This is a genomic window from Variovorax sp. FW305-3-2-15-B-LB1 (assembly GCF_058787635.1).
Map to the genome: position 1 here is coordinate 1 of NZ_JBYSZY010000016.1, position 112,675 is coordinate 112,675.

General features: G+C 65.6%; 106 protein-coding genes and 3 pseudogenes (1 of these 109 cut by a window edge). 36 read left to right on the top strand and 73 right to left on the bottom strand.

Going from position 1 to position 112,675, the window contains the following annotated elements; translation table 11 throughout:
- Positions 1-149: 149 nt before the first annotated feature.
- Both AC3WQR_RS12470 and AC3WQR_RS12475 read right to left on the bottom strand, forming a co-directional pair.
- Positions 150-863, bottom strand: a complete 714-nt coding sequence (locus AC3WQR_RS12470) for a YebC/PmpR family DNA-binding transcriptional regulator (protein WP_492742231.1) — start codon at positions 861-863, stop codon at positions 150-152.
- 96 nt (positions 864-959) lie between these two features.
- Positions 960-1,916, bottom strand: a complete 957-nt coding sequence (locus AC3WQR_RS12475) for a DMT family transporter (protein ID WP_492742232.1) — start codon at positions 1,914-1,916, stop codon at positions 960-962.
- A 141-nt stretch (positions 1,917-2,057) separates the two neighbouring features.
- On the opposite strand from AC3WQR_RS12475, the gene AC3WQR_RS12480 reads away from it, so the two are divergent.
- On the top strand, positions 2,058-2,939 hold the full coding sequence (locus AC3WQR_RS12480) for a LysR family transcriptional regulator (RefSeq protein WP_492742308.1): 882 nt from the start codon (positions 2,058-2,060) through the stop codon (positions 2,937-2,939).
- On the opposite strand, the gene AC3WQR_RS12485 is transcribed toward AC3WQR_RS12480, so the two are convergent.
- A complete protein-coding gene (locus AC3WQR_RS12485) occupies positions 2,917-3,651 on the bottom strand; it encodes a hypothetical protein (RefSeq protein ID WP_492742233.1) in 735 nt (244 codons plus the stop codon). The genes AC3WQR_RS12480 and AC3WQR_RS12485 overlap by 23 nt on opposite strands.
- A 1-nt stretch (position 3,652) precedes the next feature.
- A complete protein-coding gene (gene alr, locus AC3WQR_RS12490) occupies positions 3,653-4,750 on the bottom strand; it encodes an alanine racemase (protein WP_095743190.1) in 1,098 nt (365 codons plus the stop codon).
- A 171-nt stretch (positions 4,751-4,921) separates the two neighbouring features.
- Here alr and lplT point away from each other — a divergent pair, with 171 nt between their 5' ends.
- From lplT to AC3WQR_RS12505, 3 genes are read left to right on the top strand one after another with little or no spacing between them, the layout of a single operon-like run.
- Complete coding sequence (gene lplT, locus AC3WQR_RS12495; protein WP_062476894.1) at positions 4,922-6,226, top strand: lysophospholipid transporter LplT; 1,305 nt, start codon at positions 4,922-4,924, stop codon at positions 6,224-6,226.
- A gap of 60 nt (positions 6,227-6,286) precedes the next feature.
- Complete coding sequence (locus AC3WQR_RS12500) at positions 6,287-7,177, top strand: DMT family transporter (protein ID WP_492742234.1); 891 nt, start codon at positions 6,287-6,289, stop codon at positions 7,175-7,177.
- A gap of 12 nt (positions 7,178-7,189) precedes the next feature.
- Complete coding sequence (locus tag AC3WQR_RS12505; RefSeq protein WP_139703432.1) at positions 7,190-7,678, top strand: glutathione peroxidase; 489 nt, start codon at positions 7,190-7,192, stop codon at positions 7,676-7,678.
- Between the two features lie 2 nt (positions 7,679-7,680).
- Here the strand turns inward: AC3WQR_RS12505 and AC3WQR_RS12510 are convergent, their stop codons facing one another.
- The 10 genes from AC3WQR_RS12510 to AC3WQR_RS12555 all read right to left on the bottom strand — a co-directional run bounded on the left by AC3WQR_RS12510 (position 7,681) and on the right by AC3WQR_RS12555 (position 18,840).
- Complete coding sequence (locus AC3WQR_RS12510; RefSeq protein ID WP_492742235.1) at positions 7,681-8,115, bottom strand: carboxypeptidase regulatory-like domain-containing protein; 435 nt, start codon at positions 8,113-8,115, stop codon at positions 7,681-7,683.
- 97 nt (positions 8,116-8,212) lie between these two features.
- On the bottom strand, positions 8,213-9,451 hold the full coding sequence (gene glcF / locus AC3WQR_RS12515) for a glycolate oxidase subunit GlcF (RefSeq protein ID WP_492742236.1): 1,239 nt from the start codon (positions 9,449-9,451) through the stop codon (positions 8,213-8,215).
- A gap of 22 nt (positions 9,452-9,473) precedes the next feature.
- Complete coding sequence (gene glcE / locus AC3WQR_RS12520) at positions 9,474-10,598, bottom strand: glycolate oxidase subunit GlcE (RefSeq protein WP_492742237.1); 1,125 nt, start codon at positions 10,596-10,598, stop codon at positions 9,474-9,476.
- A 7-nt stretch (positions 10,599-10,605) separates the two neighbouring features.
- Positions 10,606-12,108 carry an FAD-linked oxidase C-terminal domain-containing protein gene (locus AC3WQR_RS12525; RefSeq protein ID WP_159273475.1) on the bottom strand — a complete coding sequence of 501 codons (1,503 nt, stop codon included), beginning with the start codon at positions 12,106-12,108 and terminating at the stop codon, positions 10,606-10,608.
- Between the two features lie 14 nt (positions 12,109-12,122).
- Complete coding sequence (locus tag AC3WQR_RS12530) at positions 12,123-13,784, bottom strand: L-lactate permease (RefSeq protein ID WP_095949827.1); 1,662 nt, start codon at positions 13,782-13,784, stop codon at positions 12,123-12,125.
- A 115-nt stretch (positions 13,785-13,899) separates the two neighbouring features.
- Entirely contained in the window at positions 13,900-14,787 is an 888-nt protein-coding gene (locus tag AC3WQR_RS12535; protein WP_062482020.1) for a LysR substrate-binding domain-containing protein, read from the bottom strand.
- Between the two features lie 182 nt (positions 14,788-14,969).
- On the bottom strand, positions 14,970-15,899 hold the full coding sequence (locus AC3WQR_RS12540; protein ID WP_307589546.1) for an SMP-30/gluconolactonase/LRE family protein: 930 nt from the start codon (positions 15,897-15,899) through the stop codon (positions 14,970-14,972).
- A 202-nt stretch (positions 15,900-16,101) separates the two neighbouring features.
- Entirely contained in the window at positions 16,102-17,535 is a 1,434-nt protein-coding gene (locus AC3WQR_RS12545) for an ammonium transporter (RefSeq protein WP_062482026.1), read from the bottom strand.
- A 29-nt stretch (positions 17,536-17,564) separates the two neighbouring features.
- A complete protein-coding gene (glnK, locus tag AC3WQR_RS12550) occupies positions 17,565-17,903 on the bottom strand; it encodes a P-II family nitrogen regulator (RefSeq protein ID WP_056583732.1) in 339 nt (112 codons plus the stop codon).
- Between the two features lie 70 nt (positions 17,904-17,973).
- Positions 17,974-18,840 carry a TorF family putative porin gene (locus AC3WQR_RS12555; RefSeq protein WP_492742238.1) on the bottom strand — a complete coding sequence of 289 codons (867 nt, stop codon included), beginning with the start codon at positions 18,838-18,840 and terminating at the stop codon, positions 17,974-17,976.
- Positions 18,841-19,057: 217 nt separating this feature from the next.
- On the opposite strand from AC3WQR_RS12555, the pseudogene AC3WQR_RS12560 reads away from it, so the two are divergent.
- Positions 19,058-19,936, top strand: a pseudogene (locus tag AC3WQR_RS12560) (YifB family Mg chelatase-like AAA ATPase); the annotation flags it as partial.
- Between the two features lie 213 nt (positions 19,937-20,149).
- Here AC3WQR_RS12560 and AC3WQR_RS12565 read toward each other — a convergent pair.
- Positions 20,150-21,343 (bottom strand): hypothetical protein, encoded by a 1,194-nt coding sequence (locus AC3WQR_RS12565; RefSeq protein WP_492742239.1) that lies wholly within the window; start codon positions 21,341-21,343, stop codon positions 20,150-20,152.
- Between the two features lie 62 nt (positions 21,344-21,405).
- On the opposite strand from AC3WQR_RS12565, the gene AC3WQR_RS12570 reads away from it, so the two are divergent.
- From AC3WQR_RS12570 to AC3WQR_RS12580, 3 genes are all read left to right on the top strand, one after another.
- A complete protein-coding gene (locus AC3WQR_RS12570) occupies positions 21,406-22,119 on the top strand; it encodes an NYN domain-containing protein (RefSeq protein ID WP_492742240.1) in 714 nt (237 codons plus the stop codon).
- Between the two features lie 160 nt (positions 22,120-22,279).
- Positions 22,280-23,047: a DUF1889 family protein gene (locus AC3WQR_RS12575; RefSeq protein ID WP_492742241.1), complete on the top strand. Its 768-nt coding sequence runs from the start codon at positions 22,280-22,282 to the stop codon at positions 23,045-23,047.
- A gap of 28 nt (positions 23,048-23,075) precedes the next feature.
- Positions 23,076-23,798: a DUF8453 domain-containing protein gene (locus AC3WQR_RS12580; RefSeq protein WP_492742242.1), complete on the top strand. Its 723-nt coding sequence runs from the start codon at positions 23,076-23,078 to the stop codon at positions 23,796-23,798.
- Between the two features lie 45 nt (positions 23,799-23,843).
- On the opposite strand, the gene AC3WQR_RS12585 is transcribed toward AC3WQR_RS12580, so the two are convergent.
- From AC3WQR_RS12585 to AC3WQR_RS12595, 3 genes are all read right to left on the bottom strand, one after another.
- Positions 23,844-24,356: a hypothetical protein gene (locus tag AC3WQR_RS12585; RefSeq protein ID WP_492742243.1), complete on the bottom strand. Its 513-nt coding sequence runs from the start codon at positions 24,354-24,356 to the stop codon at positions 23,844-23,846.
- Positions 24,353-26,113, bottom strand: coding sequence for a hypothetical protein (locus AC3WQR_RS12590; protein ID WP_492742244.1), 1,761 nt, complete (start codon positions 26,111-26,113; stop codon positions 24,353-24,355). The genes AC3WQR_RS12585 and AC3WQR_RS12590 overlap by 4 nt, the downstream gene beginning before the upstream one ends.
- Positions 26,114-26,235: 122 nt before the next feature.
- A complete protein-coding gene (locus tag AC3WQR_RS12595; protein ID WP_492742245.1) occupies positions 26,236-27,183 on the bottom strand; it encodes a sce7726 family protein in 948 nt (315 codons plus the stop codon).
- 26 nt (positions 27,184-27,209) lie between these two features.
- On the opposite strand from AC3WQR_RS12595, the gene AC3WQR_RS12600 reads away from it, so the two are divergent.
- Together AC3WQR_RS12600 and AC3WQR_RS12605 are read left to right on the top strand one after the other, a co-directional pair.
- Complete coding sequence (locus AC3WQR_RS12600; protein ID WP_492742246.1) at positions 27,210-27,641, top strand: helix-turn-helix domain-containing protein; 432 nt, start codon at positions 27,210-27,212, stop codon at positions 27,639-27,641.
- Entirely contained in the window at positions 27,638-28,510 is an 873-nt protein-coding gene (locus AC3WQR_RS12605; protein ID WP_492742247.1) for an 8-oxoguanine DNA glycosylase, read from the top strand. Before AC3WQR_RS12600 ends, AC3WQR_RS12605 begins: the two co-directional genes overlap by 4 nt.
- On the opposite strand, the gene AC3WQR_RS12610 is transcribed toward AC3WQR_RS12605, so the two are convergent.
- The 5 genes from AC3WQR_RS12610 to AC3WQR_RS12630 form a co-directional block, all read right to left on the bottom strand.
- Positions 28,451-29,140, bottom strand: a complete 690-nt coding sequence (locus AC3WQR_RS12610) for a nitroreductase family protein (RefSeq protein ID WP_492742248.1) — start codon at positions 29,138-29,140, stop codon at positions 28,451-28,453. The two genes, AC3WQR_RS12605 and AC3WQR_RS12610, sit on opposite strands and share 60 nt — an antisense overlap.
- Positions 29,127-29,723: a 7-cyano-7-deazaguanine synthase gene (locus AC3WQR_RS12615; RefSeq protein WP_492742249.1), complete on the bottom strand. Its 597-nt coding sequence runs from the start codon at positions 29,721-29,723 to the stop codon at positions 29,127-29,129. The genes AC3WQR_RS12610 and AC3WQR_RS12615 overlap by 14 nt, the downstream gene beginning before the upstream one ends.
- Positions 29,720-30,979, bottom strand: a complete 1,260-nt coding sequence (locus tag AC3WQR_RS12620; protein ID WP_492742250.1) for a PfkB family carbohydrate kinase — start codon at positions 30,977-30,979, stop codon at positions 29,720-29,722. Before AC3WQR_RS12620 ends, AC3WQR_RS12615 begins: the two co-directional genes overlap by 4 nt.
- Positions 30,976-31,311, bottom strand: coding sequence for a hypothetical protein (locus AC3WQR_RS12625; protein ID WP_492742251.1), 336 nt, complete (start codon positions 31,309-31,311; stop codon positions 30,976-30,978). Before AC3WQR_RS12625 ends, AC3WQR_RS12620 begins: the two co-directional genes overlap by 4 nt.
- A gap of 412 nt (positions 31,312-31,723) precedes the next feature.
- The gene (locus AC3WQR_RS12630) at positions 31,724-31,981 is read right to left on the bottom strand and encodes a helix-turn-helix domain-containing protein (protein ID WP_492742252.1); all 258 of its coding nucleotides are present in this window, start codon (positions 31,979-31,981) and stop codon (positions 31,724-31,726) included.
- A gap of 174 nt (positions 31,982-32,155) precedes the next feature.
- On the opposite strand from AC3WQR_RS12630, the gene AC3WQR_RS12635 reads away from it, so the two are divergent.
- The 14 genes from AC3WQR_RS12635 to dcd all read left to right on the top strand — a co-directional run bounded on the left by AC3WQR_RS12635 (position 32,156) and on the right by dcd (position 42,703).
- Positions 32,156-32,596, top strand: coding sequence for a hypothetical protein (locus tag AC3WQR_RS12635; RefSeq protein ID WP_492742253.1), 441 nt, complete (start codon positions 32,156-32,158; stop codon positions 32,594-32,596).
- Between the two features lie 30 nt (positions 32,597-32,626).
- Entirely contained in the window at positions 32,627-33,460 is an 834-nt protein-coding gene (locus AC3WQR_RS12640; protein WP_492742254.1) for a metallophosphoesterase, read from the top strand.
- Entirely contained in the window at positions 33,457-33,672 is a 216-nt protein-coding gene (locus tag AC3WQR_RS12645) for a hypothetical protein (RefSeq protein WP_492742255.1), read from the top strand. The genes AC3WQR_RS12640 and AC3WQR_RS12645 overlap by 4 nt, the downstream gene beginning before the upstream one ends.
- Positions 33,673-33,698: 26 nt before the next feature.
- Positions 33,699-34,205: an HAD domain-containing protein gene (locus tag AC3WQR_RS12650; protein ID WP_492742256.1), complete on the top strand. Its 507-nt coding sequence runs from the start codon at positions 33,699-33,701 to the stop codon at positions 34,203-34,205.
- A gap of 19 nt (positions 34,206-34,224) precedes the next feature.
- Positions 34,225-35,160, top strand: a complete 936-nt coding sequence (locus AC3WQR_RS12655; protein ID WP_492742257.1) for a metallophosphoesterase — start codon at positions 34,225-34,227, stop codon at positions 35,158-35,160.
- Between the two features lie 31 nt (positions 35,161-35,191).
- Positions 35,192-35,644, top strand: a complete 453-nt coding sequence (locus AC3WQR_RS12660; RefSeq protein ID WP_492742258.1) for an HAD domain-containing protein — start codon at positions 35,192-35,194, stop codon at positions 35,642-35,644.
- Complete coding sequence (locus tag AC3WQR_RS12665) at positions 35,641-36,474, top strand: metallophosphoesterase (RefSeq protein ID WP_492742259.1); 834 nt, start codon at positions 35,641-35,643, stop codon at positions 36,472-36,474. Before AC3WQR_RS12660 ends, AC3WQR_RS12665 begins: the two co-directional genes overlap by 4 nt.
- A gap of 256 nt (positions 36,475-36,730) precedes the next feature.
- The gene (locus AC3WQR_RS12670) at positions 36,731-37,360 is read left to right on the top strand and encodes a hypothetical protein (RefSeq protein ID WP_492742260.1); all 630 of its coding nucleotides are present in this window, start codon (positions 36,731-36,733) and stop codon (positions 37,358-37,360) included.
- Between the two features lie 68 nt (positions 37,361-37,428).
- Positions 37,429-38,445, top strand: a complete 1,017-nt coding sequence (locus AC3WQR_RS12675) for an HNH endonuclease (protein ID WP_492742261.1) — start codon at positions 37,429-37,431, stop codon at positions 38,443-38,445.
- Between the two features lie 26 nt (positions 38,446-38,471).
- Positions 38,472-39,101: a hypothetical protein gene (locus AC3WQR_RS12680; RefSeq protein ID WP_492742262.1), complete on the top strand. Its 630-nt coding sequence runs from the start codon at positions 38,472-38,474 to the stop codon at positions 39,099-39,101.
- Positions 39,102-39,497: 396 nt separating this feature from the next.
- Positions 39,498-40,013, top strand: coding sequence for a hypothetical protein (locus AC3WQR_RS12685; RefSeq protein ID WP_492742263.1), 516 nt, complete (start codon positions 39,498-39,500; stop codon positions 40,011-40,013).
- Positions 40,014-40,074: 61 nt separating this feature from the next.
- Positions 40,075-40,557 (top strand): MerR family transcriptional regulator, encoded by a 483-nt coding sequence (locus AC3WQR_RS12690; protein WP_492742264.1) that lies wholly within the window; start codon positions 40,075-40,077, stop codon positions 40,555-40,557.
- A gap of 369 nt (positions 40,558-40,926) precedes the next feature.
- Positions 40,927-42,009 carry a hypothetical protein gene (locus AC3WQR_RS12695; protein ID WP_492742265.1) on the top strand — a complete coding sequence of 361 codons (1,083 nt, stop codon included), beginning with the start codon at positions 40,927-40,929 and terminating at the stop codon, positions 42,007-42,009.
- A complete protein-coding gene (dcd, locus tag AC3WQR_RS12700) occupies positions 41,990-42,703 on the top strand; it encodes a dCTP deaminase (protein WP_492742266.1) in 714 nt (237 codons plus the stop codon). Before AC3WQR_RS12695 ends, dcd begins: the two co-directional genes overlap by 20 nt.
- Before the next feature lie 4 nt (positions 42,704-42,707).
- Here the strand turns inward: dcd and AC3WQR_RS12705 are convergent, their stop codons facing one another.
- From AC3WQR_RS12705 to AC3WQR_RS12720, 4 genes are read right to left on the bottom strand one after another with little or no spacing between them, the layout of a single operon-like run.
- Positions 42,708-43,604: an ImmA/IrrE family metallo-endopeptidase gene (locus AC3WQR_RS12705; RefSeq protein WP_492742267.1), complete on the bottom strand. Its 897-nt coding sequence runs from the start codon at positions 43,602-43,604 to the stop codon at positions 42,708-42,710.
- A 10-nt stretch (positions 43,605-43,614) separates the two neighbouring features.
- On the bottom strand, positions 43,615-44,085 hold the full coding sequence (locus tag AC3WQR_RS12710; RefSeq protein ID WP_492742268.1) for a helix-turn-helix domain-containing protein: 471 nt from the start codon (positions 44,083-44,085) through the stop codon (positions 43,615-43,617).
- An 11-nt stretch (positions 44,086-44,096) separates the two neighbouring features.
- Positions 44,097-44,726: a hypothetical protein gene (locus AC3WQR_RS12715; protein ID WP_492742269.1), complete on the bottom strand. Its 630-nt coding sequence runs from the start codon at positions 44,724-44,726 to the stop codon at positions 44,097-44,099.
- A 5-nt stretch (positions 44,727-44,731) separates the two neighbouring features.
- Positions 44,732-44,950 carry a transcriptional regulator gene (locus AC3WQR_RS12720; RefSeq protein WP_436310924.1) on the bottom strand — a complete coding sequence of 73 codons (219 nt, stop codon included), beginning with the start codon at positions 44,948-44,950 and terminating at the stop codon, positions 44,732-44,734.
- A 235-nt stretch (positions 44,951-45,185) separates the two neighbouring features.
- On the opposite strand from AC3WQR_RS12720, the gene AC3WQR_RS12725 reads away from it, so the two are divergent.
- The 4 genes from AC3WQR_RS12725 to AC3WQR_RS12740 all read left to right on the top strand — a co-directional run bounded on the left by AC3WQR_RS12725 (position 45,186) and on the right by AC3WQR_RS12740 (position 48,419).
- The gene (locus tag AC3WQR_RS12725) at positions 45,186-45,911 is read left to right on the top strand and encodes a multiubiquitin domain-containing protein (RefSeq protein WP_492742270.1); all 726 of its coding nucleotides are present in this window, start codon (positions 45,186-45,188) and stop codon (positions 45,909-45,911) included.
- A complete protein-coding gene (locus tag AC3WQR_RS12730) occupies positions 45,886-47,046 on the top strand; it encodes a ThiF family adenylyltransferase (protein WP_492742271.1) in 1,161 nt (386 codons plus the stop codon). Before AC3WQR_RS12725 ends, AC3WQR_RS12730 begins: the two co-directional genes overlap by 26 nt.
- Positions 47,040-47,504, top strand: coding sequence for a ubiquitination-like system serine protease family protein (locus tag AC3WQR_RS12735; protein WP_492742272.1), 465 nt, complete (start codon positions 47,040-47,042; stop codon positions 47,502-47,504). The genes AC3WQR_RS12730 and AC3WQR_RS12735 overlap by 7 nt, the downstream gene beginning before the upstream one ends.
- A 96-nt stretch (positions 47,505-47,600) precedes the next feature.
- The gene (locus tag AC3WQR_RS12740) at positions 47,601-48,419 is read left to right on the top strand and encodes a DUF2971 domain-containing protein (protein ID WP_492742273.1); all 819 of its coding nucleotides are present in this window, start codon (positions 47,601-47,603) and stop codon (positions 48,417-48,419) included.
- A 36-nt stretch (positions 48,420-48,455) separates the two neighbouring features.
- Here AC3WQR_RS12740 and AC3WQR_RS12745 read toward each other — a convergent pair.
- The 9 genes and pseudogenes from AC3WQR_RS12745 to AC3WQR_RS12785 form a co-directional block, all read right to left on the bottom strand.
- Positions 48,456-48,725: pseudogene (locus AC3WQR_RS12745) on the bottom strand (TonB-dependent receptor plug domain-containing protein); the annotation flags it as partial.
- A gap of 65 nt (positions 48,726-48,790) precedes the next feature.
- Entirely contained in the window at positions 48,791-49,807 is a 1,017-nt protein-coding gene (locus AC3WQR_RS12750; protein ID WP_492742274.1) for a TniQ family protein, read from the bottom strand.
- A gap of 12 nt (positions 49,808-49,819) precedes the next feature.
- On the bottom strand, positions 49,820-50,731 hold the full coding sequence (locus tag AC3WQR_RS12755; RefSeq protein WP_492742275.1) for a TniB family NTP-binding protein: 912 nt from the start codon (positions 50,729-50,731) through the stop codon (positions 49,820-49,822).
- Between the two features lie 52 nt (positions 50,732-50,783).
- Entirely contained in the window at positions 50,784-52,805 is a 2,022-nt protein-coding gene (locus AC3WQR_RS12760; RefSeq protein WP_492742276.1) for a TnsB C-terminal domain-containing protein, read from the bottom strand.
- Positions 52,802-53,497 carry a TnsA endonuclease N-terminal domain-containing protein gene (locus AC3WQR_RS12765; RefSeq protein ID WP_492742277.1) on the bottom strand — a complete coding sequence of 232 codons (696 nt, stop codon included), beginning with the start codon at positions 53,495-53,497 and terminating at the stop codon, positions 52,802-52,804. Before AC3WQR_RS12765 ends, AC3WQR_RS12760 begins: the two co-directional genes overlap by 4 nt.
- A gap of 307 nt (positions 53,498-53,804) precedes the next feature.
- Complete coding sequence (locus AC3WQR_RS12770; protein ID WP_492742278.1) at positions 53,805-54,527, bottom strand: helix-turn-helix domain-containing protein; 723 nt, start codon at positions 54,525-54,527, stop codon at positions 53,805-53,807.
- Positions 54,528-54,667: 140 nt separating this feature from the next.
- Positions 54,668-55,000, bottom strand: a complete 333-nt coding sequence (gene xseB / locus AC3WQR_RS12775) for an exodeoxyribonuclease VII small subunit (RefSeq protein ID WP_492742279.1) — start codon at positions 54,998-55,000, stop codon at positions 54,668-54,670.
- Between the two features lie 2 nt (positions 55,001-55,002).
- Entirely contained in the window at positions 55,003-56,733 is a 1,731-nt protein-coding gene (gene xseA / locus AC3WQR_RS12780; RefSeq protein ID WP_492742280.1) for an exodeoxyribonuclease VII large subunit, read from the bottom strand.
- Positions 56,734-56,769: 36 nt separating this feature from the next.
- Positions 56,770-57,750 (bottom strand): S1 family peptidase, encoded by a 981-nt coding sequence (locus AC3WQR_RS12785; protein ID WP_492742281.1) that lies wholly within the window; start codon positions 57,748-57,750, stop codon positions 56,770-56,772.
- Positions 57,751-58,013: 263 nt separating this feature from the next.
- Between AC3WQR_RS12785 and AC3WQR_RS12790 the strand changes: the two genes are divergently transcribed.
- Complete coding sequence (locus tag AC3WQR_RS12790) at positions 58,014-58,946, top strand: hypothetical protein (protein ID WP_492742282.1); 933 nt, start codon at positions 58,014-58,016, stop codon at positions 58,944-58,946.
- Between the two features lie 183 nt (positions 58,947-59,129).
- On the opposite strand, the gene AC3WQR_RS12795 is transcribed toward AC3WQR_RS12790, so the two are convergent.
- Positions 59,130-59,843 (bottom strand): hypothetical protein, encoded by a 714-nt coding sequence (locus AC3WQR_RS12795; RefSeq protein ID WP_492742283.1) that lies wholly within the window; start codon positions 59,841-59,843, stop codon positions 59,130-59,132.
- Between AC3WQR_RS12795 and AC3WQR_RS12800 the strand changes: the two are divergent.
- Positions 59,834-60,571: pseudogene (locus AC3WQR_RS12800) on the top strand (ATP-binding protein); the annotation flags it as partial. The gene AC3WQR_RS12795 and the pseudogene AC3WQR_RS12800 overlap by 10 nt on opposite strands.
- A 12-nt stretch (positions 60,572-60,583) precedes the next feature.
- Here the strand turns inward: AC3WQR_RS12800 and AC3WQR_RS12805 are convergent.
- From AC3WQR_RS12805 to tssJ, 6 genes are all read right to left on the bottom strand, one after another.
- Complete coding sequence (locus tag AC3WQR_RS12805; protein WP_492742284.1) at positions 60,584-62,557, bottom strand: serine/threonine-protein kinase; 1,974 nt, start codon at positions 62,555-62,557, stop codon at positions 60,584-60,586.
- Positions 62,558-62,593: 36 nt separating this feature from the next.
- On the bottom strand, positions 62,594-63,322 hold the full coding sequence (gene tagF, locus AC3WQR_RS12810) for a type VI secretion system-associated protein TagF (protein ID WP_095743178.1): 729 nt from the start codon (positions 63,320-63,322) through the stop codon (positions 62,594-62,596).
- A gap of 1 nt (position 63,323) precedes the next feature.
- On the bottom strand, positions 63,324-66,959 hold the full coding sequence (tssM, locus tag AC3WQR_RS12815; protein WP_492742285.1) for a type VI secretion system membrane subunit TssM: 3,636 nt from the start codon (positions 66,957-66,959) through the stop codon (positions 63,324-63,326).
- Entirely contained in the window at positions 66,959-68,341 is a 1,383-nt protein-coding gene (locus AC3WQR_RS12820) for a DotU family type VI secretion system protein (RefSeq protein ID WP_492742286.1), read from the bottom strand. The genes tssM and AC3WQR_RS12820 overlap by 1 nt, the downstream gene beginning before the upstream one ends.
- An 8-nt stretch (positions 68,342-68,349) precedes the next feature.
- Entirely contained in the window at positions 68,350-69,645 is a 1,296-nt protein-coding gene (tssK, locus tag AC3WQR_RS12825; RefSeq protein ID WP_235926916.1) for a type VI secretion system baseplate subunit TssK, read from the bottom strand.
- A 243-nt stretch (positions 69,646-69,888) separates the two neighbouring features.
- Entirely contained in the window at positions 69,889-70,404 is a 516-nt protein-coding gene (tssJ, locus tag AC3WQR_RS12830) for a type VI secretion system lipoprotein TssJ (protein WP_062473939.1), read from the bottom strand.
- Positions 70,405-70,575: 171 nt separating this feature from the next.
- Between tssJ and AC3WQR_RS12835 the strand changes: the two genes are divergently transcribed.
- Genes AC3WQR_RS12835 through AC3WQR_RS12845 form a run of 3 tightly spaced genes read left to right on the top strand, consistent with a single transcriptional unit; the run spans position 70,576 to position 73,691 of the window.
- The gene (locus AC3WQR_RS12835) at positions 70,576-70,950 is read left to right on the top strand and encodes a TssQ family T6SS-associated lipoprotein (RefSeq protein ID WP_223301458.1); all 375 of its coding nucleotides are present in this window, start codon (positions 70,576-70,578) and stop codon (positions 70,948-70,950) included.
- A gap of 55 nt (positions 70,951-71,005) precedes the next feature.
- Positions 71,006-72,904: a type VI secretion system-associated FHA domain protein TagH gene (tagH, locus tag AC3WQR_RS12840; protein WP_492742287.1), complete on the top strand. Its 1,899-nt coding sequence runs from the start codon at positions 71,006-71,008 to the stop codon at positions 72,902-72,904.
- The gene (locus AC3WQR_RS12845) at positions 72,897-73,691 is read left to right on the top strand and encodes a PP2C family protein-serine/threonine phosphatase (protein WP_492742288.1); all 795 of its coding nucleotides are present in this window, start codon (positions 72,897-72,899) and stop codon (positions 73,689-73,691) included. The genes tagH and AC3WQR_RS12845 overlap by 8 nt, the downstream gene beginning before the upstream one ends.
- Positions 73,692-73,703: 12 nt before the next feature.
- Here the strand turns inward: AC3WQR_RS12845 and AC3WQR_RS12850 are convergent, their stop codons facing one another.
- The 28 genes from AC3WQR_RS12850 to AC3WQR_RS12985 form a co-directional block, all read right to left on the bottom strand.
- The gene (locus AC3WQR_RS12850) at positions 73,704-74,084 is read right to left on the bottom strand and encodes a DUF4150 domain-containing protein (protein ID WP_492687221.1); all 381 of its coding nucleotides are present in this window, start codon (positions 74,082-74,084) and stop codon (positions 73,704-73,706) included.
- Positions 74,085-74,099: 15 nt separating this feature from the next.
- Positions 74,100-74,744, bottom strand: coding sequence for a DUF3540 domain-containing protein (locus tag AC3WQR_RS12855; RefSeq protein ID WP_492742289.1), 645 nt, complete (start codon positions 74,742-74,744; stop codon positions 74,100-74,102).
- 53 nt (positions 74,745-74,797) lie between these two features.
- Positions 74,798-75,850: a pentapeptide repeat-containing protein gene (locus tag AC3WQR_RS12860; RefSeq protein WP_492742290.1), complete on the bottom strand. Its 1,053-nt coding sequence runs from the start codon at positions 75,848-75,850 to the stop codon at positions 74,798-74,800.
- Complete coding sequence (locus AC3WQR_RS12865) at positions 75,847-78,558, bottom strand: DUF2169 family type VI secretion system accessory protein (protein ID WP_492742291.1); 2,712 nt, start codon at positions 78,556-78,558, stop codon at positions 75,847-75,849. The genes AC3WQR_RS12860 and AC3WQR_RS12865 overlap by 4 nt, the downstream gene beginning before the upstream one ends.
- An 18-nt stretch (positions 78,559-78,576) precedes the next feature.
- Positions 78,577-79,008: a hypothetical protein gene (locus AC3WQR_RS12870; RefSeq protein WP_492742292.1), complete on the bottom strand. Its 432-nt coding sequence runs from the start codon at positions 79,006-79,008 to the stop codon at positions 78,577-78,579.
- Between the two features lie 11 nt (positions 79,009-79,019).
- On the bottom strand, positions 79,020-81,389 hold the full coding sequence (locus tag AC3WQR_RS12875; protein ID WP_492742293.1) for a type VI secretion system Vgr family protein: 2,370 nt from the start codon (positions 81,387-81,389) through the stop codon (positions 79,020-79,022).
- Between the two features lie 17 nt (positions 81,390-81,406).
- A complete protein-coding gene (tssH, locus tag AC3WQR_RS12880) occupies positions 81,407-84,112 on the bottom strand; it encodes a type VI secretion system ATPase TssH (protein ID WP_487848875.1) in 2,706 nt (901 codons plus the stop codon).
- A complete protein-coding gene (gene tssG / locus AC3WQR_RS12885) occupies positions 84,109-85,269 on the bottom strand; it encodes a type VI secretion system baseplate subunit TssG (RefSeq protein ID WP_487848876.1) in 1,161 nt (386 codons plus the stop codon). Before tssG ends, tssH begins: the two co-directional genes overlap by 4 nt.
- Complete coding sequence (tssF, locus tag AC3WQR_RS12890; RefSeq protein WP_492742294.1) at positions 85,266-87,137, bottom strand: type VI secretion system baseplate subunit TssF; 1,872 nt, start codon at positions 87,135-87,137, stop codon at positions 85,266-85,268. Before tssF ends, tssG begins: the two co-directional genes overlap by 4 nt.
- Positions 87,137-87,682, bottom strand: coding sequence for a type VI secretion system baseplate subunit TssE (gene tssE / locus AC3WQR_RS12895; RefSeq protein ID WP_062473960.1), 546 nt, complete (start codon positions 87,680-87,682; stop codon positions 87,137-87,139). The genes tssF and tssE overlap by 1 nt, the downstream gene beginning before the upstream one ends.
- On the bottom strand, positions 87,679-88,551 hold the full coding sequence (locus tag AC3WQR_RS12900; RefSeq protein ID WP_492742295.1) for a type VI secretion system accessory protein TagJ: 873 nt from the start codon (positions 88,549-88,551) through the stop codon (positions 87,679-87,681). The genes tssE and AC3WQR_RS12900 overlap by 4 nt, the downstream gene beginning before the upstream one ends.
- Positions 88,552-88,691: 140 nt before the next feature.
- Positions 88,692-89,174 carry an Hcp family type VI secretion system effector gene (locus AC3WQR_RS12905; RefSeq protein WP_062473964.1) on the bottom strand — a complete coding sequence of 161 codons (483 nt, stop codon included), beginning with the start codon at positions 89,172-89,174 and terminating at the stop codon, positions 88,692-88,694.
- A gap of 51 nt (positions 89,175-89,225) precedes the next feature.
- A complete protein-coding gene (gene tssC / locus AC3WQR_RS12910; protein ID WP_056583649.1) occupies positions 89,226-90,734 on the bottom strand; it encodes a type VI secretion system contractile sheath large subunit in 1,509 nt (502 codons plus the stop codon).
- Positions 90,731-91,300, bottom strand: coding sequence for a type VI secretion system contractile sheath small subunit (gene tssB, locus AC3WQR_RS12915; RefSeq protein WP_062473966.1), 570 nt, complete (start codon positions 91,298-91,300; stop codon positions 90,731-90,733). The genes tssC and tssB overlap by 4 nt, the downstream gene beginning before the upstream one ends.
- Before the next feature lie 85 nt (positions 91,301-91,385).
- Positions 91,386-92,471 (bottom strand): type VI secretion system protein TssA, encoded by a 1,086-nt coding sequence (gene tssA / locus AC3WQR_RS12920; protein WP_492742296.1) that lies wholly within the window; start codon positions 92,469-92,471, stop codon positions 91,386-91,388.
- A 140-nt stretch (positions 92,472-92,611) separates the two neighbouring features.
- Entirely contained in the window at positions 92,612-93,799 is a 1,188-nt protein-coding gene (locus AC3WQR_RS12925) for a fumarylacetoacetate hydrolase family protein (RefSeq protein ID WP_492742297.1), read from the bottom strand.
- Between the two features lie 71 nt (positions 93,800-93,870).
- Complete coding sequence (locus AC3WQR_RS12930; protein WP_492742298.1) at positions 93,871-97,599, bottom strand: molybdopterin cofactor-binding domain-containing protein; 3,729 nt, start codon at positions 97,597-97,599, stop codon at positions 93,871-93,873.
- A complete protein-coding gene (locus tag AC3WQR_RS12935; protein ID WP_492742299.1) occupies positions 97,596-98,108 on the bottom strand; it encodes a (2Fe-2S)-binding protein in 513 nt (170 codons plus the stop codon). The genes AC3WQR_RS12930 and AC3WQR_RS12935 overlap by 4 nt, the downstream gene beginning before the upstream one ends.
- Positions 98,086-99,246 carry an ABC transporter substrate-binding protein gene (locus AC3WQR_RS12940; RefSeq protein ID WP_492742300.1) on the bottom strand — a complete coding sequence of 387 codons (1,161 nt, stop codon included), beginning with the start codon at positions 99,244-99,246 and terminating at the stop codon, positions 98,086-98,088. The genes AC3WQR_RS12935 and AC3WQR_RS12940 overlap by 23 nt, the downstream gene beginning before the upstream one ends.
- Before the next feature lie 70 nt (positions 99,247-99,316).
- The gene (gene pncA, locus AC3WQR_RS12945) at positions 99,317-100,042 is read right to left on the bottom strand and encodes a bifunctional nicotinamidase/pyrazinamidase (RefSeq protein WP_095949848.1); all 726 of its coding nucleotides are present in this window, start codon (positions 100,040-100,042) and stop codon (positions 99,317-99,319) included.
- 34 nt (positions 100,043-100,076) lie between these two features.
- The gene (locus AC3WQR_RS12950) at positions 100,077-100,811 is read right to left on the bottom strand and encodes an ABC transporter ATP-binding protein (RefSeq protein WP_492742301.1); all 735 of its coding nucleotides are present in this window, start codon (positions 100,809-100,811) and stop codon (positions 100,077-100,079) included.
- Entirely contained in the window at positions 100,808-101,599 is a 792-nt protein-coding gene (locus AC3WQR_RS12955) for an ABC transporter ATP-binding protein (RefSeq protein WP_447740080.1), read from the bottom strand. The genes AC3WQR_RS12950 and AC3WQR_RS12955 overlap by 4 nt, the downstream gene beginning before the upstream one ends.
- Complete coding sequence (locus tag AC3WQR_RS12960) at positions 101,596-103,524, bottom strand: ABC transporter permease (RefSeq protein ID WP_159273451.1); 1,929 nt, start codon at positions 103,522-103,524, stop codon at positions 101,596-101,598. The genes AC3WQR_RS12955 and AC3WQR_RS12960 overlap by 4 nt, the downstream gene beginning before the upstream one ends.
- 81 nt (positions 103,525-103,605) lie before the next feature.
- Entirely contained in the window at positions 103,606-104,811 is a 1,206-nt protein-coding gene (locus tag AC3WQR_RS12965) for an ABC transporter substrate-binding protein (RefSeq protein ID WP_492742302.1), read from the bottom strand.
- Positions 104,812-104,870: 59 nt separating this feature from the next.
- The gene (locus AC3WQR_RS12970) at positions 104,871-105,455 is read right to left on the bottom strand and encodes an amino acid synthesis family protein (protein ID WP_130426486.1); all 585 of its coding nucleotides are present in this window, start codon (positions 105,453-105,455) and stop codon (positions 104,871-104,873) included.
- 38 nt (positions 105,456-105,493) lie between these two features.
- Positions 105,494-106,135, bottom strand: coding sequence for an amino acid synthesis family protein (locus AC3WQR_RS12975; RefSeq protein ID WP_095743158.1), 642 nt, complete (start codon positions 106,133-106,135; stop codon positions 105,494-105,496).
- Between the two features lie 21 nt (positions 106,136-106,156).
- Positions 106,157-107,059, bottom strand: a complete 903-nt coding sequence (locus tag AC3WQR_RS12980; RefSeq protein ID WP_492682363.1) for a UPF0280 family protein — start codon at positions 107,057-107,059, stop codon at positions 106,157-106,159.
- 4 nt (positions 107,060-107,063) lie between these two features.
- Positions 107,064-108,683: a hypothetical protein gene (locus AC3WQR_RS12985; protein ID WP_062473984.1), complete on the bottom strand. Its 1,620-nt coding sequence runs from the start codon at positions 108,681-108,683 to the stop codon at positions 107,064-107,066.
- Positions 108,684-109,002: 319 nt separating this feature from the next.
- Between AC3WQR_RS12985 and AC3WQR_RS12990 the strand changes: the two genes are divergently transcribed.
- The 3 genes from AC3WQR_RS12990 to AC3WQR_RS13000 are packed head-to-tail and all read left to right on the top strand — an operon-like array spanning position 109,003 to position 111,724.
- Entirely contained in the window at positions 109,003-109,776 is a 774-nt protein-coding gene (locus AC3WQR_RS12990; protein ID WP_062473986.1) for a ferredoxin--NADP reductase, read from the top strand.
- Positions 109,777-109,802: 26 nt separating this feature from the next.
- Positions 109,803-110,570, top strand: a complete 768-nt coding sequence (locus tag AC3WQR_RS12995) for a TetR/AcrR family transcriptional regulator (protein WP_070063554.1) — start codon at positions 109,803-109,805, stop codon at positions 110,568-110,570.
- Positions 110,525-111,724, top strand: coding sequence for an amidohydrolase family protein (locus AC3WQR_RS13000; protein WP_492742303.1), 1,200 nt, complete (start codon positions 110,525-110,527; stop codon positions 111,722-111,724). Before AC3WQR_RS12995 ends, AC3WQR_RS13000 begins: the two co-directional genes overlap by 46 nt.
- Positions 111,725-111,752: 28 nt before the next feature.
- Here AC3WQR_RS13000 and AC3WQR_RS13005 read toward each other — a convergent pair whose 3' ends face one another.
- Both AC3WQR_RS13005 and AC3WQR_RS13010 read right to left on the bottom strand, forming a co-directional pair.
- On the bottom strand, positions 111,753-112,166 hold the full coding sequence (locus tag AC3WQR_RS13005; RefSeq protein WP_070063556.1) for a GtrA family protein: 414 nt from the start codon (positions 112,164-112,166) through the stop codon (positions 111,753-111,755).
- 10 nt (positions 112,167-112,176) lie between these two features.
- A protein-coding gene (locus AC3WQR_RS13010; RefSeq protein WP_062473993.1) for a glycosyltransferase family 2 protein crosses the window boundary here: on the bottom strand, positions 112,177-112,675 show its 3' portion. Its footprint extends 491 nt past the window's final position; 499 of the gene's 990 nt are visible here — the last part of the coding sequence; its start codon lies off the right edge, out of view; its stop codon occupies positions 112,177-112,179.

The window sequence follows — 112,675 nt, forward strand, 5'->3', positions numbered from 1 at the left end:
GGTGTGCGGCCGATCAACAGCCGCACTGCCCAACGCTCACGTCGATGGGGTGCCTTGCGCAGCGAAATCAAGGAGGAGGCCGCAGGCCGGAGGACATTCGCGGAGCAAGGCTCCCCGTCGGCGGGAGCGTCGCCCTGAATGTCAGGCGCTCAACCCGCCAACCCGACGTACACGTTCTGCACGTCGTCATTCGCATCGATCACGGCAAGAAACGCCTCGACCTCTTCCAGGTCAGCCGCACTCAGGCTCGCCGGATCGACCGGGTTCTTCGGCCGATAGCCCAGCTTGGCCGACAGCACGGTGAAGCCCTGGGCCGGCAGTGCGCGGCTCACCAGGTCGAGGTCGGCGGGCTCGGTCAGGAACAGGGTGGTGCCGTCTTCGGCGCCCGGCTCGAAGTCCTGCGCGCCGGCTTCGATGGCGGCCACTTCGGCGTCGGCGTCCTTGCTGGCGGGCTCGGCTTCGATCATGCCGAGGTGGTCGAAGTCCCAGGAGACCGAGCCGGAGGTGCCGAGCTGGCCCTTGCGGAACAGCACGCGCATTTCAGGCGCGGTGCGGTTCACGTTGTCGGTCAGGCACTCGACCATCACGGCCACGCGGTGCGGGGCGAAGCCCTCGTACATGACGTGGTCGAAGTGCACCGCCTCGCCCGTGAGGCCGGCGCCCTTCTTGATGGCGCGGTCGAGCGTGTCCTTCGGCATCGAGACCTTGCGGGCCTGCTCGACGACCAGCCGCAGCCGTGCGTTCGAGGCCGGGTCGGGGCCGTTGCGCGCGGCGATCATGATTTCCTTGGCCAGCTTGCCGAACAACCGGCCCTTGGCATTCGCGGCCACGTCCTTGTGCTTGGCTTTCCATTGCGCGCCCATGTCTGCATTCCTTGGTGTTGTGGGGGGCGGCGAAACGCCGCAGCCCCCGAGGATGCCACGAGCCGGGGGCCGCGCCCAGCCGGCCCCCTTCCGCCGTCAGGGGCGCCCCGTCTGCCCGCCCTCCTCCGGCGCGAGGCTCACCCACAGGGCCGCGCCCACGATCAGCAGGCCGCCGGCCCAGCCCCAGGCGCCGATGCGCTCGCCCAGCCCGAGCGCCGCGATGGCCGCGCCGAACACCGGTTCGCTGCCCATGAGCAGCGACACCCGGCTCGGGCTGCTGCGCGAGGCGGCGTGGTTCTGCGCGAAAAAGGCGAACACGGTGCACAGCAGCACGAGATACGCCATGCCCCACCAGAAGCCGACCGTGGCGGGTGGCAGGTGCCAGGCGCGCCCGCCCGACGCGGCCAGCAGCGACAGCGCCGCCGCGCCCAGCGCCATCACGCCGGACTGCACGGCCGTCAGCGTGAGCGCCGGCAGGTTGTGGCGGGCGGCCAGGCGGCGCGTGAGGCACACCATGACGGCGCGCAGGAAGGCGGCGGCGAGCATGAGCGCATCGCCCCACCCCATCGACAGGTCGGCAAGCGAGGGCGCCGAGAGCAGGGCCGCGCCCACGGCCGAGAGCCCGGCCGCCCAGAACACGCGCCGCGCGGGCCGCCGGCCCAGCAGCCACCACTCGACGAAGGGCGTGATCGCCACGCACAGGCTGATGAGGAAAGCGGCGTTGCTCGCCAGGGTCAGCGAGACGCCGAAGGTCTCGCACAGGAAGATGGCGAGCAGGTTGGCGCCCAGCAGGCCGCCCACGGCGAGCCCCTGGCGCCACTGCGGGTCACGCCACAGCGGCCGCAGCGCCGGCAGCAGCACGAGAAAGGTGAGGCCGAAGCGCAGCGCGACGAATTCGAGCACGGGCAGCTGCTGCGTCGCCTGCTTGGCCACGGCATAGCTGCCGCCCCAGACCGCCGCCACGAGCAGCAGCATGAGTTCGGCCGGGCCGAAGCCGGCCGTCCACGACCCGCGCCCCGCCGGGACCGCACCTTGCAACGCCTTTGAATCCATACTGTCTGCCCGCGGCCCGGGGCGCCTGAAAGAAGAAGAGAAGGCGCATTGTTCCGGGCGGCACCAGGGCCGCACAGCCGTCGGCCGGAACAGGACTCTTGCGTGGTCGGAACGAATTCATTTCTCAAGGTGCTGCCCGAGATGGTCACCTTCGTGCGGGTCGCCGAACGGGGCAGCTTCTCGGCCGCCGCCGACCTGCTGGGCATCACGCCCTCGGCCGCGAGCCGGCAGGTGAAGCGGCTCGAACAGGAGATCGGCGTGCAGCTGCTGCAGCGCACCACGCGCCAGCTGCGGCTCACGGAGCCCGGTGCCGAGGCTTTTGCACGCTGCCGCGAGCTGGTGGCGGCGGCGCAGGGCGCGATGGACATCGGCGCGCAGTTCGCGCGCACGCCCACCGGCCGGGTGCGCCTGAGTGCGCCGAAGGCCTTTGCGCGGCGCGTGCTGCACCCCCACCTGCTCGACTTCCTGCGCGCCTATCCGGAAGTGGACGTGCAGCTGATCGTGGCCGACCGCGACATCGACCCGATCCGCGAAGGCGTCGACCTCGTGGTGCGGCTGACCACGGCGCCGCCCGAGGGGCTGGTGGCGCGGCAGCTGATGGCGGTCGAGCACATCCTGTGCGCCACGCCGGCCTACCTGGCGCGCCACGGCGCCATCGCGCACCCGCACGACCTGCGCGCGCACAGCTGCCTGTCGCTGGGCGAGCACGAGCGCGACAACCACTGGCGCTTTCGAAAGGACGGTGAAGACGAGGTCGAGGTGGTGGTGGACGGCCGCTACGTCTGCAACCACAGCGAGATGCGGCTCGATGGCGCGCTCGCGGACCTGGGCGTGGCCTGCGTGCCGGCCTTCACGGCGCGCGAGGCGCTGGACGACGGCCGCGTGGTGCGCGTGCTGCCCGACTGGGCGCTGCAGGGCGCCTACCAGGGGCACGCGTGGCTGATGTACCCGCCCAGCCGCTACCTGCCGCCCAAGTGCCGGGTGCTGGTCGAGCACCTGCTCAGCGCGGTGCCTTCCCCGTGAGCACGCGCACGGCTTCGGGCAGCGAGTGGACCTGCGGCATGAAGTGGTCGATGAGCGCGCCCAGCGCCACCGCGCAGACCACGGCCCCCAGCAGCGGCTTCCAGGTGAGCCGCACCGCCGCCATGAGCCAGCCTTCGCGCGCCACGCGCACCGCGGCGCGGGCCGACACGTAGGAAAAGGCGACCTCGATCGCCACGGCCAACAGCGCGTCCCAGCTGAAGTACAGCAGCACCAGCGAGCCCGCGCCGAGCACGACGGCCACGCACAGCAGGAAGATGGCGAGCACCGGCACGACGATGATCGCGCCTTCGTCGGCGCTGCCCGCGGCGTCGAGCGCGCCGCTGGCCACGTCGGAGAGTGCGCTGCCGCCGTCGGCGGCGTCGGGCGCGCATCCATGATCGCTGGAGCCGTCGGCACCCAGGTCCGCATCGGGCGCCTCGAACTCGGTGCGCCGCTCCACCAGCCGCTGCGCCCACCAGCGCAGCACGCACAGGTACCCGACATAGCCCACGCCGAGCGTGACGAGGTAGCGCGCGGCCAGCGACTCGACGTGCAGCAGGTGCATCTGCAGCGCCGAGACGCCCCACATCAGCAGCAGCGTGAAAGTGCCGATCAGCAGGCCGTGCGTGCGCAGGCTGTGATCGCGGTGCAGGTCGCGTTCGACCTGCGTTTCCCACAGGCGCACGGAGCGCCAGTTGGAAAGAACCTTCACGTCATTCGTCGGCGGGTGCGAAGGGCACCCGCGGCGCGACCGCGCACATGAGTTCGTAGCCGACGGTGCCGGCGGCCTGCGCCACCTCGTCGATCGGCAGCACCGCGCCGGTCAGGGCCGAGCGGCCCCACAGCGTGACCTCGGCGCCGAAGGCGGCGTCGGGCACGGGCGTGAGGTCGACGGTGATCATGTCCATGCTCACGCGGCCCACCATGCGGGTGCGCACGCCGTTCACCAGCACCGGCGTGCCGGTGTCGCAGTGGCGCGGGTAGCCGTCGGCATAGCCGACCGCCGCGATGCCGATGGTGAGCGGGCCGTCGGCCGCAAAGCGCGAGCCGTAGCCGATGGTGTCGCCGGCCTTCAGCGTCTGCACCGAGATGAGCCGGGTCGACAGCGTCATGGTCGGCTGCAGCTGCCAGTGCGCCGCGTCGTGTTCGGGGAAGTCGGGGGCGCTGCCGTACAGCACGATGCCGGGGCGCACCCAGTCGCCGCGCGTGCGCGGCGCATGGCGCAGCGTGGCCGCGCTGTTGGCGATGGAGCGCTCGCCGGGCAGGTCGCGCGTGGCGCGCTCGAACACCTCGAGCTGGTGCTCGATGCCGCGCGGGCCGTCGGCGTCGCTGAAGTGCGTCATGAGCGAGATCTCGTCGACCTGCGGGAGCGCATTGAGGCGCGTCCAGGCCGAGCCGAAGCGCTCGGGCGAGAAGCCCAGGCGGTTCATGCCGGAGTTCATCTTCAGGAACACGCGCTGCGGCTTGAGGGTCTTGTGGGCCGCGAGCATGTCGATCTGCTCGTCGCAGTGCACCGAATGCCACAGGTCCAGGCGCGAGCACAGCTCCAGGTCGCGCGCGTCGAACACGCCTTCGAGCAGCAGCACCGGGCCGCGCCAGCCCAGCGCGCGCACGCGCTCGGCCTCGGCCAGATCGAGCAGCGCAAAGCCGTCGGCGCCGCGCAGGCCTTCGAAGACACGCTCGATGCCGTGCCCGTAGGCGTTGGCCTTGACCACGGCCCAGACACGGGCGTCGACGGCCGAGCGGCGGGCGCGGTCGAGGTTGTGGCGCAGGGCGGCGGTGTGGACGGTGGCGAGGATGGGGCGCGGCATGGCGGATGTTGGGGTGGTTTCAGACCACGTTTTAGCATCTTCGGGAATGGGGTCGAATCCCGTGGGGATGCCTGAATTCGCGTCGTACCCCCATGCTATAACCGCCCATTCGCGCCTGACGCGACACTTTTTCACTACCGCCAGCAGACCCTCTGGCCAGCCAGCCCATCGATGAAGCGCGGTTTTTACACGATCATGTCGGCCCAGTTCTTTTCGTCGCTGGCCGACCAAGCGCTTTTCGTCGTTGCCGTCGATCTCATGCGAAGTTCGGGCGCCCCCGAATGGCAGCGGGCCGCCCTGGTGCCGATCTTCGCGGTCTTCTATGTGGTGCTGGCCCCGCTGGTGGGCGCCTTTGCCGACGCGCTGCCCAAGGGCAAGGTGATGTTCATCAGCAACGCGATCAAGGTCGTGGGCTGCCTGATGATGCTGTTCGGCTCGCACCCGCTGCTGTCGTATTCCATCGTGGGCCTGGGCGCCGCGGCCTACTCGCCGGCCAAGTACGGCATCCTCACCGAGTTGCTGCCGTCGTCGCAGCTGGTCAAGGCCAACGGCTGGATCGAAGGGCTGACCATCGCCTCGATCCTGCTGGGCATCGTGCTCGGCGGCATGCTGGTGGGCCATGCGGTGTCCAGCCAGCTGCTGCTCATCGACCTGCCGTTCATCGACACCGGCATCGACTCGCCGGCCGAAGCCGCCATTGCGGTGCTGATCTTCGTCTACGTGCTCGCGGCCTGGTTCAACACCCGCATCCCGCACACCGGCGTCGAGATGCGCCCGCTGCGCTCCAATCCCGAGCAGAGCATGGTGCGCAACCTGGCCGGCCTGCTGCCCGACTTCTGGCATTGCAACGCCCGCCTGTGGCGCGACCGGCTGGGCCAGATCTCGCTGGCGACCACCACGCTGTTCTGGGGCGCGGGCGGCAACCTCAAGTACATCGTGCTGGCCTGGGCCGCCGTGGCGCTCGAATACAACACCACCCAGGCCTCGGCGCTGACCGGCGTGGTCACCATCGGCACCGCGGTGGGCGCCATCGTGGCCTCGATGTACATGCGGCTGGACATGGCCACGCGCGTGATCCCCATGGGCATCGCGATGGGCCTGATGGTGATCTGCATGAACTTCATCGGCAACGTCTGGCTGGCGGTGCCGTTCCTGATCATCCTGGGCGGCCTGGGCGGCTTCCTGGTGGTGCCGATGAACGCGCTGCTGCAGCACCGCGGCCACAACCTGATGGGCGCGGGCCGCTCCATCGCCGTGCAGAACTTCAACGAGCAGGCCTGCATCCTTCTGCTGGGCGGCTTCTACAGCGTGTGCACGGGCCTGGGCCTGTCGGCCTACGGCGCGATCAGCGCCTTCGGCCTCGTGGTGGCCGGCTGCATGTGGATCATCAAGCGCTGGCACGAGAACAACCTCAAGAAGTATCCTGAGGAAGTCGAGCACCTCCTCGCGATCGCCCGCAGCGACAAGCACCACTGATTTCGCGCGACCGCGTTGGTGCAATGGCCGGCGCGCCGAGCGCCCCCACTCCAACGCCCCATGCCCGCCCTCGCCCTGATGTTCAACGCCTTCGTGTGGGGCGTGTCCTGGATTCCGTTCCGCCAGATCGCCAGCCACGGCCTGCATCCACTGTGGACCACCTGCCTGATCTACCTCGTCATCGCCACGGCGATGGGCCTCGTGCGCCGGCACGCCTGGAAGGCCTTCGCCACGTTCCCGATGCTGGTGGCGCTGGGCCTGGCGGCGGGCTTCACCAACGTGGGCTTCAACTGGGCCGTCACGCAGGGCGACGTGGTGCGCGTGGTGCTGCTGTTCTACCTGATGCCGCTGTGGAGCGTGCTGCTGGCCTGGCTGCTGCTGGGCGAGCGGCCCACGGGCGGCGCGCTGATGCGCGTGGCGCTGGCGCTCACCGGCGTGGTGGTGGTGCTGAAGGCGCCGGGCACCGACTGGCCGGTGCCCTCGAGCCTGCCCGACTGGCTGGGCGTGGCGGCGGGCTTCGGCTTTGCCGTGACCAACATCGTGCTGCGTCACCTGCGGCATGCGCCGGGCGAGTCGCGCGCGCTGGCCATGTTCTGGGGCTGCACGGTGGTGGCGGGCGTCGGCGCGGTGAGCGGCACCGCGTTCGGCGGCATCGATTCACCGCTGCTCGCCTCGCCGGGCTGGCTGGGCTGGGCCGCGCTGCTGGGCACGGGCTTCATCGTCGCCAACGTGTGCCTGCAGTACGGCGCGCCCAAGCTGGCGGCCAGCGCGACCTCCGTGATCATGCTGTCGGAAGTGCTGTTCGCCAGCGTCTCGTCGGTGGCGCTGGGCGCGTCCACCATGAACTCGCGCATCCTCGTCGGTGGCGCGCTGATCGTGCTGGGCGCGGTGTGGTCGGCGTTTGCGCGAACCCCGCCCGCGCGCGATGATGGCGTTTCCGCGTCCACCTGAGGAGCTCTCTCCATGACCAGCGTCTACGACTTCCAGGCCACCCGCATCGACGGCAAGCCGGTGAAGCTCTCGACCTTCCGCGGCAAGGTGCTGCTGATCGTCAACACGGCGAGCAATTGCGGCTTCACGCCGCAGTTCGAAGGCCTGGAAGCGCTGCACGAAAAGTACGCCGACCAGGGCCTCGCGGTGCTGGGCTTTCCCTCCAACCAGTTCGGCGGGCAGGACCCGGGAACCAACGAGGAAATCGGCGCCTTCTGCATGACCAACTACGGCGTGAGCTTCCCGATGATGGAGAAGATCGACGTCAACGGCAGCAACGCGCTGCCGCTGTACCAGTGGCTCACCAAGGAAAAGCCGGGCCTGCTGGGCAGCACGGCCATCAAGTGGAACTTCACCAAGTTCCTGGTCGGGCGCGACGGCGCGGTGCTCAAGCGCTATGCGCCGCTGGACACGCCGGCCTCGCTCACGCGCGACATCGAGGCGGCGCTGGCCGCCGGCTGAGTTCAGAAGCGGAAATCGGCGCTCTTCGGCGCGCCGCCGACCGTCACGGTCTGGCTCTTGGTTTCACCTGTCGAGGTGCTCACGTCGATCACGTAGCGCCCCGCCGGCACGTCGATGAGGCACACCGGGCCGGTGGCGGTGAAGGCCATGGCGGCGGACGAGTTCGCGTCGCCGCCCTTGATCGCGACGTTCAGGTTGGCCAGGTACGCCCCGTCGGCGCGCGCGAACAGCAGCGACAGCGGGTGGTTCTTCATGGCGGCGCGCATGGCGTTCGACTCGTCGGAGCCGATGCCCCCGCACACATAGCGCGTGGTGCCGATGCCCTGCCAGGGCGGCAGGGCCGAGGGCGGCTGCTGTGCCTGCGCGGCCAAGGTGCCTGCGATGCAGGCAGCGGCCAGCAATGCGCGGCGCAGCGGAAAAGCAGAAACGAAAGACATGGCACGAACTCCTTGCAGCGTCTTCGGTTCGCCATGATGCGCCCCGATGCGCGGTGCGCACGTCGGACGGCAACGTACCCTGCCGTGCGCGCGCGCCCTACCCTGCGGGCGTCTGCAGCGCCGCGTCGAGCAGCTCGACCCAGTGCCGCACGGGCGTGTCGCCGCTGCCGCTTTGCAGGTGCGTGATGCAGCCGATGTTGGCCGAGGCGATGGTGGTGGGCTGCAGCTGCTTCAGGTGGCCGAGCTTGCGGTCGCGCAGCGGGTAGGCCAGCTCGGGCTGCAGCACCGAATACGTACCGGCCGAGCCGCAGCACAGGTGCGATTCATTCATCGCCACGCGCACGTCGAAGCCGAGCGCGCGCAGGTGCGTCTCGACGCCGCCGCGCAGCTTCTGGCCGTGCTGCAGCGTGCAGGGCGGGTGGTAGGCGACCACGCCTTCGGGTGCGCGCACACGGCCCTGCAGCGCGGGCACGAGCTCGGGCAGCAGCTCGCTCAGGTCGCGCGTGAGGGCGCTGATGCGCGCGGCCTTGGCGGCATAGGCCGCGTCGTGCTGCAGCAGGTGGCCGTACTCGCGCACGGTGACGCCGCAGCCCGAGGCGTTCATGACGATCGCCTCGACCTCGTTGCCTTCGACGAAAGGCCACCATGCGTCGATGTTGGCGCGCATCTGCGCCTTGCCGCCGTCCTGGTCGTTGAGGTGGAACTTCACGGCGCCGCAGCAGCCCGCCTTGGGCGCAATCACCGCTTGAATACCGGCGGCGTCGAGCACGCGCGCGGTGGCGCTGTTGATGTTCGGCGCCATCGACGGCTGCACGCAGCCCGCGAGCATCAGCACCTTGCGCGCATGCGTGGCGGTGGGCCAGCGGCCGGCGTCCTGCTTGGCGGGCACCTTGGCCTTCAGTGCTTCGGGCAGCAGCCCGCGCACGGATTGGCCGAGCTTCATCGCGGGGCTGAACAGCGGCGACGGCAGCGCCTCCTTCAGCAGCCAGCGCGTGGCCGACTCCACGGCGGGGCGCGGCACTTTCTCGTCGACGATCTTGCGGCCGATGTCGACCAGGTTCCCGTACTGCACGCCGCTCGGGCAGGTGCTCTCGCAATTGCGGCAGGTGAGGCAGCGATCGAGGTGCAGCTGCGTGCTGCGCGTGGGCGCGTGGCCTTCGAGCACCTGCTTGATGAGGTAGATGCGCCCGCGCGGGCCGTCGAGCTCGTCGCCGAGCAGCTGGTAGGTCGGGCAGGTGGCGGTGCAGAAGCCGCAATGCACGCACTTGCGCAGGATGGCTTCGGCTTCGCGGCCCGCGTCGGTGTCGCGGAATTCGGGGGCTAGTTCGGTTTGCATCGCGGGGGTGTCGTTTCTTTTCTTATTGGTCGCCTGCGAAGAGCCGGCCGCGGTCGAAGACCCCGTGCGGGTCGAACTCCTGCATCAGCGCGCGATGGATGCGTGCCACTGGCGCGCTCAGTGCGCCGAAGCGCGGCACCTGGCAGTCCGCCGCTTGCGCCGCGGGCACACGGAACAGCGTGGCGTGGCCGCCCGCTGCCTGCGCGGCCTCGCGCAAGCGCGCAGCCTGCGCGGGCGGCGCGAGGTACCAGCGCTGCCCGCCGTGCCACTCGACCAGCGGCGCGGCGCAGCCGTCGATGGCGATCACCGGCGCGGTCTGCGGCACCGACAGCCGCCACAGCGCCAACGCACCGTCGGCGTCGAGTGCGAACCAAGGCATGCGCTGGTCGCGCAGCGCGGCCCAGCCGGCGGCCGCGCGCACCGGGTCCTGGCGTTCGCCGCCGAGTTGCGCGCAGGCCGCTTCGACGGCCGCCACGGCGCCGCGCAGCCGCAGGCGCAGCACGCCCGCGCCGGGCGCGTGTTCGAACCAGCTGCTCGCGTTCAGCGGCAGCGGGCGCCCGCCCCACTCGTTGAGCAGGCGCAGCGCATCGGCCTGGCTGCAGGCGAAGGCGAGCGTGGCCTCGGCGGGCGCCACGGGCAGCACCTTGAGGCTCACTTCGGCGATCACGCCCAGCGTGCCGAGCGAACCGGCCAGCACGCGCGAGACGTCGTAGCCCGCGACGTTCTTCATCACCTGGCCGCCGAAGCTCAGCACCTCGGCGCGGCCGTTGATGAGCGTGGTGCCGAGCACGTAGTCGCGCACCGCACCCACGCTGGCGCGCGACGGGCCGCTGAGGCCGGCAGCGACCATGCCGCCGACGGTTCCGCCGGCATCGAAGCACGGCGGCTCGAACGGCAGGCACTGGCCTTGTTCAGCGAGTGCGGCCTCGAGCTCGGCCAGTGGCGTGCCGGCGCGCACGGTGACGACCAGCTCGCTCGGCTCGTAGCTCGTGATGCCGGCGAGCGCGCGCATGTCGAGCAACTCGCCGCGCGGTGGCTGGCCATAAAAATCCTTGGTGCCACCGCCGCGCAGGCGCAGCGATGTGGCATCGGCCGCGGCGGCGCGCACGCGCTCGACGACCTGCTGGAGGGCGGTATCCGTGTTCATGAAGCTCTCAGAATCTCGGCAGGTCGGGATGCGCCAGCCGGCCGCCGCGCACCACTTCCTTGCCGTACTCGGCGCAGCGCTGCAGCGTGGGAATCACCTTGCCGGGGTTGAGCAGCCCGGCGGGGTCGAAGGCGCGCTTGATGCCGAACATCTGCTCGTTCTCGGCCGCGGTGAACTGCACGCACATGCTGTTGAGCTTTTCGACACCCACGCCGTGCTCGCCCGAGACGGTGCCGCCCATGGCGACGCTGGTCTCGAGGATGTCGGCGCCGAACAGCTCGCAGCGGTGCAGCTCGTCGGGGTCGTTGGCGTCGAACAGCACCAGCGGGTGCAGGTTGCCGTCGCCCGCGTGGAACACGTTGCAGCAGCGCAGGTTGTATTTCTTCTCCATCTCCTGGATCGCCAGCAGGATGTCGGCGAGCCGCTTGCGCGGGATGGTGGAGTCCAGGCACATGTAGTCGGGACTGATGCGGCCCGACGCCGGGAAGGCGTTCTTGCGGCCGCTCCAGAATTTCATGCGCTCGTCTTCGCTGGTGCTCACGGCGATGGCGGTGGCGCCGCAGCCGCGCAGCACCTCGGTCATGCGGCCGATCTCTTCTTCCACTTCTTCCGGCGTGCCGTCCGATTCGCACAGCAGGATGGCGGCGGCGTCGAGGTCGTAGCCGGCGTGCACGAAGTCTTCGACGGCAGCGGTCATGGGCTTGTCCATCATCTCCAGGCCGGCCGGAATGATGCCCGCCGCGATCACCGCCGCGACCGCGTCGCCGGCTTTGCGCACGTCGTCGAAGCTGGCCATGATGCAGCGCGCCAGCTGCGGCTTGGGCACGAGCTTGACCGTGACCTCGGTGGTCACGGCCAGCATGCCTTCGCTGCCGATGGCCAGCGCAAGCAGGTCGAGCCCCGGCGCATCGAGCGCCTCGCCGCCGAATTCGATCGCTTCGCCCTCGGCCGTGAAGCCGCGCACGCGCAGCACGTTGTGCAGCGTGAGGCCGTACTTCAGGCAGTGCACGCCGCCCGAGTTCTCGGCCACGTTGCCGCCGATGGTGCAGGCGATCTGGCTCGACGGGTCGGGCGCGTAGTAGAGGTTGAAGGGCGCGGCGGCCTCGCTGATCGCGAGGTTGCGCACGCCGCACTGCACGACGGCCGTGCGGCTCACGGGGTCGACCTTCAGGATGCGGTTGAACTTGGCGAGCGACAGCGTCACGCCCAGCGCGTGCGGCATGGCGCCGCCCGAGAGTCCGGTGCCGGCGCCGCGCGCCACCACGGGCACGGCCAGCGCATGGCAGGCGCGCAGCACGGCGGCCACCTGCGCCTCGGTCTCGGGCAGGGCCACCACCAGCGGGCGCTGGCGGTAGGCCGTGAGGCCGTCGCACTCGTAGGGCGTGGTGTCCTCGGCGTGCCAGATGAGCGCATGCGCGGGCAGGTGCGCCTGCAGCGCCCGCACCACCTGCGCCTGGCGCTCCGCCTTCGACAGCTGTGCGTGCTGGTCGGTCGTGACGGGAGCATTCATGGCGGGAACAACTTTCAGCGGACGACCATCAGGGTGAATGGCCACACATAGGCCTGCAGCGTCACGTACAGGCCGACCAGCGAGGCCAGCGCGATCGAGTGGAAGAACACGTAGCGCAGGATGTCGCCTTCGTGATTGAACCACCGCGTGGCGGTGGAGGCCACCACGATCGACTGGGCGTCGATCATCTTACCCATCACGCCGCCCGAGCTGTTGGCCGCGCCCATGAGGTTGGGCGCCAGGCCCAGCTGCTCGGCCGCGACCTTCTGCATGCCGCCGAACAGCACGTTCGAGGCGGTGTCGGAGCCGGTCATGGCCACGCCGATCCAGCCCATGAGCGTGCCGAAGAAGGGATAGAACACGCCGGTGTTGGCGAACGCCAGGCCCAGCGTGGTGTCGGTGCCCGAGTAGCGCGTGAGCGTGCCCAGCGCGAGCATCAGCACGATGGTCATGAGCGAGTAGCGCACCATCCAGAGCGTGCGCACGAAGGTGCGCACGATCTCGACCGGGTTGTACTTCATGAACAGCGCGCTCACGATCGCCGACAAGAGGATGCCAGTGCCCGTGGCCGACAGCAGGTTCAGCACGTACACCGCGCCTTCCTTGGTGGGCGCGGTGACCACCGGCGGCATCTTCTCGATCAGGTTGTGCAGCCCGCCCATCGGGAACGAGGGCGCGAAGACGCCGTTGAGCGCGGTCTTCACCGAGGGCAAGCCCCAGATGAACACGAACACCGAGAGGATCACCCAGGGCATCCACGCGCGCACCAGCGCCTCGCGGCTGTGCACGACGATGGCCGCCGGCGGCTTGGCCTCGTGCGCGCTCACGTCCTTGCCGCGCAGCGAGGGCGAGCGCCACACGTTCTTGGGCTGCCACACGCGCAGGAACAGCACCAGGCTGGCCATCGACACGATGGCCGCGATGATGTCGACCAGTTCGGGGCCGATGAAGTTCGACACCAGGTACTGCGGCACCGCGAACGACACCCCGGTGACCAGGATGGCGGGCCACACTTCCATCATCGCCTTGCGTCCGGCGAAGGCCCAGACCAGCCAGAACGGCACCAGCAGCGAGAAGAACGGCAGCTGCCGGCCGATCATCGCGGTGACTTCCATCAGGTCGTAGCCGTGCACCTTGGCCAGCGTGATCACCGGCGTGCCGAGCGCGCCGAAAGCGACCGGCGCGGTGTTGGCGATCAGCGAGAGGCCCGAGGCGGCCAGCGGCGAGAAGCCCAGGCCGATCAGGATGCCGGCCGTGACCGCCACCGGCGTGCCGAAGCCCGCCGCGCCCTCGAAGAAGGCGCCGAAGCAGAAGGCGATCAGCAGCAGCTGGATGCGGCGGTCTTCGGTGATGCCCGAGAGCGAGTCCTGCAGCACCTTGAAGCTGCCGTTCTGTTCGGCCAGCTGCTGCAGGAAGATGATGTTCAGCACGATCCAGCCGATCGGCAGCAGGCCCGTGAAGCCGCCGAACAGCGCGGCGCGCCCGGCCATCTCGGCCGGCATGCCGTAGGCGAACACGGCGACGGCCAGGGCCGCCAGCAGGCCGAGGCCGGCGGCGATGTGGGCCTTGATGTGGAAGAAGCCGAGGCACGCAAGCATCACCACCACCGGGATCGCGGCGAGCGCGGTGGAAATGATCATGTTGCCGAACGGGTCGTAGATCTGCTGCCAGGTCATGCGTTGTCTCCGGGGAGGCTGTTGTTGTGCCCCGCACTCTAGGGAGATGCGCACCGTCCGGATTGAAGGTTTTTTGCCCGGACCTTGATAAAAATTTGTCGGGCAGACCTGTCGGTCAGTGCAGCGTCTGAACGATCCAGTCGACGAAGGCCGCGCACTCCCAGCGCTCCAGCGTGCCCGGCTGCCAGCAGATGTAGTGGCGGTGCGGCGAGGGCACGGGCCGTTCCGACAGCGCCACCAGCCGGCCCGATTCGAACCAGGCGGCGCCCAGCTTCTGTCGCACCAGCGCCACGCCGAAGCCGCTGGCGGCCGCGTCGTAGACCAGGCCCAGGTCGTTGAACTGCGCGCCCAGGTGCGGCTCGGGCTGGTCGATGCCGCAGCTCGCGAACCAGGTGCCCCAGGGCTCGAGCGGGCTGCGGATCAGCCGCGCGCTGGCGATCTCGGCCGCGGTGCGAAAGCCGTCGAAGGGCCCGAACTCGTTGAGGTAGCTCGGGCTGCAGGCGGGCACCACGTCCTCGGCGATGAGCAGGCGGTGCTCGCAGTCGGCGTACGCGCCGATGCCGTAGCGCACCTGCAGGTCGGTCTGCTCGGCCGTGACGTCGAGCAGCGGGATCGACACGTGCAGCGCCAGCTCGATGTCGGGGTAGATGTTGCGAAAGAGCTCCAGCCGCGGCATCAGGAATTGGCGGCTGAAGGTGGGCGTGACCGCCACGCTCAGGCGCGGTGCGCGCAGCGCCGCGTCACGGCTGCCGGGCGTGGCCTGCTGCAGCGCGGCCAGGCCGACGCGCACGTTCGCCAGGTAGGCCGCGCCGTCGGCCGTGAGGCTGAAGTCGCTGCGCCCGAAGAGCTTGAAGCCCACGTGCGCCTCGAGCTGGCGGATGCGGTGGCTCACGGCGCTGGCCGTCACGCACAGCTCGTCGGCCGCGCGGCCCGCATGCCGCAGGCGCGCAACGGCCTCGAAGGTCAGCAGGCATTGGATCGGGGGGATGTGGTGCAGGGCCATCCGCGGGGCAGCCGGAGAGCTCAGAAGGCGTGAATGAATCCGGCGTGGCCGAGCAGCCCGCCCAGGCGCGCCCCATCAAGGCGCAAAGCGCAGCCATAGCTCGGGCTATGGCGAGCATTTGCAACGCCGAGGGGGCGTGTCTGGGCGGGATGAGCGGACATGGCGGGTTCGTTCACGCCTTCTTAGTCTTCGAAGAAATTCACCGGCAGACCCGGCGTGTCGACGCGCATCGAGAGCACGGTGCCCGAGGCCGGGCGCTGCACCAGCTCGTCGGCCGGGCGGCCCTTGCGCCCGCTGGTGACGAACAGCGTGCGCAGGTCGTCGCCGCCGAAGCAGGGCATGGTCGGGCACTGCACGGGCACCGCGATGGCGGCCACGCGCTCGCCCGTGGGCGCAAAGCGCAGCAGCTGCGCGCCTTCGAACATCGCGACCCAGTAGTGGCCGGCGGCGTCGACGGTGGCGCCGTCGGGTCGGCCGTCGTAGTGCGTGGGCGTGCTGGGTACCCAGCCCGCGGGCTTGGGGTCGAACTGCTGGAACACGCGCGCGTGCGAGAGCGTGTTGGCCTCGGCGTCCCAGTCCCAGGCGCGCACCACGTGCGCGGCGGTGTCGGCCCAGTACAGGGTGCGGTTGTCGGGCGAGAACGCCAGGCCGTTGGCGGTGGTGACGTGTTCCAGCATCGAGGTGATGGTGGGCGAGACGTCGCCCGGGCGTGCGTCGAAACAGTAGAGCGCGGCGTTGGCGCGGTCCTTGGCCTCGTTGAGCGAGCCGGCCCAGAAGCGGCCGAGCGCGTCGCACTTGCCGTCGTTGAAGCGCATGGTGCGCACGTCGTGCTCCGCGCGCGCCATCGCGACGAGGCTGCCGCCCCACTCGCGGGCCCGGTAGATGCCGTCGCGCAGCGCGATCACGAGGCCGCCACTGCGTGCCGGCGCCATGCAGCCGGGCTCGGTGGGCAAGGCCCATCGCTCGACCGTGGCCGTGGGCGAGCCGATCTCGCCGCGCGTGCGCAGCACGGCGCGGCCCGGGATGTCGAGCCAGTAGAGCGCGCGTTCGTGCGGATGCCAGAACGGTGATTCACCCAGCTCGCAGAGGCTGTCTTCGATGGAGGTCCACATGGTGGGGCGATTGTGCCCCCGGCCACGCGGGCCGCGGGCAAAAAAAAGCCCGCTGACGCCGAAGCGCTCGCGGGCTGAACATCCAAAGGAGACTCGCCTGAAAAAACCGGGAGTGGTTGTTCTTCTTTGTATCGAAAAGGGTGGTGGTCTTTGAAGCGCGGGGGCCGGCGCCGTGCCGGACCACCCGCTGTCTGTGTGCGAATCAGCGGTTGTAAGCCGTTTCGCCGTGGGAGGAGATGTCGAGGCCTTCGCGCTCTTCTTCTTCCGACACACGCAGGCCCAGGGTCAGGTCGGCGATCTTGTAGGCGATGAACGCGACCACGCCGGACCACACGATGGTGAACAGCACGCTCTTGACCTGGATCCAGACCTGCGCGCCCATCGAGAAGGTGTCGGGGGTCAGGCCGCCGGTGCCGCCCAGGCCCTTGGCAGCGAACACGCCGGTCAGGATGGCACCCAGGATGCCGCCCACGCCGTGCACGCCGAACACGTCGAACGCGTCGTCCGCGCCGAGCATGCGCTTGAGACCGCCCACGCCCCACAGGCAGACCAGGCCGGCCAGCAGGCCCATCACGATCGAGCCCATCGGGCCGACGAAACCGGCGGCGGGCGTGACGGCCACGAGGCCGGCCACGGCACCGGATGCAGCGCCCAGCATCGAGGCCTTGCCCTTGTGCAGGCTCTCACCCAGGATCCACGACAGGGCCGCGGCGGCGGTGGCGAGCACCGTGTTCACGAAGGCCAGGCCGGCGGCGGCGTTGGCCGCACCTGCCGAGCCGGCGTTGAAGCCGAACCAGCCGACCCACAGCAGCGAGGCGCCGACCATGGTGAGCGTGAGCGAATGCGGCGTGAAGGCTTCCTTGCCGTAGCCCACGCGCTTGCCGACCATGTAGGCACCGACCAGGCCGGCGATACCGGCGTTGATGTGCACCACGGTGCCGCCGGCGAAGTCGAGCGCGCCGTCCTTGCCCAGCAGGCCGCCGCCCCACACGATGTGGGCCATGGGCACGTAGCTGAAGGTGAACCAGATCACCGAGAACAGCAGCACGGCCGAGAACTTGGCGCGTTCTGCAAAAGCGCCGACGATCAGCGCCACGGTGATGGCCGCGAAGGTGCCCTGGAAGGCGAAGAACACGTATTCGGGGATCGTGGTCAGCGCGCCGAAGGTCTCCTGCGTGATGCCCTTCATGAAGATCTTGTCGAAGCTTCCGAAGAAGTTGCCGTCGCCCGTGAAGGCCAGGCTGTAGCCGTAGATGGCCCACAGCAGGCTGATGAGCGAGAAGATCACGAAGACCTGCATCAGCACCGACAGCATGTTCTTGGAACGGCCCAGGCCGCCGTAGAACAGCGCCAGGCCGGGAATGGTCATCAGGATCACGAGCAGGGTCGAGGTGAGCATCCAGGCGGTGTCGCCGGAGTCGACCTTGGGCGCGGGGGCGGCGGCCGGTGCGGCGGGCGCAGCTTCGGCAGCAGCGGGTGCCGCAGCCGCTGCAGGCGCGGGCGCAGCCGCGGCAGGTGCAGCAGGTGCCGATGCAGCCGGTGCCTCAGGGGTGGCGGCGGGTGCCTGGGCCAGCGCCGAAGTACCGGCGGCGAAGACGCTCAAACCGAGCGCAAGAGAGACAAGAAGTTTTTTCATAGTCGTTGTTCTTTCGGGCCAGGACTCGATCAGAGGGCTTCGCGGCCCGTTTCGCCGGTGCGGATGCGCACGACCTGTTCGAGGTTGTAGACAAAGATCTTGCCGTCGCCGATCTTCCCGGTGCGCGCGGCGCCTTCCACCGCCTCGATCACGCGATCGACCAGCTCGTCGGAGATGGCCGCCTCGATCTTCACCTTGGGCAGGAAGTCGACCACGTACTCGGCGCCGCGGTACAGCTCGGTGTGGCCCTTCTGGCGACCGAAGCCCTTCACTTCCGTGACGGTGATGCCCTGCACGCCGATGGCCGAGAGCGCTTCGCGCACCTCGTCGAGCTTGAACGGTTTGATGATGGCTGTGACCAGCTTCATGATGAGTTGCTCCTTCTGGATGGATGAAAGGCGGCGCGGCAACGTGGGCCGCGCCTGGTTGTTGTGTCGATTACAGCGTCTTCGTCAGCGTGAGGATGAAGCGTGCCTTGTTGGGCGAGTAGTAGGTGGTGCCGAAGGTGCCGAAGTCGGGGATCTCGATGCCCGGGTAGGCCACGACCTGGTAGTTGGCCTTCTTGTTGGCGCCCTGCACCGAGCCCGTGAGCGTCAGGCCGCTGCCGAAGTCGTAGGTGGCGCCGATGTTGTAGTCCACGTAGCTCTTGTAGCCCAGGCTGCGGATGTCGCTGGACATGTTGGTGAAGCCGACGGCGGCCTTGAGCGTGACCTTGGGCACGATCTCCTTGCTGTAGGCCAGGTTCAGGTAGCCGGTGTTGCGGCCCTTCAGGCCCGAGCCCGTCTTGGCGCCGGCGTAGCCGAAGTAGTCCTTGGACACCGTGTGCGAGTACTTGGCCGTGAACGCGCCGAAGCTGTCGTTGGCGTAGGTGGCGCCCACGTACAGCTCGGTGGTGTTGCCCACCGAGTTGCCCGGGTAGATGTAGGTGAGCGCACCGACGTCCATGTCGACCGGGCCGGCCTTGAACTTGTAGCCGCCGTACAGGTCGCTCTCGATGCTGTTGCCCTTGAGCCAGTTGACGCTGGAGTTCCAGTTGCCGACGTAGAAGCCGCTGTCGCCGAAGGCGTAGTCGAAGCCGCCCTGGATGGCGGGCTTGAAGCCCTTGGTCTTGGCGTAGTCGTTCTTGCCGATCATGTCCTGGTCCTGGCCGCGGAACTTGTAGTTCGTGGTCAGCGAGACATTGCCCGTGAGCAGGGGCGCGGGCGCCGGTGCGGCGGCGTCGGCGGCCTGGGCCATGGCGGCGCCCGAGGCGGTCAGTGCAGTGGCCAGAACGATCAACGCCTGGGCGGCGGTACGGTGCGTCATCAGGGAACTCCTCGCAAGTGTGTTGTTGGACCTGAGCACCCTCAAAGCAGGGAGCGTGCCAAACTGCACGAATACCGCCCCGGCCAGAGGGCGCAGGTGTCCGGCGATGAGCGCCAAATCGTTACAAGCCCTGTTTCCGGCAGTTGCACACGCTTGCACGCTGCACGGTCCTGGGCTTGCACGTCGCAGGCGCACCAACTTGGGGAGAGGGAGAAAAATGAGTCTGTCTTTGGTGCAAAGCCGCGCCTTGCTCGGCCTGGAGGCCGCCGCCGTCACGGTCGAGGTGCATCTGGCGAACGGCCTGCCGAGCTTCACGCTGGTCGGGCTGGCCGAGACCGAGGTCAAGGAAGCACGCGAACGCGTGCGCTCGGCGATCCAGAACGCCGGGCTCGAATTTCCGACCAACAAGAAGATCGTGGTCAACCTCGCCCCGGCCGACCTGCCGAAGGATTCGGGCCGCTTCGACCTGCCCATTGCCCTGGGCATCCTCGCGGCCAGCGGGCAGATCGAGAACGCGCGCCTCGCCGGCCACGAGTTCGCCGGCGAGCTGTCGCTGTCGGGCGAACTGCGCCCCGTGCGCGGCGCGCTCGCGATGGCCGTGGCCACCTACACCCAGGGCACGGCCGTGCGGCTGGTGCTGCCCCTGGACAGCGCCCAGGAGGCCGCGCTGGTGCCGGGCGCGCAGGTGTACGGCGCCAAGCACCTGCTCGACGTGGTGCGCCAGTTCGTCGCCAGCGGCGGCGGGCCCGTCAATGCAACCGACGACGGCTGGACCCGCGTGCGCGCCGCGCCCGGCGACGGCGCCCCGCGCTATGCCGACCTGGCCGACGTCAAGGGCCACACCGGCGCCAAGCGCGCGCTCGAGATCGCCGCGGCCGGCGGCCACAGCCTGCTGATGGTGGGCGAGCCGGGCTCGGGCAAGTCGATGCTGGCGCACCGCTTCGCCGGCCTGCTGCCGCCGATGAACGTGGACGAAGCGCTGGAAAGCGCGGCCATCGCCAGCCTCGACGGCCGGCTGGCGCCCGAGCGCTGGATGAGCCGCCCGACGGCCACGCCGCACCACACGGCGAGCGCGGTGGCGCTGGTGGGCGGCGGCTGGTCCGTGTTTCGCTATTTGAGAAAACTTCCGGCTATTTGAGAATTTCGAGCTATTTGAGAAAACCTATGCCGAGAAGTGAGCAAACGCTGCCGTGCAGCTTGCCGAAGCTATTGGCTTCCCTGGTTTGGACAAAGCTTCGCTGAAACACGAATGGAAGGAGACCCTCGGCTCCTTCGCGGCCTAACGATTGCCGTCTCGAGATCCACGCCCTTAGCCCGCAGAAGGGTCAGCGCCAGCAATGATGGATTGCAGCGGGCGCTTCATCGGATCCATGTCATCGGCAACGTCCAGCGCAACTCGCACCCATTCGTCGAACCGAGCATTGCCTTCAGGTCCCAGTTCGGGATGGGCAGCCATCGCATTGACCATCTCCCGGATATCAAGCGCCATCCTTCGTTGTCTGCCCAGGTCGATGATGTGTTCCCGCAGCTTCCGTCGCTGGGCCGCGATCTCTTCCAGGCGCTTGGCTTCTCTGGCGCGCTCTGCGGCTTCACGCTCCCTTTCCATCTCGATACGACGCTTGAGCCGCTGTTCGTACACATACTGAGCGAAGTGCCGCATGGAAAGCTCAGCGCGTCTGAGCAAGCCTTCGATGATTGCCGGCAACTGGCTCTCCAGTTTCTCGCCCGGCTTGTCCATCCATTCAAGTGCGCCGAGCCCACTCGAATCGGTTGCGACCCTAAGCGTCGTTGCATCAACTCTCTTGGAGTTCTGCGATCTTCTTCGCTCGTTTTGCTCCTCGGGTTCGACGATCAGAAGCTCCATCCTTCCGCGCCCGAACCGGAGATTCATCTTCAGGAAATGCAGGGTACCGACTCCCTGGATCCATTCATCGTGGGTGAGGACGTCCTGCTCGGTCAACACGGGTGTGAGCGCACGGGCGATGCTGTTGAAGATTCTCAGTTGACGTTGGTGCTGCAGCCCGTCGTAGTAAGGCTTGTCAAAGGAAGAGACCCACTCACGCTCCTGGACCTTTTGCCGGCGCCTGGCTTCGGCCTCGAGCACGCGCCTGAGCGCGCCATGAGGGCTCGACAGATCTCGACATGCGACCACCTTGCCGATGATCTTCAATGCCGCGGCCACTTGCTCTTCGACTTCCTCTGCAAACGCCGGGGCAGCAATCGGTTTGCTCAGGTCTTCATCCGCTGGCCAGTTGTAATAGCGCTGCTCGCCAAACGATAGTTCGACCGGGTGGCCTGGCAGACGGATGGGAAGCGAGGGCCGTCGCCCCGCCTTGCCGACAGCTTTTCTGGCCCAATAGCCTGGCGGCGGTCCAGGAATGTGAGACCGAGTGCAGAGCTTGCCTATGGCCACGTCAGATATGCCCAGCTCTTTGGCGAGTGATGAGCGTGGACGAGTCCAGACAAGGTCGTAGAGCTCGGTGCGGGTCAAAGTCTTCGTCATGGCTATGTTTCAATAACTAGGCGGCTCGATCTGCGACACGATGTTCCAACAGGAGGAAGGCCTTGGCAAATACCGATTCCACGCGTCTTGCAGTTCTGATCGACGCGGACAACGCATCGTCTTCCGTTGTCCAGGAACTGCTGGAGGAAGTCGCGAAGTACGGCACGGCTACGGTGAAGCGTGCATACGGCGACTGGACGACCACCAACCTGACCGGCTGGAAGGCGCATCTGCATCGCCATGCAATCCAGCCCATCCAGCAGTTTGCTTATACGCAGGGCAAGAACTCCACGGACTCCGCCTTCATCATTGATGCGATGGACCTGCTGTACGCCGGCAATGTGGACGGCTTCTGCATCGTTTCGAGCGACAGCGATTTCACCCGACTGGCGACGCGCATGCGCGAAGCGGGCAAGGTCGTCTATGGCCTTGGAGAGCGAAAAACGCCCGAACCATTCATCGCTGCTTGCGACAAGTTTGTTTTCTTCGAAGTCCTCAAGAAGCCGGTCGAGACAGCTGTCGCGCAACCGGTACTCGCCGACGTCCCAGACCTGAAGGAGCTGCTGTTACACGCAATTCGCGAGACTGCGCGCGACAGCGGCTGGACTCGCTTGGCGACGGTGGGCTCCTATATCGGCAAGAACCACACCTCATTCGACTCTCGAAACTACGGCTTCAAGAAGCTCAGCGAGCTTGTCAGAAAACAGGCCTACCTCGAAGTGGCAGACGTGCGGGACGCCACTGGGTTTGTGCATGTCGAAGTTCGGCCCAAATAGCGGCCGAGATCTCGTAGACCTCGACGCACTGACCACTTGGAAAATCACCATCACGGAAGTTGCGCCGGCTCATCAAAATGCCGAAACAAAGAAGTTTGCCGCGCTCAGAGGAGCACGCATTCCCGCCAATGCAAACTAGCCCTTCAAAGGATTTCAGCCAATGACAGCGACACGAGTTCTGGTGCCAAGTGACGAAATAGACGCGAACACACTCGCGGTCGTCTTGAGCTATGTGCAGAAAATTTGCCACGAACAGACCGCCGCCGTCGAGGAAGTCATCCTGCTTGTTCCGGTCAAGCAAACTATCAGGCACACTGGACTGGCATCCGCGCTGGGCGAAACAATCTCGAAAAAACTGCACGACGGTCAGGCTGTCTCTCTGCCGTTTGGCATCTCGATGCGACTGGAGACAGTGAAGACACTGCGCTGGCTCACGAAGAGGTGCGTGGTCATATGCGCCTACGCCGACAAAAAAATGCTTGATCAGATAGACGCGGAGTCCAAGCTTGCAGGCGTTGTCGCAATCCCCTATGCGCCAGGCGTCCTTGACCAATGGCAGAAGGCCTGGTCAGCACATGTCCATGGGCTGACCCAGCAACCAGTCGCTCAACAGCTCATTGCGGACCCAGTTGTCGAGCAAGCTTTCCTCGGTCTAACCAGCACCATCAATATCTCAAGATCGGTCCTTCATCCGAGCGACAAGGAACATGTCGAACGAATCCTGAGAATTCTGCGAATCAAGAAGCACACCTTCAATACCGAGGACCTGCGGGCTTGGGCTGTACGCCATCAATGGCACCCCGATACGGCCGATGAATTTGCAGCACTCGCCACGAGAATTTCGAACTTGAAAGCGAAACCCAAGCTGGAGCGTGCTGAAGATGGAGAGCGCCTCTATCAGCGCTGGGTAGAAAAAGCCTCGGAGTAGATGGCAGATAGATCAAAGGGAGAGAGCCTTGGAGCAATTGCCTTGGTGGTTCAATAGCACGGTTGCCATCTCTGGTGCGATCGGCACCCTTGTGACGGCAGTCGCTACCTTCTTCTTGTGGCGAGTCACCAAGACGTTGGCCACGGAAACTACGCGAATGGCAGAGGCGGCGGGACAGCCGCACGTGGTTGCAACCCTCATACCAAATCGTTGGTCAATGCGGCACTTTGACCTGCATGTAGACAACACGGGGAACGCGACTGCATACGACATCAGGATTGCCTTTGATCCACCTCTTGAGAATGGCGAGGCTCGAAGCGAGGAGCTTGGCATACCGCTTCAGAAGATCAGCGTTCTGAAGCCTGGACAAGGTTTGCACAGCTATCTTTCCGAGTACGAAAAACTCAAAGGAAAAGTCTACCGTGTTGCCATCAGCTGGCGCCGTGATCCGTCTAGCGAGAAACGGCAAGACAACATCTATACCCTGAGCATGGCCGACAACGATGGCCTCACCCGACTCGGTGACGAGCCGCTGGTTCAGATCGCAAAGCACATCAAGAAGCTCGATGAAAGCTGGAGTCCGGTCGCAAAAGGCTCGAAGCGAACCAAGGTCGACGTATACAGCGCAATAGACAGATTGCGTGAGCGGCGCGAAGTGAACAGGCAACGGCGTCAATGGGTGCAGCAGCAGAAGAGTTCGCAAGATGGCCCAGCAACCCAAACATCGACTGATGTTCCACCAGGGCAATAGCGCACGGCAGTGCGCACGACGAACCGAGGCGGACGATTTTTCGGGCTAAGTAGCCTGAGGCGGAGTATGGCGATAGCGTGGTAACTCCGCGACTCGGCCCGGTCGAAATGGATTGTTCTCCGCGAGCACGCGCTCGTACTCTTTATCTTGGACCCATGGACCGGACACGCAACACCATTCCGCATGGAAGTAGCCTTTGGAATCATGGTTGCCTATCACCACTCCGATGCACTTTGAAAGACGATGGTCATACTTATGTGCCTGCGTCAGATTCGTCAGCGCCGTTCGGCTGTGCTGGAACAGATCCTTGCTCAGTGGGATAAATACAAAACCGCAACCGGTCCTCGGAAACGTGATCCGATAGGGACGCGTGAACTCGTCGCCTCGTGACTTCTCGATCGCGAGTTGAAAACGCTTCTTGAACTCCCGCAGTTCGTTGCGCTTGTCTGCGAGCTCGACCTCCTGCTGAGGGTTCGGACGGAATGTGGTCCTGGAGTAGACAAACTCCTTGAAGAAGTGCCACTCGTTGAGATCGGCGAGAAGTTCGGCGAGATTCACTTTGCGCCTCGGGTCTGCCTACCTGCCGCACGGGCTGCGGAATGATTGAACGCGTCGAGCATCATCTCGACCATTTCAACGGCCAGATCCGTACCATCCCGCTCGGCCAGCCTGTCTGCGGTCCAGCCGATCTTGAACTCCGTCCCACTGGCCGCGGCGAGCAGCCTGTCGGCCGGCACGAAGTTCATCAGCACCAGCCGATTGAACATCTCGAGATCCAGGGCCTGTGGTGATGGAATATCGAACATCAGGAGTTCGATGCTCTGGGGCGAGGCCGGTGACTCCACGACCGTGCACAGGAAGCTTCGGCCCACGCCCTCCGCAGCCTCGTAGCGGAATACGGTCGCCCAGATCGGCGAAGACCTTCGCGCAAACCCGGAACCATGGGTGATGAGATGGCGGCTGGCGACACTGGTGTCGAACGGCGCCTTGGCCTGGACCTCTGGCAGGCTGTATGCAATTTCCTCGCGCAGCCAGAGCAGCGATCGCGGTTCAGGCTGACCACCCCGATACAACCGACGTGCCGCGACGAACTCGACGCCCCGAGGCGCCTCTTTCGAATGGGGGCTACCGACAGGGGCATGAGGCTGCTCACTGGGCTGTGACTGCGCTGACTCTCCAGCCGCAGGACGAGGCTCCTTGCGAACCTGGTACATCTTCTTCGTGGCGAGGTCAGGAAAAGGATCCGAGGGTTCAGTATCCGCGTCGAGGATCAGCGGCGACAGATCCTGGTTGGCGTGCCCCACGTCCAGGCCGCGCCCTCCACCATTGCGAGCTCCCGCACCGTTGTGCTCGCCTGCGGCGCCTTGCAGCTCAGGCGTCCGAGCGCTCGAGCCCGCCGACTGTGCGGGGTGCAATTCGAAGAAAAGCTTCTCAAAAGGAAAGGGATGCGAGCACGAAAGAATCTGCAGCGCAAGAAAGGATCGGTCCGGGCCACGCTCGAGCCAAAGGCCACGCACGCTCAGATCCGTCAGCCCTTCGATGGGAAAGTTCATCTTGGCGTACCAGGGCTTCTTGTTCGCAGTGGCGGCGACACCTGAATTGACCAGGCCCTTGAACGCTCTGCGCGCAGCGGGGTCGAACGCGATGCGGGCCACGGTGGAGGCTGCGTGATATGTCAGATCCTCGCCAAGACGAAGACTGGCGACTCGATCCACTGGCCTGAATTCGGCCGAGTCGGAATCGTAGAGTGTCCGCTCGGCCAGTGCGCCCGAGAACACCTTCCGAGCCAGACTGCCGCTGTCTCCAAAGTACCGGCGCACCAGCTCCGTACAGGGAACCATCAGGCTTGTGTTCGGGTTGACTCGCACCTTCACGACGTGCGAAGTCGTGTGCGCCTTGTGCCCGACGAAATGGGTGAATGGGAGTTCGTGACGCGAGATACCGTCCGAGCAGATCGATGCTTCTCCGCAAGGAACGATCTCGGTTGTTGCCTGATCGACGCGCAGCCCTGCAAACGACTTCTGCGTCAACCGCGCCCCGCCCACCCGATAACCTTCGTGCCAGACGTCACCGACACGCAGACGGCGCAAGAACCCGATCGGCACGAGCGCCTCGAGTTGCGGCTCTTCGTATTGGGCGCCTCCCCACGACGTGGAAGTCTCCCACTTCGAACAGGCCACCTTGATGAACTGAGCACGTTTGCCGCGTCGAAAAGTAGTAATAACATCTCCCAGCCAATCGATTCGTACCGGTGTGTCGCTCAGTCGTTCAAAAACGAGAAGTGGCGGATCTTTGTATGACGACATCTGCAACAAGAGGTGGAGGACCGGGATTGGCGAACAACGACTGACGCAACCCGAGCAACGGGACGCGCCATGGTAGTTGGTTCGAATCGCTCAAACACCCGGCACTGCGCTCCGGAATCAGAGTCGAGCACTCAGCTTGCCGGCCCGCTTGGACTGGAGCCGAAACCGAGCCGCGCAGACGCGGGACTCGTCGACCGGGGCGCCGCGGCTCTATCGAGGTGCTCTCGGGCAACCCGCGCAAATTCCGCCCGCAGCTCGTCCAGCCTGCTTCCCGCGCATCCGATCTGCGGGGACACAGGTGCGGGAGATCGCGACGGGGCAGAGGCCGCCGACAAGGGCCGATCCTCAACCCTGGTATCCAGTACCCCGGCATGGGCCAGGTGAGAAAGACTCAGCCCGGCACCGACGTCATCCCGCTCGACCGCATCCTGCTCCGGCTCATGGTGCGCCGCATTCCACACACCATCCGTCGTGAACTCCTCCGCACGAGCCGCGGCCCGCTCGTGCAGGCATCTGCACAGGTATTCGTCCATCTCCCCGAGGGCCAGTTCATTTCCCAGTGCCTGGGCCAACGCCTCCTTGGAGAGCCTCGAAGTCCCCTTGCCCAGTCCCAGCTCCCGCAGCCTGCGGATGCACTCTGCCCGGTTCAGCAGCCGGGCCATCCGGACCGTGTCCCGGCGCCAGTTGGCCGACGGCTTGCGCAGGCATCGCAGACGCAGTGTTCGTCCTTCTCCCAGCGCAACCCATACGCCCCAGTGCGAAGGAAGCATCTTCTCGACCTGCGGGAGGTGGGCAGGAACCGTCACGATGCTCGAATACCTGAACAGGCTGTCGTACGCCTGGATCTGCCGCGGCAGGCGATCGAGCCGGTCACGACCGGCCTTGATCTCGAAGCCGAAGAGCTGCTCGTTGACCACCGCGATATCGGCACGGCTGCGTCCACCAGGCAGCCACAGCTCTTCCACCGCCAGGTCGTTCCAGTAGAGCTCCTTCAACAACAGTCGCCGCAGCTGCGAGTCGTACTCCATCGCAGCAGCATCGAAGGGGAGATTGCGGATGGCGTGTTGAAGAGATTTCATGCATGCAAATATGCAATAATATTTGCATGACCGTCAATGTTGCGCTCCAGAAAATTCATCAAGCCATGGCCGCCCAAGGGCTGCGGCAGATTGATCTTTCCAGAGAGACAGGGATTCCACAGCCGACACTCAGCAGAGCCCTGAACATGCCCAGTCGATTGACCAAGACGCATCGTGCAATATGCAAATTCTTGTGTATTAAGCTCGATGAGGCACCTGACCTCGACGCCAAGTCGCAACTGGTCCGCGCCCTGACGGGCACCTGGGATGGCACGGAGGCGCACGCCAAGGCGCTCCTCTCCCTCTTGCAGGCGGCTTCGAAGCTCGCAGTGGCGGGCACGCGCGAGCTGCGCTATCGTCCCGACGCAGACTGGCAGCAGGCACATGCCTCTGAAGGTCATCGCTCACCGCGAGGCTCCGGAGGGACCAGGGCAAATCAATCCAGGAGCGCCCGATGACGCAGCGCGCGGCCGTATTTCTCGAGCAGACCGCAGTTCACCTGGAGCTGCCATCCGCGACGAACGAGGTGGTCCCCGGCGTACCCTGGGGCGCGATCGAGGCCTTTCCAACACCGGCCTACTGGGCCTTCCAGGTGATGGCGCGGCGAGTCAATGGCACCAGCGTGCGTTACAGGATCGGCGACACACTCGTCGAGGAGGTGGCAGCCTGTCTGCTGGGCGGGCATGGCATTCCGGCGAGCATTGGCCTCGCCGCCTTCAGGCACCTCAAGCGGCACGGGCTGCTTTCCCTGGAACGCGGCGTGCCCACGGAGGCAGACCTGCTGGCACAGCTGTCGACCCCCATGGAGTTGGAGGGCCGACTCGTGCTCTATCGCTTCGCAAAGCAGAAGGCGCGGTACCTGCACGCAGCTTTCAGCAGGCTGGCCGAAGGGGCCGCGCCGACGCTCACGGGGCGACAGTTGCGAGACTGGCTGCTCCCGATACAAGGGATCGGCCCCAAGACGGCCTCATGGATCGCGCGCAACTGGCTGGACGCAGACGATGTCGCAATCCTCGACATCCATATCCTGCGCGCCGGAATGCTGGGCGGATTCTTCGAACAGGGACTTACCGTGGAGCGCGACTACCTGAAGCTCGAGCAGCAGTTTCTGGCATTCGCGCGCGGACTCGGCGTGCGCGCATCTGAGCTCGACGCACTCATGTGGCTCGAGATGGCTTCGTCACAAACGACTGTCCACGAACTCCTGCGAGAGCGCTTGCCCGCGGACTCGGCGAAGAAGCAGTCGCAGAGCCAGCAACGGGTCAAGTCACGCGCACGCACCCACCAGCGCAGCGCCGACACCCGTCAGGCCCGCCTCATCGACTAGGATCCCGGCCCATGGGTCTCCAGTGATCCCCAGCGGAACGAACGCAAGGCCGAGTGCTTCCGCCGCCAGGCTCAGATACCCCAGAAGGACGCCGGCGTCGCGCCATACAAGGCTGCAGGGATTGAGGTATTTCGCAGCCGTCTTTCCAGGCTCTGCAGCAAGAAGCAAGAGCGTGGCCAAAGGAGCCGCCACCAGCCCATCCACCTCTCTTCGTACCGTTTGCGTATCGAGGCTGCTGGGCACCGACACGAGTTCGTGGCTCGCCGGGTCATACCTGCACCATCCGCCAAGCGCCGGGCTCTGCACGATCAGGTGCACGGGATGAATCGCCCCAGCGGAAGGTGAAGGCCGAAGCGTCAGAGGAAATCCAAGATGTTGCGGACCGCGAGCCAGCTGCCGATTGGCCAGCGCGAGCAACCAGCCCAGACGATCCTGCTGCAGCGGCGTGAACTCGCGCGCCGAACGTCGATGGATCGCGAGGTCCACAAAGGACCTCTCGAAGATCGGATCTCGCGACGGCAGGCTCTCCAGAGGCTGCAGGGAGATTCGTTCGCCCTGCGGCCAATGCACAGGTACGTAGCGCTGCGCTTCAGGGCGCGGCTGCGGGTTTCCCAGATCAAGCCACGTCACGCTGCAGTTCTTCAAGCACTTCGAAGTATTTGTTGCATCCGCGGCATTGGGCGCACGCCACATTGGCCTTGTGACAACTGTGCGCCCAGGCCAACTGGTCAAGGGGCACCCGTGCCAGCCGCACCAGCTCGGCCGTGGAAAGTCCGATGGCCGGAGCCTCGACCCGCATGCCTCCCTCTTGCAAGCTCAGCATGCGGTCCAGTGCGTCGACAAACTCTTGCGTTCCATCCCGATGACTGCCGTCTGATTTCACCGTCCCCAACCACAGATGCGTGACACCGAGCGAAATTGCCTTCATCGCTGCGAGTGTTGCTAATAGCTGGTTGCGATAGGGCCACCAATCGCTTGCGGGAGCATTGGCATCAGCCTTGACCCCGGCCATATCGCCCGAGCCCAGCAGGCGGCAGTCGACCCGCAAAACATGATGTTCGATATCGAGAATTGCGCAGATGGCCTTCGACGCTCGAAACTCCGCTTCAGCCGCCAACTGCCCATAGTCGAGAGTGATCGCGACATTCGGGCGCTTCCACCAAGCGATGCTGAGGGAATCCATCCCACCCGACAGCAGCAGCGCCGTTTTCATAGGCTCGCAGCCAGCCAGATAGCCTGATAGATCGCCCCCACATAGTCCTTGGCAAGGGTGCAGCCGGAGCCCTCGATCATCTTCTTGTTTTCTTCGCTTTCGTTCTCGCAGTAGACGATGGCGGGCTTGCCCAAGGCGCGGGCATATCCGATCTCATAGATCGTCCCCGAATCGAGCCCGTCGCCGATTGCAAACACGAAATCGGCGCCCCTGATCCCATCCAAGTCCTTCGACACCACGTCGTCAGCCGACCCCAGGCCAACGTCGTGATACGGCGAAAACACAGTGAGTCCCATACTGCGCAAGTTGTCCCGAGCCTGCTCAACCAACCATAGCTGAGCCAGCGTGAAAAATGGTCCCGCAAGATACACAGTCGGCCGCCAGCCTGCTGCATAGCGAGCAGACACGGCGATCGCAGGAGGGTTGAACGCGGCCAGTGATTCAGGCGTCGCAAAAGAGCGCGTCTCGCAGTAGAACGCCGTCGCCCTCGATGCCAGATCGGCGCTTTCAGCGGGAGTGCGACCACGCTGCATCCACTGATGCGCGAAGTGGGCGACGAAGTTATCGCCCGAGCCGATCTTCCACACCTCTTGCGAACGATAGGCCGGCACGGCATGCACGTGCGCACCGTCAAAGACAAGCGCTCCTCGTGGCCCGCGCTTAATGACCACAACGCTGGCTCCATGCGATTGCAGCAGTTCCCTGGCCATGTCCTCGACCGTTGCATTTTTCTTCCCCGTCATCAGCGAGGCTTCGTGCTGGTTGAGGACGAGTGCGAGTTCCCTGGCGGTGGACCCGTTCTCATGGAACGGCCGCGGGTCCAGCGCATTCTGCGGATCGTAGACGACCCGGTCTCCGTGAACTCGGGCATCGCTCTCCAGCATCCCGAAGCGGACGATGTGTCGGGAACCGACTTCGATTTCGGGGAGTGGTTCGGCTGCGCCGTGGATGCGAGGCGTTTCCAGCCCATGGTGATAGTCGAAAACCACCGAGGTCGACGCCACCCTCGTCCGCATGACCATGGGTGTCTTGGAAAATGTTGCCCACTGGGCGACGACGTCGGCACCATAGCGATCGACATACCCATGCAACTCCACCGCACCGTGCATTGCCGCAATCGCTGAAGCGGCCCTGCCAGCCGAACCAAAGATCTCACGCCAGCGGGGGCGCATGCATCGCTCGTGGTAGATGCCGCCCACGACCGCAATGGGATCCTCAGAAATCGCCCCCGAGGCATCCATGGCTTGCGAAGTCACAGCTGCACGGGCCGCACGCTTACGCGAACCTGTCCGTTGGACTTGGAGAGAACTTTCGCTTCATATTGAGTGCCGGCATTCATGCACTCGCGCAGACGCGGCAGTTGAGGGGCGGCGAGTCCGCCCGCGACCTGACCGTTGTGCACAACCACCACGACGGTCATGCCGTTCATCTGCCGGCTCTCCACCGGGAGCACCTCACTCACCTGGATCCCCGCAATGACAGCTGCGTCTGGTGAGGTCAACTGCGTCTCGATGACCAATGTGTCGCAGCTGATATCCCAGTCCGCAGAACCGCCCCCTCCGCCACCGCCACCGCCTGATCCCGACATGACTCGCCTCCTGTAATAAGGCGTTACAGACTATCGGTAGGAGCGGGGAATGCAATACCTGTTTTCGGTGATGCGGCAAACCCTCGGTCTTGCGAAATGACGTATATCGCCTCAAAGAGGATGCAACGAGAGAAACAGCCAACCATGGAGATGCAGTCCCACGTGATCAGGCCGGTATGGGACTAGCCGCCGGGAGGAGTAATGCAAAGGCCTGGGCTTCGGCGAGCCAAGCTATGCCGGAGGCGACCGCAACAATCCATCACCATGGCATACGACGGCCGAAGCGCATGGGCGATCTCGACGATCCTGCTGCAAAGGTCTTGGATCAGGAATCGACTTCGGGAGGGCTCGGTGGCTGTCGCGAAAAGCCCGGCAGGCTCGCCACATCATCCGCCCCACGCCGAAACGAGCGCTACTTTCCGCGTACTGATCCGTCCAGATGCCTGAAGAACTCGGACGGCTTCATTTCCAGCCCCGTCACGATCCGCATGATGTTCGTCAGCGAGAGGTTGCGTTCACCTCGCTCAACCCCGCCCATGTAGCTGCGGTCAATGCCGATGTGATCGGCGAATGCTTCTTGCGAATAACCCCGGGCCTTGCGCTCGGCGCGCACCCCGGCACCAAAGACTTCCAGGGGATTCTGTGCGACCGCTCGCGTCTTCGTACTCATCCCGTCATGTTCGGAGTACGCGGCCTAAAGCACTACGGACGATAAGTACGCGGACCTTAAGTTCGCGGACTATAAGTATCTTTTTGATATGATTTTTGCGACCATTCCCGTGTCGACTCGCGGCAAGACTCATCGCGACGGACGCGAGACCGCTCTCAACAGGAATATCCGACCATGACACTCCCGCTGCTAGCGATGCTCGCTGTCGCGCTGGTTCTCTTCTACTTGGCCTGGATCGCATCGCCTCGTGCGATCCAGACCGGGCGAGAGCAGATGTTGCGAGAACAAGGGCAGACATCCGGTGCGACCTTCTTCCCGGTCGATCCTCGCCGAATGCTGGGCGATTGGGACGGGACCTGCATCTTGTTCGATCCCGATGCCCGCAAGGCCTGCATCGTCAGTCGCGGAAAGAGGGCTCAGACGGTCGACTTCGACTACTTCCAGACCTGGCAGCTCAAATGGACCGAATATCCCGGGAATCCGGTGTTTCGCTTTCAGCACGTCCACTTGCTCTTCGAGACCAGCGACTTCGATCGCCCAACACTCCGGGTCGCCGTGCCCTCCAGGTCCGAGGGCGAGGCATGGAACGCCAAGCTCTCGATCCTGATGCCCTGAATGCGCTGCTGAAGAAATGAGCCTACCGACGTGAAGCTGCTCATCCTTTCGGACCTGCACCTCGAGTTCGGGATCTTCAACGTCCCGAAGGTCGACTACGACGCAGTGATCCTTGCCGGAGACATCTTCGTCCCCGGTTCCAAGGCCATGCGCTGGGCCCGGCGAGCAGACATTTTCGGGGACACGATCCCGATTCTGTTCGTGCCGGGCAACCACGAGTTCTACAGCGGGGTGTTCCAGACGACGCAGAAAGAAATGGCGCTGACCGCGGCCGCGTGCAAGGTTCATCTCCTGGCACCCGGCGAGGCCGTGATCGCCGGCGTCCGCTTTCTGGGCTGCACGCTGTGGACAGACTTCGAACTGCCGATCCAGACCAAGACGGGGTTGCTGGTAGACACCGAACGGGCCAGGAAGGCGGCCAAGGTCCGTCTCAACGACTACTCAGCGATCCGGTGGGACGAGGCGCAGGAATCCTGCGACGCACCCGTGGTAGCAGCCAAGTCAAGAAAGCGCCGCCTGGTACCCGAGGACACACTGGCGCTCCACCAGCGTGACCGCGCCTGGCTGGCCCAGAAACTGGCCGAGCCCTTCGACGGGCCAACGGTGGTTGTGACCCACCACGCCCCGCATCGAAACTCTCTCGCGCGGCACTATCAGTCCGACTGGCTGTCCCCCTCTTTTGTGAGCGAGCTCCCAAGTTCCTTCTTCGAAGTGCCCTCGCTCTGGATTCACGGTCACCTTCACGAGAGTCACGATTATCAAGCGGGCAACTGCCGGGTGGTGTGCAATCCCCGTGGGTACTTGCAGCATGGCCGCGGCCTGGAGAACAAGCAGTTCAACCCCGAGTTCGTAGTCGAGCTATGAGTGACATCCTGTCATCTACCCGCACGATCCAGCAAGTGCTGGCTGCCGCGACTGCGGTCTCGGGTGGGGACCTCGAGGCGGCCATCCTCTGGTACAGAAACGAGCCACTCGCACTGTTTGACTACAGGACCGCCGAGTCGCTGGTAGCCGAAGGGCGAGCCGCCGATGTGCTCGATCTCCTTGAGTCCTTCCAGGCCGAGTTTGCTGGATGATGAAGCCCTGTACTTGCCGTCTACCCATGGCGGAAGCGGCGCTGACCCATGATGCCTTTGGTCGCACGAGTGATTCCAGCGATTTGCTGTTCCTGGACATCGATGGTGTTCTGCATCCTGTCGGCACGGACTACTCGTTCAGCAGCAGATTCTTCAGCCATCTGCCGCGGCTGGAAGAGCTTCTTCGAGAGTTCGAGTCTGTCGACGTCGTCATCTCGTCGGATTGGCGACTGGCCGAGAGCATCGAACAGTTGCAGCGCAATTTCAGCACCGACATCCAGCATCGGATCATCGGAGCGACGCCGCAGATTGACCCGAATCTGGTCGTCCGGCACCGACGCCAGCTGGAGATCCAGGCTTGGCTCAACGGGAACGGCCGTAGTGATGCAGAGTGGGTAGCGCTTGACGATTGGCCCTCGAGCTTCGAAGCGGGCTACGCGCGGCTCGTCCTCACCGATCCCCGGCATGCATTCGATCAAGACAGCTTCCAGGAACTGCGCTCGCACTTCCTGCGGTTCGCGGCTGGACGATGAACCGCCATCGGCATATGAAATGAAACCGCTCATCCCGTCAGACTTTCATGCGCGATCCGAGCGCGAGAGGTCAGCGCCAAAGCTGATGTTCTTCGGCGACCCCCACGGCGACTTCGACCCCGTGATCGCTGCGGTCGAGCGCTTTCAGCCTGAGGCCATCGTGCTGTTGGGTGACATCCAGGCGCGCCGGCCTCTGCACATCGAGTTGGCGCCGATCCTGGGCCTCACTGAGGTCTGGTTCATTCACGGGAACCATGACACCGATACCGTCGAAGATTTCGATAATCTATTTGGATCACAGATCGCCGCCCGCAACCTGCACGGACGGATCGTCGAGATCGCCGGGTTCAAGGTCGCGGGCCTGGGCGGCATCTTCCGCAGCAAGATTTGGGATCCGCGGCGGCCGATCGAGGAGGCGGCGTTCCAGTCGAGAGAGGCCATGCGCCGCACCATGAAGCGCGAGGAGCGGTGGCGCGACGGCATCTCCCGCAAGCACCGGTCCTCCATCTTCCCTGCAGACTACCAACAACTGCTACAAAGCGGACCCGCCGACATCCTGGTGACGCACGAGGCGCCGTCGGCCCATCCACACGGCTGGAAAGCGATCGACGAACTCGCCGAGAAGCTCGGCGTCCAGCTAGTGGTTCACGGCCACCACCATCAGAACATCGACTATCTCGGCGAGGGCCTGATGACCGCCGCGGCGCCTTTCCGTGCCTTCGGGGTTGATATGGGCTCGCACCTGGCATGGCCGCGCGATGAGCCTGGGCCGGGAGGGCCTCTACAAGACGTGCTCGATCTCGCTACTCAGGTGTTCGGCGCAGCGGCCCAAGCCTGGCTGGAGAAGCCGCACGAACTGCTCGATGGTCAAACGCCGGCGGCGTTCGCGGCCGGGGGTGGCTCTGACAAGGTGCGATCGATGCTCATCGCCATTCAACACGGCGGTGTCGTATGAGGGCCGATGGATATGGGCCAGGAGATTCAGGGTGATCCTGTTCCTAGATTTCGACGGCGTGCTGCATCCGGAGGGGGAAGATCACATCCTCAACGGCGGCGTCGACTTCTGCTTCCTGCCGCGCTTGGAGACCTTGCTGCGCGAGTTCTCGCACGTGAAGATCGAGATCAGTTCGTCCTGGCGCGAGCAGCTTCTCTACAAGACCTTGCTGAAGCCGTTCTCCAGCGACATCCGGGCTCGGATTCTCGGGGCCACGCCGCATTCGGATTTCGGCCTTCCACCGCCGTATGGAAAGCGTGAAGGAGAGATCCTCGCCTGGCTCCAGATCCACGATGCCGTCGACGAACCTTGGGTCGCGCTCGACGATGCCTACTGGCAGTTCGATCACTGCAAGGACCACCTGGTGATGTGCGGCTCGTTCGTCGGCTTCGACGACAAGGCCAGCGCCGAGCTTCGTGCGCGCTTTGAAGGGGCATCCCGATGAAAGTATTGATCCTCTCCGATCTCCATCTAGAGTTCGCGCCCTTCGAGCCAGTGCCGGATCTCGAATTCGATGTCGTCATCCTCGCGGGCGACATTCATTCGCCGGCCAAGCGCGCCGTCCAATGGGCGGCGGATCGCTTTCGTGGCAAGCCCGTGACTTATCTGTTGGGAAATCACGAGTACTACGATGGGCTCCTCGACACTACGCTGGCTGAAGCACGTCGCGAAGCCGAAGGAACCAATGTCCATCTGCTCGATGGTGACGAGTTGGTGATTGATGGCGTGCGCTTCCTTGGCGCAACACTGTGGACCGACTTCGCGCTCGCCATCGAGACACCTGAAGGGCCAATCAGCGATGTCGGGCGTGCCATGAAGATGGCGACCAATCTGCTGAACGACTATGCGCTGATCCGCACGGTCGACGAGTCGGCAGAACCCGATACCTGGCGCCACAAGCAGGGAAGAAAACTTCAAGCAGCCGACACGCTTCGGATTCATCAGGCGCAGCGTGCGTGGCTGCAAGACAGGCTTTCGGAACCGTTCGCCGGACCGACGGTGGTCGTAACGCACCACGCGCCTCACCGTGGCTCGCTTTCGCGGCGCTACGCCGATGACTGGGCCTCAGGTGCTTTCGTCAACGAACTCCCGGATGCATTCTTTGATGTGCCCGTGCTGTGGATACATGGCCACACCCACCAGCGTTTCGACTACCGGATCCGCTCCTGCCGAGTGGTTTGCAACCCACGCGGCTATGTGAACTGGAGCGGCAGGATCGAGAACAGGGACTTCGACCCTGCATTGGTCATTGAAATCAAGACCTTGAGGAGCTAGAGGTAGGCCGATCTCCACAAGACTTGCTGGCTCCGCGTGTTTGGCACAGAGGCCCGCGTCTGGCTGGACAAGTCGCACGAGTAACTCGATGGCCAAACCGCAACAGCTTTCTCTGCCGGGGGTGGTTCGGAAAAAGTCAGTCGATCTTCAGCGCAATCGGTGGCGATTCAACTGTTCGATGGTGCCGTTCGGGGCAACAAGCGGAAGCTCCGCATCAAAGCCATGATGCTGGTGTAGCCGGGTATGCTCCGCGCTCATGAAATGGGAAAGCAGTCTCTTGGCCAGCGCACCAGACCTCTCGCAATGGTTACCCGCCACCGCAATTGTTGCCGTCTTAGTTTTTGTCACTAGAGAGATACTGGAGTGGAGGCGCCGCAGCGCGGCTGATGCGCGGAAGCTTCGAGCATTGAAGAAGGTGCTCGCGCGCGAATGCGAACTGAATTACTGGCAAATCGACCAGTTGAATGAAGTGCTGACCGGGATGCGAGAGGTTGGTATTCAGGAGGATGCGGCCAGGGTTTCGTTTGCAGAGAGCGCCAGCGGTGGCTTCGTGGTGACAATCACAAGCCGCGATGGAAATGGCTGGGGTGGGATGTTGCAGGGAGTTCAAAAGGATGTGCTCTTGAAGCACCTCGTCGAAATCGCCGCACTAAGCGAACAGTTCTCTCTGCTGTGCGAATGCGCTCTTGATGCATTGGCCGAGGTAGAGCACGTTTTCAGTTCGTTGGTCTATGGCCCGGAAGCACACTTCCCATCTACCCGGGAGAATTATTTCGATGGGCTGATCGACTATGGTCTTGAGGAGCTACAGAAGTCTTCTTCTGCAGTGAAAGAACTTTATTTTTCCTGCACGGGCCGAGAATTGACGCGCGGGAAACTCAGATAGCCATTCGCACCTGGGCTCAGTTCGCGCGAATTCCTTTACTCTCAACCGTAAACGCCGGAGGAAATCTGATGGACTGGGGGGAGTGGATTGATGGCGAGGGATCGCCGGATCAATGGAAGTCGGCGGCGGCGGGCATCTCCCAGTTATTCGCCGAACCGGGTCGCCTCATCCGCCAGGAACATCGGTACACCAACAACCGCGCGTTCTGGGTGGAGGTGCGAGAGCCTCTAGATGGCGTGCGCTTGATCGCCTTCAACCTACCGCGTCATGGCAACACGCGTGGCGCTATCACGTTGCGGATCTGGACTACCAGCGGACCCGAGAGTGTTCACCACCACTTCGCCCGCGGACCCACATATCTCCTGCAGGGCCGCGCCTGCGCAAGATACACGAATATCGAGCCATACGGAATTCGAGAAAAAGACCTGCAGAAGGAAGACGTAGAAGTCCGCGGAGTGGCCTACGGCGCTGAACTCGCAGACGCCGGACAGCCGGCGGAAGCAGTTGCCACGCTTCGCAGCCTTTTCGAGACCTTCTGCAAGTTCGTGATGGATCGCCATAAGGCTGGGCCATCAGCGGAGGTGGATGTCAAGGAATCTACGGTGCGAACGGGTCCTGCTGCGTTGCAGGAAGAACAGCAGATATCGAGTCTTTTAGATGGTCTCTCGGACCTGAGCGATAGCGAACGCGACGCCATTGTGAAGGCTCGGATCGGCCAGTCAAAGTTTCGAGATCGATTGCTGAGTCGCTGGGGGGATGCATGTTCCGTCACCGGACTCAAAAGCAAAGAGGTGCTGATGGCGTCGCATATCGTGCCGTGGAGCCGGTGCGAAACAACGAACGCGCGCTGGGATGTGGACAACGGCCTTATGCTTACGCCAGGTCTTGATAAAGCCTTCGAGCTCGGCTACATAAGCTTCCAGCACGAGGGCAAGGAACGCGGGCGCATCGTGATATCGCCCAAGGCAAACTGGGACACCCGTCGGAGACTTGGCTTTGATGATTCGATGCTGCGCATTCGCGACTGGCACGAGGGTCTGGCGTACTACATCGAGCAGCATCGCACCTGGTGGAGACTATATTGAAAGCCGTGCCTGGACGGCGGCTCGGCATGGCGACCTTGAAGCATCTGGCGGAGTTTTTCCTTTGGCTTCATCGGCAGCTTTTCGTGATGTGCGCGCGGCATCGAGTACCGCCGCTGCTTCTCCTGAGCGTCTTGCTCGTCGCAACACGGGTCTTCCAGGTGCAGTATCCGACCTATCCTCGACCGCTGCTTCTCTTCGGCTTGGCGCAGCTGTGGGCTCTGGCCGCGCTGTTTCTGTCGAATCGCCGGGGCGGGCCGTTTCTCATCATTCATCATCCTTTGGTGCCAGGTCGACTTGGCATTCACCTCAATGGTGACTCCTCTGCCACGATCGCTCGCAGTAGCCTGACAGACATCGCGAAGCTGGCAAACGTTTGCAAGTGCCACACGTTGACCATGGACTCACCGCTGTTGGTTCATAGCCCGACGCAGAGGCGCGTAGCAATGCTGATGGAGCGAGCTTTTCGGAGGGAAGGGATCGATGCAGAAGTCTTGCTCGGAAATGCGCGTCCCTGGAGCGCGGTTTTCTCCTGCACATTCCGCTACTTCTACGCAGAGCAACTCGCCAAGTTGAGCACAACGAGGATTCAGCGAGTCGGTAGATGGGGGATAGCGAGCAGTGTCATCGTTGTCCGACAGCCCCGCCACCACCCGTAGCGCGGACCCTTCGCTTCCAAAGCGAACCAAACGGCCTCCCCATCCAAGTCGGAGTTGCGTTCGAGTACTTCGGGGAAGCCATGCAGAGCCCCATGCAGGGCGATTCTCGCTGGCTTCCGTGTGCAACCCACAGCGCCGATTCAGGCGATCTAGAGCTCTTGCTCTATCAGTGGATCTTTCGCGACGCGCGAAACGTAGAGAGCGGCTACATTCGCGCCAAGCACAAGGAACGAATTCATGCCCCCCTTTTCGCGATTTGATACCTACGTCTCAGAAGCTCGTGTGGTTGTGACTCGACTGTCCTCTCATGACGAAGATTTCGAGAGAGGGCTGACGTCAGGGACTATCGTAAGTACTCTCCGCGCATCAGTTCAGTTTGCAATAAGTGCACTAGAGATGGCTTATGGCGAGCTGGGCGAGGAACTCGCACTGCGATGCAAACTTCCCGTGGGGCGGGGCCAGTATCGCCTTCCGATCTTCCCGGTCACGCCTGCGGGGCGAAGCAATGAATTGATGGATTCGCTTCGCGACAGGCAAGCCGATCTGGCGGTGCGGGTGCGTAGCTGTCTGGAGGTAGCGACCGCAGACGGCTGGTTGGGAACGCTCATGCATCTCGCTAGATCGCCTGCACAGATGAATCTGCGCCGTGCCGTCGCGGCGGTATCCGTCTCCAAAGGGACGGATGGAACCATCGAGATGAATCTGCGCACGGAAACGGGTGAGCCGATCCCAATGTTTGCGCCAGTCCTGCTTCAGGAGAGTTCCTCCACATTCGATGGCATTGAGAAAGGCTACTACCTTGCCGTCCTCCCGGAGGCTCGTGAGATCGTTTCCTTTCTTGATCGGTGTGTTCGTGGTATGTCCAGCCTGGGAGATAGGCTTCGCGCGGAGCTCATCAGCTTCGGGCGTTAAATGCTGCTTGCAATGGCAGCGTCCTTGATGTATATAGTTTTGCGTCAAACTATTTTTATCTATGCCCTCTCGTAGCGGTTCATCGACTGTCGAGTTTTTCTCAGCCGCTCGCGCAGCGGCCCTGGCAGGCATTTCCCAGGCGATGCTCAACTACCTCTGCCGGGAGAAGCTCGTCATTCCGACGGTGCTGCGCCCGAGAGGACATGGTTTGAAGCGTGGCTACTCCTTTGGCGACGTTGTTGCGCTTCGCTTGGTCGCCAAGCTCTCCGTAGCAGGTGTGTCGGTTCAGCGACTGCGCAAGGCCTTGACGGGCCTCCGAAAGCTGCACCCGGAGATCACTTTGACATCCCTGCCTGGAAGCCACGTGGTATCCGACGGCCGCGACATCTATTTGCGCGGCAAGGGTGACACCCTGGAACGGGCATTGGATGGTCAGTACGTGTTCGCGTTTGTGATCGAACTTGCCCCATTGCGCGACGAGGTCGTTGCGGGCATGCTCGTCTCAGAGCGGGCGGAATTCGTCAAGCCAAGGAAGGTCGCCTGACGGCGATGTTCTCGAAGCAGGCAGCACGAGAGGGGAACGATATGTTGGCAGCGACATCAAGGCGCGACAGTCCGACTTGGCTGTTTGAGACGGTCTTGCGGTCTCTCGGCGGCACTCCAGAGGTCTCGCCCTCTCTGCAGAATCACGCACTGGGCGTTCTCCATGCGGCTTGCGACATCGCAGCGAACCCTTCCACGATCGGCCCGAAAACATTGCCCGAGTCGATCGAACTGGCGTTGCGGCTACGCGAGAACTCACAGTTGTGGCTTCGTCTGCAGGAGTTCCGCGCGCTGGACGCCATCCCCGCGGGAGTTGCCCGCCAACTCTTGACGGCGTTCGCTCCAATTGCTGCTTAGATCCAACCTCCAGTTGCTTCTCCAGCAACTGGATCGGCTTGCCGAGACGCCGTATTTTTCTCCACGGCTCGACAAGTACATCGACGATCTGAGGGACGCAACGCGCGCAGCCATTGCGAAGATGAGTACCGACCCGCCGTCGTTGAACGAGAAGCTGGCACGCGAGGTCTTGGAGAACATCTGGCAGCTCACCCAATTTCTCACGGGAAGTACGACGAAGCAGATCCCGTATGAGGTCGTCTACGCCATCGAGAAGGCGGCCGAGGAGTGGACATCGAGCGACCTGCTGGTGACCACCGCCATCGTCCAGGACTCGGGCTTCTTCTTTCAGGGCGGTCGAGAGTCCTTCTTCAAGCTCGTGGAGACGGAGCTGGGCATCACGATCCATGGGCGCCCCGTTCAGATCGCCTTGCCGTACATCTATCGTCACAAGCCGTTGTTTTGCAGCCCGCTTTTTCACGAGGTCGGGCACTACGTCGATAACGCTCGCGAAGTCGTTGGCACAACCATGCTGCAGTGTCCCCCTGAGGCCGGGCCAGACCTTCCCGGCATTGATGGGGTGGCTGAGGTGCCATCGATGAATGAAACGCAAAAGAAGATCTGGCTGAAGGTCGTCAAGGCACACCGCCAAGAGTACTTTGCGGATCTGTTTTCGGCGAGTTATGTGGGGCGGGCAGGCAAGGAGTTCCTGCAGCAGTTTTGCCCTGAAGATGAGGTGACACATACCCACCCGGCCGCGGCGGACCGGTTCGCATTGCTTGATGATTTTCTCGAAGGTCGGCCGAACCCCATCATCGATATGTTTCAGACAACCTTGGCCCAGTTGGAGTTACCGCCCCTAGCGCGCAGGTTCGACGCAGTGGATCTCGAGCAGTCGTTGGGCAACGTCAGGCCCTTTGACGTGAGCTCGAACAGGACGCTGTTCGGATTGTTTGAATCCGGATGGGACTTCCTGATAAGGCAGTGGAATGCTAGCACTGGAGACTGGGAACACATCGCCCAGGACGACCGGGTGGATGTGGTCAATGATCTGATCGAGAAGTCCATCAGAAATCGGATGATTCGAGAGGCTTGGAATGCGGTTGCTCACTCGTAAGGAGCTTATCGATTCGCTTGCCAGCGACTCGGCTGACTCCATCTGCCTGGACCCACTCCTGCGTGAAGACCAGGTCGGCGAGGTTTCCGTTGATCTGCGCCTGGGCTACGACTTCCTTGTCTCCGTGCTCACGCGCAGCCCGGCGGTCGAGCTGAAGTCATCTCCAGGGGCCAGATTCAGGGGCATCCAGACGTATTTCCAGGAGACGAGGCGCACGCTTGGAGAGCGCTTTGTGCTCTATCCGCACCAACTGGTCCTCGGCACGACAGTCGAATACCTCGCCTTGCCGAACAACGTCTATACGGACATTACCGTGCGCAGCAGCTACGCGCGTCTGGGGATTGGCATTAGCACGTCCCTGCAGCCTGGTTGGCGCGGCTGCATTCCCTTGGAGCTATTCAACCACGGGAATACGCCGGTCGAACTGGTTGTCGGTAGCTGTATCTGCCAAGCCAAGTTCTACGAGATCGGTAGCCAGGTGCAGTACGTGAGCGAGGCTCGTGGTCGAAAGTATTTCGGTAGCATCCGGCCCGTGGTTTCAAAAGCCAAGCGAGACAAGGACTTGGCCGTCTTGGCCAAACTCGCGGAAAACTTCCATGGAGAGTCTACGTCGGACGTCAAGGAGGTCGACGTGCCCGAGCTATCCGAACTGCCCGAGACAGGCACCTCAGGCGAAGCATCTCCTGCTGAATAGAAGGCTAGCTGCTGAGCCAGCCCAGGGTCAACACTTGGTGCGTATTGCAAAAGCCGTCAAGCTGGATGATTCGCTTCTCGCCCCGAAGATCGACTAGGCTGTCACTGCCACCAACGACCGGCCCCCTGCGTCTCCAGGAGGCATTGCGCTCGATCAAGGCGTAGATGTCATGCGCCGTCACAGCCGGGAACAACTGCCGGAAGGCGGGCGACGTGATGAAGTGATGCACCCCCGTACCATCAATGCTCGGGCCAATGTCGGCGTGCCTGGGGTGAGCACTGATTAGTCCGAACGAAGCTAGAGCTGGGTTACGCTCTTCGACGAATCGCCAGAACGTGGACGTCAAGGTGTTGCCGTAGCGCTCCTTGAGTGCCTGAATGCTCTTGAAGGACTGCGGAACATCCTGGGCTTCGCGACTGAACCGAGATCCGAAGAAGAGCATCCGGCCAGCACCGAAGTTCGCCTCAGCTTCGATAAATTCATGGCAAGCAGGATTCAGTGTCGCCTCGTTGTCTCCAAGCAGAAACTCCGAGTGCCAGGGGATGAAACTGTGGCTGATCTCATGGGCTTCGATCCATCGGTGCTTCAGTAGAGGCACTTCTTGGTCGATGAAGATCTTACGATCGTCGGGCAGCCACAGGCCACTCAGCTTGGCCTTCTTTACAACATCCAATATCAGTCGCGGATCCTCCGCCAGCCGCTTGCCAGCGACTTTAATGCGATGCGCGAACTCTGCGAGCGGCCCCACGTCGAGGGACGAATAGTATTTGCGGTCCAAGCGCAGGAGCTCGCGCACCATCGCAAGATTCAAAGGCGGTTCCGGCCGCCCCAAGTCACGCAAGATCCTTTCGACCAGCTGATCGATATCTTTTTGCTCTCTCGGGCCGACCAGTTCCAACAAGATGAATCCTTTAAGGCTTTTCTCTCAGATAGCGAACGAAGTTTCGCAAAAGCTCCTGCTCCTCTTGCGTGAGCGTGGATATGTCGTCGGAGTGCGCAGCGAACTTCATCGCCTGAGTGCGAAATGCATCGTCGTTGGATGAGGCTGCACCCGCGAGCGTCATCACTTCCTTGAGAGGAAGCTCAAGGAATTTCGCAATGCTGGAGATGGTCCGTGGCCTGGCCTGATACGAAGGGTCATGCTCAATTTTTTGAACCTCCTCCGCATCGACCGATAGCTTCTGAGCGAGCTGAACCACGCTCAGTTTTCTCGATCGCCGAGCTAGGCGCACAAGCACGCCAAAGGCAACTGTCAATGGAGAGACTGCCGTCTTCTGTTCGTTCAACGGGAATACGGATGCGCCGATCACGAAGTCATCATCCAGTGTTTCTTGAATCATTCGCGCGTACCACTGGCGATCCGGGCGATTTCTAATGCTCATAAGAGACCTCCTTACTTAGGAGTTCTGGGCGCGAGTAGTTCTGCTGCTCGCTGAGGTGTCATCTCGTAGTAGGGCAAGCCATCGGCCTTAACGTCGACCCCCAGGCACTCCATGCCTAGCGTGTCGCGGTAGAGGGATTCGGCTCCGGGCAAGGAGTGCAAGCCGATACGTCCGTCGAATCCTTCGTTGTAGCTACGCACGATGGCTTCAGTCACGAGAACCAGGCCCACGCCGCCGTACTTGGGTTCGGGGGTAAATCTGGATCGATTCCAAGGTGCTGTGGAAACTAAGTCCACATACACCATGTGTTGGTTAAGTTGACTCTGGAGCTGGCAACGATACAGCAAGTTGAGAAATATCATGCCTTGCGTCAGGCCTTCGCTTCTGAGCGCGTACGACGCCCATTGCAGCTGACCTTGGCGGCTGTGGAACTTCGAACCCCATCTCCAATGGGAGTCGGCTACGTTCCATTCTTCGACTGACTCTCTACTCAGCGTTCCCGCGACTCGCAGCTCTTCGAGCTTCGCCTGCATCGGCGGGAGCCAATGCTGCTCATAGCAAGCAATGTCGTTGGCATCGATCTGTTCGCGCAACTCGACGGGCTCCAAACGCTTCGTGTGCCGGTTCCAGAGTTCGACCATAGGTTTTACAGGAGCATGAGCTCCGCCTTCTCTTTACTTTTCTCGTTCTCGAAGAACAGCTTCTCGCCACGTTGCTGGCGAATGTCGACCGTTTGATACAGCCGCAGCGCCTGTCTGAGCACGGCTGTCTTGGACAACGATTTGTCCGAGGAAAGCGCATCGAGCACCTCCATCTCTACGTCCGACAAGACGAGCGTGAGGGTTTTCTTTGCAGCGGTAGTCATGTTGATGGGACTCCTTTCGGGGGCGGTTGAGGGGGATCAATCCCGGGGATTGGGTCCTGATTTTGCCAGAAAACACATAGTTTGTCGATAGTTTATCCATTGAAACTACGCACCCCATGGCGACTTGACATGTGTTTTTTCATCATTTAATATTCATTCACTGACTAGTTTTTACTGATTTTCTGGTCATCGCTGGACAGGCAGCTGGCCCTGTATCTCGACAGAAGGAAAACATATGTCGTACTCCGAAGACGATTCCAACGCCCCCGGTGCAGAGCGCCGGGCCCGCGGCTTCCGCCTCCAGTTCGCCCAGGACGGCCTGAACTTCCGTGAGGTGGAGATCGGCGACCCCGTTCCGCTGGGACGACAGGTCCTCGTTGCCGGCGGCCTGAACCCTCACCTTGACTACAGCCTGTTCGCTATCCTCGAGTCCGGTGAGTTCGAAGACATCCGACTGGATGAAGCATTCGATCTGCGCGGCCGCGCCGGCGCCAAGTTCGTTGCATTCCAGACGGACCGGGACTTCAAGTTCACCGTCCAAGGTCGCCAGGCCGAGTGGGGCAAGCCCGCGATCCCCGGCGCCGTGCTCTACGAGCTCGCGCAGCCGGCTGCAGGCGAAGCCGTGTTTCTGGAGGTCCGCGGCGGCGAGGACCGGCTGATCGAACGCGATGAGGTGGTCGATCTGGCCGCGCCGGGGGTGGAGCACTTCATCACGGCCGCGAAGCCCAAGTTCGACATCGTCGTGAACGGCCACGAAGTTCAGGTGGACGAGCGGCGCCAGACCTTCGAGCAGTTGGTTGCCATCGCCTTCCCCAACGAAGCACCGACTCCGGAGGTGCGGTACTCCATCACCTACCGCCGTGTCGCCTCGATCCCCCACAGCGGCGAACTGGCTGCCGGTGGCTTCATCCTCGTCAAGAACGGGAGCATCATCAATGTCAACCGCACTGTTCAGTCGTAACGCCGACCTCAAGCGCCTGCGCGACGAGGGCTACTTCGTCGAGGTAATGGGGGGTTCCCTCGTGATGCGCGAAGTGCCCTACGTGAATTCGCGCAGGGAAGTGAAGCTCGGCACGCTCACTTCCAGCCTCTGCCTGACAGGCGACGTCACGCAGAAGCCGGAGCCCCATACGGTCATCTTCGAAGGGGAATTCCCCTGCGATGCCGACGGCACGCCGATCCGCGGCATCGGCAACTCCGCTGGGGCTGGGGTGCAACAGCACATGCTGTCGAGCAAGCCCGGCCCGCAAGGCTACGACAACTACTTTCAGAAGATGTCGACCTACGCCACGATCCTGTCAGGCCCCGCCGCGGTGCTGAACCCCGAGCTGACGCCGCGGGTCTTTCGCACGCCGGATGCCGAGGAAGATTCGGTCTTCCACTATGTGGAGAACGCGTCAGGGCGCTCTGGCATCACCACGCTGACCGCGCGACTGATGCCAGAGCGCGTCGCGATCGTGGGGGTTGGCGGCACGGGCTCGTACATCCTCGATCTCGTCGCGAAATGCCCCGTGCGCGAGGTTAGGCTGATCGATGGCGATGATCTCCAGCAGCACAATGCCTTTCGGGCGCCAGGGGCTCCGTCGATCGAGAAGATGCGGGAGGTGATCAAAAAGGTGGACTACTTCACCGAAATTTACTCGCGGATGCACCGATTCATTTTCCCCAACCGGGTGATGATCAGCGAGGCCAATACACACCTGCTGGATGGCATCACCTTCGCGTTCATCTGCATGGATGCGGGTGACGGCAAGCGCGTCGTCGTGGAAAAGCTGGAGCAGCTCGACATCCCGTTCATCGACGTCGGCATGGGTCTGGAGCTTGTCGACGGCACGCTCGGCGGCATCCTGCGGGTGACGACCAGCGTACCGGGCCAACGCGAGCACTTCAGGGAGCGTGTTTCCTTCGCCGCCGACGGCGTCAACGATGTCTACGCCTCGAACATCCAGGTGGCCGACCTCAACATGCTCAATGCGGCACTCGCGGTCATCAAGTGGAAGAAGCTGCGCGGCTTCTATCGTGATCTGGAAGGAGAGCTGCACTGCTCCTACACCACCGACGGCAACATGCTGTTGAACGGGAAGTCGGCATGCTGAAGCACACCGAGCTTGAGCCGCGGTTCGTCAAGGGAGTTCCGCGCGAACTGGAGCCCGGCGTGCTCTACGTCTCCATGGAGTACGCAACTGTCGTCCACGGCTGCTGCTGCGGATGCGGGCTTGAGGTCGTCACCCAGCTTTCGCCAACGCACTGGGAATTGAACTTCGATGGCGAGGCCATTTCGTTGTGGCCTTCCGTGGGTAACTGGAATCTTCCTTGCCAGTCGCACTATGTGATCAGGAGGAACAAGGTACTGGAAGGCGAACCGTGGAGCCCCGCCCAGATCCGCGCTGCTCACCAGCGCGAAAAGGCGGCCAGGGACAGATACTACGGACAGTCGCAGCCCGCAACGCCCTCGAGCCCGGCTATACCCTCCGCCTCCCTAGCGCCCCCGTCGTCTCGGGCGCCACAAGTTACGCGTTCCTTCGCAAGCTGGCTCGCCAAGTGGTTGAAGTAGCGTGGGCGGTAAGGGGGCCTCCGACCCTTACCACGCCCGTCGCAGGTCGACTTTGAGGCGACTGCAAGCTATGCTCATCGAAGGAGGGGCAAAAAGATGTTGGTTTACAAATACATGCCGGGAGATCGGTTCTTCGACAATTTCAAGTTCAGGCTTACACCGGCAGAGGACTTAAACGATCCTCGTGAGCTCGTCCCCGACATTCGGCTCCGAGACCCCGACGCATACGCGCAAAACATTGTTATCAGAAACCTTGAGAGCGCCTACTGGCGAAATCAGATTGCAAACCCAGACAAGACTCCCGCACAGGTTTGGGCCGGCCTCATCGCCGCCGCCGAGGCGCATATGCGCGGCTTTGACGAAAGGGTGACCGCGCGCAATATTTTTGACATGTTTATGCGCGTGACCAATCGGAATGTGGGGGTGCTGTCTCTGACGGCAGATCCATTGAACGAGTTGATGTGGGCACACTATGCAGGCAGCCACTCGGGCTTCGCTGTTGGTCTCGATGTGAACAGCGACTTCTTTCGGCCAAAGCCTGGTGAACCGAAGGTGTGTGGGGAACTGATGAATGTCATCTACACCAACACCACCCCCGTGGTTTATGTGGAAGCCGGAACGCTGGATATTCCAAAGGAGGTCTTCTTCACCAAGGCCACGGCGTGGTCGTACGAGCAGGAGTGGCGGATGATCAAGTATCTACCCACCGCTGACGAAGTGCGGACTGTCGATGGCAAGAGCATTCACCTGTTCAATGTTCCGGTAGAAGCCGTCAAAGAGGTGTTGATCGGCGCCAAGACCAGCAGCAACGCTCGTGATCTGGTGATCACACAGGTGCGCTCGGCTGCACCAGATGCTTCGATAAAACAGGTACGTTTCGATCTGGAGAGCGGTTATACAACAGTAGACCTGTGATCCGTCCGTCAGATGCAACCTGTTGAGATACTGGTTGGCACGGAAGCCGCGCGAATACAGGTCATCAGTCTGGCTGGAAGAACCGTAGCGCTCGTCGATACCGGGCGTGTAGCGCAGCACGTCACTCACGGTTTGGGCCCGACGCGTCTCGATCTCCTTTTTCCCTACGACCGAGATCGATTGAGGTGTTTCGATCAGCGGCGTGTCGATCTTCGTGCCGGTGGCGCTACGGCTGGCGACGAACCCCTCCGCGGGTCCCGTGGCTGTTTCGCCTGAGCTGCATTGCCAGCCGGCCGCAACGTTCACCGTTCAAGGAAACGGCCATCCGGATCGCGTGACTAAACGCGATTCACCGACGTCGGGAGCAAGCATCAATTGCCGCGAACCTGAGAGACGAACCATGGCGGCAGTCCACCGATACCGCTGAGAAAGTACGAGCGACGCACATCCGCGATGCGGACACACATCTCGAATCGCTGCGGCCACTCTTGTAGCAGCCAGACAGCCATGCCAAACAGGCGGTGACGCTCGACCACGCCTCGTGTCTCGTAGGATGCTCCACGGTTTCCAAGGACATGGTAGCCCTGGGGCCAGATCTGGTCGGCGACGGCGTCGTAGAGCTGGCCGTCCTTTGTCGAACTGGAGAGGATGCGGATCACTTGGCGCAGCACCAGCAGGATGTCGGCGGATTTCTCGTAGGTCTTGCTTTCGAGCGTGGCCCATCCGAAATCGTTCATGAACTGCAAGGTCCGCACCGCAACGCTCGTTTGCCAGTCGGGCCACTCGAAGCGGTCGACCGGCGCGAAGCCAAGGTCGTACCCACAATGGGTGCAGCTGGCCATGGAAGGAGCCCTCACGGCGTTGCGATCACCGAGCTCGCCGCGAAAGTAGGCATGCGGCTTGCCACATGACGTACAGCGGTCCACCAGCAAGGTGTGGTGGTGCTCGCATTCCGTGTAGAACGCCAGACGCCATGACCTGCGAATGTAGGGCTCTTCGTCCATGCGCAGGCAGATCGGGCAGAACTGAAGGCCGAACTTCAGTCGCTGACGGTGCCAGATCCCAAGTGGGAGGAGCCAGGTGGAGTTCCCGTTGGGATGATGATCGGTGTCGATCTTGTCCGCGAGGTCGGCCAGCGTAGTCTCATAGATCTCTGCCACGGGCCTTCCCGTCAGAAGGGCTAGGCGCTCGATCAGCCAGGGCGGCGCCATGCGATCGACGTCCCGGTTCCAGACGGGCGCCATGTTCCCCCCGATGCGCGCGCACAATGCATGGACCTTGATCCGATTGGCCCGCGCCAATCGTACGATCCACGAACTCAGCAGTTCACCGGGCCTGCTTCGCGGGTGCACCGGCAGGACTTCGCCACTGAGGCCGTACGCGAGCATGATGGGTACGAGTCAATCGCTTTCGGCAGCAATCGACCCAAGCGCCTCCTCCGCACGAGCCAGGGTCTTGATCGTGATGCACTCCGACTTGTCTTCGATCGCCAATTCGGCGGCCATCTTCACGAGGTCCGAGATGCGGCCCGTCACGCCATCGCTTCGTTCATGGATGTCCTGCGCAAGGGAAGCATCGTCGAGATTGGATGCTTTGCGCAAGGGCAGGGTCTGCTCCCACATCGCCAGAGCGTCTTGGTATTCCTCGTTCAGCCCGAAACGATAGAGACGCTTCACCCTCAATCGACTCTTGAGCTGTGTGCTTTTGACGACTGCATTGACCGCTTTCTCGACGCCGGAAGCAATGATGGGTCTGCGGGTCTCGCCCATGATGTACTTGACATGATTGAGTGCTACGTCCTGCTCCGTGGGAGTGCCGACCAGCAGATCCTGGAATTCCTCGATGATCAAGGCCCGCATGCCCACATCCTTCATCAGGTCGATGCAGTCCACGCGCACTGCGTCCGGCTTGGCCGTCGCGGCTGGCCGGCAGTTGAGCGAACCCATGATCTCCCGATAGATGTCCACGCGGGCGCGTCCGGCGACAGTGATGTGCACGACGGGAACGATGGCCGCATCCCCCTCAGTGTTGTCCTGCGCGGGATGCTCCTTCATGAATTGATCGATCAGGAACGACTTGCCGATCAAGGACTCGCCCACGAGCAGCATGCCGCTGGGCCGGATGGCATCTTCTTGCCGATACAGGCGATTCATCGCTTTCAGGATCTCGGTGGATTGGTGGAAAGAAATGAAGCGATCACGCGAGATGAAGGTCAGTCTTTCCTCATCGCTGAGGTCCGCCACCACTGCGTAATCTTCGCCAAGATGCGGGTATTTCAAAGAGCGATTCTGGGAAGCTGTCGCGAGGGTCATGAAGGTGCTCCAGGTGATCGAGAGAATGGGTAGCGGTGAAAACCGAGCCAGGTCAGACCGCCGGCGGCAGCCGGCTGAGAAGCGCCGCTTTCTGTTCCGGCGTCCGAGGCTGAAGACCGCCTGGCGCACGCGGGCTCGCCGACGGCTTCGGTGCAGGCCCCGCACGATGCATCTCGCCGCGCGCGCGCTTTTCCTTTTCCTTGCGCAGATGCCTGGCCCGTTTGGTCTTCTCCGCCGCACTGGCCATTTGCTCCTCGGCACGCTGTGCGCGCTGGCTGCGTTGATCGTCATAGATCGCAGCGGGACGCCCCAGACGCTTGCGCTGGGCCTTGTGCTCCCACAGCGAGAGAGGCGATTGAGTGCGGTCAGCGTTCGGGAGAGTCATGAAACTGCGATCTTGTCCCTGATCGAGCCACACCTTGGACAGAACATCTCTGGGGTCGTAGCGCAGATCGAACTTCCGCCCTGCGGCAGTCGACCTCGCATCGAGCTTGTCGCTGAGCGACGCGAGTTCGTGACTGAAGAACTTCTGGCTGAAAGCACGCATGAACCCCTGCTTGACCACTCGCTGCTCGAGTACAGGCATGAGCGAGATCCGCAGCTCCTCGGGATCCGAAGGGACCTCCGGAAGGCCGCGCGCGGGCATGACGTCACCATCATGGATGCCTGCGTCCCAGCGCTGCAACGGGCAGCGCCGGTTCATACCCACGCCGGAGTGCTCCCTGAGGTGATACTCGTTGACGATGAAGTCAGTAAACAGCGCCTCGAACTCATCGATCGTGAGAATGGCGCGTCCCTCCGAGTCGTATTCGGCCCGGTCCCTGGGGTTTGAGAACTTCGTCCCGTCCAATGTCGTGATCCAGTCCATGAACGTGCTGAAAACGGACTCGACGTGTCCGCCGAACTGAGGCTGCCCGACAGGACGGCGACGGATCTTGAACTTGTAGCGCCTGCGCGCTCGCTGGATCATGTGCCCATTCAGTTCGGCCGCGTTGTCGACAAGGATGACGTCCGGAATGCCCCAGCATGGCCATCTGCCCTTCACGTTCTTCTTCTGCAGATACTTGTCCTTCGGCAGGAATGCATGTGCCAGGGCAAGGCCATAGTTCAGCGTCGACGGCGCATTCAGCGAAATGAAGAATCCCAGGATCATCCGGCTGAAGCAATCAACAACCAGCGTGAGCCAGGCATCCCCGATGGGCAGCCGTTCTTCTGAATCGACCAGACACAGCTGGACGGGTGAATGGTCTACCTGGATCGTGGACAGCGGATAGTCCGTGCACGGCAGGGAGCCGACCTTCAGGCGGTACTCATCTCTCAGCTGCTCGAGACGTCCCTCGGACTGCAACTGATCCCGGCGCGACGTCTTCGCGATCTCGCGATAGATCAACTTCTTGGACATGGGTGAGAAGCCCTTGGCCTTGAGCTGGCCGTCCAGAAGGGTCTTGATGTGCGGCACAGTCTTGCGCAAGGCAATGAACCGGTGCTTTGCCAAGGCGTCCCTGAGCATCTGCATGGCTTCCTCAGGATGTCGCTGATCGCCCGCGTCATTGCGCACAGCCCTCGCCAGTCCGTTGGTGCTGTCGTATCGCCGTACAGCTTCGACGCGCCGGTAGGCTGTCGAGGCACTGACTCCGAGCTCCTCGGCCAGCATGAGCGTGCGAAGCCTGCGCACGCGCCTGTCCGTCTCCTTGAGGATCTCCTTGCACTTGTGGAAGGTTTCGACATCCTGCTCGTGTTCGAACCGCTCATGAGGACTCATCTGCGACTCGTGGGGAAGCTCCCTGAGCCGGCGTCCTTGCATGTGCTTTTGCCATTTGCTGGCGGCCCGCGGAGCACCAGGTTCCGCGACACCGCGTGGATCGGCGGCATCGGCAAGGTCGAGCGGCACGGCGGGATCGGCCTCGAGCAATGGCCCGACTTCCTGCACCGGCAGGAATTTTCGTGAACCACCTCCGAGGGGGACGCACAGCAGCTGATCGCCGTCCCTGGCATCCACGATGCGCCAGTTGCGGCCATTCCACGAAACGCCACGTCCTGGCTCGAGTGACAGCGAATAGGTTCTTGCGGTCACCGCGGCAACCCGATCAGGCTGGAGTTCTGCAACACCTGCGTCAGATCCACCTCCAGACGGCGGGTCGCGATCAACCGGTAGACAAGAGGGAGATAGGCGAGTCGCTCGTCCGGATTCTTGCCAAGACGCGCGACAAGATCGCCCATCGGAATGCGCACGCCTGGCTCGAGCGCAGCAAGGATTGCCTCCGAGCGGCTGTCATCCTGAATTCGCTCCAGATAGGCCGTGAGAAATCTGGCGTTGGTCAGGTAGGGCGTGCAAATCTCCGATTCCCGCTTCACCAGGAAGCGAAGGCCTCTGCTTTTGCACAGCCTGTCCGCAGCCTGCCACTTGAGCTCGTTCTCGCGAGGGTTGTCCTTGTCCTTGCGCGGAAGGCGTGCGACGGGGCGTGGGTCATCCTCGTCGAAGTCAGGCTTGATCTCGATCACCTCCGTTTTGAGGGCCGCCTTGCCGGTGACCTTTTTGTAGCGAACGATGAAATCGGGCGTGTACGTTCGGCGCTTCTTGTTGTCGTCGTACCAGACGATCTCTTCTTGCCATCGGCAGAAGTCCTCGACCCGGAGATCAAACCGCACGAGGTCGAGAAAACATTCTTCGAGATAGCTTTCATACTCGACGTCATACGGGTCGACACCGGTCACATTGACCGGGCTGCCTTGGATTGTTCGGGTGACCATGCGGACAGAATGCATGAACACGCTTCAAACGCGCAAGGTTCAGCGACGCTGTTGAGTGCTTAATACCTCATCAAAATCTCGATGATCAGCAAAAAGAACTAGCTCAACTCTGAGCTCTCGAGAGAGCGGTTGGCAGCGTACCGCGTTCAGGTGAAATGCTCAGTGTCGGCAGCCTTTCACGGTGCAATTCACCTTCTCGTCGGCTCTAAGGAGTCAAGCGCTCCTCAGAGGAAAGCTCCGTCACCACCGTCAAGAAAAACTCGCTCTGCCTTACGACTTCCTGAGATCTCGATGGCTGCTCCATGGGGCGATACCGACGGTCTTAGAAGTTGAACTCGACCACCCGCGCAGTGACGATCTCATCGGGCTCCTTTCCAAGAGGAAAGGCAAAGATGTAGCCGACTCCGCAGCGAATGGGCTTGGCACCCCGGTCGCCTGCAGACTGGATATACACCACACGCTCGGCAAGGCGCAGTGCGAATTTCATCCGCTCGAGTTCATCGAGCCTGGATTGAAATTCGTTGCAAACCTCCAGCTTGTCTACCTCCGTGAAAAGCTCCTTCGCCTCGCGGTAGTCTCGCCAGTAGTCAGTCAGTGCGGCAGACACTTGCGCAGCTTCCTGCGGAAGGTCGGCAGCCGCATCGAACATGTCTGCGCTTACGGACTCCGCAAGTTCTACAAGCCGTCGTCCAGTCGCGGGCTGCACGGAGAGGGTGATGTGTTCCCGCTCAAATTTATCCTTTGCAGCCTGTACTTCCGCAGCGGTGATCGGCTTATGCGGCTTGTTGAAGCAGTCAATGTCATTGGCCTCGAATGCGCGGGCAAGCGCGCGACGCGTATCGACACTGGACGGCTCCCCTCGCTCGACGCGTTGAATCGTGCGAGCTGTAAGACCGGTGATTTCGGCCAGCTGTTCCTGAGACCACTTGCGCCCTTGCCGCATGATCACAACCATAAGGGCCAGCTGGGAGGGGGAAATGACGTGCGGCTCGTTGGCGGCTTCGGCCGTCGGTTGGTCCGGATGCGATTCAGCAGTCGTTTTCATGGAGGTCTGCTCCGGTGGTTTCGATGATCTGAAGTATCCGAAGCAAGTCTCGACGGCAACACGACAGGGACCCGACAGCGCTACGACACAAACCGCCAGGTTTCTAGTTGCAAGCGTGTCGCCAGTCTTCTCTGCTATCGTTAGAACGGTATGTCGTCATCGCCGGAGTCGATGGCTGCGGGAGGAGCCGCTTGCCTCGTACGAGCGCTGGAAGGCGCCCTCGTCGCGGGCGCATCCGCAGCCCTGTCGGGCGCGGCGCTGCCTGGCGTCGTTGTTCCAACACCGGCCCCGTCCAACGCGGCCTTAAGCGCCGCCTCCACCGCATCAATGCGTTCCTTGCACACCTTGTATGCATCGACTGATTCGGTGACGATCGTCAGCAGGTCATCAATGTTGGGTTCGTCCTGTTCACGCAGGGTCTCCGCGTGCTTCTGAAGGATCCCGTAGGCATCTCTGAAGCTTCCTTGGGCCATCGTCATTTCCTTTCTCTGGCAGGGACAGTTCGCACTTCGGTCAACCCGTCCCTGAACTGAATATTGAGCGTCGGTGAAATCTGGGCTTGCTCGCTGGAGGTCACCGGTCTTCCCTCATCGTTGCGAACGATCGCGAAGCCACGTGTCAGCGTTTTGCCGGGACCTTGCCCTGTTACCTCACGCATCAACGCCTGAGTGCTGCCGCGGGCCAGTTGCACAACACCTGCAGCGCGTTCCGCCACCCGCTGCAGGCGGTTATCCAGAGCCTGCCCCACCGTCCGCGTAGCCGCTGCCGTGCGATCGACGACGGTGTTGAAGGCAAGGCCTGTGGCAGACCTCGCCTCGCCAACGTTAGAGAGCGCATCGATACGGATGGCAGTCATCAAGACCGGTACCTCCTGCTTGGCTGTTCCGACCGTCTGCATCGCATCTGCACGCACCTCGTTCAGTAACGCCAGACTTTGGCGGGAGGCATCATGGACGCGTCGCACCGCGCCAACGGCAATCGTGTTCACTATGGCCGTACTTTCCTGCTTCGCGCGAGCCAGATGCTCACGGGCATCGCCCCTGATTTCCGTTTCGCTGCGCTCTATGGCGAGCCGGACGGTGCGAACAGCTTGCATGCCTGTGACAAGAATCTCATCCCAAGCGGTACGAACTTCGCGCACACGGCGAGAGATCTGCTGCTCAATACCTCCGATGACCTTGCTGGGTGTATCGAAGCGGGTGTGGGCCACCTCATCGGGCAATGTGCTGTCGCGCTCATGGCCGATGCCGGTGAGGACCGGAATGTCCTGATCGCAGATGAAGCGGGCGAGCTCGTAGTCATTCAGCCATGCGAGGTCGTTCACTGCGCCGCCACCGCGAATGATGACGATCGCGTCTGGGCCTTCTGCGTCTCCCAGATCACGCAGCGCGGCCGATGCAGCCGCTACCACCTCGCGTGCCGCTCCCTCTCCCTGGAAACGGCTGTGGGCATAGACGAAGCGGCAGATGCCGAACTGTTCCAATCGCTCTGCTTCCTTCCTGAAGTCTCCCAAGCCGGCCGCTTCCTGCGGTGCGACGACGAGGACGACCCGGTAGTCCCAGGGCGACGAGAGCCGACGATTACGGTCAAACACTCCTTCCTGCTGTAGTCGAGTCCGGATCTCTTTCTTGCGAGCCTCGAGGTCACCAAGGGTGTACTCCGAGTCAATGGCATCGATCTCGAGGCTGAAGCCGTACTGTGCCTTGAAGGCGGGCCTCGCTCGCACCAGCAGCTTGATGCCGGCACCGATCACAGCACCCGTGGCCTTCTCAAAGTCGGGAAGGATCCGGGAAGCCGTACCAGCCCAGATCATGGCCCGCGCCCTGGCGATCGGCTGGCCGGCGCTGTCTCGTTCGGAGAGCTCCAGGTAGACGTGGCCATTTCGCACGCTGGCTTCGTTGACCTCTACCAGTGTCCAGACGCCGCTGGCGAAGGCCTGCGCCACTGCAGCAGCGACGCCGTTGAGCAGGCGGGAAAGCGGGATGCCCTTCTTGACGGTGGCCATGCTGGTAGATGCCGCATCTGCGAGCGCGACGTCCGTGGAGTCACCAGTTGGTGCGGTACTCGCAGGCAGCCAAGCACTGAACGCGACCAAGTCCACCCCGGCCTCGACGTACCAGCGCTTCACCGTGCCATCGAAGCGCGCGCCGAGGGCTTTCGCGGCATCTTTGGAGCGGTAGGGGACGTCGAGGTATTGGCGGGACATGGTGCGTTTCAGATGCTGCTTGGGGCAAGGGCCCATCTACTTGCTATCCATTTTTTCCTTCTGCTCTACCTTGTCCCTGGCAGTAGCAAAGTGAACATTCATGGAGGGACGTTCTCTTCTGGCGAGGCACTTTGCCGCATACCAGAGCCAGCGTAGAACTGAGCGCCCGAATCTGTCTGCGTCGAGCATCGGCGGATCGAACAAGACTTTCCGTGCGATGGCCAACTCAATAATAGAGCGTTGCTTTCTCACCGAGTCCTCAATGCCAAGCGACACTGCGCGCGTTCGCAGGTGAAGTACCCCCTGTATGGGTACATGGAACGCAATATCGTTGCCCCCAAAACTGGTGCAATGAACTGCGCAGATTCTGCCTCGGACGTCGAACAACGGCCCTCCACTGTTGCCACCATAGATAGGCACGTTCGTCTGAACGCAGGGGAACGGCAGCATGACTCGGTCCCTCATGACCTCGAAGATTTCAGACACATGGCCAAAGCTCAGTCGAACCGCGAATCTCACTGACGCAGCTGCAGTCAATCCGTCGGTGAATAGCTCTCCGGCAAACCGGGCGGTGGTCACTCCTGACAACGTCTCGTTCTCAAAGGCTTGATCGTCTGCCAACACGGCAAAACTGAATACCGGCTCGCCAATGCTCAATTCATCCAGTGACATTGCGATGGGCAAGGTTGGTCGCTCTGCCGCTGGGGGAGCTGCTACTGTTTCACTCAGGGCTAGGTCAAACCCCGGATGCTTGTCCGATTTGCTGAAGTTGCGAACTGCGATGCTTCGATCCGAAAAAGTCTGAACGGCGAAGATAGGGCCGCGATCCATCCCATCCTGACCAATGTTCTCTTCCACGACATGCCATGCCGTCACCAGGTGACCTACATCAGTCACCCAGAAACCCGTCCCAATCAGACTTGTTTTGCCGCTCTCCAGATCGATTCGGAAGATCGGAGCGATGCCCGTGAGGAGATCCAATTCCTTGCGGGTTCCGGGATATGGCTTGAAGAGCATCCCCCATTCTGATGGACATCTCCATGTGAACGGGTAGGCCGAAGATTATCGAAGACTGCAGTTGCCTTCGAACGCAGAGTCATCCCGGGTACCGCAGCGTCTACCTTCATCGGAATAGATCCACGGAGGGTACACGGACGTCGGATGGCCAGGTCACGTGGGCGAACAGACTGCTCACGACGACTGGAATGCGCGACGCAAGCGTTTCCGGCCCGATGACACAGAGGCGAGAGTAAATTCGACGCACAGTCCCCATCACCCGCATGACAGAATACGAAACCCTCAGCCTCTTCATTTCGATCGTCGGTGCGATCATCGCGCTGCGCGCAATAGTGGTGAGTCGCAAAACAGCGGAGGACCAGCGACGGATCGCGCAGCGTATGCAGCAACTCGAAGAGAGAAACCTGGCCGCGACTCACCACGGAAAATACAGCAAGCTGCTCTATGCAGTTCGTTCCGACGTCAAAGCCTCCAAGGACCGTCTGTCGGAAGCGGCTTGGCAAAGCATGGCCAGGTTGCGCGATCTTTTCGACAACCTGAGCAACGACCAAAGTGTTCGCCCTACTAGGCACATCTTCGATGAGCTCTGTGAGTCCCTCTACCGAGGATTCGCCCCACATCTGGGACGGCAATTCGCCATGAGGCTTTCCTCGCGATTCACAGCCCTGAAGTATGTGGAAGAGGAGCTCGACACTTTGCGCAACCACCGAGTGGAGATCCAGAAGCGTGCCGTCCACGAGGTGCTGGATCTAAAGCGCGTCTACAAGAAGGATCCCGACGCACGCTTGGAACGCCTGGTACTGGGGTCGGCGGGGTTTCAACTGGGCCTGTTGACGCTGTGCGATCGGTTCACCCAAGAAAATCGGGACAAGCTTTTGCAGGCCGCACTCCGTCCAGTCCTGGATTTTGTCGCAGTCCACGACGAAGAGCGCCCCAAGTTGATCGTCGCGCAGCAACAGTTGGAGCAAGGTCTCCGCCAGAACGAGTTGGAGGAGTTCAAGCTTCCGGAGTCGCAGGCGCTGTACGCCGAATACAAGCGCGAGATGGCCGGGATCGAAACGCTGGAAACACTCTCTCTATCGGAGGCCAAGAACCTCGATGGAGTCCGCATCAAGTTCGTCGTTGGCCTGCTGCTGTACTTCGGGTCACTTCTCTACACGATGCACATGTGCAACGACTGGAATATTGACACCTGATCGAGCCTGCTCAGCGTGCCGCTCTTCGAGCGTCGCGCGGACAAAGCCCTCAAGCCGATCCAGAAGCTGACATCGGCGTGTACGGCGCGACTCCGACGACCATGCAATTGAAGTCGAACGCTGCCGCGCCATCCAGGCAAGTTGTCCAACACGCCGCAGGGCCTAAGAAAGTATCGTCAAGCTCTACGCCCCGGCCTTGGGCGCCACTGGCGGGTTCGCCGCAGCAGGGGGGCGTGACTTCAATTGCTTGATTTGTTCATGTCGCACCAACCGCGCCTCACTGCCAGTCCAGAAAGCGCAGTAAGTCGCGCCACACGCGATCTGAAAGGCCGACAAGGGAGGCTCGCCATCGACCACAAGGGTCGAAATCCGCGTCCGCCCATCGCTCCATTTTTTGATGTCGATCTCGGCGTGCTCCTTGCCCGTCTTCGATGAGAAAACCGCCGCCAAAACGAGCGCAAACGTGATCGCCAGTATCCCTACGACATAGCCATAGAGCACCTCGCTCTTGTCCATCAGAACGATCATCGAAGGCGCGGCCTTGTTTGTCCCTCGCTTGGAGTTGATCCATTGGGTGAACTTTGCTTGTCGTTGCTGTACGGCCGGCAGCGACGACAGGACTGCCGCGATCAGGACAGCCGAAACCAGCGCCAGCACGACGAGAACGCTGTAGACCAGTGGCTGGATCCCAAACGATATCAGCGAGGTCAAGCCCAAGAAGAGGATGCGATCCGTCGGTAAGGCGAACAACGAGACCTCAACACCGAAACCGGCCAAGTAGCCTTCCTGGTAGGTCATCCCAATGACATACAAGCCACCCGACAAGACGGGAAGAACAGTCAATAGGGTCTGAATGCTGATCGCCTTGACGGCTGGTTTGCTTTCCGGAGAGCTCATGCGGCTGCGTCGTGGAATTCTCAAATAAAGAGGTAATTTTCTCAAATAGCAGGTTACCAACCAGCGGCTCGCCGCCCCGGCCGGGCGAGATCTCGCGCGCGCACCACGGCGTGCTGTTTCTCGACGAGTTCCCCGAGTTCACGCGCGCCGCGCTCGAAGCCCTGCGCGAGCCGCTGGAGACCGGCACCATCACGATCACCCGCGCCGCCCGGCGCGCGGAGTTTCCGGCGCGCTTCCAGCTCATCGCCGCGATGAACCCCTGCCCCTGCGGCTACCTCGGCTCCACGCTGAAGCCCTGCCGCTGCACGCCCGAGCGCATCGCGCGCTACCAGGGCAAGCTCAGCGGCCCGCTGCTGGACCGCATCGACCTGCACATCGAGGTGGCGGCCGTGTCGGCGCCGCAGCTGCTCGATGCGCCGGCGGGCGAATCGACCGACAGCATCCGCGCGCGCGTGGTGGGCGCACGCGACCGCGCGCTGCAACGCCAGGGCCATGCGAACCAGGCGCTGCAGGGCCGCGCGCTCGACACGCACGCCGTGCTCGACGGCCCCGCGCGTCAGCTGCTGCAGCAGGCGGCCGCGCGGCTGGGCTGGTCGGCGCGCAGCACGCACCGCGCGCTGAAGGTGGCGCGCACCATCGCCGACCTCGCGGGGCAGGACGCCGTGCAGGCCGCGCATGTGGCGGAGGCGGTGCAGTACCGCCGCGCACTGCGCACCGGCGCGCCCTGACCCGCTGCCCTCTTACTTGAACTCGTGGCTCACCACCGGTGCGGACTTGCTGTCCTGCACCGTCACGCGCTGGCGGTAGGCCGTGAGGTCGCCGTTGCGCACCTCGATGGTGTAGATGCCGGGGCGCAGCGGCAGCGACTTGAGCGGTGGGCTCACGCCGCGGTCCGCGCCGTCGACGAAGACCTGGCCCCAGGGCCGGATGTTGAACTGCACGCGGCCCATGCCGGGCGCCGCGGCCGGCGGCGGTGGCGGGGCCGGCGGTGCGCCCGCGATCACGGTCGGCACGGGGTTCGTGCTGCCCGCGGCAGGCGGCGGCGGTGACTGCCGGTTGAGCTGTGCGATGGCGTTGCGCGCCTCGCGCGCATGCAGGCCGCGGCGGTGGCGCCGCAGGTAGGCCTCGTAGCCTTCGCGGGTGTTCTCGGCCTGGGCCAGGTTCCAGTCTTCCACCTCGGCGACCACAGCGGGGTCGGGGGGCGGCGGCGCTTCGGGTTGCGCCGGCGGTGCAGGCGGCGCGGACTGTGCCTCGGGCTCGGCCGGCGGCGCAGCAGGCGGCGTGGGCGCGGCGGCGATGGGCACGTTGTCGAGCGGGCTCAGCGGGGCACTGGCCGATGCGGCAGGCGCGGACGCCGGCGGGGCCTCGGAGGTCGCGCCGGCCGGCGGCATCGCGGCCGGGGGCGCGCCCGGATCGGACATCGGCGTGCCCGGCGGCGGCGCGGCCGCAATCATCGGATCGGACGGTGCCTTGGCCGTCAGCCGCCAGCCGATCCAGCCGCCGACCGCGAACAGCGCCAGCACCAGCGCGCCCACCAGGAACCACGGCGGGCGCTTCGATGGCTTCTTCGGTCGTGCGACAGGCGACGGCGGCGCAGGCGGCGGCGGTGCCTGCACGCGCGCGGTCGCCGCTTCCACAGGCACGGGCTGCACCTCGGGCGCGGGCGGTGGCGCTTCCTCCACCGGCTCCGGTGCAGGCGGCTCCTGCGGCACGGGAACCGCGACGGGCACGGCAGCAGCGGCAGCCACCGCCGCCGGCGGCGCCGCCCGGTCCACCACATAGAGATCGCCCAGCTTCACCAGCCCCAGCTCCGCCGCGAACGCCGCCACCGTCTGCGTACGGTCCTTGCTGTGCACGGCCAGCGTGTGGTCGACCGCGGCGCAGAAGGCCGGGCTCAGGTCGTCGCGGTCCAGCGACGACAGCGGCACGTAGGCGTCCTGCACGCTGCGCACCACGGCCGAGGGCGGCGGGTGGCCGGTCACCGCGCGGTACAGCACGGCGCCCAGCGCATAGAGGTCGGTCCACGCGCCCTGCAGCAGCGTGTTGTCGTCGGCGTACTGCTCGATCGGCGAGTAGCCCGACTTCACCATCACCGCGACCTCGTCGACCAGGTCGGCGATCGACTTGCGCGCGGCGCCGAAGTCCAGCAGCACCGGGCGGTCGTCCTGCTGCTGGATGAAGATGTTGTCGGGCGCGATGTCGCGGTGGAAGCACTGGCTGTGGTGCAGCGTGTCGAGCGCGCCCAAGAGCGGCCCCAGCATGCCCAGCAGCCAGGGCTCGGTCAGCGTGGCCGGTTCGCTCTCGGCCAGCTGGCGCAGCGTGCGGCCCTTGTACAGCTGGATCGCCATGTAGGCGGTGGAGTTGGCCTCCCAGAAGCGATGCACCCGCACCAGCGCCGGGTGGCTGAACTGCGCCAGCGTGCGCGCCTCGTTGATGAAGCTGCGCAGGCCGGCCGCGAAGGTGGCGGTGAGGCGCTCGGAGCGCACGTGCACGCTGTTGTCGCCCACGCGGCGCGCGAGCATCGAGGGCATGTATTCCTTGACCGCCACCTCGCGCTGCAGCGAGTGGTCGTAGGCGCGGTAGACGATGCCGAAGCCGCCCTCGCCGATGACTTCGAGCAGCTCGAACTCGTCGAGCCGGTGGCCCGTGCCGAGGGGATGGGGGCGCTCCTCCTGCGGGTCGGGCGTCGCGCTAGGGCTGGCGGGCGTCGTCATGGGGTGTCTCTTCTTCCTGCGGGTGGGTCGGGCGCGTCATGCCCATGGCACGTGGCCTTGCGAAAACAACTGGGAAAACAGCGGCGTGTTGAGCCCGCCGCCGTGCGCCGCGGTGCGCAGCGGCGAGCCGTCGGCCTGGTTGGTCCACCAGTAGCTGGTGCCGCCGAAGGGGTCGAAGCACAGCGGCAGCTCGGGCCAGCCCAGGCGCTGCTGCGCGCTCGCGCCGCGCGCACCGTTGGCAGCAGGGCCGGCGGCCGCGCCGAGGATCGAGAGGATGTCGTCCGAGCCGCCGCTGGCGGTGCGAAACCCCGTGCGGCCCGCGGCCAGCACCTGGCCGTCGAAGAGGTCGGGCGCCACGCCGTGGCGGATGGCCTGCAGCAGCGCGCTGCCGCACTGCCAGTACCACGCGGCCGAGCCTTCGAGCAGCGCGGGGTGGTAGCGCGCGGCGTCCACCTGCAGCGCCACGCAGGCCGGGTAGTAGCGGCCCACGCGGTCGCAGCTGGGCGCGATGCAGCCCAGTTGCACCGCGTTCACGCCGTGCGTGGCGGGGATGGCGAAGTTCCAGACCGGGGCCACCGCGTAGTGGCGCGTCATGGCGTCGGGCCAGCGCTTGAAGCTGCCCAGGCCGTTCTGCATCCAGCGGTCCCACCAGGCCTGCAGTTCGCGCGGCATGCGGCGGTAGAGAAAGTCGCCGGCCGACGGCAACTTGCCGTACCAGCCGATCTGCTCGTCAAGCGGCGACCAGGCGTGCGGGGGAGGCGTCATCCTAGGATTTCCCGGGGCAGGAGAAGCTGTTCATCTGCGACAGCCGCAGCGGGTTGTAGACGCTGTTGGCCGTCACCGCGAGCACCACCTTCTTGCCTTGCAGGTCGAAGGTCGCGTTGAACGACTCGGGCGTGCGCCCCGACGAGATCGAGGCCTTGTCGAACAGCCGGTGCAGCGCCCACGGCCCCTCGGTCACGATGCCGCCGGCCGGCGTGCCGTTGGCCACCGTGACCTGCAGCCGCACCTGGTTGCTGTTGCGCGGGCCGGGCCACTTGATGCTGCTGGGCGCCTGCGGGCCGTGGGCGTAGCGCACCGTCTGGCCGTCGATGTCCAGCGTGAACTGCGTGAGCGTGGCGTCCATGTCCTCGGGCCGGATGTCGAGCGTGAACGAGGGCGTGCGCCCGCCCGCCATGCCCGTGAAGAACACGTCGCGGATCGCCTGCGCCTTCTGGAACGCATCGAGGTACGCCGAGCGCCCCGACGCGCTGCCGTCCACGCCGCGCCTGAAGGTCCACGGGTTGACCGAGGTGTCGACCTGCGAGGCGAGGTTCTTTTGAAAGAAGTCGTCCATCATCCCGCCGGGCGCGAACAGCTGCGCGAAGTCGCCGGCCGCCACGTCGCGGTTGGAGCCGCGTGCAAAGGGGTAGCGCCCCGCGATCGCCTGGCTGCAGAACTGCCCGATGGTGGCGGCCGCGTTCTGCCCGATGTTCTGCCGCGTCACCGCCGCGGCCTTCGACGACGCGGTGGCCGACAGGTCGTTCAGCATGCCCTGGAACGGCACCGGCAAACGCCCCGCTTCGGCCTGCAGCTTGGTCACGGCGTCGCCGGGCGGCGGGATGTTGCCGCTGCGCAGTGCGGTGTCGGTGGCGGTGAGGAAGGTGTACAGCTCGTTGATGAGCGCGGCCGTCTGGTCCAGCGGCGTCTGGCCGCCGGCCTTGGGCGCGGTCACCATGCGCCGCAGCGGCGCGAAGTGGTTGTCGACCAGCGACTCGGGCCGGTCGGGCGCGGTGTTGCGGCGCTGGCTGCCGTCGGGCTGACCGATGAGCTGCTCGATGCGCTCGCGCGTGCTGGTCACGCGGTTCTGCGCCTGGTCGAGCAGGCTGCGCGTGGCCTCGTCGTGGTTGCGCAGCAGGTCGGTCTCGCGCGCCGCGCCGCGGATGAGGCGCGACATCGGCGACTCGCCGGTCGACAGCACGCGCGTCATCTGGATGCTCTGCAGCAGCGACTTGCTCTCGGCCAGCCGGATGTCGGCCAGGTACTCGTCCCAGGTGCGGATGTAGTCGCTGAGGTACAGGCGCCGCACCTCGCGCAGCAGCAGCTCGCGCGAGGTGATGTCGGCGATGCCCGGCGCGCGGATCTGCAGCACCCAGCGGTCTTCCTGCTCCAGCGCCAGCGTGGTCTCGGCCATGCGCTTGTCGAAGATGTCCCAGTAGCCGCGGTAGGTGAACAGCGTGGGAATGCCGTCGGTCAGCGGCTTGCCGCTGGCGCGCCGGACCACCAGCGCCGACTCCGCGCCGCCCGCCTCGGCGATGGTGAAGGCATTGGGCGCGCTGGTCTGCAGCAGGATGCGGCGCAGCCGCGCGTACGAGCGCTGCGCCAGCGGCACGCCGGCCAGGCGCTCCCGCGTCTGCGCGATGAGCTTGTCGTCCTTGGTGAAGGGCGAGCTCACGACGCGGTCGGCGAACAGCGTCTTCAAGTGCGCTTCGAGGTTCGTGCGCTGCTCGCGCGTGAGCGAGGCGCCGATCTTGCGGTCGACGTCGGTCAGCAGCCAGGCCTGCAGAAAGTCGGCGTCGTAGCGCTCGGGGTCGTACAGCATGAGGTAGGCCTTGAGCGCCTCGTAGCTGTATTCGGCGTCGAGCTTCGCGGCCTCGCGCAGCGACTGCTCGACGCGTTGCGCGGCCTGCGGCAGCAGCACGGTTTCGAGCGCGCGCTGGTACACGCCGTCGGTCGCGGCCTGCAGCTTCTCGCCCTGGTAGAGCCCGAAGCGGTAGCCCACGGGCGGATCGCCGATGTCGAACTCGGCGGACTTCGGCAGGTCGCGCAGGCGGTCGAGGATGAGCAGCGAGCTCGCGATGTCGCCGCTCGAATCGACCACCGTCGGCAGCTCGCCGCGCGCGGCGGCCTTGTTGAAGGCCTTGGCGTTGCCGTCGACCTCGGCCACGTAGGCCTTGTTGTGGCGCCAGCTGTTGGCCCACGCGCCCAGCAGCACCACCGCGAGCACGCCGACCAGCGCGTAGCCCGCCAGGTCGATGGCACGGCGCCGGCGGTACCAGCGCAGGTTGGTACCGGCCACGCCCGCGTCGCGGAAGATCACCTGCTGCAGCAGCTCTTTCAGGAAGTAGCTCTTGCCCGGGCCCGGCGGCGGCGCGGGCGGCGCGTTCACCTGCAGGTAGCGCTTGATGGCGCCCATCACGCGGTCGAAGGCCGTGCCCTCCTGCGTGCCGCTGGTGAAGTACACGCCGCGCAGCAGCGGCGCCACCTCGAACTTCGACGGGTTGAACACGTCGGCCAGGAAGGTGCCCAGGATGTCCTCGAAGCTCGCGAACTGCTGCGGCAGCAGGTAGGCCTGCGCGCGCCGCATCGGGTCGGGCTCGGTCGCCATCAGCTCGGGCAGGCGCTCGTCCAGGCGCTGGTGCAGCAGCTTGTATTCCTGGTGGAAGCGCTCGCGCAGGTCGGCCTTGGCCGGGTCGGCGGGGTTGCCCTCGATGGGGAAGGTGAAGCCCCACACCTGCTGGCGCTCGGCGCGGCCCAGCGAGCCGAAGTACTCGTTGAAGCCGGCCAGCAGGTCGGTCTTGGTGACCAGCACGTACACCGGGAAGTTGATGCCCAGGTCGTTGCGCAGCTCGAGCAGCCGCTTGCGCAGCGCCATCGCATGGCGCGCGCGCTGCGCGTCGTCGGCCAGCGGCAGGTCGGCGATGCTGATGGTGAGGATCGCGCCGTTGATCGGCTGGCGCGGCCGGAACTTCTTGAGCAGCTCGATGAAGCCCTTCCACTCGCCCTCGTCGGTCTCGCGGTGGCTCTCGTGCGTGGTGTAGCGCCCGGCCGTGTCGATGAGCACCGCCTCGTTGGTGAACCACCAGTCGCAGTTGCGCGTGCCGCCGATGCCGCGCACCGCGGCCTTGCCGAGCTGGTCGGCGAGCGGAAAGTCGAGGTCGGAGTTGACCAGCGCCGTGGTCTTGCCCGAGCCCGGCGCGCCGATGAAGATGTACCAGGGCAGCTGGTAGAGGTACTGCCGGTCGAACAGCGCGAAGCGCCCGGCCGCCTTGCCGCCCGGGCCCGGGCCGAAGCGCATGTTCTTCAGCACCGCGGTGGCGTCGGCGAAGCCGCTGTGCAGCTCCTTGATCTCGGGCGCTTCTTCGGGCTTGGCCTCCTTCGCCTTGGGCGACGGCGTGCGCAGCTGGTGCAGCAGCTGCGCGTTCAGACGACGCTCGCGCCACTTGCGGTAGGCCACGCGCACCAGCCACACACCGAACATCAGCGCGATGACCACGATGCGCACGAACTCGCCTTCGAGCGGCCGGTAGCGGCCCACGGCGATCACCGGGCCGATGACCCAGATCAGGAACGCGAGCGCGACCAGCCCGAAGAAGACCCAGAGGTCGCGGCTGACGAGAAAACGGAAGAGCGCGCGCAGCATCAGCGGGTTCCTCCTTGTGGTTGTTGCTGCCGGGGTTGCGGCGCAGACCCCGGCACGGGCACGCCCGCCACCGGCGCCACCAGCAGCGTCACCTCGACGCGCCGGTTGCGCGCACGGTTGGCCGCCGAGTCGTTGGGCACCAGCGGATCGGCATCGCCGCGGCCTTCGGCGCGCAGGCGCTCGGGCCGGCTCAGGCGCGTGGCGATCATGGCCTTCACTGCATCGGCGCGCGCCTGCGAGAGCTGCCAGTTGGACGGGAAGCGCACGCTGCGGATCGGCTGGTCGTCGCTGAAGCCGCTGACCAGCACGTTGCCGTCCACCGCGTTGAGCGCGTCGGCCACGCGCGCGAGCACCGGCGCGTAGCGGTCGAGCACGCGGTCGGAGCCCGAGGCGAACAGGCCGTCGCCGCGCAGCACCACCACGCTGCGGTCGGCCTCGTCGCGCACCGTGAGCAGGCCGTCGCGGATCTCGGGTTCGAGAAAGCGCTGCAGACGCGGCTGCGCCGCGGGCACCGCCACCGCGCGCTGCGTCTGCGGCAGGCGCACCGCGTTCACGGCCGAGAAGGCGCCGTCGGAATGGCCTGCGAGGTTGAAGGTGAGCACCGCGAACACCAGCACCAGCAGCACCGCCGCCACCGCGCCCACGGCCCACACCGGCAGCCAGTGGCGCGTGCGGCGCACGGGCGCGCTCGCGTCCTGCCAGTGCGGCGACAGCGGCGCCGCGATTTCGCCGCGCGCCTGCCGGATGATCTGCAGCAGCCGCTGCTTGAGCGTCTCGAGTTGCGAGCGGCCGTTGTCGATGACGCGAAAGCGCCCCTCGAAGCCCATCGCCAGGCAGAAGTAGATGAGCTCGATGAGGTGCAGGTGCTGCTGCGGGTTCTGCACCAGGCGCGACAGCAGCTGGAAGAACTTCTCGCCGCCCCAGGTCTCGTTGTGGAACATCACGAGCAGGCTCTGCGACGACCAGATGCTGCCGCCCCACGGCGTGAGCGCCGCGGCCTCGTCGACCGCGGTGCACAGGCAGTAGCGCGCGCCGATGATCACTTCGGGCGCGATGCCGGCCTGCTGCGCGCGCGTCTCGAAACGCCGCACCTCGTCGACCAGGTGTTCGCGCAGTTGCGCGGGCGACGGGTGGTGGCCGGTGGCGCGGATCTGCGGGATCAGGTCGAGCAGCGGATTGGCCGCCGCCACCAATGGGTTGTTGCCCGCCAGCGCCGTGTCGCCCGCATGCGGGCGCCGCGCGTCATGCCACGCGGTGAAGGCATCGGGCTGGGGTTGCTGCTGAGGTTGCGGCCCCGGGCCGCTGTGCGTGGTCGCGCCGCCGCCCGGATTGGGCGGCACGAAGCCACCCGGGCCGACGGCCATGTCATTGGCACCGTTCATAGGGTCCCTCACGGACGGATGGCCCAGAACTCCATGGCGAGCCCCGGAAAGTCGCCGGCCAAGTGCATGGCGACGCCGCCCGATTTCTCGAGCTGGCGCCACATGTCGCCGCCCTTGTCGAGTTCGAAGTAGTGGTAGCCCGCGTGGTACGGGATCTGGCGCGGCGCCACCGGCAGCGAGCGCACGACCACGCCGGGCAGCTGCAGCTGCACGAGGTCGCGGATGCGCTCGACCGAGCCGATCTTGACCTGCGTCGGAAAGCGCTGCTGCACGGCATCGGCCGGCAGGTCGGCATGCACCGCGAGCACGAAGGCCGCGTTGCGCACCAGCACCGGGTCGGGCATGCGGCCCACGCGCACGCCGTGGCTGCGCTCTTCGAGTTCGATGGCGATGGCGCTCTGCTCGAGCACCGCCGACAGCGAACGCCGCAGCTCTTCCATCAACGGGCGGATGCTCTCGTTGAGGTTGTCGTGGTCGTACACCGGCCACACCACCGGACGGCGCGTGGGCGAGGTGTGCGTGGCCAGGTCGCAGGCCAGCTTGAGCCAGTCGACGAACAGCGTCTCGGGATGCACCTGCACCGCCTGCTGCGCATGCCAGGTGAGCGCGAGGTAGCGGTTGACCAGCTCCAGCAGCAGGAAGTCGGAGACCTCGCTCACGCCGCCTCGCCCCGGCTGCGACAGCCGCGAGGCCAGTGCCTCGGAGCGCTGCGTGAGCAGGCCGTGCAGCTCGGCCGTCATGCTGCGCAGCATCGGGTGCGCCGAGGCGTCGAGCACCGGCGGGATGTAGTTGGCATCGACCACCAGCTTGTGGTCGGTGCGCCGCTCGATCACGCGCACCGCGCCGATGGCCTGCCATTCGGCCGTGAGCGACGACGCGCGCGCCAGCCGCAGGCGCGGCTTCGCCAGCTGCAGCACCGCGGGGCCGAGCGCCACCGCGTTGCCGTCGGCCACTTCGCGCTCGACCACGCCGAAGCGCGCGGCCGAGCCTTCGTCTTCCGAGAAGATCACCTCTTCGCTGCCGGGCCTGCGCAGCGGCAATGCGAGCACGATGAGTTCGTCGGTGAGGTCGGTGGGCACGTCGAAGGGCATCGGTGCGTCTTCGAGGCCGAACGAGAACGGCGTGCCGTCGGGCAGCACGCCCGCGCCGCCGAGCAGCGACACGCGCCCGAGCGCGAAGGCATCGCGGTCGATGTCCAGGTGCAGCCATCCCCAGTAGGCACCCTGCATGCCCGCGGTGCGGCGAGTGACGTACTGCTCGACATAGCGCTCCATCTGCTGGAAGTGCTGGGGCCGCAGGTACATGCCTTCGGACCACACCACGCGATTCGCCAATGCCTGAGATTGGGCGCCCTGACCGGCTGCGCCCGCGTTGCGAACTGTCACCAAAGAACCTCCTGGAGTGCTCACACGGAGGCGGGAAATGCGCTGTACAGCGGCTCCCCGCTCGATCTTCTTTCGCGTCTGATGCTACACGGCGCCTCTTGCGTTTTGCATGCCTTTTCAGAGGCGAATGCGCCGCACTTTCGTATTAGCGCGCGCTGAAACTTAACGACTTGGTAGCAGTTCGAGGCCGCTCTTGCGCACCGCGATGCGCACGCTCTGCTCGCTCGGCGAAAACTGCCACACCTTGTAAAGATTCGTTTGTTTCGGCTCCTTCAACGGCAACACGATGCGCCACCGCGCCGCTTCCAGCTTGCGATAGCCGGCGATGACGCCGATGGCGCGCGAGTCGAGGCCGGCCTCGCGCTTGAACACGCGTTCCTCGCCGCTGCGCAAGATGGCCTGGTCCGCGTTCACGAGCTCGGTCATGAGCGTCTCGCGGTCGCGGTCCTGCAGCGCGAAGTAGTCTGCCGTTTCAAAGTTGCCGGAAGATTTCAGTTCGAAGACCTTCACGAGAATCGGTGCGGCCTGGCCGCGACCATCGGGATTCACGCCGTCGTCGATGCGCACGGTGATGGCATACGGCGTGGGCATCGACTTCGCGGTCGATGCGCAACCAGCGAGGCCTGCGAGCAACGGCGATGTGGCCAATGCGCCTTGAATCAAGGTCCGTCGATGCATGAGATCTCCCTGAAAGCTTCGCGATCTATATTATCGAAACCATGCACGCGCACGGTGTGCATTGCGTGCTGTTGCATCGTGATGCAACAGCACGCCCTCTCTCACGCATTGCCTCTCGCGAAGTAGGAGAAAAGATTGAAGTCTTGCCTGCCTGTTCTGTCTTTTGCCTTCATGCTTGCGCTGTTGAGCGGCTGCCAGAGCACCCCGGATGCCTCACAGCAGCCCGAACGCCTGAGCCAGCAAGTGGCACGCACCACGCTCGAACGCGCGCAGCAGGCCTACGATGCGGGCGACTACGCCAAGGCCATCTCCACCTTGAAGAGCGGTGGCGTGTCGGTGTTCGACGGGGCCGAGCCCGCGACGCGGCTGGCCGCGCTGAAGCTCGAAGCCTTCAGCTACTGCGTGAACAACCAGATCGCGGAATGCCGCACGCAATTCCGCAAGCTCCTCGATGTGTTCCCGAGCTTCGACCTGAATGTCGCGGAACGCACCCACCCCGTGTGGGGCCCCGCGTTCGAGGCCGCGAAGAAGATGAAGCGCGGATGACACGCGGCCGGCCACGGCCGCGCAGTGCTCATGCCGCGACGAACATGGAGATGCCATGCGCTGGACAGTGATTGAACACGGCGGCATGCCCGTGGCCTCGGGGCCCTCGGCACTGCTCGCCGCCCCGGGCGGCACCATCGGCCGCAGCCCCGACAACCACCTCGTGCTGCCCGACGAACACCGGCAGATCTCGCGCCTGCAGGCCACCGTGCGCTTCGATGACGACGGCGCCGCCGTGGTGCGCAACATGAGCGCGGTGCTGCCCATCAGCGTGAACGGACGCACGCTGCGCCACGAAGAAGAATCGCGCGTCGCGCTGGGCGACCGCGTGACCATCGGCAGCTACGTGCTCGAAGCCGCGAGTGCAACCCAGGCCCCACCGCCGGCGATTGCCGAGGCGCCCATCACCGAGCCGCTCACGGAGCCACCGGCCGCACCGATCACCGAGCCGTCGCTGTCGCAGTTGGTGTCTGCCCCGCCTGCGGCATCGAACCTCGCGTCGGCCCCGTCGATCAGCGCGCTGCTGCCCACTGCAGCACCGGCCTCCGATGTCTTCGCGGACCTGTTCGGCGAAGGCGCGCTGCCTCTTGGCGATGCACCGCCCGAGAAGACGGTCGCGATGCCGACCTTCGCGCCGGCACCGGTGAATGCGCCGGCACCGGTGAATGCGCCGGCCCCTGCGCCGCTACCTGCACCACCACCACCGTTGTCTTCCCCTGCGGCAGCGACCTCCACGACCACGCAGGTGTCCGCGCAGATGCCGTCCGCCGCCGACTGGGACGCCATCCTCGCGAACGCACCGCGCCGTGCCGACGATGCCGCGGCGACGCCCATGCCCGACCCGCTGGCGCACGAGCCCTTCGCCCTGCCCTCGCAGGCGCAGCGCAACCCCGTCGATCCGCTCGCCGGTCTGGACCCGCAGGCGACGCAGGGCCTGTCAGACCTCGCGCTCAAGCGCAGCATGGACCCGCTCTCCTTCTTCGCCGAAGACCGCGATGCGCCCTCGCCGCTGTCCGACCCGCGCCCCACGGCGCTGACGCAGGACAACCCGCTCGACGACGTGCACCCGGCCATGGATCTGATCGCACGGCCGCCGGCCGCGGCGTCGGGCCACAGCCTCGCGAACCATGCGCGCGAGATGACCTCGCAGTTCAATCCGCCGCAGCCGGTGGCGGTTGCGCCATCGGCCGCCGTGCCGGAGCCTGTTGAAGAGGAGCCCGTTGTTGTCGCAGCGCCGGAGATTCCGGTCGCGGTGGCGCAGCCCGCCGTGCTTGAGGAAGAAGCACCGCCAGCCTTGCCGGTCGCTGCAGTCCCTGCACCAGCGCCGACCTCGCCACGTTCACCCTCCTCCGGCGACGACCTGTTCAAGGCGTTCCTCGAAGGCGCCGGCGTGCCCGAGATCGCGGGCCAGCAGCCGCTCGATGCCGAGGCGATGCGCCACCTCGGCCGGCTGATGCGCGCCTTCACCGACGGCACCATCGAGCTGCTGTCGTCGCGCGCCATGCTCAAGCGCGAGGTGCGCGCCGAGATCACCATGATCGTGGACGAAGAGAACAACCCCTTCAAGATTTTGCCCAACGGCCGCGCCGTGCTGATGCAGATGTTCGGCGCGCGCATGCCCGGCTTTCTCACGCCCGAGGCCGCCGTGCACGATGCGCTGGGCGACCTGCAGTCGCACCAGCTCGGCATGGTGGCCGGCATGCGCGCCGCGCTGCTCACGCTGCTGCACCGCTTCGACCCGGGCGGTCTCGACAAGGCCACGCCGCACGACGGCGGGCTCGGCGAGAAGCTGCTGCCCGGCGGCCGCGAAGCGCGGCTGTGGCGCCAGCTGAAGCAGTTGCACGCCAGCACCACCGCCGCCGTCGAGGACGACTTCCAGGCCGTCTTCGGCCGCGCCTTCCAGCAGGCCTACGACCGCGAGATGGAACGCTTGAAGGAGGCGCGCCGTGCTTGAAGCCACCCACGCCTTCGCCGTGCCCATCTCGACCTCGCAGTTCTCGTGCGTGGGCGAACGCAGCGGCAACCAGGACGCCATCGGCTACCACCTGGACGAACGCAACGCCTGCTTCGTCGTGAGCGACGGCGTCGGCGGCCACGCGGGCGGCGAGCTGGCCTCGCGCATCGTGGTCGACACCGCGCTCAACACTTTTGTCGACCACCCGTCCGTCGCGGCCGAAGACATCCGCCATGCGGTGAAGGAAGCCAACGACGCCGTGCTCGCCAAGCAGCGCGAGCTGGCCGACCAGAACCGCATGAGCGCCACTATCGTCTCGCTGTTCGTCGACCGCGCCACCGGCGAGGCCTGCTGGGCCCACGTCGGCGACAGCCGCCTCTACTGGTTCCGCCGCGGCGCGCTGATGCAGCGCACCGAAGACCACAGCCTGTCGGAACGCTCAGGCGAAGCCGCCGCGGGCCAGGGCGCCAACGGCGGCGAGCGCCTGGTGAAGAGCAACCTGCTGTACCGCGCGCTCGGCGCGCGTGCGACGGCGGAGACCTCGGTGTCGACACCGCAGCGGCTGGCCGATGGCGATGCGTTCCTTCTGTGCACCGACGGGCTCTGGCAGCTGATCTCGCAGCAGGTGATGGAACGATCGCTGCAGCTGGCCGACAGCGCGGAAGAATGGCTCGCGCTGCTGCGCCGCGCGGCCGAGGCCAAGGCCGACAAGTCGCGCGACAACTACTCGGCGCTGGCGGTGTGGGTGGGGTCGCCGCAGCAGGTGACGCTGGCGGGGCCGGCCTGAATCGACGCGCCCTCAGGGCGCCAGCATCAGCACCTTGAACTGGCTCGGCACGACGCGCATGCCGACGATGTTGCAACGGTTCTGCACCGTGATGCTGGTGACCCGCGTGGCCGGCGTGCCCTTGAGAAGCACGGTGAACGCGCCTGTCACATGACGCGATTGCTGCATGAACGTCTGCGACACGACGCCGCCCAGTGCCCCGGGCTGATCCCCCAGGGTGATGGGCGTGGTCGTCGCCATGTTGTGTGCCGGCATCGCCATGAAGAGGATGTTCCAGGCATTCGGAACAGCCATCGGCCCCATGGCCATGTTCGGGTATGGAATGGGCACCGGCGACTTGCAGACGTCGGGGAATGCCATGTCCATTCCCATGAGCTGACAGTTGGCAAACATCTGGTAGCTCCTCTCTCAGCCCATGTGGATCTGAGCCGCGTCCACCTTCACCAGCTCCTGGCCGGTGACCACCGTGTGGTGGCCATGAATGCGCACCGTCTCGCTGGCCTTGTAGTCCAAGTGGCCCGCACGCACCTGGTCGACTTCATCCGTCAGGCGCAGCGTCTGACGCGCCATCTGCACGATGCGATCGGCCACGGTTTCGAATACCTTGCCGACCAGCCGGACGCTGCCGGCCGCGGCCTGCACGGAGCGCGTCACCAGCCGCAGTTCACCGATGTCGCACTCGCCCTCTTCGGTCTTGAGTACGAAGCGCTTGTCCGCGCGAAGGCTGAGCTCCGAGGCACTCGCGATGGTCACCTTGCCGTTGCCGGTCGACGCGAAGGTGACGTCGCCCGCCGCCTCGATGCAGCTTGACGACGTATCGGCCTGCTCGATCACGGCGATCAGGTAGGCCCGCGCGCTGTCGGGACCGGACACCAGCACGGTATCGCCGCAGGCCGGTTTGAGCAGGCAGCTCGCCGCGCGCCGGCAAACCCAGGCAGCACCCTGCTCGTCGTCGACGGTGACACGTCCATCCGGCAGCAATGCGGCGACCACCCCCTGGAAGTGAACCGGAGCCGTCAGCTTCGAGGCTTTGCGCAGTGAAACGACTGACATGAAGATCTCCTTGTTTCGATGAGTCAACAGTGGAACGGACAGGCTTGGCGGCATCAGCGCGGCGGATGGATCATCTCTTGCGCCTTGAACAGCTCCGGATCGTTTTCGATGATGCCGCCGCCTCCCGAGAAACGCGCATCCGCGCGCGCGGCCCGATGAAAGCGGGTGCGCTGAAAACGCGCATTGCGCAGATCCGCATGATGAAGTTCGGCATAGGAAAAATCGGCATCCTGCAGGTCCGCGTCGCGAAAACTGGCACCCCTGGCCTGCACGCGATGGAACACGCTCAGCGGCAGGCGCGAGCGGCTGAAATCGGCACCTTCGAGTTGGGCGTCGGCCCAGATCGACTGATCGAAGATGGCATCGCTGCAATTCGCTTCACGCAGATCGGCCTCCGGGAACATCGTCTGGGCAGCATCCACTGCGCTGAAGTTCGCCTTGGTCAGCGTGGCGCCCTTGAAGTTGCTCTGGGTCAGCACGGCGCCGCTGAAATCGACACCTGCCATCGCGCTGTCGGTGAACTGGCAGCGCAGGAAGCTGGTGTGCGCCAAGCGCTGGCCTTCGAGATTGCACTCCATCAGGATCGAGCCATCGCATTGGGTCTGGGTGAACGCCACCTTGCGCAGATCCATGCGATAGAACATCAGGTGCAGCAGCTTCGCGCCACGGCAATCGAGCTGGTCGACCCGTGATTCGGTGACGACGATCTGATCGCAAATGCCGGGCTTCAACACCGCATGCCCGAGCTCGCATCTGACAAAAGCCACGCGCTCCATTTGCGCCTTCGCGAAATCCGCGTGAGCCAGCGAAGATTCGAAGAAGTTGGTGTCCAGCATGAACGCGCGGCCGAGTTGCGCGGCCTCCAACCGGCACCGAAACACGCGCACGTCTTTCAAGCTGGCCGCCGACAGGTCGGCTTGATCGAAGTTGCATTGCGCCAGCGAACTGTCGTCGAGGCAGGCGCCATGCAGATTCGTCCCGCTCAGGTCGACGTGCTCCATCTGTGCCCCCGACAAGTCGACGCCGCTGAGGTCCTGACCCGCGAGACTCGCTCTGACCACCGGTTCGCCATGCCGAATCTTGTCCAGAAGTTCTTCGACTGTCATCGAACGGGTTCAGTCCTGCGTGCGGGCAAGGCCTTGGCGCCTTGGGTGTAGGCGCCGGTGAAGGTGGTCGAGCCGTCCATGGCGGCCTGCGACACGTCGGCGCGAAACAAATTGGCGTCCTGCAGGCTGGCAAAGCGCAGGTCGGCCTTGGAAAGATTGGCGTCGATGAGGTTGGCACCGCGCAACGAGGCTTCGCGCAAGTCCGCGCGAATGAACAGGCTCTCGCCGGCATGCAATCCCTCCAGCCGCGCGCGCCGCAGGTCGCACTCGGAGAAGTCACAGCCGTCAAGGCGTGCCTTCGCGAGGTCGGCGCCAACCAGTATGGCGCCGCGCAGGCCGCACTGCTTGAGTGAAGCGGCGCAGAACACGGCCTGCACCAGGCTGCAGCCATGGACGAAGGAACAGGTGACGAGGCTGGCCTCGGTGAAGTCGACCCCCTCCTGCGCATCGACGGTGACGAAAGCACAGGCGTTCAGCGCGGCGCGGACGAAGGATATCCCCTTGAAGCTGCACTCGATCCAGCTCACCTGCTTGAACGCGGCGTTGTCGAAAGCCATGTCTTCCAGTGCCAGCTTGACCATCGCCATCTGCTCCCAGTGCGAGCCGCGCGCATCGCAACGCACCCATTCGCTTTCGAACAGATCGGCTTGGTTGAACGCGGCCTTCGCCAGCACGCAGGAACGAAAAATGGTCTTGTTGCAACGCGTCTGCACGAAGCTCGCACCCGTGAAGTTCGCGCCTTCGCATTGCGCGCCACCCAGATTGGCCTCGTCCAGCCGCGCATCGGTGAGCGAAGCCCGGACCAGCCGCGCCCGCGCAAGCACCGCGCGCGTAAAGTTGCAGCCATCGAGCCGCGCGTCGCTGAAGTCGACGTCTTCGAGGTTCGCTTCCGTGAAGTCGGCACCGCGCAGATCCAGGCCCGAGAGGTTGGCGCCGACGAAGCTCATGCCTGCGAAACGACGCTCACCGCTGGCTGCGGCCTCAAGACGCCGACGCAGCCGCCTTGAGCGCAGGCTGCTGGCCGGCGGCGCCGGCTCGAGCAGGTGTGCGCCGTGGAGGTGCCCCATGCGCGCGCTGCGCCCGGCCTGCTCGCGCAGCCGTGCGCTTTCGGCGGCCTCGTCGGGTGTGAGGGGTGTTCGGCGCTCGCGCGCCGCGTCTTCCTCGAGGCGCGCGAGGTCACGCAGCAGGCGGTCCGGGTCGAATCGGCGCTGCACGGGCTTGCCGGTCCGCGCCGTGACCTCGGTCATGGCCTTGTCGATGCTCGCCTGGATCTCCCCCGACAGCTTGCGCGGATCCATCTGCGACAGCGGCGGGATATCGATATCGGGTTGGATGGCAGCGGGCATCCCCTGTGCGACGGCCTTGGCACGGTCCTCGGCGCCGCGGGCAAGGGCCGCCTGGCGCATCTGCTCGAGGGCTTGATCGGCCTTCTCGGCGAAGTCGGGCAGATCGTCCATGGAGGCAGGTGGCTGCAAATCCGGTTCGGACAGGGGCGGCAGATGCTGCTCGGGATCCAGGCCCTGCGCCAGCAGTCGGGCGCGCAGGCGTTCGTGCTCGCGCCGCCGGCCTGCGTGCAGGTTGCGCACCAGCGGAAGCGAGGCGATATCGGGCATCTGGTCGCCTGCCCATGGCCCCATGATCGCCTTGGGGACCAGGTCGCTGTCGCGCAGGACCAGCACCGCCTTGGCTGGATCGATGCGCTGCTGCAGCACCTGTTGGTAGTGGGCGAGCGGCCGCGGCTGATCGCGCAACTCGAGCGCGGGCATGATGTGCTTGACGTCGGCCGCGTCATCCTCGGCGATGGGCGATGCACCGTGCCAGACCAGGATGACGCGCTCGGCGTGCGGGAAAAACCAGGCCGTGCTCAGGCGCAGCGAAATTTCCGACAGCGCGCCACCGTCTTTCTGAAAGCTGGCGAAGCAGCGCGCCTGCCAATCGGGCAGCTGGCCGCGCATCACCGGCTGCCGAGGGTGCATGTTCCACAGTTCGTAGGCGGCGCCCGGCGGCAGTTCGCGATGGCCGGGCAGGCGTTGGTCGGCAGGTGCGGCATTGAAGTAGCGCCAGTCCATGTCCTCGGCGAAACCCGGGTAGTCGTGCTGCAGCCATTGCTGATCGTAGGCGCGCCCCATCAGCGCGAGCCGCTGCGGCCGATCGGGAGGTATGGCGCCGAAGCCCGCAGGCACGATGCGCCGCCCGGGTGTGTCCTGACGCGCGCCGGGCAACTCGACATGGGGAAGCCGGCGCGTATGGACGCCGTTGATCGTTTCATCGAAGCTGCCGATGCCTTCCGGATTGTCAGGCTCGCCCGGGCCGCCATAGGCATGTGCCCAATCCAGCCTCAGGCGTTCGAAAGGCTGGGCAGGCGTCGCGCGGCCATCAAGCCAGTAGCGATCACCACTCACCAGCACTGACTTGGCCTGACCCTGGAAGACGGCCTGGGCCGCGCACAGTGTCTTGTCGTTCTGATGCGCCGTGTACGCATAGCCGCTGACCAGCCACTCCGGCTCGATCTTGGGCACGCCCAGGTCCAGCACGTTGCCGGGCCCGATTTCGTCGGCCGCCAGCTTCCAGAGATCCTGGTCGGGCATCAGCAAGGGCTCGGGCGCCAGGCTGGCCATCGCGAAGACCGAGACGCCCAGCAGGTCTTGCCGCTGCCGTCGGAAGGGCCGCGTGAGGATGCTCAGGCGAAAAGGCTTGATGGTCTTCATGGGGGCAGCGGACCTGCTTCAGCGCATCGGCTGGTCGATGGCGATCTCGCGCGAGACCGGGTCGAAGCGCAGCTTCACGGAGCGCCCCGGTGCGAAGTCGGCGAGCTTCACCGGGCTGATCGGGGCGACCAGTTCGGTCTCGTAGGCAGGCAATGCGCCCTCAGGCTGTACCTGGAGCTTGAGCCGCACGAGGATATAGATGCGCTCGACCCGCATGCCCGTGTCATGGCTCTCGAGCACCATCGCTACGGCCGGCTGGCCCGTACGAAGCACTCGCTCGGCGCGATCCGTCCCCATCACGTGGCGGTTGACCACACTCTGCTGATGCATCACGCGAAACACATGGCGCTTGGCCAGCGTGATCAGCACGAATGCCAGCAGCGCGACGACAGCGATGGGGACAATCAGATGCCAGTACTTGGTGAACCACACAGCGAAAAGATCCAACACGCGCCCCAGGCTCAGAGATAGACGGTGATGCCTCTGGGGTTCACCTTGACTTGGGACAAGTCGACTTTGATCGCCTTGTTGTCCGCCGTGTACACCGTCTGGGTGGTGGTGAAGAGGCCGACCGCACCGCTGGCGGAATACACGTCGAATTTGTTGATGGCGCCCGTGAGCGAGTAGGCGTTGAACCCCAGGTTCAGGCCGGCAACGCTGGCCACCACCCCATTCACGAACACGGCAGCGCCATTGATGCTCACGTTGACCCCGTTGATCCCCATGTTGAAGCCCTTGAAGGCAATGCCCCAGTCCGTGAAGGTCACCTTCTTGGCCGACTTGTCCTCCACATGAGGTGCATCCAGGATGATCTTGGTCGGCGACTTGATCGTGATGTCTGCCTTGGTGCTTTCCAGGCGCATCGGGCCATCCGTTGTCGCTGTCAACGACGTGTCCGCATGCACCTTTTGCGCTCCCTTGACGAGATAGTCCTCGTCGCCCTTGACCGTCACCTTCTTCCCCTTGGTTTCTTCGGTATACAGACCGAGCACCGTGGTGTTCTGCGGGCCATCAATGTCTTCCTTGAGCGACGTACCGATGAGTCGCTCTTCCCCCTTGTCTACCGTGTCCTTGCGCTTGCCGGTGACATGGATGGTCTGATTCCCGATGACATCGATCTGCTGGTTGCCGCCATCCACCTTGATGAACTGGTCGCCTCCGTTGACGGTGATCTTCTGCGGCCCGCCCTTGTTGACCGTCAGGGTGTGCGGGCCGTTGACCGTCACATTGAGCGAGGTGTTGGTCGTGTAGGTGTCCGAGCCTTCAATCACCGTCACGCGCGTGCCGTCCACGGTGTGTGTTTCATTGTTCTCGACGTTGAGGCTGTAATCCTTCTGCGCGTGCATCTTGATCGACTCGTTGCTGGGGTCGTCGTCGATCATGAAGTGATTGGCCAGCTCGCCATCGCCCTTGATCGTGCGGCTGATGAACCCGCTGACCGTCGCCTTCGCCGGCAATTCCAGCGGCGGCATCTGGTCCGCGTTGTAGACGCGCCCGATGATGATCGGCCGGTCGGGGCAGCCGGCAATGAAATCGACGATGACCTCCTGCCCCACGCGCGGATGGTTCACAGCGCCGAAGTTGGAGCCCGCCCAGGCGCTGGACACGCGCACCCAGCACGAGCTGTCTTCGTTGCGCTGGCCGTAGCGGTCCCAGCGGAACTGCACCTTCACGCGGCCGTACTTGTCGATCCAGATGTCTTCGCCGGGCGGGCCGACCACGGTGGCGGTCTGCGGGCCCTGGGTGCTCGGCACGCGCGTGATGCGGTGCGCGCGGAAGGGGAACGAGGTGGGCTGCACGCCGAAGTGAAAGCTGTACTCGCCCGGCATGCCGCCGCTGGCATAGCCGCCTTCGCGCAGGCTGTACATCACCGAGACGACGAGGTACTCGCGGTTGTCCTCGTTGCGCGGTGCGTTCTGCATGGTGAAGCGGTAGCCTGGAGCCATGCCGCGCACGTTGGTGTGGCCGGTGTCGACCTCGGCCTGGGCCTGCGCTTCCTCGAGGCGGATGCGCGCGTAGTGCTCGCCCTGCCCCGCATCGCTGTAGCCGCCCATCCACTCGTACATCTCGTAGCGGCCGTGGTCGTTGCCGCGCGGCTGGCTGCGCGTGTTGAGCAGGTCGGCCCGGGGCTTCTTGAAGTCGAAGTCGTCGACCACGTAGGTGCCGGGACGGATCTCCTCGGTGACTTCCCACTGGTCGATCACTTCGCGGCCGGGGTCGGTGGCGCGGTCGCTCGCGAGGTAGCCGATCTTCGAATAGCCGGGCAGCGTCTCGTGCGCGCTCATGTCGTCGGCGAGTACCAGCGTGTGCTGGTTCCTGTCGTGCTTGAAGTAGTAGTAGATGCCCTCGTGCTCCATGAGGCGGCTCACGAAGGCGAAGTCGGTCTCCTGGTACTGCACGCAGTACTCCCACTGGCGGTACGAGGCGCTGAGCTTCTTCTCGAAGGCGAAGCCGTACTCGCCCAGCACGTCTTCGAGGATCTCGACCACCGACTTGTTCTGGAAGATCTTGCAGTCGCTGGTGCGCGTGAGGTACCAGAGCCACGGCCGCACCGAAGCGCGGTACACGGTGTAGCGCGAGGAGCCGCCCTCGCGCCCGATCATGGTGAAGCGCGTGATCTGGCCGTTGAGGTAGCGCGGCGTGCCGCTCAGCGTTTGTATCTCCAGCGCGAGCGGCTTGCCGAGCAGGCCCTTCATGTCGACCGAGGTGTTCGGGCTCAGCAGGTCGACCTCGAACTCGAACAGCTGCGACAGCCCTTCGCTGCCGTGCATCGAGCGGAACAGCAGCTGTTCTTCTCCGAGCGGGGTGTGGGCTTTGACGACTCTGTCCATGCGGCTCTCCCTTGTGTCTACGCGGGGCGTTCTGAAAATTCGTACTGGAAGTCGTCGCCCGCTGCGCCCAGCTGCACGCCGGCGAGCTTGCGCGCACTGACGGTGGCGCCGATGACTTCCTCGCTCAGCCGGGGCAGGATGGTGTGCGTGAGGATCGCATCGATCATCCGGCCACCCGACTCTATGGCCGTGCAGCGGCGTGCGACAAGCGCGACGGCGCTGTCGTTGTAAGCCAATGCAATGCCGTGGTTGGCCTGCAGGCGCGCCGCGATGCGGTCCAGCTGCAGGCGAATGATCCGGTGCAGCGCATCGGCCTGCAGCGGGTAGTAAGGCACGACGACCAGGCGCCCGAGCAGCGCGGGCGCGAACACCTTCAGCAGCGGCTCGCGCAACGCGGCCGCCAGCGGCTCGGGGTCGGGACGCAACGTCGGGTCTTCGCACAGCTGCATGACGAGGTCGGTGCCGACGTTCGACGTCATGATGATCACGGTGTTGCGAAAGTCGATGTGGCGGCCTTCGCCGTCTTCCATCCAGCCCTTGTCGAAGACCTGGAAGAAGATCTCGTGCACGTCGGGGTGCGCCTTCTCGATCTCGTCGAGCAGCACCACGCTGTAGGGCCGGCGGCGCACGGCTTCGGTGAGCACGCCGCCTTCGCCATAGCCCACGTAGCCGGGCGGTGCGCCCTTGAGCGTGGAGACGGTGTGCGACTCCTGGAACTCGCTCATGTTGATGGTGACGAGGTTCTGCTCGCCGCCGTACAGCGCCTCCGACAGCGCGAGCGCGGTCTCGGTCTTGCCCACGCCCGAAGGGCCGCACAGCAGGAACACGCCGACGGGCTTGTTGGGGTTGTCCAGCCGCGCACGCGCGGTGCGGATGCGCCGCGAGATGGTCTCCAGCGCATCGGGCTGCGCGACCACGCGGGCCGACAGGATCTCGCCCAGGCGCAGCACCGACTGCGCGTCGTCGCGCACCATGCGGCCGATGGGAATGCCGGTCCAGTCGGCGACCACCGTGGCGACGGCCTGCGCATCGACGGCCGCGAGGATGAGCGGTGTCTCGCCTTGCAGCTTCACGAGCTGGTCTTGCGCTTCGTTGAGTTCGGCGCGGATGGCTTTGGGTGTTCGCTCGGGCTCGGCCGGCGCTTCCTCTTCGCGGTCATCTTCCGCTTCAGATTGCACCGGCACCGCCGCAGGCGACAGCAGCTTGCGCAGCGCGACGATGCGCTCGACCAGCGCCGCCTCTTCCACGCGACGCTGCTCCAGCAGTTCGAGCTCGGCCTGCGCGGCAGCCACCTGCGCCGCGATGTCTTCCACGCGCTGGTGCTCGCCGACCCCGATCGCCGCCTCGCGCCCCGCGATGCCGGACTCGATGCCCAGCACCTCGATGCGCCGCTTCAAATCTTCGAGCGCTGCAGGCAGCGCATGCTGGCTCAGCGCCACGCGCGCGCACGCGGTGTCGAGCAGGCTCACGGCCTTGTCGGGCAACTGGCGCGCGGGAATGTAGCGGTGCGACAGGCTCACGGCCGCTTCGAGCGCGGCGTCGAGGATGAGCACGCCGTGGTGTTTTTCCAGCTCGGCCGAGATGCCGCGCAGCATGACCACGGCCTTGGGCTCGGTGGGCTCATGCACCTGGATGGTCTGGAAGCGCCGCGTGAGCGCCGGGTCTTTCTCGATGTACTTCTTGTACTCCGACCACGTCGTGGCACCGATGGTGCGCAGCCGGCCGCGCGCGAGCGCGGGCTTGAGCAGGTTGGCCGCATCGCCAGTGCCGGCGGTGCCGCCCGCACCGACCAGCGTGTGCACTTCGTCGACGAACAGCACGATGGGCTTGGGGCTTTTCTCGACCTCGTCGATCACCTGGCGCAGCCGCTGTTCGAACTCGCCCTTCACGCCCGCGCCGGCCTGCAGCAGCGTGGGGTCGAGCACCCACAGCGACACGTCCTTCAGCGAAGGCGGCACGTCGCCGGCCGCGAGGCGCGAGGCCAAGCCTTCGACCACGGCCGTCTTGCCGACGCCGGCCTCGCCGGTGAGCAGCGGGTTGTTCTGGCGCCGGCGCATGAGGATGTCGACGATCTGGCGGATCTCGTCGTCGCGGCCGTACACGGGGTCGAGCTCGCCCGCGCGCGCCTTGGCCGTGAGGTCGCTCGCGTACTTGGCCAGGGCCGAGCCGCCGACTGCGGGCGCATCGCCCTGGTGCTGCGCCACCGGTGCGCCACCGCCCGCGTCCGACGCGGCGTCGTAGTCGTCTTCCGGCGAGCCTTCGGTCCACGCCGCAAGCTGCGCGACCAGCACGTCGGGCACGAGCTTGTCGAACTCGCGCGAGATGCCCGAGAGCACCTGGCGCAGGCCCGGCGTCTTCACGATGCCCGCGAGCAGGTAGGCGCCGCGGATCGACGTCGCCTCGAAGCGAAGGCTGGCATAGACCCACGCACGCTCCACCGCATGGTCGACGTGCTCGGAGATGTCGCTGATCGACGTGGCGCCATGCGGCAGGCGGTCGAGCGCACGCACGAGGTCCTGCTCGACCGCATCGAGGTTGAGCCCGGCGCGCTTGATGATGCGCAGCAGGTCGCTGTCCTGCAGCTGCAGGATCTGGTGCAGCCAGTGCACGAGCTCCACGTAGGCATTGCCGCGCAGCTTGGCGAAGGCGGTGGCGGTTTCCAATGCCTTGTAGAGCATCGGGTTCAGTTTCGAGAACAGAGAGACGCGGCGGATGTCGGTCATGAGGAAGCCGGTGCGTTGCGGGAAAAGAGCGCCTCGGGCTGGAACACCATGTCGCCGGCGTCGGTGTCGGACAGGCGGGTGCCGAGCCAGCTGCCCCAGCCCAGGCGCTGGTCGCTGCTCAGCCGCATGCCGCGCGCCTCGGGCTTGCTGAGCACCAGCCGCAGCTCCCAGGCGAATTCGATGCCGACGTACTGGCGCACCCAGTCGACCACCTGCTGCAGCCGCGGGCTGCCGGGCAGGAACTCGCGGAACTGCTGCTGCGACAGCGGGCCGAGTTCGAGCCTGAACTTGCCCTGCGCATCGCGCACCGCCAGGCCGATGGTGGCGCCGCTGCCCAGCCGGTGGTTGCGCCCGAGCAGGCCGATGCGGCTGACCTGGCGCTCGTCGATGTGCACCCAGTCGCTCACGAACTCGACCACGCGCACGGGCACGTCGAAGTACAGGCGAAGAATCTGAATCAGCCCTTCGGGGTTGCGCGTCTGGCGCACCAGGTGCCCCGCCATGTGGGTGCGCGCATGGTCGGCGATGCGATCGCGCGCCTTCAGGCCGGGCTGCCCCATGTTCATGAGGCTGGCCACGTAGTCGACAAAGCGGTGGCCGTCGGTGCGGTCCAGGCTGTTGACCGATTGCGCGTCGGCCCAGGCGCGGTAGAACAGCAGGATCAGCCGGTGATGGAACAGGTCGGCGAATGCGCTGAGCGTGTTGTCGGCATGGTGGCGCTTGCGCTCGCGCGCGTACTCGGTCAGGTGCAGCGGCAGCGGGCCGTTGGGGCCGAACAGGCCGAAGCCGTAGATCGAGATGCGCGGCGCGCCGTCTTGGTCGACCTCGACGCCCGACACGTTCGACGGCGCGAAGGCCATCGAGGGTTCCTGCCCCAGCCGCAGCGGCTCGTCGCGCGGGCGCGGCGCGCGGCCCAGCAGCGGGTGATCGCCCTGCGCGTCGAGCCGGCGCAGCAGCATGAACAGGTCGTGCTCGAAGGGCTGCTCGACGAGCCGGGCCCACAGCGCGGGGTCGGCCTCGGGCACGCCGCGACGCGGCGGGGCTTTCGCCTTCGCTTGCGCCGGGCTTCGCGCCTCGACGGCCGCTTCTTCGCGCGCCTCGGCCTCTGCCGGCAGCATCTGCAGCATGGCGTCGTCGGTGAGGCCGGTCGTGCTCATACGGTCGGGCGGCGTCCCACGCGCGGGGTCCAGCGCGCAATTTCGCCGCGCTGCAGGCTGGACAGCGCGAACTCGGTGAAGGCGTTGAGCGACACGTGCCGGCTGAAGAACTGCTCCAGCACGGCGCCGAACAGGTACGGGCTCGTGCCCGAGAAGGCGACCTCGTCGATCTGCAGCGCGATCTCCACGCCGCGCCCGAACACGATCGGCCCCGGCTCGGGCAGGCGACGGAACACGGGCGCCAGCGCCATCGAGCGCACGCCCTGGATCTGCCGGCGCACGGCCGGGTCGGCGAGGTTGCCGTACAGGTCGAGCATCTCGCGCAGCGCGGCGGCGCCCTGCGTGGCATCGACGTCGGTCAGGCTCAGGTAGTTCAGGCCCAGGTGGCTGATGAGGCGCCAGGTGAGCGCGCCTTCGGCCAGCGCCGGGTACGGCCGCGACGGCCCGCGCAGGATGCGCACGCCGCGCACCGGTGCCGACACGCGCAGCGTGAAGTCCGATTCGAGCCCGGTGGGCAGCAGCAACGGCAGGTCGCGGTTGGTGCACAGCGCGTCGATGGTGATGTGGCGCAGGCTGTGCGGAAACGGTGCGTCGTGCTGGTCGACCAGTGACACGTACACCTCGCTGCCGGTGTAGCTGGTGCGCGTGCCCTGCGCGCGTGCGCGGTCGGACACCAGGCGCGGCTCGCGGCGCAGCGAGAAGTAGGCGCCGAAGTCGCCGTCGTCGGACGCGAACGAGCCCAGGAAGGGCCGGAACTCGCGCTCTTCGGAGCCATTGGCCATGTGGCCCGTGACGCGCTCGACGGTGAAGATCTCGAAGTCGCGCGGGCGCGTGCGGTCGATCACCGCATGGTGCTCGTGCTGGCCCGGCCCGACCGGGATGCGGTCGCTGCGGCGCGGCACGAGGTTGATGATGGGCGTGCAGAACAGCGAGAAGTGCCTGGCATCGACCAGCCGCTCCAGGTCGGCGTCTGCGCGGTCGAGCAGGATCACGATCTCCATCGTGGTGCCGCCGATGGCCGAGGCCGCTGCGCGCAGGTGCTTCACGCTGAAGAACAGGTAGCGCTCGGGAAAGGCGAAGTACTCGTGCAGCAGGCGGTAGCCCTGGAACGAGCGCGCGTCGTAGGGCAGCAGCGACTGCTCGGGGTCGAAGCCCTCGTGGCGGATCGCCTCGTCGCCCAGCGGCACGATGCGCGCCGTGCTGCCGGGGCCGGCGCGGCACACGGTGGCCACGCTGTGGTGAGCGACCAGTTCGAGCACGCGCAGCGCGTGCAGCTCCGCGCCCGAGAGAAAGAACTCGAGCCGATCGAGCGGCATCTCCGAAAAGCGCGCGCCGCCCACGGCCTCGAGCTTGATGGTGATCGCGCTCTTGGCCTGGCGCGCCGCCATCGGCAGCGCATGCGCGATCTCGGCCGGCACCGGGCCGAGGCTGGCCTCGGAAATCTTGATCGGCCACAGCGTGACGGCATGGCCCGTGCGGAACTCGCAGGCCGTCTGCTCGCCCTTGATCATGCGGCCGCGCAACAGCGTGTGGCGCGGCAGCTCGTAGCCCGCCTTCAGCGAGCCTTCGTTGAGGTTGCCGTCGATCTGCACCACGGCCATGGCGGGCAGCGGCGCGAGGAAGTTGGGGTACACCACCTCGAGCAGACGCTGCGAGAAGCGCGGAAACTCCGCATCCATCTTGAGCTGGATGCGCGCCGTGAGAAAGCTGAAGCCTTCGAGCAGGCGCTCCACGTACGGGTCGCTGACCTCGATGCCGCGCATGCCCAGGCGACCCGCGATCTTGGGGTAGCGCTGCGCGAACTCGGCCCCGAGCTCGTGCATGTAGGTGAGTTCGCGGTTGTAGTAGTCGAGGAGCTTGGCGTCCATCACAGCCCTCCCGTCGGCCGCAGCACCATGTGCCCGCTCTCGAGGTCGAGCTCCGAACGCAGGATGAATTCGATCGGGTACGGCACCGACCACAGCGTGCCGCGGATCTCCAGCGCGAGCAGGTTGTGGTGCTCCAGGTCGGTCGCATCGGTCACGCAGCGCACGTCGATGCTGTCCTTCATGATGCGCGGCTCGAAGTCGATGATGGCCGCGCGGATGGCCGCCTCCACGTCGGCGAAGTCGACCTCCGACATGCGCCCGCCGGCCCAGCCGCGCACGCCGTAGTTCACCACCGAGCCGCGGGCGCGCGGCATGCCGTTGATGCGGTGGTCGGCACCGAAGTTGGTGGTGTTGAGCAGCCACTGCAGGTCGCGCAGCACCGAGTCGCGCAGCAGCTTGCCGCTCATGAGGAAGGCGCCCGCGCGCTCCTGGCCGTTCTGCGGCGCCTTGTCGGTGAGGCGGTCGAGCAGCACCGGTTGCAGGCGGTCGCGCGCGACGCTTTCCTGGGCGTCGCCGTCGATGTCGGTGGTGACGGCGGGGGTCATGCGGGCGCGCCTTCCGTCGCTGCGGCGAACTCGATGCGCCGCAGGTCGAGCAGCGAGTGGTCGCCGGCCTCGCTGATCAGCGTGCGCTGGCCGATGCCCGCGAACTGGTCGTCGCCCGCGAGCGGCTGCCAGTCGGTGCGGCGGCCCAGCGCGGTCTCGTCGTCCAGGCTGTCGAGCGCGCCCGGGTAGCGCACGGGCACGAGGCCGTTGAGGCCGCGCCCGTCGTGCAGCTCGATCTCGGCCGGCGCCCACAGCAGGTCGACCAGGTGCTGCGGACGCGAGAACTTGATGCGGCGCACCGCCGGCAGCGGCAGCCACGCATAGCCCGAGGGCGTGAACAGTTCGAGCACGGCGCCGATGCGCGCGTCGCCGTCGCACAGCCAGGCGAAGTCGCTGTGCGCCGCGGGCTCGCCGTCGAGCGCCTGCACGGCCCGCGCATCGGAGCGGTCGACGGTGGTCAGCGTGCCCTGCAGCGCCGGCGCCGCGTCGCGCGCGGCCTCGCGCAGCGCGGCGGCCTCGTCGGCACGTTCGGCGGGCAACACGGCGGCACCGAGCAGTTGCTCGACCCAGTCGGCATTGCCCGAGACGATGGCCGGCGTGCGTCCGCCGCCGGCCCAGAAGTCGGAGCGCTCGCGCTCGCCTCGCAGGGCCATCGCGCAGGTGACGCTGGCCGGCGTGAACGTGGGGTCGAGCTTGGTGGCGAGCTTGAGCTGGTCTTCGGCCCGCTGCCATTCGCCGCGCAGCGCGAGGAAGTGGCACAGGGCAAGGCGCAGGCCGGCGTTCTGGGGACTGGCGCGGATCTGCCGCTGTACCCATTCGGTGTGCTCGGCCACGGAGCGCTCGCCCAGCACTGCAAACCCATCGCCCATGAAACTTCCCCGTTGACTGGCTGAAAGGTGAAAGGCGGCGCGCCGCGAAGGGGCGCCGCAGGAGACAGACAAACGGCTGTGGACCGCCGGCGGGGGCTGCATGGCCCTGAAGGCCACGGCCCCGCCGCGCAACAAGGAAATCAGGCTTCCTTGTTTTCCTTGATGTTCCAGCCCAGCACCGTCTCGGCGCCCTTGCCGCCCTTGTCGGTCTGTTCCCAGTACTGCTGTTTCACCTTCGCGGCCTGGAAGGCGTACTGCACGAGCACCGCGTCGCCGCCCTGCTCGGCCGTGTACTGCACCGAGGTGACGAGCACCTCTTCGAGCGTGACGCGCGTGTATTCGATCTGCGAGCCGCCGGCCTTGCACACGGCCACTTCGACCTTGCTCAGGTGCTTGCCGCTCGCGCAGTTCTTCAGCACCGAAGGCGCCGCCTTGTCGATGCGCGCGAGCACCTGCAGGTCGTTGAAGCTGGCCTTGCCCACGCCGCCGCCACCGCCGCTGACCATGTTGCCAGGCTGCGTCGCTCCCCATGCAAACGACTTGATGTCGGTCCAGTCCTTGTGGTTGGAGTCCTTGGACTCGCCGTTTGCACCCTCGACGCGCATGAACATGTCTACTGCCATGATTGACCCCCAAAAGTTATCGATGAATTGCCCGGTAGCGGGACAGTGGAATTAGCTGCTGTCCTTCTTGTTGGACGGCAGCTTCGAAACCAGCCGCAACGACACCGTCAGCCCCTCGAGCTGGTAGTGCGGCCGGAGAAAAAACTTGGCGGCGTAGTAGCCGGGGTTGTCCTCGATGGCTTCCACCTGGACCTCGGCCGCCGCCAGCGGCTTCATCGCCTTCGTGTCCTGCGACGAGGTGCCGGGGCTGCCGTCGACGTAGTTCATGATCCAGTCGTTGAGCCAGCGCTCCATGTCCTCGCGCTCGCGGAACGAGCCGATCTTGTCGCGCACGATGCACTTCAGGTAGTGCGCGAAGCGGCAGCACGCAAACAGGTACGGCAGGCGCGCCGCCAGGTTGGCGTTGGCCGTGGCATCGGCGTCGTAGTACTCGGCCGGCTGCTGCAGCGACTGCGCGCCGATGAAGGCCGCGAAGTCGGAGTTCTTGCGGTGCACCAGCGGCATGAAGCCGTTCTTGGCGAGCTCGGCCTCGCGCCGGTCGCTGATGGCGATCTCGGTCGGGCACTTCATGTCCACGCCGCCGTCGTCGGTGGGGAAGGTGTGGGTGGGCAGGTTCTCGACCGCGCCGCCCGACTCCACGCCGCGGATCGAGGTGCACCAGCCGAACTGCTTGAACGAGCGGTTGATGTTCACGCCCATCGCATAGGCCGAGTTGGCCCAGGTGTAGCGCGTGTGCAGCGCCGAATCGGTTTCTTCCTCGAACTCGAACTCGTCGACCGGGTTGGTGCGCGCACCGTAGGGCAGGCGCGCCAGGAAGCGCGGCATGGCCAGTCCGATGTAGCGCGCGTCTTCCGAATCGCGCAGCGAGCGCCACGCGGTGTGCTCGGTGTTCTGGAAGATCTTGGTGAGGTCGCGCGGGTTCGACAGCTCCTGCCACGAGTCCATCTGCATCACGGTGGGCGAGGCGCCGGCGATGAAGGGGCAGTGCGCGGCGGCGGCGATCTTGGCCATCTCGCCGAGCATCTCGACGTCGGGCGGGCTGTGGTCGAAGTGGAAGTCGCCGATCAGCGCACCGAAGGGCTCGCCGCCGAACTGGCCGTACTCGGCCTCGTAGATCTTCTTGAACATCGGGCTCTGGTCCCATCCGATGCCCTTGTGGCGCTTGAGCGAGCGCGCCACTTCGCGCTTCGACGCGCACATGACGCGGATCTTCAGCTGCTCATCGGTCTCGGTGTTGTTCACGAGGTAGTGCAGGCCGCGCCATGCACCTTCGAGCTGCTGGAAGTCTTCGTGGTGCAGGATCTGGTTGATCTGCTCCGACAGCTTGCGGTCGATCTCCGTGATGATGGCCTGCACGCTGCGGTAGGCGTCGTTCGAGATGGTGACGGTGTTCTCGAGCGCCTGCACGGCCAGCGTCTTGACGGCGTTCTCCACCGCCTCGCGCGCCTGCTCGGTCTTGGGCTTGAACTCGCGCTGCAGGAGGTCGGAGAACTCGTTGGGCTCGAGCGCTTCGACGGTGGCGGTGCGGGCGCGTGCGCCTTGCTGGGATGCGGTGCTCATGGTGCGGTCCTGTCGTCGGCTTGCTTGGCTGCTGCGGCATCGGCGGCCGCCTGCGCGACCGCGGGGTTGGGCGCGGACGCCAGCGACTTGAGCAGCGCCGGGTTCTGCAGCGCCTGCGCGATGAGTTGCTCGGCGCCGTTCTTGCCGTCCATGTACGAGAGCAGGTTCGACAGCTCGGTGCGCGCCTCGAGCAGCTGCTGCAGCGCATCGACCTGGCGCGCGATGCGCGCGGGCGAGAAGTCGTCCATGCTGTCGAAGGTGATGTCCACGTTCATCTGGCCTTCGCCGGTGAGCGTGTTGGGCACCTGGAACGCGACGCGCGGCTTGATCGACTTCATGCGCTCGTCGAAGTTGTCGATGTCCACCGCCATGAACTCGCGCTCCGCGAGGTCGGGCATGGGGTCGGTCTGCTTGCCCGCGAGGTCGGCGATGACGCCCATCACGAAAGGCAGCTGGATCTTGCGTTCGCTGCCGTAGATCTCGACGTCGTATTCGATCTGCACACGCGGCGCCCGGTTGCGCGCGATGAACTTCTGACCACTGTTCCTGACACGGTTGTCTGCCATAAGCGTCCTCTTGAAACTGAATGCATGGGTCGTACCGGTCGACCGGTGCCGGCGCGTTGTTCCTGCTCGCCGGCAGCAACGGCCGCTAGGGCAATGCGGCGTCGCCGTTCAACGGGCGGCCGGCAAGGCTTTCTATCTTTTGCAATCCCTCGGGCACGAGCTCTTCGATGATCTGGAAGAAGTTGAGGTCCATCAGCCGCTGGGCCCTGCGGATCAGCATGGGCGCCGGATGGCTCGGTTCCGTTCGTTCCAGGAACTCGCATGCTTTTTCCAACAACACTTGCACATCTTCACGAGCCGATATTTCAATCTCTTGAATACGCAGCGGACGCACTGCAGCCTGCGTGGCCGCTGCAACGTGCGCTGCGGGTGCGTGCACCTGCGACGCACCGCTTGTGTCTTCTGCACCGCCCACTGCCGACGCCTGCGGCACTTCGCTGTGCGGCTGCTCCGGCAGCAACTGGCCCACGGTGCGCAGCGACCGTTCGAGCCGAGAAAAATCGGGCGCCCAGCTCTGGCCCAGCGCGCGCTCGCAGGTCTCTCGGATGCGCTGCAGGAGTGCCAAAGCCTCACGCAGGGCCACGACCGGCGCCGCGGCCTTGTCGTGTGCGCGGCGTGCGGCCTCGCGCAGGCGGCCCACGCCGCCGGGGTAGTCCACCTGGTCGCTCTTGCTCGAATCGAGCAGCGCCTCGACCTGTCGCAGGCTCATCGCCGTGCCACCGTCTTCGAGCAGCCGCGCATCGCGCACGCTGCGTCCGAGCCCTTCGGCTTCGGCCAGTGCGGCCAGCGCATTCATGCGCGGCAGCGGGTCTTCGTTCGTGCCATCGACGACGCGCGGATGCACGTCGTTCCAGAAAGCCTGCAGCACCGCATCGACCTGGCGCAGCCCGTCGACATAGCCGGGCAGGCCGCGGCTTTCGGTCCATGCGAGCGTGAGCGGCACCAGCACGCGCAGGTCGCGCGTGCGCACGCACAGCTGTCGTGCGATGCGGTCTACGCGCGCCCAGTCGGGCGGCTCGGCGGGGATGATGGTGTCGCCGAACTGCTGCTCGCGCTTGCCCGTGGCCGCCTGTTGGAGCGCCATGAAATCGGCGTCGTATTCCAGATCTTCACCACAGGGAAGCGGGCCCTCGACGGGCGTCTGCAACAGATCGATCTCATTCGGCAGCAACCACGACTCCCTTGATTTATCCACTCGCGATGGTAGTCATCTTGAGGGTAAGAAGAGGCATGGTCAACCGCAACAGAATGCAAAGTGCAGCCTCTGAATTCCAAAGGAGTACATCTGCTTTTAAAGTGCAGAAGTACGGGCTACAGCAGCCGACGCGACGCGAGGTTGCGCATCAACGCACCGAGGCCGAAAGACCACCGTGGCGCCTGGTCTGCATGCACCACGCGGTTGTTCAACGCACCCAATTCAGGGGCCGCGATGCGCACATGGTCGCCCACGACATGCGTGAATCCTTGCCCCGGTACGTGACGGTCTTGTGTCGGCGCGAACATCGTGCCCAGAAACAACATGAAACCGTCTGGGTAGGCGTGGTGGCGGTTGAGTGTCTGCGCCACGAGGTCGAGTGGATCGCGGCTGATTTTCGACAGCGAGCTCGAGCCTTCGAGCGTGAAGCCCTCGGGGCCTGTCACGTTCAGTGCGACCGTGATGCAGCGCACATCTGCAATACCGAAGTGCGCATCGAACAGACGGATGAACGGGCCGATGGCGCACGACGCGTTGTTGTCCTTGGCCTTGCCCAGCAGCAGTGCGCTGCGGCCTTCGAAGTCGCGCAGGTTGACGTCGTTGCCGAGCGCGGCGCCGAGCACCTCGCCGCGGCTGTTCACCGCGAGCACGACCTCGGGCTCGGGGTTGTTCCAGGCCGAGTCCGCGTGGATGCCCACGTCGGCGCCCGTGCCCACGGCCGCGAGCACCGGTGCCTTGGTGAAGACCTCGGCGTCGGGGCCGATGCCGACCTCGAGGTACTGCGACCACATGCCTTGCGCGATGAGCACGTCCTTCACCTTCATGGCTTCGGGCGAGCCCGGCACGATGTCGGCGAGGTTGTCGCCGAGCACGTCGCCGATGGCCGCGCGCGTGGCCTCGGCGCGCGAGGCATCGCCGCGTGCCTGCTCTTCGATCACGCGTTCGAGCAGGCTGGCCACGAAGGTCACGCCGCTGGCCTTCACGACCTGCAGGTCGCAGGGGGCGAGCAGCCAGGCCTGGTTGTTGTCGCGCGTGCTTTCGTCGCTGTTGGCGAGCACGGCATCGAGCGCGGCGACGCGTGGCGCGGTGCCACTTTGCAATGCAGCGCGCACGGCTTCGGCCGGCGAGCCCTTGCCTTCGAGCAGGTCGCTCATGGTGGGCGCGAGCTTCGACAGGTCGTGCAGGCCATCGCCCTGCACGGCCACCAGCACCGGGCCCACGCCGGGTTGCCAGAGACGGCCGACAAGGGTGGCGCGCTCGGCGTCGCGGGGCAGGCTGGAAGCGGTCGAAAGGTCCAAAGGCATGGTGGGGTGTCTCCGTGAATAAGGTCTGCGCGCCATCGTAGCCGCGGGCCCACGGCCGCGCGCGCCGTGGGTCAGTGGCCCGGCGTGGCCCGCACGCGCGCGACCTCGGCGGGCAGGTTCGTCCAAGGCGCTTCCTGCGGCGCGAAACGTGCGCGCATGTAGCCGGCGAGGTCGGCGATCTGGCGGTCGTCGAGCGCCTCGCGGAACGCGGGCATGAAGCCGATGTCGCGGTGCGCGGGCGCGCGCACGCCGTCGAGGATGGTGCGCAGCAGGTTGTCGGGCCGTGTGCTCGTGAGGCTGCTGTTGAGTGCGAGCGGCGTGTTCACGCCCAGCAGCGTGGGGCCGTCGCCGTCGTGGTGGCACGAGGCGCAGGCGCTGTCGAACATGCGCTGCGCGGGGCCGAGCAGCTGGCCTTGCGTGCGCGCCGCGTTGTCGATGGCCTGTTGCGCGAGCGCCTGCGGTTGCGCGACCGGCTCGGGATTGAACGCGCCGAGGTAGACGGCCATCGCGCGCACGTCGGCGTCGGGCACCTGCGCGAGTTCGCGCACCACCTCGGCCATCGGGCCGCCCGCGATGCCGTGGCGCGGCGAGTGGCCGTTGCGCAGGTAGCGGTACAGCGCGTCGGTGTCCCACGGCACGGCGGCCTTCGACAGCTGCGTGAGCGCGGGCGCTTCCCAGCCATCGACCATCGCGCCCGAAAGGAACGCGCTGCCGCCCTGCTCCGCGCCGAGCGCGTTGCGCGGCGTGTGGCAGGCGCCGCAATGGCCCAGGCCGTTGACGAGGTAGGCGCCGCGGTTCCATTCGGCGCTCTGCGTGGGCACGGGCGGAAGCGGCGCGGGGTCGTGGAACAGCGCGTTCCAGCCGGCCATCAGCGGGCGCAGGTTGAACGGGAACTTGAGTTCGGACTTGGGCGTTTCCGCACGCACCGCCGGCATCGACATGAAGTACGCATAGAGCGCCTGCAGGTCGTCGTCGCTGGTCTTCGCGAAGGCGGTGTAGGGGAACGCGGGGTACAGGTGGTGGCCGTCGCGCGAGACGCCTTCGCGCATCGCGCGCTGGAAGGCGCTGAAGGACCAGCGGCCCAGGCCCGTCTCGGCATCGGGCGTGAGGTTGGTGGTGTAGAGCGTGCCGAAGGGCGTGTCCATCGCGCGGCCACCGGCGTTGGGTGCGCCGTCCGGCGCGGTGTGGCACACGGCGCAATCGCCGAGCGCGGCGAGCACGCGGCCGCGTTCGATGGTGGACTCGCTGTAGACCGGCGCGCTGAGCGACACCGGCGCGATGGCCGCACGCCAGCCGAGCAGGCCGGCGATGACGCCGAGGCCGCCGATGAAGAGCGCAGCGCCGGTGGCCCACAGGCCCTTGCGGCGCGGCCACAGGGCAGCGCTCACGCCTGCACTCGAGGCCGGTGGCGAAGAGGGCCCGACGGCATCGCCCTGCCCCGGAGGCGGTGGCAGCGAACCCCGGTTCAATTCCGCCAGCACCGTCTCCGGCGTGAACGGCGGCGAGCGGAAGCGCACGCCCGTCGCATCGAAGATCGCATTGGCGATCGCCGCGGTGCCCGGCACCGACGACGACTCGCCCGCACCCAGCGACGGCTCGCCGGGGCGCGGCATGTGCATCACCTCGATCACCGGCACGTCGCGGAAATTGAGGATCGGGTAGCTGCCCCATTCGCGGCTCGCGACCACGCCCGAAGGCAACACGCCCGAAGGCAACACGCCCGGCAACTGCGCGCCGCCCGTTGCGGCGCCCTGCTGCGGCGCGAACTGCACCTGCTCCTTGAGCGCGCGGCTGGTGGTCTGGATCACGTTGCCGTGCACCTGGTGCTCGACGCCCGCCGGGTTGACCAGCAGCCCCGCGTCGTGCCCCACCACCACGCGGCGCACATGCACCTCGCCGGTCTTCTGGTTGACCTCGACATCGGCCACCCACGCCGCCCATGCGGCGCCGAAGCCCGGCCACTTGCTGTGGATGTAGCGCGCGTACGCAAAGCCCTGGCCGAAGAGGATGTCGCCGCCTTCGCCGAGCCCGCCGTCGGCGTTCTCCTGCGGCCCGGTGCGCATGCGCCAGCCGGCCTTCTGCGCGGTGGCCTGCACGAGCTCGACCGCGCGCGGATCGTCCAGGTGCCGCAGGCGGAACTGCACGGGGTCGACACCCGCCGCCGTGGCCAGCTCGTCGATGTACGACTCGTGCGCGAACGAACTCGGCAGCGCCGACACGCCGCGCAGCCACGAGGCGCGCACGATCGGCGCCATGTCGTTGACCTTCACGCGCAGGTTGTCGTAGCTGTACGGTGGGCGCGCGGTGCGGTCGCCCATTTCGTAGGCCTGCGCCACGGGCTCGACCGTGCGCGTGAGCAGCAGCGCCAGCGTGGGCGCGCCGTTCGAGGGGTACGAGGTCTCGAAGTCGTAGGCCGCGACGCGGCCGTCGGCCATCAGGCCGCCGTCGATCTCCATGAGCTGCGCGGCGCCCTTGGGCTCCCACGCATGCTCCTGCTCGCGCGAAAGTTGCACGCGCACCGGCGCACCCACGGCGCGCGCGAGCAGCGCGGCATCGGCCGCCACGTCGTCAGCGCCATTGCGGCCGTAGCAGCCCGCGGCCTCCATGCGCACCACGTCGACCTGCACGTCGTCCACGCCCATGAGCTTGGCCAGATCGGCGCGCAGCACGTGCGGGTTCTGCGAGCCGGCCCAGCAGCGCAGCTGCATGCCGCTGCCGTCGGCCGGCTGCCACTCGGCCAGCGCGCACGAGGGGCCGATGGACGCATGCATCTGGTAGGGCCACACGTAGGTGCGCTGCATCGGCTGCGCGGCGGCGGCCATGGCGCCGTCGACGTCGCCTTCGTCGACCAGCAGGCGCTGCGTCGAGGGGTTGTCGCGCAGGGCCTGTGCCACGTCGCGCAGGTCGGGCATGCCGGGCCAGGGCTTCCAAGTCACGCGCAGCTCGCGCATCGCCTGCTCGGCGTGTTCCTCGCGCTCGGCGACGATGCCGACGAAGTCGCGCACCACGACCACGGCGCGGATTCCGGGGATGTGCGCGATCGATGCTTCGTCGACCGCTTCGAGCGTGTTGCCGATGAACTCGCCGTGGTCCGCGCCCGCATACGGCGGGCGCACCACGCGGCCGTGCAGCATGCCGGGCACGCGCATGTCGTGCACGAACACGAGGTCGCCCGCGAGCTTGGCCGGGATGTCGACGCGCGCCTGGCGCGTGCCGACGAGGCGGTAGTCGGCGGGGTTCTTGGGTGTCGTGTCGAGGTCCAGCCGCAGCACCGTGCGCTGGTGCGCCACGAGGTCCGCGTAGTTGAGGTGGCGCTCCGGCGCCTCGGCCACGCGCACCACGCCGTTGCGCACCTGCAGCGCATCGACGGCCACGCCCAGCCGTTCGGCCGCGCGCGCCAACAGCCAGGCGCGTGCCTGCGCGGCGGCCAGCCGCAGCGGCTGCGCGTGGATCTGGATCGACGCACTCGCGATGGTCGCGCCCTGGTTGGGCGCGCGCGCGGTGTCGCCGAGCATCATGCGCACGCAGGGCATGCCGAGGTCGAGCTCCTCGGCCACGATCTGCGCCAGCGCGGTCTGGATGCCGGTGCCCAGGTCGACGTGGCCGTTGAGCGCGGAGACGCTGCCGTCGTCCCACAGCGCGAGCAGCACCTCGTCGCCTTCGACGGGGTTGCTCGCAATGAAGGCAGGCTGGCCCTTCGCGGGCGGCGGCGGCGGCGGCGCCTCGCGCACCACCAGCAGCACGCCGTCGGCGGCGAGGAACTCCGCGCGGGTCTGCGGCAGGTCGGCGCGGCGCGTCATGCGGCAGGGGCGTCCGGCGGGGCCGCACGCAGGCGCACGGCGGCGCGCTGCACGGCGTCGAGGATCTCGATGTGCGTGCCGCAGCGGCACAGGTTGCCCGAGAGCTCGCTGCGGATGCGCGCCTCGCTCGCATCGGGGTCGCGCGCCAGCAGCGCGGCGGCCTGCATCACCATGCCGTTGAGGCAGTAGCCGCACTGCGCGGCCTGCGCGTCTTCGAAGGCGGCCTGCACCGGATGCCAGCGCCCACGCATGCCCAGGCCTTCGAGCGTGGTGATGTGGCGCCCCGCCACGCCATGCGCGGGAATCACGCAGGACCGCGCGGCCACGCCGTCGACATGCACCGTGCACGCGCCGCACTGCCCGAGCCCGCAGCCGTACTTGGGCCCGTTGAGCCCGAGGTCGTTGCGCAGCAGGTGCAGCAGCGAGGCTTCGCGCGGCACGCCGGCGAGCGCGTGCGCCCGGCCGTTGACCTGCAGGTGCAGCGGCTCAGCGCCGCAACTGGCCGTCACGGGTGTACATCTCCAGGTCCACGAAGGTCGAGCCGTTGTGGTTCTTCGCGCTGTAGTCGACGGGGAAGTCGCCGAAGCGCGTGCTGCCGATGCTCTCGAGCCCGGCGATGAAGCTGTCGCGCGTGAGCGCCTTGCCCGCGCGGCGCAGGCCCTCGGTCATCACGCGCGCGACGATGTAGCCCTCGAGCGCGGTGTAGCTGTCGATCTTCTGGCCGAACTCGGCGCGGTCGCGCTGGTAGTCGGCCACGATGGGCACGCGCTGCGCACCGGGCGGCGGCACGATGCTGGCCGTGACCAGCCCGGCGAGCTTGCCGTCCAGCCGCTTGGCGGAACCGGCCGCGTCGGTGATGCCGACCGACAGCGTGTACAGCGGCGCGGCCGCGCCGCTCGCGCGGTAGTCGCGGATGAAGACCTCGGTCATGCGCCCGGCCATGATCATCACGACGGCGCCGGGGCGCCCCTCGGCGAGCCCGCCGATCACCCGCTTGGCGTCTTCGGCGGCGATGGCCATGGGCAGCGTCTGCACCACCTTCACCTTGTACTCGGCGGCCAGCTGCTCGCAGGTGGCGAGGTTCGACTTGCCGAAGGCGCTGTCCTGGTAGACCACGGCGATCGACTGGATGCCCAGCGTCGAGAGGTGGCTGATGATCTTGCGCAGTTCCAGGTCGTAGCCCGCGCGCACGTGGAACAGGTAGCGGTTGGTCTTGGTGCGAAACGACGTGGTGCCCACCAGCGGCGCGAACATCGGCACGCCGGCCTTCTCGGCCAGCGGCATCGCGGCCGCGAGGTTGCCCGTGGCGACGTAGCCGGTGAGCGCGAAGACCTTGTCCTCGTCGATCAGCTTGGCGGTGTTGACGGCCGTCTTCGCGGGCTCGTAGGCGTCGTCGTAGGTGACGAGTTCGATCTTGCGTCCGTGGATGCCGCCCGACTTGTTGACGCGGTCGAAGTACAGCTGGATGCCCGCGCGGTAGTCGACACCGAAGTCTTTCGCCGGGCCGCTGAACACGGCCGACTGGCCGATGCGGATGGTCGTGTCGGTCACGCCGTTGTCCGCGCGCGCCGGCCGCAACAGGCCGGGGCCGAGCGCCAGGGCCGCGCCGCCCGCCACCAGGGTGCGCCTTGAAATCGAAAGCTTCATGCGTCGTCTGTCTCTTTGTTGTTGTCGTCGGAAGGGTGTTGCCGCGGCGGCGCCGCGGACTTCGGGGTCGTCAGCCGGCCTGGATGTCGCCGGACTGGATGCGCTTGACGCCCTTGGCCGTCATCTGCTTCCAGGCGGCGGCCAGCGAACCGTTGAGGTCGATGCCGCGCGTGGCGTCTTCGATCACGTAGGCCTCGAAGCCGGCCTTGCGCGCGTCCATCGCGGTCCAGGCCACGCAGAAGTCGGTGGCCAGGCCGGTGACGAACACGGTCTTGATGCCGCGGGCCTTGAGGTAGCCGGCCAGGCCGGTGGCCGTCTTGTGGTCGGCCTCCTCGAAGGCGGAGTAGCTGTCCATGTCCTTGTGGAAGCCCTTGCGGATGATGAGCTGCGCGGTCGGCACCTTGAGCTCCTTGCCGAGCGCGGCATCGTCGGTGCCCTGCACGCAGTGGTCGGGCCACAGCACCTGCGTGCCGTAGTTGAGCTTCGTGGTCTCGAAGGGCTTTTTGCCGCTGTAGGTGCTGGCGAACGAGGCATGGCCCGCCGTGTGCCAGTCCTGCGTGACGACGATGTTCTGGAACGCGGGCGCCAGCGCGTTGATGACCGGGATCACCTCGTTGCCGCCCTTCACCGCGAGCGTGCCGCCGTCGAGAAAACAGTTCTGCACATCGACCACGATCAGCGCGGCCTTGCCACCGGGCTTGATCTTGCCGGCCGCGAAAGCGGAGAGGCCGAAACTGCCGAGGCTGCCGACGAGCCCCAGGGCAGCGGCGGACTTCAAGACGGTTCTGCGATGCATGGTGTGGACTCCGGTGGTTGAGGAAAGGAAACGGTCAGACGCTGAGGTAAGCCCTGCGCACTTCTTCGTTCGCGGCCAGTTCGGCCATCGTCGCGTGATAGCGGATCTGCCCCTTCTCGAGCACGTAGGCGCGGTCGGAGACCAGCTCGGCGAAGTGCATGTTCTGCTCCGACAGCAGGATGCTCACGCCCTGCGCCTTGAGCTCGAGGATCATGTTGGCCATCTGCTCGACGATGACGGGGGCCACGCCCTCGGAGGGCTCGTCGAGCAGCACGAGGTAGGGGTTGCCCATCAGCGTGCGCGCCACGGTGAGCATCTGCTGCTCGCCGCCGCTCATGCGGCCACCGGGGCGGTTGGGCATCTCGCCGAGGTTGGGGAACAGCTGGAACAGGCGCTCGGGCGTCCACAGCGGCGCGGCCGTGCCGTCGGCCCATTGGCGCGCAGGCTGCTTGCCGACCTCGAGGTTCTCCATCACCGTGAGGTCGGTGAACACGCGCCGGTCTTCGGGCACGAAGCCCAGGCCGAGGCGCGCCGCGTGGTGCGGCTCGCTCTTCGAAATGTCGTGGCCCAGGAAGCGCACGGCGCCGCGGCGCTTGGTGAGCATGCCGATCAGCGTCTTGAGCGTGGTCGATTTGCCCGCGCCGTTGCGGCCCATGAGCGCGACGACTTCGCCGCGCCGCACTTCGAGGTCGACGTCGTAGAGGATCTGCGCGGCGCCGTACCAGGCGCACAGGGCCTTGGCCTGGAGAAGAGGTTCATGCGTGCTCATGCGGCAACTCCCAATGCGGCGGCCTTTTCGGCGATCTTCTCGAAGGTCTTGCCGCTGCCGAAGTACACCTCCTGCACCTTCGGGTGGTCGCGGATTTCCAGCGGCTTGCCCTGCGCGATGAGGCGCCCGCGCGCCAGCACGATCATGCGGTCGGCGTACGCGAACACCACGTCCATGCTGTGCTCGGTGAAGAGCACGGCCATGCCGCGCTGGATGACGAGGTCCTTGGTGAGCGCCATGAGCGAGTTGCGCTCCTGGGGCGCCATGCCGGCGGTGGGCTCGTCCATGAGCAGCAGCTTGGGTGAGTTGGCCATGGCAATGGCGAGTTCGACGCGCTTCACGTCGCCGTAGGCCAGCACGCTGCAAGGCCGGTCGGCCTGCGCCTTCATGCCGACCTGGTCGAGCAGCGCCAGCGCTTCGTCGCGCTTGTGGTCGGCCGCGCGACGCCACATCGAGAACAGCTTGTGGTCGTGCGAGAGCAGCGCCATCTGCACGTTCTCGACCACGGTGAGCGAGGCAAAAGTTTCGGCGATCTGGAAGGTGCGGCCCACGCCCTTGCGCCAGATCTCGCGCGGCTTGCGGCCCACGAGCTCGTGGCCGTCGAGCGTGATCGAGCCCTGGTCGGCCTTGAGCTGGCCGTTCACCATGTTGAAGGTGGTCGACTTGCCGGCGCCGTTGGGGCCGATGAGCGCAAGCAGCTCGCCGGGCGGCAGCTCGAAGCTGATGCCGTCGACGGCCTTCACGCCGCCGAACGATTTGCCGAGGTTGGTGACTTTGAGGAGGCTCATGCCTTCACCTCCTTGAGCTTGGCGTCTGCGTCTGTTTCATGCTTCGGTGCGCGCCAGCGATCGACGAGCTGCTTGATCGAGCCTGCAATGCCCTGCGGGAACAAGAGCACCAGGATCAGGATGATGGCGCCGAGCATCGCGCGCCAGTAGTCGGTGTTGCGCGCCACCGTGTCGTGCAGCCAGGTGAAGGTGACGGCGCCGACCACCGGCCCCGCCAGCGTCTGGATGCCGCCCAGCAGCACCATCACGAGGCCGTCGACCGACTTGCCGACCGACAGGCTCTCGGGCGAGATGCTGCCCTTGGAGAACGCATAGAGCGCACCGGCCAGGCCGGCCACGGTGCCCGCGATGACGAAGGCCGCCCACTGCATGCGCTTGACGTCGATGCCGATGGCATCGGCGCGCAACACCGAGTCGCGGCCCGCGCGCAGCGCATAGCCGAAGGGCGAGAACAGCACGCGGCGCAGCCACCACACGCCCGCGCCCACGAGCACCAGCGTGAGCCAGTAGTACACCTGCTTGTTCGACAGCCACTCCGACGGCCACACGCCGGTCAGGCCGTTGCTGCCGCCCGTGAAGCTGTCCCACTGGTAGGTGACGGCCCAGGTGATCTGCGCAAAGGCCAGCGTGAGCATCGCCAGGTACACGCCCGACAGCCGCACGGCGAACCAGCCGTAGACGAAGGCGCCGAGCGCGGCCACCAGCGGCGCGACCACCAGCGCCAGCTCCATCGGCAGGTGCAGCGCGCGCACCAGCAGCGCTGCGCCGTAGGCCCCGAGGCCGAAGTAGGCGGCGTGGCCGAAGGAGTGCATGCCGGCCGGCCCCATGATGAAGTGCAGGCTGGTGGCGAACAGCGCGGCGATCAGCAGGTCGATCATCAGCACCGTGGTGTAGGGCGAGCCGGCCGTCAGCAGCGGCAGCGCGGCCAGCACCAGCGCCAGCCCGGCGGCGGCCACGATGTAGGCGGTGCTCGGGCGGCGCAGCGGCTCTTCCTGCATGCCCACGTAGCGGCTCGGCGCCTGCGGCCGGCCGAACAGGCCCCAGGGGCGCCACACCAGCACGATGGCCATCACGAGGAAGTCGACCATCAGCGTGAGCTTGGAGAACGACACGTCGATGCCGAAGATCTGCACCACGCCCAGCCAGATGCACACGGCCTTGATCTCGGCGATGAGCAGCGCGGCCACGTAGGCGCCGGGCAGCGAGCCCATGCCGCCGACCACCACGACGACGAAGGCGGCGCCGATGGTGTTCAGGTCCATCTCGAGCGTGGCGGGTTCGCGCGGCAGTTGCAGTGCGCCGCCCAGGCCCGCGAGCAGCGCGCCGAGCGCGAACACGGCGGTGAAGAGCCAGGCCTGGTTCACGCCCAGCGCGCTGACCATCTCGCGGTCTTGCGTGGCGGCGCGCACCAGCGTGCCGAAGCGCGTGCGCGTGAGCAGCAGCCACACGAGGCCGAGCACCAACGGGCCGACGACGATCAGGAACAGGTCGTAGGAAGGAAACTGGCGACCGAGGATTTCGACCGAGCCCTTCAGGCCCGGCGCGCGCGGGCCGAGCAGTTCGTCAGGGCCCCAGAGCCACAGCACCGCGTCCTTGATGACCAGCACCAGCGCGAAGGTGGCCAGGAGCTGGAACAGCTCGGGCGCCTTGTAGATGCGGCGCAGCAGCAGCACCTCGATGAGCGCGCCCAGCACGCCCACCGCGAGCGCGGCGATCAACAGCGCAGGCCAGAAGCCCACGCTCGGGCCGAGCTTCTCGACGAGCGTGTACGCGACGTAGATGCCCACCATGAAAAAAGATCCATGGGCGAAGTTGACGATGCGCGTCACGCCGAAGATCAACGAGAGGCCGGCCGCCACCAAGAACAGCGAAGACGCGCCGGCCAACCCGTTGAGCAACTGAACAACGAAGCCTGAAAAGCTCATGAGGGACCCTGAGGAAACTGGAGACACCGCGCCCCGCCGCGCTCAAGAAGCGGCGGCGGACGCGTTGCAGGAGCCGTGCGGTCAGTCCGCAGGGCGCATCTTTTTCACTTCTTCGTCGGTGGGCTGGAACTTGGCACCGTCGAGGTACACGTAGTCGACCATCACGCCCTTGCCGCCGTCGTTCTTGGTCTTGCCGACGTACGCGCCCATGGTGGACTGGTTGTCCTGCGCGCGGTAGCTGATCTTGCCGAAGGGCGTGTCGACCTGCAGGCCCTTGAAGGCCGCGACCAGCTTCTCGGTGTCGGTGCTGCCGGCCTTCTTCACACCGGCCGCGATCGAGTAGATGGCGCTGTAGCCCACCACCGAGCCCAGGCGCGGGTAGTCCTTGAACTTGGCCTGGTAGGCGTCGTTGAAGGCCTTGTGCTCGGCGGTCTTCACGCCGTACCAGGGATAACCGGTGACGACCCAGCCGTTGGGCGCCTCGTCCTTCAGCGGGTCGAGGTACTCGGGCTCGCCGGTCAGAACGCTCACGACCTCGCGGTCCTTGAACAGGCCGCGCGTGTTGCCTTCGCGCACGAACTTGGACAGGTCGGCGCCGAACAGCACGTTGAAGATGGCGTCGGGCTTGGCGTCGGCCAGGGCCTGCACGACGCTGCCCGCATCGACCTTGCCCAGCGGCGGCGCCTGCTCGGCGACGAACTCGACGTCGGGCTGGATCGCCTTGAGCAAGGTCTTGAAGGTGGCGACCGACGACTGGCCGTATTCGTAGTTGGGGTACACGATGGCCCAGCGCTTCTTCTTGAGCTTGGCGGCCTCGGGCACCAGCATCGCGACCTGCATGTAGGTCGAGGGGCGCAGGCGGTAGGTGTACTTGTTGCCGTTGCTCCAGACGATCTTGTCGGTGAGCGGCTCGGCGGCGAGGTAGAAGAATTTTTTCTGCTTGGCGAAGTCGGTCAGCGCCAGGCCGGTGTTCGACAGGAAGGCGCCGGCCAGCACGTCGACCTTCTCGCGCGAGATGAGTTCTTCGGCCACGCGCACGGCGTCGCCGGGGTTGGCGTTGTCGTCGCGGCTGATGAGCTCCAGCTTCTTGCCGTTGACGCCGCCCTTGGCGTTGATCTCGTCGACCGCCAGTTCCATGCCCTTCTTGTAGGGCTCGAGGAAGGCGGGCTGCGCCTTGTAGCTGTTGATTTCGCCGATCTTGATCACGCCCTGCGCATGCGCGGGGACGAGGGCGGTGGCCAGCGTGACGACGGAAGCGGCGCAGAAGGCAAGGCGCAATGGATTCATCGGGAAGCTCCTAGAAGTTCGAACAGAAAACACGATGCGGGTGACGATGCAATGACAGGTCAGCGAAGACCGTCTTCGCCCTTGATTTCACTGACCTGCAGGCCGCCGATGCGCGGCAGCGGTCGGCCGCTGTCGGTGACGGCCACGGCCACGACGATCTCGTTGGCGCGCGGCGCGTCGCTCACGCGGGCCTCGACGGCGTCGAAGTGGCTGCGCACGAAGGCGGCGTCCTTGTGGCCCAGCGGCACGTCGATGGCGGTGCCCAGCGTGCCCTGCTTCTTGGCCGAGGGCACGAGCGCCGCGCCCTTCTCGACCGCCACGCGCAGCGGCGCGCCCAGCTTGGGATGCAGGATGGCGGCGGCATGCTCCAGCTCGCCGCGCTCGCCGACGATGGCGGCCTTGCCGTAGCTCTGCGCCTGGCCGGGTTCGATGCCCAGCGCCTTCACGGCCTTCTGGCCCAGCAGCGCGCCGAGCTCTTCGCCGATGGCGATGAGTTCGTCGAGGTTCTCGCTGTAGCGGCCGGCGTAGGGGTTCTCGATCACGGCGATGGCGACGGCGCGGCGCGTGGGCGGCGTCACGTCCTGGCCCATTTCCTTGCGGGTTTCATCGACCTGGATGACGAGCTTGCGGATGTTGGCGGTCATGTCTGTATGTTCCTTGTCTTGTCTCTTGTCTTGTGCGGTCAGCGCAGGCCGTCCCACTTGCTGATGTCCTTGGCGAGCAGGCCGCCGACGCGCGCATGCACACGGTAGCCGGTGCTCATCGCGAGGATGAAGACGATCTCGTCGGCCATCGGCGCGCCGGGCACGCGCACCTCGATGGCGTCGAACTGGCCGCGCACGTAGCTGGCGTTGATGTTGGTGAGCGGCACGTCGAGCGCGGCGCCGGGGGGGCCGACCTTCTTGGTCGAGGGCACGATCGACAGCGCGTTGCCGGGCTGGCCGGTTTTCTCTTCGGCCTTGCCCGCGGTGTAGGCGGCGCGGCTGCCCTTCCAGCCGAGCAGCTCGCGCATCGCGTAGCCGCCGGGCACGTGCCACAGCGCGCCGTGCTCCAGCTCGCCGTCGGCGCCGACGATGGCGCCCTTGCCGTAGGTGGCGATCTGCTCGAGCGGCACGTCCATGGCGGCGTGCAGCTGGTGCGCCATGTCGACGCCCACGGGGTCGAGCAGCGCCATCATCGGCAGGATGTCGGGCTCGTAGCGGCCCGCGAAAGGATTGGTCAGCACCGCGCCGATGGCACCGCGCACCAGCGGCGTTTCGGCACGCGGGCCGAACTCGTGGTGGATGTGCTCGACATGGGTGAAGACGCGACGGATTTCGATCATGAAAAAGAACCTTGCTTTTCGTTAAGCAAATACTGAACCAACTGCTTCGGGCAGCGCGATGTCCAGCGACTTCGAGCATAAGGGTTCCACCCGCCGCCACTGCCCCTGGCAAACGAGCAGAACGGCCCACACGAGCCCCCTTTTCTGCAGCGCGCGGGCGCACGCCGCGCCCGCATCGAGTGCATGGTGCACCTGCGCGGGCGCCAGCGGCGGCACGTCGACGGTGACGAGGGTGTCGCCGAGGTCGCTGTCGTCCTTGCAGGCGCTGGCGGGCAGGCGCTGGATGGCGGCGTCGGCCACGTCGACGGCGTTGGCGATCACGGTGGCAGCGGCGTCGGCCTGCGCCGCGGTGGCGGCCAACACCGTCACGCTGTCGGCGATGCCCAGCGAGAAACTGCGCCCGCGCCAGCCGCTGGTGGCGACGCCGCGCACCGGCTGGTCGGCGTGCAGCTCGAACTGGCCGTCGGTGGTCAGCATGCCGCTGTCGCGCCAGTCGAAGCGCGCGAGGTCGGCGAACAAGCCCACGCGCGCCGTGTGGCCGGGCGCGAGGTGCAGTGCGATGTCGCCGCCGTTGTTGATCCACGCGCGCTCGATGCCGGGCCGGTCGTAGAAGGCGATGAGTTCCTGCGCCACGCTGCCGGCCACGGCCGCCATCGGCGTGAGGAACAGCGGTGAGAAGGCATCGCAGGCGTCCCACATGCGCCGCGCGACGACGCCGCGCGGGCGCTGGCGTGCCGCCACGGGCAGGCGCAGCTGCGGCAGCTCGCGCACGAGTTCGTCGAGCACATGACCGAAGCGCGCCCAGGCCGCGTCGTGCGCGGCGGCGACGGCGTACGGGTCGCCGTGCGCTTCGGCCACGATGTCGATCGGGCCGTGGTTGAAATGCCAGCGGCCCGCGTCGAGCGCCGTGCGTTGGGCGGACATGGTGTCAGCCCAGCATCGGGGCATGGCCCAGGGGCCACGGATTGGCATCGTCGATGACGAGCCATTGGCGCGCCAGCGGTGCGCCGTCTTCCTGCCACGCGCCGCGCGCGAGCGCCTGCTCGAGCGGGAAGATGTGTTCGACGTGCCCGCCGAGCGCCTCGTAGTCGTCGCGCCGCATGCTGAATTCGATGGGCGCGACGATGGCCGGCGTGGGCACGGTGCCGAAGCTGTTGTCGGGCATGCGCATGACGTCGGCCATCACGGTGATGCCGCCGCCGGGCCACACATAGGCCGGCGCGCCGCCGCAGGTGACGTTGACCAGCGCGCGCTTGATGGCGCGCGTGAGCAGCACCGGGTTCTCGGTGACGCCCGCGCGCAGGCTGCCGCCGGCGCCGCCGAGGAACAGCACGGTGCACAGCGAGGGCTCGCAGTTCTCGCCGATGCGATCGACGATGCGGCGCACCTCGGGCGGCATGGGCTGCTCGATCGGCTTCAGGGCCTCGTCGAGCACGTACCACTGCGCGTGCTCGCCGGTGGTGGAGGTCATGAGCAGGCGCAGGCCGGGGCGGGCCACGCCCTCCTCCCAGCCCTCGATGATCGCCAGCGGGTCGGCGATGTCGGTGCCGCCCCAGCCGTTGCCGGGGTTCGCGACCTGAAAGTAGCGCCCCGGCGTCGACTTGCGCCCCAGCATCTGGATGCCCGAGGGCGTCATGTCGAGGCAGCGGCCGGCCTGGTGCTCGGTGAGCACGCCGGTGATGTGGTCGTCGACCACCACCACCTCGTCGGCCACGCCGGCGAACTGGCGCGCGAAGATGCCCACGGCGGCCGAGCCGCAGCCCACGCGCATGCGCTGCTCTTCCACGCCGTTGACGATGGGCGCCTTGCCGGCCTGGATGACGAGGCTGGCGCCGCCGTCGATGGTGCATTCGACCGCCTGCTTGTTGCCCAGCAGCTGCATGAGCTCGGCCGTCATGCGACCCTCTTTCTTGCTGCCGCCCGTGAGGTGGTGCACGCCGCCCAGCGACAGCATCTGCGAGCCGTACTCGGCCGTGGTGACATGGCCCACGACCTCGCCCTTGTAGCGCACGTTGGCCTGCTCGGCGCCCAGGAAGCGGTCGGTGTCGATCTTCACCTTGAAGCTGCAGTAGCTGAAGATGCCTTCGGTGACGACGGTGACCATGTCGACGCCCTGGGCTTTCGAAGCCACGATGAAGGGCGCGGGCTTGTAGTCGGGGTAGGTGGTGGACGAGCCCACGCCGGTGACGAAGACCTCGTCGGCGTGCAGCAGGTCGCCGTTCCAGTCGGGCGCAGCATGGGCCTCGGCCGCGTCGGCGCCGGGCCGGTCGAAGGGCACGAGCGCCGGCTGTTCGCTGGCAAGCGTGCGGCGCAACAGCACCACCGGGTCGACGCGCACCAGCACGCCCTGGCGGTTGGCGTAGCGGTCGCAGGCGCCGGTGCGGCCGTCGGAGATCTGGCACAGCACCGGGCAGGCGTTGCACTCGACCTTGGCGGTGCTCATCTTCTCGTTGCGCGGCGGCGCCTTGCCGAAGGCGGCGCCCCCGGCCTGCGCGACCAGGGGCATGTCGATGCCGGGCAATCCGTCTGTCTTGGTGTGTTCAGTCATCGGGGCGATCTCGTGGTGTGGTGCTGTCGGAGCGGGTCTTCAGACTCCGGAGGTTTGCAACAAACGTGCCGTGCAGGTGCTTGTGCGGCGGCTTTCGTTTGTGTAGCATCCCCTACACTTTCATGTTGCGTTCACTACATCAAAGGTCAATGTAGCAAACAGGCCCGATGCTTGCAATGGTGTTTTCTCGCGGTGTTCATCGGGGTTTTTCCGACCAACGACAATGGAGGGTTGCTAGCCGGCCGATGGCGGACGCCCCAAAGGCGTGCATTTCGGCTCAGCCACCCTTTTCTGTCTTCAACCAACACTTGAGTTCTGTATGAGTGCATTCAGCGAAGAACGCGTCCTGAGCGTCCACCACTGGACCGACCGCCTGTTCACCTTCACCACCACGCGCGACCCGGCGCTGCGCTTCTCGAACGGTCATTTCACGATGATCGGCCTGAAGGTCAACAACAAGCCCCTGCTGCGCGCCTACAGCATCGTGAGTCCGAACTACGAGGAGCACCTGGAGTTCCTGAGCATCAAGGTGGAAGACGGCCCGCTCACCTCGAAGCTGCAGCACATCCAGGTGGGCGACACCGTGATCGTGGGCCGCAAGCCCACCGGCACGCTGCTCATCGACTACACGCTGCCGGCCAAGCGCCTGTACCTGTTCGGCACGGGCACCGGCCTGGCGCCGTTCATGAGCATCATCCGCGACCCCGACACGTACGAGAAGTTCGAGCAGGTCATCCTGGTGCACGGCGTGCGCCAGGTCGACGAGCTGGCGTACCACGACCTCGTGACCGACCACCTGCCCAAGCACGAGATCCTGGGCGAGATGATCGCCAAGCAGCTGCTGTACTACCCCACGGTCACGCGCGAGGAGTTCCGCAACCAGGGCCGCGTCACCGACCTGATCGAGAGCAACAAGCTCACCGACGACCTGGGCCTGCCCCCGCTGAACGTCGAGGAAGACCGCGTGATGCTGTGCGGCAGCCCCGGCCTGCTGGTCGACCTGAAGCACATCCTGGAAAAGCGCGGCTTCAAGGAAGGCAACACCTCGACGCCGGGCGACTTCGTCGTCGAACGCGCCTTCGCCGAGAAGTAAGCAATAGAAGAGGCGCTGCGCGCACGATGGCCGACTCCCGCTCCGTCAGCAAGCCCAAGCCCCAGCGCCGCACCGGCGTGCGCGAGGCCGCGGCCCAGGCCACGCGCGACAGCATCCTCAAGGCGGCGACCAAGGTGTTCGCCAAGTACGGCTACGACGGCGGCAGCGTGGAGAAGATCTCCAAGGCCGCCAAGTCGTACGACCGGATGATCTACTACTACTTCGGCAGCAAAGAGGGCCTGTTCATCGCGGTGCTCGAGGGCATCTACCAGCGCATGGACGATGCCGAAGCCGCCATTGCGCTCGATGCCTCGCGGCCCGTGGAAGCGCTCACCGAAGTCATCCGCTTCGTGCTCGGCTACTACCGCAAGAACCCCGAGTTCGTCACGCTGCTGAACACCGAGAACCTGCACAAGGGCCGGCACATCTCGAAGTCGCTGCGGGCGCGCGAGTACTCGTCGCGGGCGGTGGCCATCATTTCGGAAATCCTTGCCAGCGGCGCGGCCCAGGGCCTGTTCCGCACCGACCTCGTGGCGCGCGACATCTACCTGCTGATCGCGTCCACCGGCTATTTCTACACCTCGAACCGGCACACGCTCACGGCCTTCCTCGGCGAGCCGCTGGAGTCGCCGGAAGCCGTCGCGCACTGGGAAGATTTCGTGATCGAGACCCTGCTGCGCACCGTGCGCGCGGACGAGGTATCGGACAACCGCACCCCTTCCCCACCCCACGACGAGGACACAACGAAATGGCAGAAATCGCAGCCGGCGCAAAGTCGGGCAAGGTCGTCATAAAGAACATCGGGCTGCTGCTCTCGGGCGACATCGACAAGCCCATCCTCGACGCCGACACCCTGGTGGTGAACGACGGCCTGATCGTGGCGGTCGGCAAGGAGAAAGACTGCGACCTCGAAGGCGCCGTCACCGTCATCGACGCGAAGAAGACCTGCGTCGCACCCGGCCTCATCGACAGCCACGTGCACCCGGTGTTCGGCGACTGGACGCCGCGCCAGGGCCAGATCGGCTGGATCGACTCCACCATGCACGGCGGCGTGACCACCATGATTTCCGCCGGCGAGGTGCACCTGCCCGGCCGCCCGAAGGACATCGTCGGCCTGAAGGCGCTGGCCATCACCGCGCAGCGCGCCTTCGACAACTTCCGCCCCGGCGGCGTGAAGGTGCTCGCCGGTGCGCCGGTCATCGAAAAGGGCATGGTCGAGAGCGACTTCAAGGAACTCGCCGAGGCCGGCGTGGGCCTCTTGGGCGAAGTGGGCCTGGGCTCGGTGAAGGCCGGCTACGAGGCCAAGGAGATGGTGGCCTGGGCGCGCAAGTACGGCATCCAGAGCACGATCCACACGGGCGGCCCGTCGATCCCCGGCTCGGGCCTGATCGACAAGGACGTGGTGCTCGAAGCCGACGCCGACATCATCGGCCACATCAACGGCGGCCACACCTCGCTGCCCGAGGCGCATGTGTGCGAGCTGTGCGAGAAGAGCTCGCGCGCCATCGAGATCGTGCACAACGGCAACGAGAAGGTCGCCATCGCGGCGGCGAAGGCCGCGCTCGAACTGAAGTGCCCGCACCGCGTGATCCTGGGCACCGACGGGCCCGCGGGTTCGGGCGTGCAGCCGCTGGGCATCCTGCGCATGGTGGCGATGCTGTCGTCGATCGCGAACATCCCGGCCGAGCTGGTGTTCTGCTTCGCCACGGGCAACACGGCGAAGATCCGCAAGCTCAACTGCGGGCTGATCGAAGTGGGCCGCGATGCCGACTTCGTGTTCATGGACCGCGCGCAGCATTCGCCCGCGCCGGGCCTGCTCGAAAGCGTGCAGCTGGGCGACATCCCGGGCGTGGGCATGGTGATGATCGACGGCCTCGTGCGCTGCGGCCGCAGCCGCAACACGCCGCCGGCCACCGAGATCCCGGTGGTGGTGTCGGGCGGGCACTGAGCGCGCTTGAACGCGCCCGGCGGCGGCCTCAGCCGCCGCTGCGGTGCGAGCGGAAGACCAGGTAGCGCGCCGAGAGAAAGTTGGCGCCCAGGCCCGCGATGCTGCCCAGCGCCACGCCGAGCGCGGCGGCCCAGCGGCCTTCCACCCAGTGCAGCGTGAGCACGTAGGTGCCGTAGTTCAGCACGGCGCCGGCCAGCATGGTCGTGAGGTAGCCCAGGTATTCGCGCCAGACCGAACGCCCCGTGGCGGCGCCGGCCGCGCTCGCCGCGAAGGTGTAGCGGCGGTTGTAGAGCCAGGTGGTGGTGGCGGCGGCCAGGAACGACACGACGCGCGCGCCGTACCACCCCAGGAGCGGCGCCAGCAGGTAGAGCACCGTCACGTCCACCACGAAGCCGATCACGCCGGCCACGGCGAACGAGAGGAACTCGCGCCCGATCTTCATCGCGCCGCCGTCAGTGCGCGCGCAGGCTCTTGCGCAAGCTCTCGCGCACGCAGGGCTGCGCCAGGTAGCGCAGCCGCTTGGCCTCCTGCCGGCCGAGCGTGACGGTGTGCATCACCACGCCGCAGACGAAGGACAGCAGCGCCGCCAGCATCGCGCCGGTGGCGAGCACCGCCGTGGGCAGCCGCGGCACCAGGCCGGTGTGGGCGTAGGTCATGAACAGCGGCAGGGCCAGCGCGAGCGCAGCGATCGCGAGCACGGCCGCGACGATCGAGAAGAACTGCAGCGGCCGCTCGCTGACGAACAGCTTGCCGATGGTCTTCAGGATGCGCCAGCCGTCGCGGTAGGTCGACAGCTTGCTGTGCGAGCCTTCGGGGCGCGTGCTATAGGCGGTCGCTTCCTCGGCGTAGGGCATGCGCAGCTCGAGCGCGTGCACGGTCAGCTCGGTCTCGATCTCGAAGCCCTGCGACAGGGCCGGGAACGACTTGGCGTAGCGGCGCGAGAACACGCGG

Excerpts from the sequence above, each read along its gene's own strand:
- AC3WQR_RS12470 (WP_492742231.1), bottom strand. The coding sequence starts at position 863 with ATGGGCGCGCAATGGAAAGCCAAGCACAAGGACGTGGCCGCGAATGCC.
- AC3WQR_RS12475 (WP_492742232.1), bottom strand. The coding sequence starts at position 1,916 with ATGGATTCAAAGGCGTTGCAAGGTGCGGTCCCGGCGGGGCGCGGGTCG.
- AC3WQR_RS12480 (WP_492742308.1), top strand. The coding sequence starts at position 2,058 with ATGGTCACCTTCGTGCGGGTCGCCGAACGGGGCAGCTTCTCGGCCGCC.
- alr (WP_095743190.1), bottom strand. The coding sequence starts at position 4,750 with ATGCCGCGCCCCATCCTCGCCACCGTCCACACCGCCGCCCTGCGCCAC.
- lplT (WP_062476894.1), top strand. The coding sequence starts at position 4,922 with ATGAAGCGCGGTTTTTACACGATCATGTCGGCCCAGTTCTTTTCGTCG.
- AC3WQR_RS12500 (WP_492742234.1), top strand. The coding sequence starts at position 6,287 with ATGCCCGCCCTCGCCCTGATGTTCAACGCCTTCGTGTGGGGCGTGTCC.
- AC3WQR_RS12505 (WP_139703432.1), top strand. The coding sequence starts at position 7,190 with ATGACCAGCGTCTACGACTTCCAGGCCACCCGCATCGACGGCAAGCCG.
- AC3WQR_RS12510 (WP_492742235.1), bottom strand. The coding sequence starts at position 8,115 with ATGTCTTTCGTTTCTGCTTTTCCGCTGCGCCGCGCATTGCTGGCCGCT.
- glcF (WP_492742236.1), bottom strand. The coding sequence starts at position 9,451 with ATGCAAACCGAACTAGCCCCCGAATTCCGCGACACCGACGCGGGCCGC.
- glcE (WP_492742237.1), bottom strand. The coding sequence starts at position 10,598 with ATGAACACGGATACCGCCCTCCAGCAGGTCGTCGAGCGCGTGCGCGCC.
- AC3WQR_RS12525 (WP_159273475.1), bottom strand. The coding sequence starts at position 12,108 with ATGAATGCTCCCGTCACGACCGACCAGCACGCACAGCTGTCGAAGGCG.
- AC3WQR_RS12530 (WP_095949827.1), bottom strand. The coding sequence starts at position 13,784 with ATGACCTGGCAGCAGATCTACGACCCGTTCGGCAACATGATCATTTCC.
- AC3WQR_RS12535 (WP_062482020.1), bottom strand. The coding sequence starts at position 14,787 with ATGGCCCTGCACCACATCCCCCCGATCCAATGCCTGCTGACCTTCGAG.
- AC3WQR_RS12540 (WP_307589546.1), bottom strand. The coding sequence starts at position 15,899 with ATGTGGACCTCCATCGAAGACAGCCTCTGCGAGCTGGGTGAATCACCG.
- AC3WQR_RS12545 (WP_062482026.1), bottom strand. The coding sequence starts at position 17,535 with ATGAAAAAACTTCTTGTCTCTCTTGCGCTCGGTTTGAGCGTCTTCGCC.
- glnK (WP_056583732.1), bottom strand. The coding sequence starts at position 17,903 with ATGAAGCTGGTCACAGCCATCATCAAACCGTTCAAGCTCGACGAGGTG.
- AC3WQR_RS12555 (WP_492742238.1), bottom strand. The coding sequence starts at position 18,840 with ATGACGCACCGTACCGCCGCCCAGGCGTTGATCGTTCTGGCCACTGCA.
- AC3WQR_RS12565 (WP_492742239.1), bottom strand. The coding sequence starts at position 21,343 with ATGACGAAGACTTTGACCCGCACCGAGCTCTACGACCTTGTCTGGACT.
- AC3WQR_RS12575 (WP_492742241.1), top strand. The coding sequence starts at position 22,280 with ATGACAGCGACACGAGTTCTGGTGCCAAGTGACGAAATAGACGCGAAC.
- AC3WQR_RS12595 (WP_492742245.1), bottom strand. The coding sequence starts at position 27,183 with ATGAAATCTCTTCAACACGCCATCCGCAATCTCCCCTTCGATGCTGCT.
- AC3WQR_RS12600 (WP_492742246.1), top strand. The coding sequence starts at position 27,210 with ATGACCGTCAATGTTGCGCTCCAGAAAATTCATCAAGCCATGGCCGCC.
- AC3WQR_RS12605 (WP_492742247.1), top strand. The coding sequence starts at position 27,638 with ATGACGCAGCGCGCGGCCGTATTTCTCGAGCAGACCGCAGTTCACCTG.
- AC3WQR_RS12615 (WP_492742249.1), bottom strand. The coding sequence starts at position 29,723 with ATGAAAACGGCGCTGCTGCTGTCGGGTGGGATGGATTCCCTCAGCATC.
- AC3WQR_RS12625 (WP_492742251.1), bottom strand. The coding sequence starts at position 31,311 with ATGTCGGGATCAGGCGGTGGCGGTGGCGGAGGGGGCGGTTCTGCGGAC.
- AC3WQR_RS12630 (WP_492742252.1), bottom strand. The coding sequence starts at position 31,981 with ATGAGTACGAAGACGCGAGCGGTCGCACAGAATCCCCTGGAAGTCTTT.
- AC3WQR_RS12635 (WP_492742253.1), top strand. The coding sequence starts at position 32,156 with ATGACACTCCCGCTGCTAGCGATGCTCGCTGTCGCGCTGGTTCTCTTC.
- AC3WQR_RS12645 (WP_492742255.1), top strand. The coding sequence starts at position 33,457 with ATGAGTGACATCCTGTCATCTACCCGCACGATCCAGCAAGTGCTGGCT.
- AC3WQR_RS12650 (WP_492742256.1), top strand. The coding sequence starts at position 33,699 with ATGGCGGAAGCGGCGCTGACCCATGATGCCTTTGGTCGCACGAGTGAT.
- AC3WQR_RS12655 (WP_492742257.1), top strand. The coding sequence starts at position 34,225 with ATGAAACCGCTCATCCCGTCAGACTTTCATGCGCGATCCGAGCGCGAG.
- AC3WQR_RS12665 (WP_492742259.1), top strand. The coding sequence starts at position 35,641 with ATGAAAGTATTGATCCTCTCCGATCTCCATCTAGAGTTCGCGCCCTTC.
- AC3WQR_RS12670 (WP_492742260.1), top strand. The coding sequence starts at position 36,731 with ATGAAATGGGAAAGCAGTCTCTTGGCCAGCGCACCAGACCTCTCGCAA.
- AC3WQR_RS12675 (WP_492742261.1), top strand. The coding sequence starts at position 37,429 with ATGGACTGGGGGGAGTGGATTGATGGCGAGGGATCGCCGGATCAATGG.
- AC3WQR_RS12680 (WP_492742262.1), top strand. The coding sequence starts at position 38,472 with ATGGCGACCTTGAAGCATCTGGCGGAGTTTTTCCTTTGGCTTCATCGG.
- AC3WQR_RS12685 (WP_492742263.1), top strand. The coding sequence starts at position 39,498 with ATGGCTTATGGCGAGCTGGGCGAGGAACTCGCACTGCGATGCAAACTT.
- AC3WQR_RS12690 (WP_492742264.1), top strand. The coding sequence starts at position 40,075 with ATGCCCTCTCGTAGCGGTTCATCGACTGTCGAGTTTTTCTCAGCCGCT.
- dcd (WP_492742266.1), top strand. The coding sequence starts at position 41,990 with ATGCGGTTGCTCACTCGTAAGGAGCTTATCGATTCGCTTGCCAGCGAC.
- AC3WQR_RS12710 (WP_492742268.1), bottom strand. The coding sequence starts at position 44,085 with ATGAGCATTAGAAATCGCCCGGATCGCCAGTGGTACGCGCGAATGATT.
- AC3WQR_RS12715 (WP_492742269.1), bottom strand. The coding sequence starts at position 44,726 with ATGGTCGAACTCTGGAACCGGCACACGAAGCGTTTGGAGCCCGTCGAG.
- AC3WQR_RS12720 (WP_436310924.1), bottom strand. The coding sequence starts at position 44,950 with ATGACTACCGCTGCAAAGAAAACCCTCACGCTCGTCTTGTCGGACGTA.
- AC3WQR_RS12725 (WP_492742270.1), top strand. The coding sequence starts at position 45,186 with ATGTCGTACTCCGAAGACGATTCCAACGCCCCCGGTGCAGAGCGCCGG.
- AC3WQR_RS12730 (WP_492742271.1), top strand. The coding sequence starts at position 45,886 with ATGTCAACCGCACTGTTCAGTCGTAACGCCGACCTCAAGCGCCTGCGC.
- AC3WQR_RS12735 (WP_492742272.1), top strand. The coding sequence starts at position 47,040 with ATGCTGAAGCACACCGAGCTTGAGCCGCGGTTCGTCAAGGGAGTTCCG.
- AC3WQR_RS12740 (WP_492742273.1), top strand. The coding sequence starts at position 47,601 with ATGTTGGTTTACAAATACATGCCGGGAGATCGGTTCTTCGACAATTTC.
- AC3WQR_RS12750 (WP_492742274.1), bottom strand. The coding sequence starts at position 49,807 with ATGCTCGCGTACGGCCTCAGTGGCGAAGTCCTGCCGGTGCACCCGCGA.
- AC3WQR_RS12755 (WP_492742275.1), bottom strand. The coding sequence starts at position 50,731 with ATGACCCTCGCGACAGCTTCCCAGAATCGCTCTTTGAAATACCCGCAT.
- AC3WQR_RS12765 (WP_492742277.1), bottom strand. The coding sequence starts at position 53,497 with ATGCATTCTGTCCGCATGGTCACCCGAACAATCCAAGGCAGCCCGGTC.
- AC3WQR_RS12770 (WP_492742278.1), bottom strand. The coding sequence starts at position 54,527 with ATGAAAACGACTGCTGAATCGCATCCGGACCAACCGACGGCCGAAGCC.
- xseB (WP_492742279.1), bottom strand. The coding sequence starts at position 55,000 with ATGGCCCAAGGAAGCTTCAGAGATGCCTACGGGATCCTTCAGAAGCAC.
- xseA (WP_492742280.1), bottom strand. The coding sequence starts at position 56,733 with ATGTCCCGCCAATACCTCGACGTCCCCTACCGCTCCAAAGATGCCGCG.
- AC3WQR_RS12785 (WP_492742281.1), bottom strand. The coding sequence starts at position 57,750 with ATGCTCTTCAAGCCATATCCCGGAACCCGCAAGGAATTGGATCTCCTC.
- AC3WQR_RS12790 (WP_492742282.1), top strand. The coding sequence starts at position 58,014 with ATGACAGAATACGAAACCCTCAGCCTCTTCATTTCGATCGTCGGTGCG.
- AC3WQR_RS12795 (WP_492742283.1), bottom strand. The coding sequence starts at position 59,843 with ATGAGCTCTCCGGAAAGCAAACCAGCCGTCAAGGCGATCAGCATTCAG.
- AC3WQR_RS12805 (WP_492742284.1), bottom strand. The coding sequence starts at position 62,557 with ATGACGACGCCCGCCAGCCCTAGCGCGACGCCCGACCCGCAGGAGGAG.
- tagF (WP_095743178.1), bottom strand. The coding sequence starts at position 63,322 with ATGACGCCTCCCCCGCACGCCTGGTCGCCGCTTGACGAGCAGATCGGC.
- tssM (WP_492742285.1), bottom strand. The coding sequence starts at position 66,959 with ATGCTGCGCGCGCTCTTCCGTTTTCTCGTCAGCCGCGACCTCTGGGTC.
- AC3WQR_RS12820 (WP_492742286.1), bottom strand. The coding sequence starts at position 68,341 with ATGAACGGTGCCAATGACATGGCCGTCGGCCCGGGTGGCTTCGTGCCG.
- tssK (WP_235926916.1), bottom strand. The coding sequence starts at position 69,645 with ATGTACCTGCGGCCCCAGCACTTCCAGCAGATGGAGCGCTATGTCGAG.
- tssJ (WP_062473939.1), bottom strand. The coding sequence starts at position 70,404 with ATGCATCGACGGACCTTGATTCAAGGCGCATTGGCCACATCGCCGTTG.
- AC3WQR_RS12835 (WP_223301458.1), top strand. The coding sequence starts at position 70,576 with ATGCTTGCGCTGTTGAGCGGCTGCCAGAGCACCCCGGATGCCTCACAG.
- tagH (WP_492742287.1), top strand. The coding sequence starts at position 71,006 with ATGCGCTGGACAGTGATTGAACACGGCGGCATGCCCGTGGCCTCGGGG.
- AC3WQR_RS12850 (WP_492687221.1), bottom strand. The coding sequence starts at position 74,084 with ATGTTTGCCAACTGTCAGCTCATGGGAATGGACATGGCATTCCCCGAC.
- AC3WQR_RS12855 (WP_492742289.1), bottom strand. The coding sequence starts at position 74,744 with ATGTCAGTCGTTTCACTGCGCAAAGCCTCGAAGCTGACGGCTCCGGTT.
- AC3WQR_RS12860 (WP_492742290.1), bottom strand. The coding sequence starts at position 75,850 with ATGACAGTCGAAGAACTTCTGGACAAGATTCGGCATGGCGAACCGGTG.
- AC3WQR_RS12865 (WP_492742291.1), bottom strand. The coding sequence starts at position 78,558 with ATGAAGACCATCAAGCCTTTTCGCCTGAGCATCCTCACGCGGCCCTTC.
- AC3WQR_RS12875 (WP_492742293.1), bottom strand. The coding sequence starts at position 81,389 with ATGGACAGAGTCGTCAAAGCCCACACCCCGCTCGGAGAAGAACAGCTG.
- tssH (WP_487848875.1), bottom strand. The coding sequence starts at position 84,112 with ATGACCGACATCCGCCGCGTCTCTCTGTTCTCGAAACTGAACCCGATG.
- tssG (WP_487848876.1), bottom strand. The coding sequence starts at position 85,269 with ATGAGCACGACCGGCCTCACCGACGACGCCATGCTGCAGATGCTGCCG.
- tssF (WP_492742294.1), bottom strand. The coding sequence starts at position 87,137 with ATGGACGCCAAGCTCCTCGACTACTACAACCGCGAACTCACCTACATG.
- tssE (WP_062473960.1), bottom strand. The coding sequence starts at position 87,682 with ATGACCCCCGCCGTCACCACCGACATCGACGGCGACGCCCAGGAAAGC.
- AC3WQR_RS12900 (WP_492742295.1), bottom strand. The coding sequence starts at position 88,551 with ATGGGCGATGGGTTTGCAGTGCTGGGCGAGCGCTCCGTGGCCGAGCAC.
- AC3WQR_RS12905 (WP_062473964.1), bottom strand. The coding sequence starts at position 89,174 with ATGGCAGTAGACATGTTCATGCGCGTCGAGGGTGCAAACGGCGAGTCC.
- tssC (WP_056583649.1), bottom strand. The coding sequence starts at position 90,734 with ATGAGCACCGCATCCCAGCAAGGCGCACGCGCCCGCACCGCCACCGTC.
- tssB (WP_062473966.1), bottom strand. The coding sequence starts at position 91,300 with ATGGCAGACAACCGTGTCAGGAACAGTGGTCAGAAGTTCATCGCGCGC.
- AC3WQR_RS12925 (WP_492742297.1), bottom strand. The coding sequence starts at position 93,799 with ATGCCTTTGGACCTTTCGACCGCTTCCAGCCTGCCCCGCGACGCCGAG.
- AC3WQR_RS12930 (WP_492742298.1), bottom strand. The coding sequence starts at position 97,599 with ATGACGCGCCGCGCCGACCTGCCGCAGACCCGCGCGGAGTTCCTCGCC.
- AC3WQR_RS12940 (WP_492742300.1), bottom strand. The coding sequence starts at position 99,246 with ATGAAGCTTTCGATTTCAAGGCGCACCCTGGTGGCGGGCGGCGCGGCC.
- pncA (WP_095949848.1), bottom strand. The coding sequence starts at position 100,042 with ATGCATCGCAGAACCGTCTTGAAGTCCGCCGCTGCCCTGGGGCTCGTC.
- AC3WQR_RS12950 (WP_492742301.1), bottom strand. The coding sequence starts at position 100,811 with ATGAGCACGCATGAACCTCTTCTCCAGGCCAAGGCCCTGTGCGCCTGG.
- AC3WQR_RS12955 (WP_447740080.1), bottom strand. The coding sequence starts at position 101,599 with ATGAGCCTCCTCAAAGTCACCAACCTCGGCAAATCGTTCGGCGGCGTG.
- AC3WQR_RS12960 (WP_159273451.1), bottom strand. The coding sequence starts at position 103,524 with ATGAGCTTTTCAGGCTTCGTTGTTCAGTTGCTCAACGGGTTGGCCGGC.
- AC3WQR_RS12965 (WP_492742302.1), bottom strand. The coding sequence starts at position 104,811 with ATGAATCCATTGCGCCTTGCCTTCTGCGCCGCTTCCGTCGTCACGCTG.
- AC3WQR_RS12970 (WP_130426486.1), bottom strand. The coding sequence starts at position 105,455 with ATGACCGCCAACATCCGCAAGCTCGTCATCCAGGTCGATGAAACCCGC.
- AC3WQR_RS12975 (WP_095743158.1), bottom strand. The coding sequence starts at position 106,135 with ATGATCGAAATCCGTCGCGTCTTCACCCATGTCGAGCACATCCACCAC.
- AC3WQR_RS12980 (WP_492682363.1), bottom strand. The coding sequence starts at position 107,059 with ATGTCCGCCCAACGCACGGCGCTCGACGCGGGCCGCTGGCATTTCAAC.
- AC3WQR_RS12985 (WP_062473984.1), bottom strand. The coding sequence starts at position 108,683 with ATGACTGAACACACCAAGACAGACGGATTGCCCGGCATCGACATGCCC.
- AC3WQR_RS12990 (WP_062473986.1), top strand. The coding sequence starts at position 109,003 with ATGAGTGCATTCAGCGAAGAACGCGTCCTGAGCGTCCACCACTGGACC.
- AC3WQR_RS12995 (WP_070063554.1), top strand. The coding sequence starts at position 109,803 with ATGGCCGACTCCCGCTCCGTCAGCAAGCCCAAGCCCCAGCGCCGCACC.
- AC3WQR_RS13000 (WP_492742303.1), top strand. The coding sequence starts at position 110,525 with ATGGCAGAAATCGCAGCCGGCGCAAAGTCGGGCAAGGTCGTCATAAAG.
- AC3WQR_RS13005 (WP_070063556.1), bottom strand. The coding sequence starts at position 112,166 with ATGAAGATCGGGCGCGAGTTCCTCTCGTTCGCCGTGGCCGGCGTGATC.